The sequence below is a fragment of the Salinibacterium sp. SWN139 genome (assembly GCF_015864625.1).
In the GTDB taxonomy this organism is placed as follows: domain Bacteria; phylum Actinomycetota; class Actinomycetes; order Actinomycetales; family Microbacteriaceae; genus Rhodoglobus.
The window spans coordinates 230,687-346,029 of the sequence record NZ_JADYWV010000003.1; the positions used below are offsets into that span (position 1 = coordinate 230,687).

Genomic DNA, 115,343 nt, shown 5'->3' on the forward strand with positions numbered 1-115,343 from the left:
GCGGGCACATCGCTACCCAAGAAACGACCGATCATTCCGTCATAGCGGCCACCGCCACCGAGCGAATACCCGAGCGACGGATGCGCGACCTCAAAGATTGCGCCCGTGTAGTAGCCCATCCCCCGCACCAACCATGGGTCAAACTCAATGAGCGAGCCGGAGTCGCCACGGCCCGCTTCAACGGCCTCGCCGATCGCCGCGAGTTCAAGAATGACCTCCTCGGTGACTCCTGCGGGCAAGGCGGCGCGGATGGCATCCGCGCTGAACGCAGCAGCAGTTTCGGGGGCCGGACGCGTCAGGAATTCGGCGAGCGCCGCCACGGGACCATCAGGGAAGGCACGTTCGCGCAGCTCAGCGACCACGCCGTCGGCACCGAGTTTGTCGAGCTTGTCGACTGTGACGAGCACCGCTTCGTGTTCCTTCGCGGGGAAGCCGAGGATGCTGAGCGAACTCGTGAGCAGTCGACGATCGTTCACGCGAATGGTGCACCCGTCAATGCCGAGAGCATCGAGTGTGGCAGCCGTGGCGGTGATCAGTTCAATCTCGGCGCTGGGCCCGGCCTCGCCCATGATGTCAATGTCGCACTGCACGAACTGGCGGTAACGCCCCTTCTGCGGGCGCTCGGCACGCCACACGGGTGCCATCTGAATCGCCCGGAACACCTTCGGCAACTCGGCACGGTGCGTCGCATAGAAACGAGCCAGCGGCACCGTGAGGTCGAAACGCATGCCCAGATCGGCGAGTTCAAGGGCATCGGACGCCGCCTGCAGTTTCTCACTCGTGAGCCCTCGTTTCATGACAGCGAACGCGAGCTTCTCGTTGTCGCCGCCCAAACCGGCATGCAAGCGTGAACTGTCTTCCATCACCGGGGTTTCGATCTCGTCGAACCCGTGAGCGCGGTAGCTTCCCCGGATGACACCGAGCACACGCTCGCGCTGAGCTTTTTCTGCGGGGAGGAAATCCCGCATACCGCGGGGAGGATTAACAGTGGACGCCATGATTCCTATTCTCTCGCACCCACGAGGCGTGTGCGGTTACCGGACTACTTCAGTAATGAGTTGTTCGACCCGCGAGCGATGGTGGGCAATGGCGGTCTCGAACACTGCGGTAGACGCCTCAAGGTTCTGGTTGAGCACAAGGTCGAACTGCACTCCGTGGAAGGTGTTGACAAGCAAGCGAGCCTCCACCTCGGCCGCGCCGCGTTCTACTCCTAAGGCCACGAGCGCTGCTGTGCCCATCTCGATCCACCGCACAAAGTAGTCACGCGTGATGGAGAGTTCGTCGCGTTCCACAGCTTCGAGCAGGCCAGCCTCAAGTTCGAGGCGTTGGCGGTGCAAGTTTTCCGGCATTTGCGTCCACCGCCACGACTGCGCGAGGCTCGAAAAGTAGTCTTCAAGAGTGTCAAACGGAAGCATCGCAGCTTCTTCAGGGCTCACTCCCCGCGCGTTGATCCGCACTATTTCACGGACGAGCTCTGCGCGCGTTCCGAAATGGTAAACCAGCGTGAAGGTGCTGACATCGAGTGCTTTCGCAAGCGAACGAAATGTGAGACTAGACAGCGGTTTATCAGCAAGATAGGCGATAGTTTGCTGAAGAAGAGCTGGCTTGCGTGTCGGGTCGGGTCTACGGGCCATCAAATAAACATAACGGTTGTTTGCTTATGGGTTCGACAATGGTTATGATTTCTCCTTGTGCCGGAAACCTGTTAACGGCACCACAACTACTTGAATCCCCCTCACCAGGGGCTTCTCCAACGCTGGATCGGTAGGCCGGGTAATCCCACCGATCCTTCAGCGCGCGATGCCATTCGGTAGACGATCGACGTGCGATCACATGTCTCGTTTGCTGGCGTTGCGCCGGTGCCCTCCTTATTCGGGTTAAGGGGGGCACCACCCATCCGGGTTCTAGCCTGCTGAATCGGCCTTCGCTACCGACACTTCGTGCTCCTTGATCTCTTCGGTCAACTGGCGCAGCGCTGTGCGCAACGCCCGCTCGGAATCCAAACCGTTCGCTTTCGCGGACGCCACAATCGCCAGCAGCAGCGGGCCCAGTTCATCTTCTTCCGTGACATTGATCGCGCCCGGAGTCGTGGCATCCAAGAGTCCGACCTTGTGCGCCCGACCGAGAAGCTTGTCAGCGAGTGCAAGCGCGGGCATCTTCTGCGGGATGCCGTCGGTGACGCTGGTGCGTTCTGGCTTCTCTGTTTTCTTCAGCTCGTCCCAGGCCGCCACAACGTCGTCGGCCGTCTCGGCGGTGGCGTCGGCAAACACGTGAGGGTGCCGGCTCACCATTTTGGCATTCATGTGAGCGGCTACATCTTCGAGAGTGAAGCGCCCAGCCTCAGTCGCAATGTCGGCATGGAAAAGCACTTGGTAGAGCACATCGCCAAGCTCTTCGATCATGTCGGCGGTATCGCCACCTTCGATCGCATCCACCAACTCGTAGGTCTCTTCCACAAGGTGCTTCACAAGCGACTCATGCGTTTGATCGCGATCCCACGCGCACCCTCCCGCCGCACGCAGCCGTTCGAGAGTTGCAATAAGGGTGTCGAGTTCGGGATGAGGCGCAGCAGGCTCAGTCATGCCGCCATTCTCCCACTTCTCGAACTAAGCCAAAGTCACCTTCCGTGTTGCGGTATGTCCTCCGGCGAGAGAGCCGCGCTCTCGACCACTATGTGTCGTGTGGACCCGAAGAACACGTCTCCTAAGCGCGCCATCGGTGTGCCTTCTGCCACTCCCGTTACTCGCCGTTTCATCGCTGGCTTCATCCAGTTATTCAAGCCTCTCCTCAGAGTGAACTTGATCGCCTACCGGGTCGAAACCGCGAACGCACTCTTTCCCGACGATGCCCCCGAGGGAGGAGCGGACGGCCCCGATCCTTCCCGGATGCTGTTTATCGGAGACTCGGCGGCATCCGGCTTCGGCGTACTCAATCACGGGCTCGCCGTGGTCTCGCAAACTGCACGCTTCGTGGCGCGCGAACACGGTTCCGGATGCTCGTGGACGACCATGACCGACACTGAACTCACGATGGCTCGCGCCGCCCGCCAGCTTGCCGACACCTCGGTCGACGTGGATGCGGTGGTCGTCTTGCTCGGTCCGCCCGATGTGCTGCTGGGAACCACCGCCACCAAGTGGAGGGAAAGCCTCGTGGCGCTGATCGAGGCTGCGCGTCACGGCGCACACCCTCATTGCCCCGTAATTGTGTCTGAAGTTCCCGTTATGTACCGCTTTCGCCCCATGCCGCTCGTCGTACAGCGCATCCTCGCCCTGCAGATCAATCGCCTGAACGAGGCGACACTCACTGTCTGCGAGGCGGTGCCCGACGTGACCTACGCGCCCTTCCCTGCGCTCGAAACCAGCACCGCGTTCATCGAGCAAAGCCTGAATTGGAAAACTGTGCACTCTCTCTGGGGCAAAGAGCTCGGCACCGCCACGGCGCGGGCGATCGCCGCCCAGCAGCACCCCGACAGCACCGAAATTGACGACGACAACTAGATAACATTCGTCGCCTTCCGCCGCACCCTTCGTCTCAGCCCCGCCGCAGCATGCAAGAATCTTTCCGTGGCAGCCTCCCCTCAACGTCCCCGCACTCTTGGCACTCTTATCGTTGTCGTGCTCGTCGCGGTGATCGCCATCGCGACCTACTTCGGCACCGGCACGCTAGGCTTCACCCCCGACGATTCTGACGTCGCGGGCACCTCGAACAGCTCGAATCCCGCTCCCGAAAGCGCGCCCGAAACCGCAAACACTGACGCCGACAACGCCGACGCAGCGAGCGCCACCATCGGCATCCCGACTGACGCTTTCGCGGCGACCGTCAACTATGTGCACGACGGCGACACGCTTTACCTCCAGAACGGCAGCACCGAATTGAAGGTGCGCCTCATCGGGCTCGACACCCCCGAGCTTGCCAGCCAGCAGAATCCGGATGCCGAAGAATGCTACGGAATCGAAGCGCGCGAGCTGCTGCGCGACTTCCTCCCCGAAGGCACCACCGTGTGGGCCGCTGAGGATCGCGAACCCGAGGACCGCTACGGCCGCTCGCTGCTCTACGTCTATCTGCAAGACGGCACGTTCGTGAACTTAGCTATGGTCGAACTCGGCGCCGCTGAAGCTCTCAAAGTCGGACTCAACGATCGCTACTGGCCCGAGCTGCGCGACGCCGAAGATGATGCCTACGCGGCGCAGCTCGGCATGTGGGGCGTCTGCTAACTCGCCGCCGAAGCGCACTCGGTCACGCATCGCGTCGGCCGTTCAGCCACCGCATGGCACGATTGGTGCATGCTCGACCCCGCTAACCCCCTCATGCTCGCGTTGCTGTGGCTTACCCTCGGCGGGGTTCTGACCGCTCTCGCTCTGCGCACGTTCCGCCGGGATCAGCGCGAATACCGCCGCTTCAAACGTTTTCGCACCACCAAACGTCGCCAAAAGATGTTGCGCCGCTGGTTGCTGATCTCGTTCACGCTGTTTGGCGGTCTAGCACTCGTGGTTCTCGTGGTGAGCGGAGCATTCGCCGCTCCCCTACTCGCCGATGTTCAATCGTGGCCGTGGGTGTCCTCGTTGCTTGACATACTCACTGCCCGCCCCTCCCTCACCGGCGGAGTGCTCGTTGGGCTCGCGATCGGCGTGATCGCCGTCACAGTACTTGCGATCATCTCGGTTCGCAACGAGGGTGACGAAGTCGTGAGTCTTGGTGATGTTCAAGCGATCCTCCCCCGCAATCGCCAAGAGCTCGTACTGGGTGGATTGCTCTCCATCAATGCCGGGCTCGTTGAAGAACTGCTTTTCCGCCTCGCTCTACCGGCTCTGCTTTTTGCCACCACCGGCAATGCGATCGTCGCGGTTGTGGTGAGCCTTCTCCTGTTCGGGCTCATGCACTCTTACCAGGGACTCACGGGCATCATCGTCACGACGGTGCTCGGCGCAGTCTTCATGGCCATCTACGTGCTCACCGGAAGCATTCTCATCACGATCATCGCGCACGCGCTTCTCGACCTGCGCTCGCTCGTGTTGATCCCGATGGCGATCGGGGGCGTGCACCGAATCGACGGTCGACGAAACCCACTTGCCTTCAAACCGACAGCGAAGCCTGCGACGCCTGCGACACCTGCGACGCCTGCGACGCTTCCCGAGGCCGAGGGTGCGGGTGCGGGTACGGGTACGGCCGAGCCTGCTTCGAGCGACTCAACAGTCGAAGCCGCGGCACCCACGCCGGAACCAGCGCCGGAGACAGCGCCCTAGTTCTTAGCTCGGGCCGGACGTGCCGGACGCACCCGCAGCATCCTTCGTCTCTTTAGCTTCTTTCGCTTTGGCTGCTGCCTTGTCGGCCGCAAGCTTCTCGGCCGCTTCGGCCGCAAGTGCAACCTCCGCGAGCTCTGCCGCAGTATCTTGAGCGCCGAACACTGACACGAGCAACTCCTTGGCCCAGTCGATGAGGTCGCCATCGCTTGCGCCTGTGGGCAGCGGAACGATCGCCGTGGAGGCGGCCGAGTGATACTTCGATCCTGGATACATCCGCTGCAGACGGATCTGCTTCGAGTCGAGCAGATCGGCGGGCGCGATGCGCAGCTTGTCGCCCATGACGACAACCTCGCTGAGCCCCAGTCGCTGCGACATCCGCCGCAAACGAGACACCGCGATGAGGTGCTTCACTTCCTCGGGCGGTTCGCCGTAACGGTCGGTAAGTTCGTCGAGAACACGATCGATGCTGTCGGCGGATGCCGATGGTGCGCTGGCCGTGGAGAGCTTTTGGTAGGCCTCAAGACGCAGGCGCTCGCTTTCGACGTAGTCCTCGGGGATGCTGGCATCCACGGGCAGCTCAAGCCGCAGCTCGGTCTGGCCCTCGGCAACATCACCGCGGAAGGTGGAGACTGCTTCGCCGATCATCCGCAAGTACAGGTCGAAGCCGACACCGGCAATGTGGCCAGATTGTTCGCCACCGAGCAGGTTTCCGGCACCACGAATTTCGAGGTCCTTCATGGCGATCTGCATACCGGCACCCAGCTCGTTGTTCGCAGCGATGGTGTCGAGGCGCTCGTGGGCAGTTTCGCTCAACGGCTTCTCTTCGTCGTACAAGAAGTAGGCATAGGCGCGCTCGCGGCCACGACCCACTCGACCGCGCAACTGGTGCAGCTGGCTGAGGCCATACTTGTCGGCCCGGTCGATGATGAGCGTGTTGGCATTGGGGATATCGAGGCCGGTTTCCACAATCGTGGTGGAGACGAGCACATCAAACTTGCGATCCCAAAAGTCGACCATCACTTGCTCAAGTGCTGCCTCGGGCATCTGGCCGTGGGCAATGGCGATTCGAGCATCCGGAACCAGTTCGGCAATCTTGGCCGCGACCCGGTTGATCGAACTCACGCGGTTGTGCACGTAGAACACTTGGCCCTCGCGCAACAGTTCGCGCCGAATAGCGGCGCCAACCTGACGTTCGGAGTACGGGCCAACGAAGCTGAGGATCGGATGCCGGTCTTCTGGCGGTGTCGCGAGGGTCGACATTTCGCGGATGCCCGTGACTGCCATCTCGAGCGTGCGCGGAATCGGGGTTGCCGTCATCGCCAAGATGTCGACGTTGGTCTTGAGCTTCTTGAGCGCGTCTTTGTGTTCAACACCGAAGCGCTGCTCTTCATCGATGATGACGAGGCCGAGGTCTTTGAAGGCGATGCTCTTCGAGAGCAAACGGTGGGTTCCGATGACAACATCCACGGTGCCGTCAGCGAGGCCGGCGATCGTTTCGCGCGACTCTTTCTCCGTCTGGAAACGGCTGAGAGCCCGCAAGCGCACGGGGAAGCCAGCAAAACGATCGGCAAACGTCTCGACGTGCTGGCGCACGAGCAGCGTCGTCGGCACAATCATCGCGACCTGCTTGCCGTCTTGCACAGCCTTGAACGCGGCGCGCACCGCAACTTCGGTCTTGCCGTAGCCGACGTCACCGCTCAGCAGGCGGTCCATCGGCACCGGACTCTGCATGTCGGCTTTGACCTCATCGATTGTGGTGAGCTGGTCAGGAGTTTCCGCAAAGGCAAAAGCTTCTTCGAGCTCACGTTGCCACGGGGTATCGGGCCCAAAGGCGTATCCCTTGCTGGCCATGCGAGCGCTGTAGAGCTTGACCAACTCGACAGCGATATCGCGAACGGCACGACGTGCTTTGGTCTTAGCGGCCGACCAGTCGCTGCCACCCATTTTGTTGAGGGCCGGCGATTCGCCACCAACATAGCGCGACAGCAGGTCGAGCTGATCGGTGGGCACATACAGCTTGTCGCCAGGGTAACCACGCTTATTCGGCGCATACTCGAGCACCAAGAACTCGCGCTGAGTCTTGACCGCATTTCGCCCGCCCGTGCTGACCTCGCGTGACACCAACTCGATGAACTTGCCAATGCCGTGCGTCTGGTGCACAACGTGGTCGCCGCTCGAGAGCTGCAGCGGGTCAACAACGTTCTTGCGTCTGGCCGCGAGCTTGCGTGCCGGGCGCGAAGCGTAGCCGACCGACCGACCAAAGAACTCGCCTTCGCTCAGCACCGCAAGCTTCGCCTCGGGCATCGCAAAACCATGGTCAACAGAAGCGCGCAGCAGATACGCGACTCCCGGCTCGGTCTCGGCGGGGAAGGCCTCAACGGCACGCCCTGCCAATTCGCGTTCGCCCAGCAGATTAGCAGTGCGCTCTACGAGACCGGCTCCCTCCGCGACGATCGCTACCGTCCAGCCATCGGCGAGCAAGTGGCCGACGTGGTCGAGGGCGCCATCGAGAGTGCCGGCGAACGAGGGGGTTGCCGTGGCTGCGATACGAATATATTCGGATGCCTCTTCCGCACCATCCAGCAGGTCGACGGCATCCGCTGCCCCCGAGTCGAAGGTGCTGAGGGTCCACCAGGGGCGATCCCCCGCGGACGCCCGAAGCGCGTTGAGCGTGACAAAGTCACCGGCATCCAAGTCAATGGGCGCTTCAGCGCCAGCTGTCGCCGCGTTCCAGGCCGCACTCAAGAACTCTTGGTTCGTCTCAGCGAGGCTGATCGCGCGCGACGACACCTTCTCGGGTGAGAGCACCGCGATGGCAGCATCCGCCGGAAGGTAGTGAGTGATCGGCACCAGTTTGTCGACCAGCGCCGGCGCTAGCGACTCCATGCCATCGACCGGAATGCCTTCGGCAATCTTCGCGAGCATTGTGGAGAGACTCGGAAACTCGTGCTGCATCTCGCGGGCACGCTGACGTACCGCATCGTTCAGCAACAGTTCACGACTCGGCACCAACTCGACTGACTCAACATCGCCCTCGATAGAGCGCTGATCGGCGACCGAGAACTCGCGCAACTGCTCAAGCTCATCGCCAAAGAATTCGAGACGAAGCGGATGCTCGTGGTTGGGCGCAAACACGTCAAGGATGCCACCGCGCACCGCAAATTCACCGCGCCGCGTCACCATGTCGACACGGGAATATGCCAGTGCCACGAGTCGCTCCGACAGCGCCGAGAGGTCGTAGTTGCGACCGCCCTTGGTGAGTTCGACCGGTTCGATCGTCGTGAGGTTATCGGCGATGGGCTGCAGCGCTGCCCGAACGGATGCCACCAGCACAAACTGGCCAACCGGGTTCGCTTGCCACTTAGACAGGTCTCGCAGAGCCTGCATCCGCTTGCCGACTGTTTCGGCACTCGGGCTCAGTCGTTCGTGCGGGAGGGTTTCCCACGCCGGAAATTCGACAATCTGAGCATCGGGCAGATAGCTCGTGAGCGCACGGCGCAATGATTCGGACTCGCGACCGGTCGCCGTGACAGCCAACAGAGACCGCGGTGCGTTCGACTTCGTGAGCAACCCGCCGAGCAGGGGCGCACGCATGCCATCAACGAGCGAGAAGTCTGCGCTACGTTCAGAGAAACGAAGGGCGCTCTCTACGGTTTGGGCGCGCGAAAGTGCTGAGATAATTCCGTCGAGAGTCACCGGATTACTCTACTCGCGGCCACTGACGCTCCGGTGCGAGTTCACCCACAGCGCAGCAACGCTAAGGCAGGTAGTGCAGCGCAGGGTCAACGGCGCCAACAGCATCGCTACGACTGCCGCACTCGCAAGAACTAGCGCGGGCTGTGGAAACGCTGCTGGGCAGCTTCGAGACCTTCGCGCGCCACCATAGTGACGGCATCCGCGGCATCGCTCAAAAGATTGGGCAGAGCTTTGCGTTCTTCGCCCGAAAAGTCTTGCAACACAAAGTCGGCGGCGGGTTGGCGACCAGGCGGGCGCCCGATGCCCACGCGCACGCGGGTGAAGTCGGGAGAGCCAACAGCGGCAGCAATATCGCGGATGCCGTTGTGGCCTCCGTGACCGCCACCGGTTTTGAGCTTCACCGTGTCGAAATCGATATCGAGTTCATCATGCACGACGATGAGGCGCTCGACCGGAATCTTGTAGAACCGCATCAGTGCTGCGGTGGGCCCGCCCGAAAGATTCATAAAAGAATTGGGCTTCGCCAGAATCAGCTTGGGGCCATCACCAAAACTGCGGCCTTCAGCGACCGCAGCATTGGCTTTGTGGTTCTTGAAAGTGGCAGACAATTCGTCTGCCAAATGGGCCAACACCATGTGGCCCACGTTGTGGCGATTACCGGCGTAGCCGGGCCCGGGGTTACCGAGCCCGACTACTAACCATTGGTCATCCACGATTTCTCGCTTACGAAAGAATCTGATTATTCAGCAGCCTCGGTGCTAGCAGCATCGGCAGCAACTGCTGCGGCTTCTTCTTCAGCGGCTTCAGCCTCAACCGACGCACGCGGCATGCTGACGGCGACAACGAGAAGCTCGGGGTCGGAGAGCAGGTTCGAGCCCTCGATGAGCTCGACGTCGGCGGCGTAGATGTGAGCGCCTTCTTCGCGCCCCTCGATGTCGACGGTGAAGTACTCAGGAATGTGAGTTGCTTCTGCCTCAACCGAGATGGTCGGAGCGTCGAGGTTGGCGAGGGTGCCAGGAGCCGACTCACCAGTAACGTGGATCGGCACGTCAACGATAACTTTTTCACCCTTGCGGATGACAACGAGGTCGATGTGCTCGATGATCTGGCGAACGGGGTCCTTCTGAACATCCTTGACCAGTGCGAGCTGGCTCTTGCCGTTGATGTCGAGGTCCAGAATCTGGTTCGACTTGCGGAGGATGAGCCCGATCTCGTGACCCGGGAGGGCAACGTGGATGGGGTCGGTGCCGTGACCGTAGATGACGGCGGGAATCTTGCCTGCAGCGCGGAGCTTGCGAGCAGCACCCTTGCCGAAGGATTCACGGGCATCCGTGACTACGTGGTTAACGCCTGGCTTTGCCATTGTTATCTCCTAGTAAGACCGAAGTCTGTTGTGAGCGCAGTGCCTGCAACAAGCGAAGTGCTCGTGGCGGGCGCAGTGCCCAGATCATTGTCTGTAGTTCAACTCGAACGCCGGCAGACCATAGGTCTGCCACGTGAGGAAAAGCCCTGTGACTTGCCCGCCGCGTCGATAACGGAACCAGATGGTTCCCTCGCCGAAGTTCAACTGCTGAGTTTACACGGTTAATCGCCGTTCAGCGCCCCGAGTTTGCGCGGATTGGCGCCGCTCGGTGACGACACCTGAACCACTACTCTTGAAGCATGCCCGGAAGCCTTCACGCACGTGTGCTCAACGATCTCGGGCTCAGCATCGTTTCGGGTGAGATCTCCCCCGAGTCCACGATCCTCGCCGAGCAGCTTGAAGAACGATTCGGGGTGTCGCGGTCGGTCGTTCGCGAAGCCGTGCGCGTACTTCAATCGCTCGGCATGGTGGCATCCGTCAAACGGGTCGGGATGCGCGTTCTGCCGATGTCGGAGTGGAGTCTGTACGACCCGCTCGTGATTCGCTGGCGCCTCGAACAGGTTGAGAACGGACGCCAGTTGCGCTCGCTCACCGAATTACGCAGCGCCATCGAGCCTCAGGCCGCCAAGCTCGCAGCCCTGCACGCCTCCAACGACGCCGCCGGCGAGCTGCTGGCGCTGGCCGCGCGAATGCGAGCCGTGGGGCGCTCCGGCGACCTTGAATTGTTTCTGGAGCTCGACATCCGCTTTCACTCGCTGGTTTTGGCCGCGAGCGGCAACGAGATGTTCGCCCGGCTCGACCGCGTGATCGCCGAAGTGTTGACCGGCCGCACCCACCGCGGGCTGATGCCAGCGACACCACACGAAGAGGCACTGCAGCTGCACGTGGATGTTGCGGATGCCATTCAGGGAAAGCGCCCGGCCGACGCGTTCGCCTCCATGGAGCGCATCATGAGCCGCACGATCGAAGAAGTCGAGCCCATCTGGGCTGGCGAACCGCGCATCTTCCTCGACTAGAAGCGCAGCAGCACCTTGCCGCTGTTCTCCGAATCCTTGGCTACAGCAAAGGCTTCGTGAGCATCGGATGCCGCGAACTCGTGGGTCACGATCGGCCCTACAACGAGGCTGCCGTCGGCGAGCGCCGTAATCACTTCGTCGATCTCGTCGTTGAAGCGGAATGACCCGACGAGTTCGAGCTCGCGCGTGATGGCAAGAGAGATGAGCGCGGGCTGCTGGCCAGAAGGCAAAAGCCCCACCATGACGACGCGGCCGCCACGAGTGGCGCCACGAACGGCAGACTCGAGACCGCGGTAGCTGCCGGATGATTCGAAAACGATGTCGGCGTCGACTGCGGCGATGGCATCCACGTCGGTGGCGTGAAGAGTTTCGGTTGCGCCAACTTGGCGCGCAATGGCGAGCGGGCCGGCGAACATGTCAACAGCCACGATCTCGCTGGCTCCGGCGCGCTTGAGAACGGCGACGATGAGGGCACCGATGGGGCCGGCGCCGATAACGAGAGCCCGTTTTCCGCGAACGTCGCCCGCACGCGAAACGGCATGCCACGCCACGCTCGCGGGCTCGACGAGGGCCGCATCGCGCAGGGTCAATGAGCTAGGGAGTGCTCGCAGCATCCGGCTGGGCAGAGTGACGAACTCGGCGAAGGCACCCTCGGTGTGAGGGAAACGTGCCGCACTGCCGAGGTAAGTGCAGCCGGGAGAAAGATTCGGGCGGTCTTCGGGCCACCGTGGCTCGGTTCCGCCGGGAGTTGCGGGGTGCACGGCTACGGCAGTTCCGACAGCGGGGCCGGTCCCGTCAGCGGCCTGCTGAATGACCGTGCCGACAACTTCGTGGCCGAGAATCATGGGAGCCTTAAGAATCGACTCTCCCGCTGCGCCGTGCGACCAGTAGTGCAGGTCAGACCCGCAGACCCCGCCGAACGCAATCTGAATCACGGCTTCGTCGGCGGCCGGAGGGGCCAACGGAATGCTCTCCACGCGCAAGTCATCTTGAGCGTGAATCGTGACCGCGAGAGTTTCGGCGGGGGCTGCACTTGTCATGACAATCTTTTCTGTAGAACGGTGCCGGCAGCGACGCACGGCGATAGAGCTGGAGGTTAGACGACGACCGTCATGCCGCCATCAATAAAGATGACTTGACCGTTGACGTAGTCGGAACCGCTCGAGGCGAGCCACACTGCTGGTCCCCCCAGGTCGGCGGGAGTGCCCCAGCGACCGGCTGGTGTGCGACCCAAAATCCAGTTGTTGAAGGTGTCGTCGTCGACGAGCGCCTGCGTCATCTCGGTGTGGATGTAGCCGGGGGCAATGGCATTGATCTGCAATCCGCCGCTGGCCCACTCTGCCGTCATGGCACGAGTGAGGTTGCGGATGCCGCCCTTCGACACCGTGTACGGCCCGATGGTCGGGCGCGCGAGGTCGGTCTGCACCGACGCAATGTTGATGATCTTGCCCTCGCCACGCTCGAGCATGTGCCGGGCAACTTCGCGTCCGACGAGGAACGCGCTGGTGAGGTTGGTGGAGATGACTCGGTTCCAGTCCTCCACGTCGAGGTCGAGCATCGGTTCGCGATGCTGGATGCCCGCGTTGTTCACGAGCACCCCAATCGCGCCGATGGAGGCCTCGATCTCGGCGATTGCGGTGGCGACAGCTGCGGCATCCGCTACGTCAAACGCGCGAGCGTAGACGCGGTCGGCCCCAAACTCGGAGCTGAAGTCGGAGTGAGTGGCGGCGAGCCGCTCTTCGTCGCGACCGTTCAGCACGATCGTTGCACCGGCAACGGCCAAGGCCTGAGCAATGACGCGCCCGATTCCTCGACTAGAGCCGGTCACGAGGGCGATACGCCCGGTGAGGTCAAACATGGTGGATGCCACAGCTATCTCCTAGAACATTCCGGCGATGATGAAGATGACGAACGCAATCGCGAAGCCCATGACACCGATCAGTGCTTGACCGACCGTCCAGGTGCGAAGCGTGGTCTGGGTGTCCATGCCGAAGAAACGGCTGACCAACCAGAAGCCCGAGTCATTCACGTGACCTGCAAACACCGAACCGGCGGCAAGCGCGAGCACGATGGCCGCGAGTTCGACGGGGTTGAGGCTTGCGTCAGCAAGTACGACGGGCTGAATGAGCGCCGCCGAAGTGGTGAGCGCGACGGTTGCAGAACCTTGGGCGACGCGGATGATCGCAGCGATCACGAAGCCGGCAACAATGAGCGGCATACCGATCGAGTCGAGCGAGCTCGCGATGCTGGCGCCGATTCCGCTGGCACGCAATACGCCGCCGAACATACCACCGGCACCGGTGATGAGAATGATCGAGCTAACCGGGCCGAGGGCGCTGTCAACGATGGTCTCGATGAGGGTGCGCTTCTTGTTGCGCTTCCAGCCGAGCAGCCACATGGCGAACACGACAGTGATGAGCAGAGCGATAGGAGTTTCCCCGAGGAGACGAAGCGCCTGAACGAGCGGGCTTTCAAGGTCAACAACGCCAGCGGTTGCGAGGGCGTTGAGGCCGGTGTTCATGAAGATGAGCACGAGGGGAAGGAGAAGGAGGAAGAGGATGGTGCCGAGCTTGGGGTTCGACTTGAACTCTGCAGCCTTCTCGTCGTCGTGAACACCGAAGAGGATGTCGGGAATCGCAATATCGAAGCGCTTACCTGTCCAGGTACCGAACTTGTAACCCACGACGTACCAGGTGGGGATGGCAACGATGAGACCAAAGATCAGAACGAGTCCGACGTCAGCGCCAAGAAGACCGGTTGCGGCAACGGGGCCGGGGTGCGGCGGCACGAAGATGTGCATGACCGAGAACGCGACGGCAGCGGGGAACGCGTAGAGCAGGAGCGATCCACCGAGGCGACGAGCAACCGTGAAGATGATCGGCAACATGACGACAAGACCGGCGTCGAAGAAGATGGGGAAACCCATCATGAGCGACGCTACAGCGAGAGCAAGAGGCGCACGCTTTTCACCAAAGCGGTTGATGAGCGAATCGGCGAGCACTTGCGCTCCGCCACTCATCTCGAGCATCCGACCGAGCATTGCTCCCAGACCGACCAGCAGTGCGACGCTGGCGAGGGTGCCGCCGAAGCCCGACGTGAGCGTCGGAATTATCTGGTTCGTGGGGATACCTGCGGCAAGTGCAGTCACGAGGCTGACGATGATCAACGAAAGGAACGCGTGAACTCGCCCCGCGATGATCAGTACAAGCAGGAGCGCAATGGCGCCGGCAGCGAGCAGTAGCAGGCCCCACGTGGGCAACTCCCACAGCAGTTGGAGATCGGTCATCATTGTCCTTTTTCTCTAGTGCAGCTCAGCCGACGTAGTTGTCGGTGAGGTCTTTTTTGATGGACCGGACGATGTCATCCGGAGTCTGGGTGAGGTCGACGAGCACTCCGCGCTCATCGGCCTGGAGCGGTTCGAGAGTGTCGAACTGGGAGTCGAGCAAGCTGTTGGGCATGTACTCGTGGTTGCGGTGCGACTGACGCTCGGCGATGACTTCGCGGGCTCCCTGCAAGTGGACGAAAACCGTCGAGGGAGCGTGCGCGGTGAGGATGCGGCGATAGGAGCGCTTGAGGGAGGAGCACGCGACGATGATGGGGTTTCCGTCAGCAAGGTCGGCACCGATGCGGTCGGCGATGATCTCAAGCCACGGTGCGCGGTCTTCATCGTTCAGAGCGTGGCCAGCAGCCATCTTCTCTTTGTTAGCTCGCGGATGAAGGTCGTCGCCATCGATGAATTGCATGCCCAGAGCTTCGCTGAGGGCAGCGCCAACGGTCGATTTACCGGATCCCGAGACACCCATCACAATGAGGGGTGGAAATTGTGAAGCCACTGTTTTCCTAACACTCGACGCATCGTTACGTCAGATATCAATCTGACCAGTGTGCCTTAAAGCAGACTTAATGCAAAGTTGTTGAGAATATATCTCCGAAGCCCAGTAAATGGATGCCTCCAGCGCTGCCCGCTACCCCTGCGTTTCCCAGCAACACAGGCTGGTAACTCGCGGGCCCGAGTGGGAGAATTGGGCTACGGAAGGATGACTCCATGAGCGAGAATCTGAATAACCCAGTGGAAGAACTAACACTGGAAACGTGCTGGGATTTGCTGCGCACTGCCGATCTGGGCAGGATCGCCGTCAGCTTTCAGGGGGAACCTGAGATCACCCCCGTCAATTTCATCGCAGTGGGCGAGCGACTACTTTTGCGCACATCGCAGGGAACCAAACTGCTCAAACTCACGATCAATGACCGTGTTGCCTTCGAGACAGACTTCGTGGGGCCGCACACCGCGTGGAGTGTCGTCGCCAAAGGCACCGCGCGCGTCATCGAATCTCAGGATGAGATTTACGAAGCAGACCAACTGCCGCTTCGGCCCCTCATCCCGACCCTTAAATACACGTGGGTCGAGATCACACCAACAGAGATCAGCGGGCGCCGTTTTCTCTTGGGCCCAGAGCCCGAGCGCTACTAGAGCGAGGCGCTGCTGCTTAGAGCGCGCCCTTGCCCGTGGTTCCGATAGGGATGGGTGACATTCGCGTCACGGCGACCTCTGCCGTGAGGTACTGGCCGATTTCGCCGACAAGAGCGGCGACAGCCGGGCTTTGACCGTGTGCGTCAAGAAGCGCTTCAGACTCCCACTTCTCGATCATGACAAGCGTGCCGTCTGCCGTCTCATGGATAGCGTAAAGCTCACAACCGGGCTCTTCATGCACGAGAGGAAGTGCCGTGCGAAGCGCCTCGACAACCGCATCGCGGCTATCGGGTCGGATGTGAAAAATGGCGGTAACGATCATTGGCTTGCTCATACCCCCACGCTACTCCTCAGTTCTCGTACGTAGTCTGGACGACTACCGCGTGAGTCTCCCCGTGGCTTCCCCGCGGCCGCGAGCCTGAATGGATGCCGCGAGCCTGCTGCGCGGCGTGCCCTAGGCTTGATGATTGGGCCAACCAGTCGCGCTGCATCGGCCCACCACTTTGTCCCAGAGTCAAGGAGTGAACGATATGACCGCTGCTGAGCAAGCATCCGCAAACATTGGCGTAGTAGGGCTCGCAGTTATGGGCTCGAACCTCGCCCGCAACCTCGCGAGCCGCGAAGGCAACACCGTTGCCATCTACAACCGCTCCTACTCGAAGACCGAGACGCTGCTCACCGAGCACCCCGAAGCTCACTTCGTTCCGGCATCCACCTATCAAGAATTTGCGGCGTCGCTGTCGAAGCCACGAACCGCGATCATCATGGTTCAGGCCGGCAAGGGCACGGATGCCGTGATTGACGCTCTGACCGAAGCTTTCGAGCCCGGCGACATCATCGTCGACGGCGGCAACGCGCTCTTCACCGACACTATCCGTCGCGAGAAGGCAGTGCGCGAGACCGGCATCAACTTCGTCGGCGCCGGTATCTCCGGTGGCGAAGAGGGTGCGCTGCTCGGCCCGTCGATCATGCCTGGCGGTTCCGCTGAAGCATGGGAGACCCTCGGCCCGATCCTCAAGTCGATCGCCGCTGTTGCCGAAGGCGAGCCCTGCGTCACTCACGTCGGCACCGATGGTGCTGGCCACTTCGTCAAGATGATCCACAACGGCATCGAATACGCCGACATGCAGCTCATCGCCGAGGCCTACGACCTCATCCGCCACGGCACCGGAGCCACCCCCGCCGAGATCGCTGACATTTTCGCCGAATGGAACAAGGGCGAGCTCGAGAGCTACCTCATCGAGATCACCGCTGAAGTTCTGCGTCAGGTCGATGCCAAGACCGACAAGCCACTCGTGGATGTCATCCTCGACCAGGCCGGTTCCAAGGGCACCGGCGTGTGGACAGTGCAGACCGCACTCAACCTCGGAGTCCCCGTCTCGGGCATCGCCGAAGCTGTGTTCGCTCGCGCTGTCTCCTCGAAGCCCGCCCAGCGCGCGGCCGCCAGCGCCCTGCCCGGCCCGAGCTCGGTGCCTGCCGTCGAAGACAAGGCCGCGTTCATCGAAGATGTTCGCCAAGCTCTCTACGCCTCGAAGATCATTGCGTACAGCCAGGGCTTCGACGCGATCGTCGCCGGCGCTGAAGAATACAACTGGGACATCAAGAAGGGCGAGATCGCCAAGATCTGGCGCGGTGGTTGCATCATCCGTGCACGCTTCCTGAACCGCATCACCGAGGCGTACGCCGAAAACCCGGGCCTCGTTGCCCTCGTTACCGCGCCGTACTTCACCGACGCGATGGCAGGCACGCAGGATTCCTGGCGTCGTGTTGTGGGTGGCGCTGCCGCTGCCGGCATCCCCACCCCGGCATTCTCCTCGTCGCTCGCCTACTACGACAGCCTGCGTGCACCGCGCCTTCCTGCTGCCCTTGTTCAGGGTCAGCGTGACTTCTTCGGCGCTCACACCTACAAGCGCGTCGACATGGATGGCACCTTCCACACCCTGTGGTCGGGCGATCGCAGCGAGATCGAAGCGACCGACTCGCACTAATCGAGATGGCGGCGAACCTTGGGTTCGCCGCCATTCGTGTCTTAACTCGGCGACAGTAGCGTCGTCACCACCTGCAAGTGACAGAATGGCCAACGATGAGCACCTCTGATGAGCACCCCGAGCTCGACGGTTACGAGCCGCACAACGAACGACCGTTGCGCTCGCGCACGTTCGTGTGGGTGATGCGTGTTGTTGTCGTCTTAGGACTTATCGGGCTCGTGGTTCCGGGCATCGTGTCTGCTGCCGCTACTGCCGACAACACAGCCAATCGCACGTGCGCGACCTACGTGCAATATCTGGCGCCCCAAGCGGTGTCGTACTCAGTGCGCTTCGAGCTCACGGGCGATGGCGATCCCGGCTGGAAATGCTACGCAATCGCGTTCAACGGAGGCGAAACCTTGCTTCGTTCGCTTGGCCTGATCCCCGGGCCTGCCGTTATTCCGACAAACCCGGCCGATAACACCTAACGGTCGGCGAGGAGTTCGTCGCGAACCTGACGACGCAATACCTTGCCAATGAGGGACCGCGGAAGATCGTCGACGCTCACAATGGTTTTGGGAACCTTGTAGGCCGAAAGATGCTCGCGCAGGAAGCTGCGCACGGCCTCTTGGTCAAGGCTTGCGCCCTGAGCGAGAACGACGGCCGCAGCAACATCTTCACCGCTGTGCGTGCTCGGGAGCCCCACTACGGCAGCATCCGCGATCGACGGATGACGGCGCAGCGCTTCTTCGACCTCGCTCGGTGCAACATTGAATCCACCCGTGATGATGAGCTCTTTGATGCGGTCAACGATGGTGACGAAACCATCGGCATCCACCGTGACGATATCGCCGGTGCGGAACCAGTCTTTGCCGTCGTCGATCGCAGGCGTGAAGACTTCAGCGGTCTCGTCAGGCTTGCCCCAGTAACCGGAGAACACCTGTGGGCCGCGAACGATGAGCTCACCCTCCTCCCCCAGCGCGCGATCAACGGTGGGGTTATCTGGATCGACGACACGGATTTCGGTGTTGGGCAAAGGCAATCCGACGGTGCCAGCGCGTCGTGTGGGACCGACGGGGTTGGCGATAAGGATCGGGCTGGTCTCCGAGAGGCCGTAGCCCTCAACCAGCGTGCCGCCGGTGCGTTCTTCCCACGGCTCGACGACGGTGGCTGACAGCGGCATCGCACCAGAAATGGCGACCTCAATACCTTTGAGCGAGACACCGGCAGCGTCTGCTGCGGCAGTGAGTCGCGCGTAAATCGGCGGGACGGCGGGGAAGAACGTCGCGGGACGCTTTTTCACGACCGCAAGCACAAGGTCAGGATCAAATTTAGGGAACAGAACGAGCCGCGCACCGATGCTCGTCGTAAACGTCAAGCAAAGCGTGAGTCCGTAGGCGTGGAACATCGGTAACACCGCATAAACGACGGAGGTTCCCCGCGGCACTGCCGGCACCCAAGCACGGGCCTGCGCAGCATTGGTAAGCAGGTTGAGGTGCGTGAGCATGGCGCCCTTAGGGAAGCCAGTCGTGCCACTCGTGTATTGGATGAGCGCGAGGTCGTCTGACACGGGACGCACGATGTGCGCGTCGATCGGGTCGGACTTGAGCAGATCGTGCCACGTGATCGTTCCACGCACGTTCGTGGTGAGCGCAGCGCGTGATTCTCGCGCTTTCGCGATCGGCAGTCGCAGCAGCGCGCGAGTCGTGAGGCGCATCGCTCGGGGAACATCGACCGAAATGATGGTCTCGAGCGCGAGGTCATCCGGAAAATCTTGCAGAGTTTCTACCGCATTGTTCCAAGCGATAACGACGCGGGCACCGTGATCTTCGAACTGGTGACGAAGTTCACGCGCGGTGTAGAGCGGGTTGTGCTCGACGACGATCGCGCCGAGACGCAATACCGCATAGAACGCAGCAACGTGTTGGGGGCAGTTGGGCAGCACGAGAGCAACCCGGTCGCCCTTCTGCACGCCGAGGAGGCGAAGGCCTTCCGCAGCGCGGTCGATCTGATCGCCAAGTTCTTCGTAGGTCGTTTCTTTACCAAAAAATTCCAGCGCGACGCTGCGTGGGTACTCAGCGATAGTGGCCTCGACCAGATCGTAAAGTGATCCGTCGGGGAGCGGAATTTCTTGGGGTACACCGTCGGCATAGCTCGTAAGCCAGGGGCGGTCGGACAACGCAGTCATACGTTAACTGTATGCCTGTGAGGCGCACTCAAAAAACATGTGCACAGGCCAAATGCTGGGATTGCTTAGGCAGCACCGTCGAACATCGAGGTGACCGATCCGTCATCGAAGACTTCGTGGATGGCGCGGGCCAGCAACGGGGCGATCGGCAGAATCGTGAGCGTGGGGAACCGCTTGTGTTCCGGCACCGGCAACGTGTCGGTGACAACCACGGAGTCGATGAACTCGCTCTGCAGAATGGTGGGAGCGGGGTCGGAGAAGATGGCGTGGGTTGCGGCAACAACAACCTTGAGGGCACCCGCACGCTTGAGCGCTTCGGCTGCCTTCACGATGGTTCCCCCGGTGTCGATCATGTCGTCAACGAGCAGGCACACGCGACCATCAACATCACCGACGATGTCGTGAACGGTGACCTTGTTGGGCACGAGGGGGTCGCGGCGCTTGTGGATGATCGCCAGCGGTGCGCCGAGCTTGTCGCTCCAGATATCGGCAACGCGCACGCGGCCCATGTCGGGGCTCACCACGGTGAGGGTGGAGGGATCGAGCAGCTTCTGGAAGTGCTCAAGCAACACGGGCATAGCGAAAAGGTGGTCGACGGGGCCGTCGAAGAAGCCCTGGATCTGAGCGGCGTGAAGGTCAACGCTCATGATGCGATCGGCGCCGGCAGCCTTGTAGAGGTCCGCAATCAGTCGAGCGCTGATCGGCTCGCGACCGCGGCCCTTCTTGTCTTGACGGGCGTAGGGATAGAAAGGCGAGACGACGGTGATGCGCTTGGCAGAAGCGCGCTTGAGGGCATCCACCATGATCAGCTGTTCCATGAGCCACTCGTTGATGGGCTCGGTGTGCGACTGGATGACGAACGCATCGCAGCCACGAACACTTTCGTCGTAGCGGGCGTAGATTTCGCCGTTCGCAAAGGTGCGGGCATCGGTGGGAACCAGATCGCTGCCGAGCTCTTCAGCAATGTCGAGCGCAAGCTGGGGGTGAGCTCGACCGGAGACGAGTACGAGTCGCTTCTGACCGGAGATTTTTATGCTGGCCACGTGGGGACTCGCTCTCTGCCGCGGTTACGGCGTACTTCGGTCAGGCGTCGTTATCGTCGTGTGCTGCGGCAGCTGCCTGAGCCGCTGCAGTACCCGCCCGATTGGTTTCAACCCAGCCACTGATATTGCGCTGCGGAGCGACGTTGATTGCCAGAGACCCCGCCGGTACATCTTTTCGGATGACCGACCCGGCTCCGGTATACGCTCCATCAGCAATTCTAACCGGAGCAACGAAGACGTTGTGCGACCCAGTTCTCACGTGGGAGCCAACTACCGTGCGGCTCTTGTTCACTCCGTCGTAATTTGCCGTGATTGTTCCGGCACCAACATTGGACTGAACGCCCACTTCGGTGTCACCGATGTAGCTGAGGTGAGGCACCTTGCTTCCCTCACCAATCGTGGAGTTCTTGGTCTCTACGAAGGTTCCGATCTTGCCGCCGACGCCCAGCTTGGTGTTGGGGCGAAGGTAAGCAAACGGGCCAACGGAGGCGTTTGCTCCGATCACGCTGAGGGTGGCATCCGTGCGCTTCACGACAGCATTCTCGCCAACCTCACAGTCAACGAGCGTCGTGTCTGGGCCAATAATGGCGCCGGATTGAACGAGCGTTGCGCCCTTGAGTTGGGTGCCGGGCAGAATTTCGACGTCGGGGTTGAGCGTGACATCCGCATCGATCCAGGTCGTGGCGGGGTCTTCGATCGTCACGCCCGCACGTTGCCATTTCTGCACAATGAGCTCGTTCATGCGGCGAGCGGCCTCGGCCAGTTGCACGCGGTCGTTGACCCCGGCGACCATCCAGCCGGCGGTTACGGGCATTGCGGCAACCGTGGCGCCGACGCCCCGCAGTAGACCGACAACATCGGTGATGTACTTTTCCGCCTGGGCGTTGTCGGTCGTGAGACGCACGAGTTGCTCGCGCAGCGGGCCGACCCGGAACGCATACGTGCCCGAGTTGATCTCAGTGATCGAAAGCTCGTCAGCGTTCGCATCTTTCTGCTCCACAATGCGATCGAGGCCGCCCTGAGCATCACGCACTACGCGGCCATAGCCGGTGGCGTCATCGAGAATCGCGGACAGCACGGTAGCTGCGGCAGACTGTGCGCGGTGCTGCTCGAGCAGCGCCGCGAGGGTGGCCGAATCGAGAAGCGGTACGTCACCGCTGACGACAACGACATCCCCGTCGAAGTCGGCAGGCAAAGAATCGACAGCGACCTCAACGGCACGACCAGTGCCGGCGACATCGTCTTGATCAACGATCAGGATGTCGGGCATGAGCTCGGTGAGGCTCGCCACCACTTCGTCGCGCTGGTGGCGCACGACGGCAATCACGTGCTCAGGGTTCAGCTCACGAGCGACAGCCACAACGTGCCCAATGAGTTCGCGACCGGCAAGGCGGTGCAACACTTTGGGCTTAGCGGACTTCATGCGGGTGCCTTGGCCGGCGGCGAGAACAATGACGGCGAGTTTGTGTTCGGTCATAGACCTATTCTGCCCTGAATGAGCGGCGCTCAAAGCGCGTGCCCAGAACTCAGGAAGAACAAGGTTGAGGCGAGAGATTCTTCTGGCTCGTGCGGTTAGCGGTTCAAGCTGTCCTCATAGGCAGCGGCTGCAGCGGCGAGCTCCTCCGATTCCACGAATGGATCATCCGGAATCAGGTAAGGACGATCAATGCTTGTGCCGTTTGAACAGACATAGTCGTCGTGCCAGTCGTCGTTATAAGTCGGGTCCGAGATACAGAGCCATCCCCCGCTCGCTTCGCTTTCGGCGGCTTGTTGATCTGCGGAGTTTTCGGCTTCGGTGTGAAGCAGCTCTTGAGACGATTGATCGTCGTCTTGGCTGTCGAAATAGGACGAACATCCCGCGAGCGCGAGCACAGCCACGACTAGGACAGCTACAGAGCGGCGATACATTGGCGGCAAAGCCTCTCGGATTTAAGCGGTTAACGAGTCAGGAATCATCCAGAGATTACAGCGGCAATCAGACATCAGCTAGTCCCCAACTTAGGGTTCAGCGCAGGTCGCGCAACACCCCAAACGCAAGCTCTGAAGCAGCCGAATACACGGTCCTCGACCGGACAAGCGCCAAAGGCCGGACCAGTCTGAGAAAGCAAAAAGCCGGAACCTCGACGCTACGTCGGGTTCCGGCTTTTTCTTTGCCCTGAAATCCCTCTAAAAGGGTTTCGACAATAAGAACGCTTGGGTTTTCAGAACCTCTTACAGCTCCGCCTCTAGGATTCGAACCTAGACTGGACAGCTCCAAAGGCTGCCGTGCTGCCATTACACCAAAGCGGACCGCACCCGAAGGCGCTAACCAATTCTGCCATGTCATTGGCCCTCTGTCGTGCACCTAGCCCGATTCGGAGGTTTCGCACACGGTTTTGGGGGCCATCCCGACGGCTTGGCTGCACACATCCGTGTCGTGAAACTGGGATAATGACCGGATGCCCCAACGCGACGAAGTCGACCGAATTGTCGAAGCGTGGTCCCGCGAGCGTCCTGATCTCGACTTTGCGCCGCTGCATGTTCTCAGCCGGGTTGGTCGCCTCGCCAAGCACTTGGAGCGCGCCCGTCGGTCGGCGTTCGCTGTGGCGGGCGTAGAGCCGTGGGAGTTTGATGTGTTGTCGGCGCTGCGCAAAGCCGGCGCCCCGTACCAATTGAGCCCCACCGCTCTCGTGCAGCAGACGATGGTGTCGAGCGGAACCATGACAAATCGCATTGATCGTATGGTCTCGCGCGGTCTCGTTCAACGTCGTACCGACCCCAATGATGGTCGTGGTGTGATTGTGAGAATGACGGCGAGCGGTCGCGAAAGTGTTGATGGCGCCATTACTTCCTTGGTTCACGACGAAACAGCCTTGCTGGCGCGCATGTCTCCCGCGGAACAAGAACGATTGAGCGGACTGCTCAGAAAGTTGAGCCTCGACGGTGAATAGCCCCCCTACGCAAACCGCATTCCGACGCAACATTCCCGGACTGGGGTTGGCACTAGGGGCATTCGGGCTCGCACTACTGATCAGTTTTCTTGTGCCGGCGATCCCCACGCTCACGGCGTGCGTCGTGCTCGGCATCCTGTTCACCGCACTGCCCTGGCGCAACTCCGTACGCGCGGAGATGAAGCCAGGCCTCACCATTGCGGCCCGTCGCCTGCTTCGCATCGGTGTGGTGCTATTGGGGTTCAAGCTGAGCCTTGTGAGCATTGCTGAGCTCGGCTGGTTGGTGCTCGGCATGATTGTGGCGATCGTTGTCATCACCTTCTTCTTCACCTGGGGCTTGGGACGGATGCTGCGCCTCCCCGGTCAGCAGCCGCTGATGATTGCGGCCGGATTCTCCATCTGTGGCGCCTCCGCTGTTGGCGCAATGGCCGGGATGACGCGCGCGAAAGAATCTGACACCGCTACTCCGGTAGCCCTTGTCACCCTGTGCGGAACCCTCGCCATCGCCCTACTGCCCGCGCTGCGCCCCCTCATCGGTCTGGATACCGCCGAGTTCGGGATGTGGGTGGGAGCGAGTGTGCACGATGTGGGCCAGGTTGTGGCCACAGCCCAAATCGCAGGCGCAACAGCCCTCGCCGTTGCTGTCGTGGTGAAGCTCACTCGCGTCGCAATGCTGGCGCCGATGGTTGCGCTTGCCGGGATTGTTGTTGCTCGCGGCGATCGCAAGGCCGCGGCCGCCGCCGATGCGGCGGGCACTCTGGAAGCAGAATCTGTCGATGTGAAGCCAGCGAAGCGCCCCGCGATCCTGCCGCTCTTCGTGGTCGGATTCCTCGCTGCTGTGCTGGTGCGCACCTTCGTTCCGCTCTCAGACAGCTTTCTTGAGGTTGCGTCCTACGGCCAAGAGCTCCTGCTCGGCATGGCTCTCTTCGGACTCGGTGCCGCGATCAGTATTGGCAACCTCATCCGCACCGGTGGCCGTTCGCTCGTTGTCGCCCTCGTCTCGTGGGCGTTCATCGCACTCATCTCCCTCGGTGCTGTCGAGATCGCCCGTGCCGCAGGAGTCGCGGCCCTCGGCTAGCTCTGCTGCCTGCACGCGAAACGGCCCGTAACTCGCACAATGCGAGCAACGGGCCGTGAGCGATATCTCGTGGATCGTCGATGCCGGCTAGAGCCAGCGTCGAACGGGCGCTGCGAACAAGCGAGATTCTGGCTTCTTGCGAAGTACGAGCTTCTCGATAATGGTGGTGACCGAGATTCGCGATGCGCTGACCACGAACGCCGCGACAACGACCGAGAGGGCCAGCATGATCGGGTACTCCTCGATCAGCTGATCGGCTGACCAGTACGACAGAAGCGTCACTGCGCTCATAAGGACGGCGGGGAAGGTCAGCACGCCCAAGATCAGCGCGATTCCCAGCCCGACTTCGAGAGCGGGGATGGCCCAGCCAAAGAAGCCGGGGGCGCCACCGAGGAAAGTAGCGGTAAACGCCTCGAAGCCATCTGCCACCCGATTATTGGATGCTGTGCTTTGAACGACAAGGCCGATGTCGGCTCCGTCGAATCCTGCCTTGATTTTGAAGAGACCTTCGTTCAACCACAGGATGCCGAGGCCCACCCTCGCCGCTCCCGTGATCACGGAAGCGACGAGGGAAAGCGCACGATTCATCATGAGAGCGATGCTGATCCGAAGATTGCCTTGACCTTGTCGCAATAGATGACGACGGTGTCGTAGCCGGAGATATCCATGGCGTCGAAGGTGAAGGTCTGGCTGGCTTCGTCGAACACGACGGAGTCGATCTGCATGCCGGCTGCTACGGCATCCTCGTCGTTGCCGTTCGTGAGATAGATGTTGAGGTCGGGGCCCTCATCAGAGGAATAGCCCGAGAGTACGATCTCAATGTCGCTGACAGTGACGGTTCCTTCGACGGAGTGTTCGCCAGCGCCCTCGAAGGTTCCTGTGACCTCTTCGTGCATCATCTCAGTCTCAGTCTCGGACGACTCCGGGGCTGCGGACTCACTGCTCGATGTGTCGGTGGCTGCACCGCTGCAGGCACTGAGCATGAGGGAGAGAGCGAGAATGGCTGCGGCTGAAATAGCTGTTTTTCTCATGAGGGAGTTCCTAAGTTCGTGTGTTTATGGAGGAAGCCAGCCGGTCTACACCCTGCTGACGGTTACGAACCTAAGTCGCGGTGTCCCTGAAACTGACGAATGTTTCAAGAGCGTAAGAATTGAAACCCGTTATGCCACAACCGCTCAATCTAGGCTGGGGTTATGGACAAACAGCCGAGCGTCACGATCGTCGAGGACGACGCCACCGTGCTCTCGGTCGTCACCGAATTTCTGCGCGCACGTGGATATTCCGTTACCGGCATTAGCGATGGCCTCCAAGCCCGCGATGCCCTGCGCGGGCCATTGCCCGATGTGCTCATCCTCGATCGGATGCTGCCCGGTGTCGGCGGCGACGAACTATGCCGCCAAGCGCGTGCGGCATCCCCGCAACTGCCCATCATCATGCTGACTGCTCTGGATGCCGTTGAAGAACGCATCGATGGTCTCGAACACGGTGCTGACGACTACATCGCAAAACCCTTCTCGCTGCGCGAATTGCAGCTGCGGGTGGACGCGATGGTGCGTCGTACGCGCAGCTCGCACGTGTCATCCGAACCGTTCGCCCTCGGGCAGTTTCGGGTTGATCCAGCGCATCGCAAGATCTTGCTCGACGGCCACGAAATGACGTTGACCACCCGCGAATACGAGCTCTTTCTCTTTCTGTTGCAGAACCCCGAACGCGTGCTGAGCCGCGACGATATTTTGCGCGAGGTCTGGGGCTGGAGCTTTGGCGAGGCATCCACCGTCACGGTGCACGTTCGCCGCCTGCGCGAAAAGATTGAACCCGAACCGCGATTTCCCCGCTACCTCCTCACGGAGTGGGGCAAGGGGTACCGCTTCACTGTGAAGGATGCCGCATGATCCTCAACTCCAGCGAGCTGCTCTTCATTCTCGCCATTGCTGCCGCCTGCACGGCCTTTGTGATGCTGATGGCAACGCTCGTGCTGCGCCTCGGCCGCCGTCGCTCGATTGCATTCCAGTTCACCATTGTGGTGAGCGCAGCGATCGTGTCGATCGCGCTCACGACCGTGGTGGTGACCGCCCAAATGTATCTCTCGGCCCACGATCTGCAGGTTGTGCTCTGGGTCGTCGGAATCTCCACCCTCATGAGTCTTATCGCGGCCCTCGTGAGCGGACGGGCCGTTCGTCGGGAGTTCACAAAACTGCGCCACAGCGTCGCTCAAGTTGGTGCTGGCGCTGTTGTGACCGCCAATACCAACACCTGGAAAGAGGTCGCTGAAGTATCGGTGCAGTTGTCGGCAGCGTCCGAACGCCTCGCTGCCGCCCGTGAGGAAATCGCTCGCCTCGATGCGTCGCGCCGCCAATTCTTCGCCTGGATCTCGCACGACCTCCGCACTCCCCTCACCGGCATCAGCGCTCTCGCCGAAGCCTTGGATGCGGGCGCGGTTGATGACCCGAGCGACTACCTGCGCCAGATTCGCGCCCAAGTTGGCACGATGAACCGGCTCGTGGATGATCTCTTCGAGCTCTCGCTCATCCAGAGCGGCACCCTCAAGCTCCGCCCCGAGAACGTTGAGCTGCTCGATATTGTGTCGGATGCCGTTGCCGACGTCAGCCAGCTGGCTGCGGCCCGCGGCATCCAGATCAGCCATGCCGGTGTGGAGGGGCGGATGCTCTGGGCCGACCCCCACGAGCTCACTCGCGTCGTGGTGAATCTGCTCACCAACAGCATCCGCTATGCGCCCGCCGATTCGCAAATTCTGGTGAGTGCCGACCAGCGCGACGATACGAGCCTCGTGCTTTCGGTGCTCGATCAGGGCAGCGGTGTGGCCAGCGAAGACCTCAGCCACATGTTTGAGATCGGCTGGCGTGCCACCGAAGCCCGCACTCCCGATCAGGAGTCGAGCGGATCAGGCGGTGCAGGACTCGGGCTCGCGATTGTGCGCGGCATCGTGGAAGCACACGGTGGCGGCGTGAACGCCGAGAACGGCCCCGAGGGGTTCCGCCTCAACGTCGCGCTACCGATCGGTGTGGCAGCTCGCTAAGAGAGTAGTTCGTCGAGTTCGAGCCAGCGGGTCTCGACAGTGTCGAGCGCCTCTTGCAGCGCCTGTTGCTCGCCGACGAGGGCACCCAAACCAGCAAAGTCTGACTGGTCATGAGCGGCCATGCGCTGGTGAAGTTCAGCGATCTGCCCCTGCAGCTTGGCGATCTTGCGACCGGCAGCAGCGTGCTCCTTTTGCGAGTTGCGCAGTTCAGCACCGCCCAACTTGGGCTTCGCTTTGGCGGCCGTGGCATCCGGAGCACCAGCGGCAGCGCCGCTAGCGCCCGTGGAGCCCTTGAGCTGCTGCGTGCGCAATTCGAGGTACTGGTCAACACCGCGCGGCAGGTGGCGGAAGCTGCCCTCCATCACGGCATACTGCTGGTCGGTGACGCGCTCGAGCAAGTACCGGTCGTGGCTGACAACCAGCAGCGTTCCCGGGTAGGTGTCGAGGAGGTCTTCGATGGCCGCAAGCATGTCGGTGTCGAGGTCGTTAGTGGGCTCATCCAGAATCAGAACGTTCGGCTCCGAAAGCAAAATGAGCAGCAACTGCAGGCGACGCTTCTGCCCACCCGAGAGGTCTTTCACCGGGGTGGAGAGCTGCGTGCTTGTGAAACCAACGCGCTCCAGCATCTGGGTCGGCGTCATTTCTTTGCCGCCCGTGACATAGGTGCTCTTGTGGCGACCAATGACCGTGCTGACGCGCTCGTTCCAAATGTCTTCGAGCTCGGCAAGCTGCTGGGTGAGCGTGGCGACCTTGATGGTCTTACCGCGCTTGACGCGACCCTTGGTGGGCAACAGGGTTCCCGAGACGAGCGACAACAGGGTCGACTTTCCGGCGCCGTTGACGCCGAGGATGCCGGTGCGCTCACCAGGAGCGATGCGCCACGTGACATCCTTCAGCACGGTCTTCTCGCCCGAGGCTCCGGAGGCAGGATCCGTGACCTGATAGGTGACCGTAACGTCTTCGAGGTCAACAACATCCTTGCCGAGACGCTGCATTGCCATCGACGACAGCGAAACGCTATCGCGGGCGGGCGGCTCGTTTTCAATCAAATCATTCGCCGCATCAATACGGAACTTCGGCTTCGTTGTGCGCGCGGGAGCACCGCGGCGCAACCACGCCAACTCTTTGCGCATGAGGTTCTGACGCTTCGACTCGGAGGCGGCTGCCATGCGGTCACGCTCAACACGCTGCAGAATGTAGGCCGCATAGCCGCCCTCGAAGGGCTCAATCAGACGATCGTGCACCTCCCACGTTGCGGTACAAATCTCATCGAGGAACCACCGGTCGTGAGTGACGACCAGCAACCCACCGGCGTTAGTGCCCCAGCGGCGCTTGAGATGGTTCGCAAGCCACGAGATACCTTCGACGTCGAGGTGGTTAGTGGGCTCATCCAAGAAGATGACATCCCAGTCGCCAATCAGCAGCGCAGCGAGAGCAACACGGCGGCGCTGACCACCGGAGAGGTCGCCAACTTTGGCTTCCCACGGGATGTCAGCAGCAAGTCCGGCAATAACGTCGCGAACCTTGGGGTCGCCCGCCCACACGTGCTCATCGATGTCACCGATGACGGTCTCGTGCACGGTCTTGGTGCCATCGAGTTCATCGGCCTGATCGAGCATGCCGAGAGTGACGCCGTTGCGCCTGGTTACTCGCCCCTCATCGGGGTCGAGCTTGCCCGAGAGCATCCGCATAAGGGTGGTTTTGCCGTCACCGTTGCGACCGACGATGCCGATACGGTCGCCCTCGTCGAGGCCGATCGTGACATTGTCAAAGATTACGCGGGTCGGAAATTCAAGATGAAGGGACTCAGCGCCAAGAAGGTGTGCCATTCGGGCAAGCCTAGCCGGGTTAGTCGGTAATGATTCGCGCGCCGTGAACCGGACCGGTCGCGCGAACGACATTCATTTGCGCTGCGCTCAGCGCAATCTGCAGTTCGAGGGCTGAATCGAGGTCTGCGGTGAGGAACGCGACCGTGGGGCCCGAGCCCGAAACGACGCCAGCGAGGGCACCGTTTTTCTCACCGAGTTCGATCACACCGGCGAGCGACGGCGCCATTTTGAGGGCGGGAGCCTGCAAGTCATTGTGGAGGCATTCGGCAAGCATGTGCGGGTCGCCGGCACGCAGCGCCTGCAGAACATCGGAGTCGACCGAGGGCGCTACTTCGGCCGGAAAAATGTCTTGCGCATACTGCTGACGGTGCTCGTCGAGAGCGGTATAAACGGCGGGCGTTGACAGCCCCTCGTCTGACAGGGCCAGCACCCACTGAAACTGGCCCTTGGCGAGGGCAGCGCTGAGCTGGTCACCACGGCCCGTTCCGATGGCGGTTCCGCCGGTGAGCGCGAAGGGCACGTCGGCGCCCAATTCAGAAGCGAGGCCGAGCATTTCTTCGCGAGAGATGTTCGTGCCCCAGAGCGCGTCACACGCCAAGAGGGTTGCTGCGGCATCCGCCGAGCCTCCGCCCATGCCACCCGTGACGGGCACATGCTTGTCGATCTCAAGCCGAACGCCACCGCGGTAGCCGGTGCGACGGGCAAGAAGCCGCGCTGCCATGATGGCGATGTTGGAGCCGTCGGTGGGCACACGAGAAAGATCGACGGTGCCGGTAACCGACACCGAAAAGTCGTCGGCGTGAAAAGCGCGCACATCTTCACACAGCGAAACAGCCTGATAGGCAATGGCGACGTCGTGATATCCGTCGTCGAGCAGGGAGCCGACCTTGAGGAAGACATTGATCTTGCCGGGGGCACGAGCGTGAACCATTGTGGAGGCTGCCGGGACGGTAGTCATGATTCAAACTTACCTTGTGGAACGTACCGGTCTGTGCGCGGGGTGGGGATAACGGGCCTCCACCAAAAATTGTGAAGCTCTCGTTACCCTGGTGAAATTACTTCGAAATGTGGAGTCCGCGAACCGCCGCATAGCGCGCGGTAACCGACTCTGCCCACTCGGTGCTCACGTGAGCGGCATTGGCTTCGAACCAGCTGCGAAATTCGGCGTGCTGCCATTTGGTCGCGCCCGCCATATCGAGAAAGGCGAACCACTCATCGGGATGCCGCCCCGTTCCTTCCAGAACGTCACGGTCACTGGGGGCGCTGTTCGTTGCTTCCGACATGAGGTAAACCTACCGTCGTTCGGCACCAAACGGAATGGCTGCGCTACGCAGCGCGGGCGATAGCAAGGAAATCGTGCACCGTGAGCTCCTCGCCCCGAGCCGTCGGCGCGACACCCGCCGCAATGAGACGGTCGGAGGCAGCAGTCGAGCTGCCCAACAGACTCGAGAGCGACTGACGCAACATTTTGCGACGCTGCTGGAAGGCGGCATCCACAAGCGCGAAGGTGGCTTTGCGTTCTTCGATCGTGCCGGGCTGTTCGCGGCGTTCGAAGCGCACGAGCACAGAGTCGACGTTGGGCACAGGCCAGAACACTTGACGGCTCACGAGGCCGGCCGTAGAGAACTCGCCGTACCAGGCAGCCTTGATGCTCGGCGAACCATAAACCTTGCTGCCGGGGCCTGCCGCGACACGGTTGCCCACTTCGGCCTGCACCATGACGAGACCACGGTCGAGCGAATCGAAGTGCTCCAAGAAGTGCAGCAACACCGGCACTGACACGTTGTACGGCAGGTTAGCGACGAAAACACGGGGTTCGTCGGGCAGTTCGGTGACGCGCAACGCATCGTCGGTGATGACCGTGAGCTGAGCATTCGGCTGCATCTGGCTGACCGTAATCGGCAACTGGGCGGCCAAGCGCTTATCGATTTCGACGGCGACGACGGATGCCCCGGTCTCGAGCAACCCGAGCGTGAGTGATCCCAGCCCTGGCCCGACCTCGACCACCGTCTCACCCGAGACGACGTGCGCGGCCTTCACAATGCGGCGCACCGTGTTGGGATCAATGACAAAGTTTTGGCCCAACTTCTTGGTGGGCTGGATGCCGAGCAGATCAGCGAGATCGCGGATCTCGGCGGGACCGAGCAAAGTATTCATCGCGTGCCTGCATTCTCGGGAAGTTCGGTGTCCCACGAGCCATAAACGGCCTCCGTGGTGGCGGCCAGCTGAGCCGAAAGCTCGAGCTCGGTGATCTCGAGGTGAGCCGCCATTGCGCGCACCGTGTACGGCATCAGGTAGGGAGCATTCGGCCGCCCGCGCAGCGGATGCGGTGTGAGGTACGGGGCGTCGGTCTCGACCATGATGCGGTCGAGATCGATCACCGAGAGCGCTTCGCGAAGGTTGGCCGCGTTCTTGAATGTGACCGTGCCCGCGAATGACAAAAACCAGCCGTTATCGGCGGCAATGCGCGCCATCGCCGCATCGCCCGAGAAGCAGTGGAAGACGGTTCGTTCGGGAGCACCGACGCGCAGCAGCGTCTCGATGACCTCGTCATGGGCGTCGCGATCGTGAATCTGCAGCGCAAGGCCGTGCCGCTTGGCAATCGCAATGTGCTCTTCAAAAGAACGGAATTGCGCGGGGCGGCCCGCGTCATCCGTACGGAAAAAGTCGAGACCCGTTTCGCCGATGGCACGCACGCGTGGAAGCGCGGCGAGTTCGTCAATGACGGCGAGCGCGGCATCCAACTCCCCTGCTGCGTCGAGTTCGGGAGCATCGTTCGGGTGAATCGCTACCGCGGCGAGAACCTGAGGGTTGGTGGCAGCGAGCTCAGCCGACCATCGACTCGTCGCCACATCGGTGCCAACCTGCACGACGCCACGCACACCGACCGAGGCTGCGCGCGCGAGGTGCTCGGTGAAGTCGAGCGCTCCGTCGGGCCCGCCGTCAGCAATCTCAAGGTGGGTGTGGTTGTCGTAAACAAGGCCTTCGAGAGGCTCGGGCAGCGGCGGATACTGCGTCTTCTCAGAGGCCTTCTCGTCGGCGCTGCGATGACGCTGCCTAATGAACGGTTCGGTCACGCCGTGCCGCTCTCGGCATCCACTTCGATGCGCGGGAACAGCGACGATTCGAGCGCGGTCACGCGACCAGTGTTCGACCAGTTCGTGGCATCGTCGATGCGCTGCTCGCGCAGTTCACCAACACCACCAATGGCCTGCCACAGCTTTTCAGTTGCCTTCGGCAGCACCGGCGACAACAGAATCGCTAGAGTGCCCAGACCGTTAACGGTGGTGGCCAGCACAGTGCCGAGACGCTCGCGGTTGGCGGGGTCTTTCGACAGCGCCCACGGCTCTTGCTCGGTGATGTACCCGTTGAGTTCATCCACGAGCTCCCAGACCGAGGCCAGCGCTTCGTTGATCGCAAATTTGTCGATGAAGGCATTCGACTGCTCGGTCGCACGCTTCTGCGTAGCAATAATCGCTTCGTCGGATGCCGTGAGCTCACCGAGCGTCGGAATTTCACCATCGAAGTACTTATTCACCATCGCAATGACACGCGAGGCGAGGTTGCCGAAGCCGTTGGCCAGCTCTGACTGGTAGCGCGCACTCAGGTCTTCCCAGCTGAAGGAGCCATCTTGGCCGAAGGTGATGGCGCTCATGAAGTAGTAGCGGAACGCATCCGAACCGAACGTGTCGGTGATTTGGCTCGGAGCAATACCGGTGAGCTTCGACTTGGACATCTTCTCGCCACCGACGAGCAACCAGCCGTGGCCGAAGACAGCGCGGGGCACGGGCAGGCCGGCAGCCATGAGCATGGCGGGCCAGATAACGGCGTGGAAGCGAGCGATGTCTTTTCCGACGAGTTGCACGGCAGGCCAGCGTTTCGCGAACTGCTCGTCGTCGACGCCATAGCCGATGGCGCTCACGTAGTTGAGCAGGGCGTCGAACCAGACATACACGACGTGGGTTTCATCCCACGGAACCTTGACACCCCAGTCGAAGCTGGAACGCGAAATGGAGAGGTCGTCGAGCCCCTGCTTCACGAACTGCACGATTTCGTTGCGCACGCTCGCGGGCTGCACGAAGTCGGGCTGGCTTTCGTAAAGATCGAGCAGCTTCTGCCCGAAGTCGCTCATGCGGAAGAAGTAGTTCTTCTCTTTGAGGATTTCAACGGGGCGCGAGTGGATCGCACACACCAGTTGGCCTTTGTATTCTCCGTCGGCGGCCGTGACGAGGTCGTCGAGCTGCTTGTACTCTTCGCAGCCAACGCAGTAGTAGCCCTCGTATTCGCCGGCATAAATGTGGCCGTCGTCATAGAGGCGCTGCAGGAAGGTCGAGACCGCCTTCTCGTGGCGCTCATCGGTCGTGCGAATGAAGTCATCGTTGGCGATGTCGATCGTCTCGAGCAGCGGCTGCCAGGAGTCGGCGACGAGACGGTCGGCCCACTCTTGCGGAGTCGTGTTGTTCGCGACGGCGGTGCGCAGAATCTTTTGACCGTGCTCATCGGTGCCCGTGAGCAACCAGGCGTCTTCACCCCGCTGACGGTGCCAGCGCGCGAGAACATCGGCGGCCACCTCCGTGTAGGCGTGCCCAATGTGGGGAACGTCGTTCACATAGAAAATGGGCGTCGCAATATAGAAGGAGTCGCCGGCAGACATGCCCCTATTCTATTCGCCTGTGTCGGTCCGTTACGCCGAGCGCGCTCTGAGCGCAGCGGTGACGGGCCGAGATCACGTCGGGAGTCGGATGCACCGCTCCCCCGATGTGGGAACGTGTGGTTTTTTCTGCATTTGTGTTGCATTGCCCCGCTAACAGGCGTAGCCTCGCAGAAACGCAGTCGGGTGCGTTGATAGTCAAAGGGGATCACGGAATGTACGCAGAAGAGCGGCAACAGCACATAGAGGGCAAGCTTGCTGAAGCCGGTCGCGTCGCCGTAATCGACCTCGCTCGCACGTTCAAAGTGTCAAGCGAAACGGTCCGTCGAGACCTCGACCAGCTCGAAGCACGAGGCGTATTGCGCCGCGTGCACGGAGGAGCGGTCTCGGCGGCACGGATCAGTCGGGTAGAAGAAAGCGTTGCCGCCCGCACCGATCGCAACGCCGACGCGAAAGAACGCATTGCGGTGGCCGCGATGGCCCTTATTCCGTCCAGCTTTACCGGCGCGATCAGTATCGATGGCGGAACGACCACGAGCCGTCTTGCTCAGCAGCTCGCACGCTGGGTGCCCGAGACATCCGCAGGCTCCCTCACGGTTATCACCCACTCCATTTTCATTGCCGCCATTGTCAGCGAGAACCCGCACATCGACGTTCAGGTCGTCGGAGGTCGGCTGCGAGGCATCACGGGCGTTGCGGTGGGAGCGACAACCCTAAACCAGCTGGCGAGCATCCGCCCCGATATTGCTTTTGTAGGCGCCAATGGCCTGCACGCCGACTTCGGCTTCAGCACCCCTGACCCCGACGAGGCTGCCGTCAAAAGTGCTCTCACGCGGGGTTCGCGCCGCGCTATTGCCCTCGTTGACAGTTCGAAGCTCGGCATTGAAACGCTCATGAGCTTCGCCGCGCTCGCAGAGGTCGACACGATCATCACGGAGCAGTCGCCCGACGATGACCTCACCGGTGCCCTCGAGCGCGCGGATGTCGAAATGGTGATCGCATGATCGTCACTGTTACGGCCAACCCCAGCCTCGATCGCACGATCGAACTCGCGGCTGCTCTGGATCGCGGCGAAGTACAGCGCTCGGTCTCGAGCAGCGAGCAGCCGGGCGGCAAGGGTGTCAACGTCTCGCGGGCACTCATCGCTTCGGGCCTTGACACGGTTGCCGTGCTTCCGGGAGATGACTCCGACCCCATGCTGGTGGCGTTGCGCGCCGAACACACGCCGACCGCTGGACTGCCCATCAGGGGTCGCGTGCGCTCCAACGTGACGATCACTGAGCCGGATGGCACGACCACCAAGATCAACGAGCCCGGCCCGCAGCTCACCGCTGACGATGATGCCGCGCTCATTGACCTTGTGGTCTCGCACGCTCGCCGCGCTGAATGGGTTGTTCTTGCTGGCTCGCTTCCTCCCGGCCTGAGCGACGACTTTTATGTGCGCGTCATTAAAGCCATTCGCACTGCCGCTGCTGACGATACGGCTGCTGCCGCGCGCCCGCGCATCGCCGTCGATTCCTCCGGCGCCCCCATGCTGGCGCTCATCAAATCTGGAATTGGCGTCGACCTTATCAAGCCCAACGCCGAAGAGCTCGCCGAAATGACCGGTCTTCCCGACACTTTCGAAGACGATCCGGATGCCGCGGCCGCCGCCGCTCTCACGCTCGTGCACCGCGGCTGCCGTGCCGTTCTCGCGACCCTCGGTTCACGCGGAGCCCTTCTCGTGACCGCCGTCGAGACCTGGCGCGCGACGATGCCGCCCGTTGCGGCCAAGAGCACCGTCGGCGCCGGAGACGCCTCCCTCGCCGGTTACCTTCTCGCCGACCAGCGCGGTGCTGCCCCCGAACGACGCCTCGCGCAGGCCGTCGCGCACGGAGCAGCCGCCGCCTCCCTGCCCGGCAGCACCATGCCGAGCCCCGAAGACACCACCCCCACCGCCGCTGACGTGCACCTACTCAGCCGCCCCACCGCACCATAAACCTCAGCATCCCCACTGCTGGATACAAGGAGAAAGCAATGTCGCACCTCATCACCACCGACCTCGTGTTGTTGGATGCCGATCTCGGCACCGACCGCGAAGGAGTCATTCGCGCGCTGACGAATCTCGTCGCCGATCAGGGCCGCGCCACGAACGCGGAGTCACTCTTTGACGACGCGTGGGCTCGTGAGCAACTGACCGATACCGGAGTTCCTGGCGGTATCGCGATTCCTCACTGCCGTTCCGAAGCCGTTACCGAAGCAACCCTCGTGATGGCACGCCTCACGCCTGCCGTTGACTTTGGTGCCGCGGATGCTCCCGCCGACCTCATCTTCTTGATCGCCGCCCCCGCCGGCGCCGACCAAGAACACCTCACGGTTCTCTCGGCCCTCGCTCGCTCGCTCGTGAACCCCGAATTCGTTGATAGCTTGCGCGCTGCGAAAACCCGCGAAGACATCGTTGCGCTCGTGGAGCAAGCCACAGCGCCGGAAGAGAAGGCTGCGCCTGCTGCTGCTGGCGGTGGCCGCGCTACTAGCGCTGGCGACGCTACCGCTACCGCTGGCACCGACGGCGCCGCACGCCCCGTGCTCGTCGCTGTCACCGCGTGCCCCACTGGCATCGCCCACACCTACATGGCCGCCGATTCACTCGCCGCCGCCGCAGAACGTGCTGGCGTGGAACTCCACGTCGAGACTCAGGGTTCGTCGGGGGCAACGCCGCTGGATCCTGCGGTTATTGCTGCGGCATCCGCTGTCATCTTTGCTGTCGATGTGGATGTTCGTGACAAAGCCCGCTTCGCCGGCAAGGCTCTCGTGCAGTCGCCCGTGAAGCGCGGCATTGATGCACCAGACGCGATGATCGCGGAAGCCCTTGCCGCTGCCAGCGACCCCAACGCTGCTCACGTCGCCGGTAGCGAAGCAGCCAGCGAAAGCACGAGCAACACCTCCGATGAGCACTTCGGGCAGACGGTGAAGCGCGCTCTGCTCACCGGTGTGAGTTACATGATTCCGTTCGTCGCCGGTGGTGGTCTGCTGATCGCGCTTGGCTTCCTGCTCGGTGGGTACCTCATCACCGACACCGCGGCCGACATCGTCACCCAGAACAGCCTGTGGAACCTGCCCGATGGCGGAGTCGCTGCCTACCTCGGTGCTGCGGCCTTCCAGATCGGTGCCGCCTCAATGGGCTTCCTCGTACCCGCCCTTGCCGGTTACATCGCCTATGCGATTGCTGATCGCCCCGGCATCGCCCCCGGTTTCACCGCCGGAGCCGTCGCTGGCCTCATGGGTGCTGGCTTCCTCGGCGGAATCGTCGGTGGACTCCTCGCCGGTGTTGCCGCTCATTGGCTCGCTCAGCGCAAGACCGCGGCCTGGTTCCGCGGCCTCATGCCCGTCGTCGTGATCCCGCTGCTGGCGTCGATCTTCGCCTCCGGCCTCATGGTGCTGATCCTCGGCGGACCGATTGCGTCGCTCACCGTTGCTCTGAACAACTTCCTCAACGGCCTCACCGGTGCATCCGCTGTCGTCCTTGGTCTCATTCTGGGAGCCATGATGGGCTTCGACCTCGGTGGGCCCGTGAACAAGGTCGCGTACGCCTTTGCTGTCGCTGGTCTCGGTGCCGGTGCAATCGACAACCAAGCACCGTGGATGATCATGGCCGCCGTCATGGCATCGGGAATGGTTGCGCCTCTCGCGATGGCTCTCGCCTCCACCGTGCTCGCTCGCCGTCTGTTCTCGCCCGTCGAGAAAGAAAACGGCAAGGCAGCCTGGTTGCTCGGCGCTTCGTTCATCTCGGAGGGCGCCATCCCGTTTGCTGCTGCTGACCCGCTGCGCGTGATCCCCGCGAGTGCCATCGGTAGCGCTGTCACGGGTGGAATCATCATGGCCGCCGGAGTCACCTCGCAGGCACCGCACGGTGGTGTTTTCGTGTTCTTCGCCATCAACCCGTTCCCGATGTTCCTGCTCGCGATTGCCGCTGGAACCGTCGTTACCGCCCTCATCGTCGTCGCCCTCAAGCGCTTCGTGCGCAAGAGCAGCACTGTCACTGACGCGGATGCGCAGGTGCCCGTCGCGGCATAACGTCGTAGGCTTCATCTACGCAACGCTGCCGCTCGTTCGCCGAGAGCTACACGTCGAGGCGTCGAATGAGGGAGATTCAATGAAGATCACCGAAAGCGTGCATATTGAGGCGCCGACGGAACGCGTCTTCGAGATTTTCACTGATCTCGACAACACACCCTCCCGAGTCAGCGGCATCCTTTCCCTCGAAGTACTCGAGGGCCCTGCGCAGCTCGCTGTCGGCACAAAGTGGCGTGAGACCCGCGTGTTTGCGGGAAAAGAAGCCACCGAAGTGATGTGGGTGACCGCGTGTGAGCAGGATGTGTCGTACACCGTCGATGCGCAGTCGCACGGCATGCACTACCAGAGCGTGTACCTATTCACGCCGAGTCACGGTGGAACTCGGATGGACTACCGCTTCACGATGACACCGCTCACCTTCGGGGCACGTCTCATGAGCGTGGTCGGATTGATCTTCCTCGGAGCAACAAAGAAGGCGCTCACTCAAGACCACCACGAATTGATGGTTGCGTGCGAGTCAGCGGCCTAAACCGCTCACGGTGACAACGATCCTTCGCTTCAGCGGTGGGTTGGTCGTCGGATCGATCCGCGAGGTTACGGCTTGGAGCGCAAGGCCGCTTCGTAGAGTTCGCGCTTGCTGAGCCCGGTTTGCTCGGCCACTTCAGTTGCCGCGTCTTTCAGGCGGGCACCATCGGCGACCAGCGCGAGCACGTAAGTGACTGCGGTGGGGAGATCGGAGGTCGCGGGCGGCGCACCCTCGACAACGAGACAGATTTCGCCCCGAGCTCCGTCTTTGAACTTGGCCGCGAGCTCGGCGGCGGTGCCCCGAGCAACCTCTTCATACATTTTCGTGAGCTCGCGGCAGACTACCGCGCGACGGTCATCGCCGAGGGCGGTGGCGAGGTCGGCGAGCGCCGCGGGCAAACGGTTGGGGCTCTCGAAAAACACCATCGTGCGCTCTTCGCGAGCGAGGGTGCGAAAGTAGGCGACGCGGCCCTTGCGCGGCAGAAATCCTTCGAAGCTGAATCGGTCGGTCGGCAGGCCCGAGACAGCGAGGGCGGTGAGGACTGCACTCGGTCCGGGCAGAGCAGTGACGGTGACTCCGGCAGCGGCAGCGGCTGAAACGAGAGGGAATCCGGGATCACTAATGGCGGGCATCCCCGCATCGCTGAGAACGAGAACATCGGCGTCGCGAGCCAACTCGACGATCTCGGCGGCCTTTTCTGACTCGTTGTGTTCGTGCAGCGGGATGAGCCGCGGCCGGTTGTCGATGCCGAGAGCGCGCATGAGATGGATGGTCGTGCGGGTGTCTTCGCTCGCGATCACCTCAGCGTTCGTGAGGGCCTCGATGAGGCGCTGAGACGCGTCGCCAAGGTTGCCGATGGGAGTCGCCGCAAGAATGATCACTCGGCCATTCTCCCACCCGCACTGCGAGCGCAGAATTCGGCTCTCTTTCGCGCGCAGATCACCCCTACTGAGGTCGTAGGGTTGCACTATGTCGACTCGTCCGCCCTTGAGGGGAACACCGCTGGGTGCTGTCATGCTCGTGGTGTTGGGCCTGATCTTTCAGGATGTCGGCGCTTCGGTAGCGGTGCTGCTGTTCCCCGAAGTCGGCCCCGCCGGAATGGTGTCGCTGCGCCTCGTTTTCTCGGCCGCGATTCTGCTGGCGATTGCCCGCCCCAACCTGCGCGCCATCTCGAAGCGTGCCTGGCTCATGGCCTTGATATTCGGCATTTCGCTTGGCGGCATGAACCTGCTGTTCTACGAAGCACTCTCGCGCGTTGACCTCGGCGCGACCGTCACGATTGAGGTTCTCGGCCCCCTCGTACTTTCCGTCATCGTTGCCCGCCGGGCCAGCGCCTGGCTGTGGGCGGTACTCGCCTTCGCCGGGGTCGCCCTGCTCAGCCTTGGCAGCGTCGGCGCCCTCGACCCCGTCGGCGTTGCCTTCGCGCTCGCCGCCGCCGTGTCATGGGCGGGCTACATTTTGGCGTCCCGCAAAACCGGTCAAGTCTTTGCCGGCTTGGATGGCCTCGCGATCGCCATGGCAATCGGCGCGATCATCAGCCTCCCCTTCGGCATCTCGCAGGCCGGAAGCACTCTGCTGGAACCATCGATTCTGGTGCGCGGCCTCGCGGTCGCCATCTGTTCGTCAGCGATCCCCTACGCCCTCGAACTCATCGCGTTGCGGCGCATCTCTGCTGCCGCATTCTCGGTGCTCATGGCACTGGCTCCCGCTATCGCGACCGGGGCTGGCTTCTTCGTGCTCGGGCAAAGCATCACCCTCGTGCAGGGAGCGGGAATCGCCCTCGTGATCGCGGCCTCCATCGGGGCAGTTCGGGCGGCATCCCGCGTGCCGGGTGCGCCCGGGGCGGGCCCGAACGCACTACTGCCCGAAGAGACCCCGCTGTAGCGGAAGCCTCCCCGGGCAGCGGGAGCGATCGTGAGTTCTTAGCGCTCCGATGATTCGGGCGCTGCGGCAGCAGGCGCTGCACCATCGCTGGTGTCATGCGGATCAGCAGCGTGCATCGGATGGCTACGCTCGAGGGCTGAGCCCTCGACGTCCACACTGGGCAGGATGCGGTCAAGCCAGCGAGGCAACCACCACACCGACTTGCCGAACAGGTGCATCAGGGCCGGAACCAACATCATCCGCACGACAAAGGCGTCAAAGAGCACACCGACGGCGAGACCGAAGCCAAGCGGGCGAACGATCGCGAGGTGCGAGAAGACGAAGCCTCCGAAGACGGCAATCATGATGATCGCTGCGGCGGTGACGACGGCACGACCACTGCGGAGACCGCTCATGACGGCAGCCTTAGCCGGCACACCGTGGATGTAGGCTTCGCGCATTCCCGAGACAAGGAACAGTTGGTAGTCCATGGCGAGGCCGAACAGCACACCCATGATGATGATCGGGGCAAAGTTCAGCAGCGGGCCAGGGTCGGTCACGCCGAAGAGCGCCCCCAGCCAACCCCACTGGTACACGGCGACCATTGCACCGAACGCCGCCAACAACGACAGCACGTAACCCGCGGTCGCGATCACCGGCACGAGCAGCGAACGGAACACCAGAATCAGGATGATCAACGACAGCCCAATAACAACCGCGAGGTAGAGCGGCAGCACATCAGCCAGCTTCTCGGAGATGTCGATGTTTCCGCTGGCCGAGCCAGCCACACCGAGCTCGATGTTTCCCGCGAGTGGCGAGCTGTCGCGCAGTTCGTGAACGAGAGCACCCGTCGATTCACTCGACGGCCCATCGACAGGGATGACTTGGAACGCGAAGTAGTCCGAACTATCCGAGACGCCGATCGGGGCGACAGCCACAACACCGTCAACCGCCAACAACTGGTCAGCGAGATCCGCTTGAGTCTCAAGTTCATCCTCTTCCGCCACGGGGGCGGGAAGAGTGGCGGTCACCAGGAGGGTACCGTTTTGGCCCGCTCCGAATTCTTCGGCGATCGTCGTGTAGGTGCGGTACTGCGTCGAATCGGCGGGCTCTGACGAACCATCCGGGAGCCCTAGGCGCATCGAAAGCGCCGGGATGGCCACGATCAACAGACCGAGCGTCGCCACGATCAGCATGACCACAGCGCGACTCGTGCGCATGGCGCGGGCGGGCGGGAGCGTATGCGACTCATGACCAATATTGGCTCGGGCCTTGCGAGAAAGAACTCGCTTGCCCAGCAATGCCAGCAGGGCTGGTGTGAGGCTCACAGCAATCAGCACAGAGATGAAAACGCAGACCGCGCCCACGGTGCCCATAACGCCCAGGAATGGGATACCGCTCACATTGAGCGCGAGCAGGGCGACAAGAACTGTCGACCCGGCAAACAACACCGCGTTGCCGGAGGTGCCATTGGCGAGACCGATCGACTCATGGAGATCCATGCCCGCCGCGAGTTGGCGGCGGTGGCGCTGCACAATGAAGAGCGTGTAGTCGATACCGACTGCGAGGCCGAGCATCACGCCCAGAATCGGGGTGACGGAGGTCATATCGACGACTCCGGAGAAGGCGAGCGAGCCTGCGACGCCCACTCCAACGCCAATGATCGAGGAGACGATCGGCAGCGTTGCGGGCAAGAACGAACGGAACAACACGAGCAAGACGATGCCGGCCAACAGAACACCGATAAGCTCACCGACGCCCAACAGACCATCGGTCGACGTAGTGATGGATGACGAATAATCGACCGTCACTCCGTCAATGTCGATCGCGTCGAGCTCATCCGCAATCGCTGTCTTCGTGTCTCCGGGAATGTCGAGGAGCTCGCTGTCGAAGGTGATGAGTCCGAGAGCCGTCGCACCGTCGGTAGAGACGAGGCTGATCTCGGATGCGGCATCCATGAGACGCTCGCCGAAGCCGAGTTGCTCCTCTTGTTCGGCCAGCAGCGCAGTGTTCTCGTCAATCGTGGCCTGCTGGGTGTCGATCTCAGCCAACCCGGCATCGATCTGTGCTTGCTGGGCATTGAATTGATCGACGGATGCCTCATAGAAGCCCGCGGCTTGAGCCTGCTCAATCGCAGCATCGAGTTGAGTTTGACCGGCTTCGAGTTCGGTGGCTGCGGCATCCAACTGAGCCTGGCCATCCACTAGCTGCTGCTTGCCGGCGTCGATCTGCTCGCGACCGTCCATGATTTCTTGCGCTTGATCGTCGCGCTGGGCATTGGTCTCGAAGGGGTCGATAACGTCGCTGACATTGTTCTGCGAAGTGAGCTCGGCGAGGGCATCCGTGATGTCGCCCTGTTGTTCGGCGGAGAAGGCGCTGCCATCTTCTGAACCAAAGACGACCGTGGCGGAGATGCCACCAACGTCACCGAGTTGCTCGGTGAGTTCGTCGGCAACACGTTCAGTTTCCGTGCCGGGAATAGTCATGGTCGACGACAGAGTGCCGCCGAAAACCGCGAAGGCAGCGCCAGCGAGACCGAGAACGGCGAGCCAGCTGATGATGAAGAGCCAAGCGCGGCGAGCCGATAGGCGGCCAAGGCGGTACAGGAGTTCAGCCATGCTGAAGAAAACCTCTCGTCGGGAACACAAAAACGAGCACGTCTTCGGGCCAGACACCAGCCTAAGTCTCCTAGCCTGAGTTTTCCAACACTTGTCGGAAAACTCACCCCTTTGCGGGGTATCTCTGCCATGATCGACGGATGGATGCTCGCGTCGAACGAACCCGGCAAAGCCTGCAACACGCCCTCTTTGCCCTCACTCAAGAGCACCCCTTTGACGAAGTTACCGTCAACCAGATCGTGGAACGTGCGGGCGTAAACCGCAGCAGCTTCTACCAGCACTACTCCGATAAAGAGACACTGCTCGCCTTCGCGATCGAAGCTGCCGCCGATGACGCCGGGGTTCAGCTGGCCGACCTCGACCCCCTCAGCCCCACTCCGCCGCCCGCACTGCTCAGCTATCTCTCTCACGTCGACGCCAACGCCGCCGTGTACACAAGCGCCCTCGGTCCCCGCGGTTCAGCCCTCGTTGCCGCCCGCTTGCGCGCCCGCCTCAACCTCTTTGTGCGCCAAGGAATCATCGACCACGACCCCGCAGCCCCTGAAGGACTCGGCCTCGACATCGCGAGCGCCAGCGTCACCGGCGCCACCTTCGGAATCATCGAGGTGTGGCTCGCCATGACTCCGCGCCCCTCCGCCAGCACCGCCGCCGACTGGATCTGGCAGACCTTCACTGCACCCCACGATCGCTCCGCGCTGAGTACGATTGCCGAGTGAGCCAGACGAACCCGCGCGACTTCGACGACATCCTGTCGGACGAGTCGTCGGCGAGGGCGCTGGAAAATACCGATGCTGCCTCAGTTTCGGAGGCCTCTGGCCGCCACTATGCCGCCGACGAGGGCTCGAGGCTCGATCACTGGTGGGCGGCGCGAAGTCCACTGACCCGGCGCTGGCTCGGCTGGGCTGGGCCGGCGATTGTGGTGCTGATCGCGGCATTCACGCGACTGGTGGGCCTCGGGCATCCGTCGTCGTTGGTATTTGACGAGACCTTTTATGTGAAGGATTCGTGGACGCTCGTGAACCTCGGCTACGAGGCACAGTGGCCAGCCGAAGCGGATGCCCTGTTCAACAGCGGCAAGGTCAACATCTTTCTGAACGACCCGTCGTTTGTGGTGCATCCGCCGCTCGGCAAGTGGCTGATCGGGTTGGGCATGCTGCCGGGCGGAGGCGAAGATCCATTCGGGTGGCGTATTGCGACCGCCATCGTCGGCATTCTCGCGGTCATGGTGCTCATGCTGATCGCCAAGAAACTGTTTGGCTCCACCCTGCTGGCGACTCTCGCCGGGCTTCTGATGGCGATCGATGGCAACGCGATTGTCATGAGCCGGGTCGCGTTGCTCGACAACTTTGTGATGATTTTTGCCCTGCTCGGGGTCGGCGCCATGCTGCTCGATCGCGAGCAATCGGCCACGCGGCTGGCAGTGTGGATTAGTCGCCGCGGGCTCCGCGGCAAGAGCACCGAATGGGGGCCTGCGTTGTGGTGGCGCCCGTGGCTCATCCTCGCCGCCGTCGCCTTCGGGCTTGCCGCCGCCGTTAAATGGAACGGCCTTTACTTCTTGGCCGCTTTCGCCGTCTACAGCCTGGTGGTGGATGCCCTCGCTCGCCGCCAGGCCGGCATCATCTTCTGGGGCTCCGGCACCCTCTTCAAGCAAGCCCCCGTCAGCTTCCTCCTGACCGTGCCGATTGCGCTACTGGTGTACCTCAGCACGTGGACGGGCTGGTTCATCAGCGACAACGGCTACGACCGCAACTGGGCCGAAAGTGACGGCAACGCCTGGACCGGCGCTCTCAGCTGGGTGCCTCTCGACCTGCAAAGCCTGTGGCACTTTCAATCGAGCGTGTACAGCTATCACGTGGGCGAGAGCCGACCACATCCGTATCAGGCAAACCCGCTGACCTGGCTACTGCTTATCCGGCCCACGAGCATGTTCTACGAAAACCTATCCCGCGGCGACGACGGCTGTCTCGCGGATGCCTGCGGTGCCTCTATCTCTGGAATCGCCAACCCCATCATCTGGTGGGCTGCGACCGCGGCCATGCTGTACCTCGTGTACCGACTGGTGCGCTACCGCCAGTGGCAGACCGGCTTCATTCTGATGGGCGTCGCCGCCGGCTACCTGCCGTGGTTGCTCTACCTGAACCGCACCGTGTTCCAGTTCTACACAATCGTGTTCGAGCCGTACCTGATACTGGCGCTTGTGGCGGCGCTCGGGGTGATCATCGGCAGCCGCGACGACGACCGCTATCGACGAACGAGCGGGCTCGGCGTCGTGGCCGTCTTTGTCGTCGTCGCCATCGCGGTCAGCGTGTTCTTCTGGCCGCTCTGGACCGGCCAAACCATCGACTACGACCTGCTGCGGCTGCGCTGGTGGCTGCCGACGTGGATCTAGACCGACCACTTTCGTGGCGTTCTGTTACGCCGAAAGACCGCTGGCGGCATCCGTTTCTGTAGCCTGAAGCCATGGCTGATCGCGACTATGGTTTCCGCACGCGTGCAATTCACGCGGGCAACATCCCTGATGCGGCGACGGGCGCTCGCGCTCTGCCGATCTATCAGACCAGTGCCTACGTCTTTGACGACACCGCGGATGCCGCCGCCCGCTTCGCTCTGCAAAAGTACGGCAACATCTATTCCCGGCTGGCCAATCCGACGGTCGCAAGTTTTGAAGAGCGCGTCGCTTCGCTCGAGGGCGGCCTCGGCGCCGTGGCCACCGGCAGTGGACTGAGCGCGCAATTCATCACCTTTGCGGCTCTCGCAGGTGCTGGCGATCACATTGTCTCGAGTGCCAATCTCTATGGCGGTTCGATTACGCAATTGGATGTCACGCTGCGCCGTTTCGGGGTCGAGACCACGTTTGTGCGCTCTTCCGACCCTGCCGACTATGCGGCGGCCATCACCCCAAAGACGAAGCTGATCTTTGCGGAGACCATCGCGAACCCCTCCGGCGAGATCGCCGACATTGAGGGCCTTGCCGAGGTCGCTCATGCCCACAACATTCCTCTCGTGATCGATTCGACGGTCGCGACCCCGTATTTGAGCCGCCCAATCGAGTGGGGCGCCGATATTGTGACTCACTCGGCCACCAAGTTTCTTGGCGGCGCGGGCACCACTCTCGGCGGCGTCGTTGTCGAGAGCGGCCGCTTCGACTGGGCCAACGAGCACTTCCCCCTCTTCGATGAGCCTGTTCCCAGCTATGGCGGCCTCAACTGGAGCGGTAACTTTGGGGAATACGCCTTCCTCACCCGACTGCGCGCTGAGCAATTGCGCGACATTGGGCCCGCCCTTGCTCCGCACTCGGCCTGGTTACTCGCGACCGGCGTTGAGACCCTCCCTTTCCGGATGCAAGCTCACGTCGACAACGCGCGCATCGTTGCCGAGTGGCTCGAGGCCGACCCGCGCATCGAAACCGTGTACTGGGCTGGCCTGCCGGGGCATCCGCATTTCGAGCGAGCGCAGAAATATTTGCCCAAGGGTGCCGGTTCGGTGTTCTCGTTCGAGGTTCGCGGCGCGGGAACGCAGAACAGCCGGGCCGTCGGCCAGAAGTTCATCGAGAGCGTTGAGCTGGCCAGCCACCTTGCCAACATTGGTGATGCAAAAACGCTCGTGATTCATCCCGCATCAACGACGCATGCGCAGCTCACCGAGCAGCAACTCATCGACGGCGGCGTATTGCCCGGCGTTGTGCGCATCAGCGTCGGAATCGAAGACCCCGAAGACATCATCGCCGATCTCGATCAGGCATTGACCACCGCAGTGAAGGGCTAAGGATGTCGTCAGAAGAAGTGCAGACCACCCAGCTCAGCAACGGGCTCACCTGTGATCTGCCCGCCAGTTCCCCGCTCGCCAAGCTGCTCAAGTCGCAGCGCACGTGGGTGGGACCGGATGCCAAAAAACGTGCCGCCATCCTGCGCGGCGCCAAGTCGATTGCGATTGTGGGGGCCTCCCCCAATCCCTCGCGGTCGAGCTATTTCGTGGGCACCTACCTGCTGCAGTCCACCGACTACCGGGTGTATTTCGTGAACCCCAACGCCGACACGATTCTGGGCCAGAAGGCATACCCCGACCTTGCGTCGCTGCCCGAAGTGCCCGACATCGTCGACGTGTTTCGCAAAGCCAGCGACATCCCCGCCGTCATCGAGGACGTACTCGCGATCGGAGCACTGCATGGCCAGAATCCGACCGTGTGGGTGCAGCTCGGAATTTGGAATGAAGAAGCTGCCGTCTACGCCGAATCGCAGGGGCTCACCATCGTCATGGACCGCTGCCTCAAGGTAGAACACGCACGCTTCAACGGCGGCCTCAACCTCATGGGTTTCGACACCGGGGTTATCTCGTCCCGTCGCGCGGGGCGCTAGTCCGACGCTGGAGCAGGTCCGGCCGGGCGCAGCGCGCTAGGCCGATGGAGTCGAATCTTCGCCGAGCTTCTCGCGCACGCTGATCCACGCCGCGCGATCCTCATCGAGGCGTTTCAGAATTTCGTGCAGCTCCGCGATCACAATCGACTGCTGCTGGTTGAGCGCGAACACTTCTTCGATGTCGGCTTTTGCGGCGGCATCCACGTCGTAGTCGTGTTGGGCGAGCGCGGCTGAGATGCTGTCCTGTCGCTTAGCCGCGATAAGCAGAATCGCGCCTTGAAGGCCCGCCAACATGCTCAAGAACAGGTTGAGCAGAATGTAGGGATACGGGTCCCACGTTGCCGCCGTGAGGGAATTGACCGCCGCCCAAATCAGCATGAATGCCATAAAGCTGATGACGAACGCCCAACTGCCCATCGAGTTGCGCAGTCGATCGGCGGCTCGTTGACCAGTGGTGAGCGAATCGTTGTGGGCTCGGTGCCAGTTGCGGGGTGCTTTTCGCGCGCTCAAGATCTTCATGCAGCACAGCCTAGATTGCTGACTGCGAAGGTAGCCGTCGAACTCAGCGCTACGCTTTCGCGTCTCCCAGAAGAGCGAGGCCATTGCGATCGCCGTGCTCGATCATTTCGCCGTAATACTCAATGACGAAGGTGCGGGCGAGTTGCCCAGCCCGAGCGCCGTCCTGGGCTTCGATGGCGTTGAAGATTTCGTAGTCGTGGGCGAGCGAGAGCTTCATTTGCGCACCGGAGTCAGGAGCGCTGTCGATCCGGTCATTGACCAAATCAACGAGTGCGCCGCGCGCCGCATCGCCGCAAATCTGCATGAGTTGGTTGTGGCTTGCTTCCCAGACGGTGGCGTGAAAATCGACATCCGCTTGGCTAAATACTGCTGACCCGCCGGCGATGCTTGATTCCATTGCTTCGACGGCAGCGCGCATTTCTTCGAGCTGCTCGGGCGTTCGATGTTCGGCGGCAAGGGTGCAGGATGCCCCTTCGAGCATGACGCGGAATTCGACCAGTTCAGAGAGCTTGATCGTGCCACTGCGCACCAGCCGGTTCATCGCTTTGTGCAACGTTGCTGGCGACGCTTGAAGAATTTCGGGTCCGCGCGGATCTCCGGGGCGCGAGCGAACAAGCCCGCCACTTTCGAGCACGCGAAGGGCTTCGCGCACGGTCGCACGGCTTACCGCAAAGGTACCCATGAGGTCCCGCTCGCTCGGCAAACGATCCCCGGGGTTGAGCTGACGCGTAGCAATCGCTTGTTCGATCTGCTCCACGATTGCTTCGTACGCGCGCACAGGTTTGACGGCGACGAACCCAGTTTTGTCAGTCATCTGCTTTCCTTTTGCACATCATTGTTGCCGGTTTTCGGTCATTTCGCGCCCCATGTTGACGACCTTCGACGACCGTGCCACACTATCGGACACGCCCCAAGTGTACTGGTCAGACCAGTTGTTTCGGGCCGTTATCCATCACATTTCACCCCCGTTTCGCACCGCTCCATTCCCGCAATAATTCGGAAACAAACCAAGGAGATTGTCTAGACATGAGGTCCTTTACCCGGCGGAAATCCCTCGCCATTACCGCAACCGCAATGGTTGCTTCTCTCGCACTCGTCGGATGTTCAGCAGCCGACGATTCCAGCGATGCCGCCGCCAGCACCGAACTCGTCGTCGGCCTGCTTGCATCCCCGGCAAGCCTTGACTTCTCCACCACCGGTGGTGCCGCGATCCCGCAGGCGCTGCTCTACAACGTCTACGAAGGCCTCGTCAAAATCGACAACGCCGGCGACATCCAGCCACTGCTCGCCGAGTCCTACACGGTCAGTGATGATGGACTCGTCTACACGTTCCTCCTGCACGAGGGCGTGACCTTCTCCAACGGCTCGCCCTTCACCGCCGAGAGCGTCAAATTCAGCCTCGAACGCGTCGCCGACAACTGGACTGCCAACGGCCCCGGCTACCTCGACCCCATCTCCTCCGTCGATGTGGTGTCGGACACCGAAGTAACCATTAAACTCAGCACCCCGAGCAACAGCTGGCTCTTCAACATGGCTGGCCCGGTCGGAACGATGTTCAGCCCCGACGGCATCGATGATCTCGCCACCGATCCAGTCGGAACCGGCCCGTACGACGTGAGCGAGTTCACCTCCGGTACCAGCCTCGAGCTGACCGAACGTGACGACTACTGGGGCGACGCTCCCTTCATGACCGACGTCACGTTCAACTACTACGCCGACGCCACCGCCCAGACGAATGCTCTCCTGGGTGGAGACATCGACCTCATCTCCGCGCTCACCGCGTACCAGCTCATCGGCCAGTTCGAATCGGATGACGACTTCACCGTCTACGAAGGAACCTCCACCGGCGAGACCACGATGACGCTGAACAACCAGAGCGACGCCTTCAGCGATGTTCGCGTTCGTCAAGCTGTCATGTACGCCGTCGACCGCCAGGCCGTTCTCGACACCGTGAACAGCGGCTACGGTTCGCTCATCGGCTCGATGGTTCCACCGACTGACCCCTGGTTCGATGACTCACTCGTTGACCTCTACCCCTACGACCCCGCCAAGGCCGAAGCACTTTTGGCTGAAGCAGGCGTCAGCGACCTCACCGTCTCGATGAAGCTCCCCAACCTGCCCTACGCCGTGGATGCCGGACAGGTCGTCAAGGATCAGCTCGCTCAGGTCGGCATCACCGCCGACGTCACCACACTGGAGTTCCCCGCAGTCTGGCTCGACGAGGTCTTCACCAACCACGATTACGACATCTCGATCATCGCCCACACGGAACCGCGCGACATCAGCGCGTTTGCAGCGCCGACCTACTACGCGGGTTACGACAACCCCGAAGTAATGGCCCTGTTCGCTGAAGCAGATGCAAGCGATGAAGCAACCTTCGTCGAGTTGATGAAGGAAGCTAGCGCGACCATGGCTGAAGAAGCCGCGGCCGACTGGCTCTTCCTCAACCCGAACGTGACGGCGGCAGACGCTGACCTCACCGGAGTTCCGCTGAACGCGCCGACGTTGTCATTCGACCTGACCACAATCGCACGCTAGAACTAGCCTCACCAGCACCACTCCCCTGACAGGTGGGGCCGGTACGTCACCATCCCTGACGCTCCGGCTCCGCCCGCCAGGCCCCAGATCCATCACTGTGAAAAGGCCCTAACATGCTGTTGACCATCGCCCGCCGAATCGGCATCTTTGCTGCGACTCTGGTGGCGGCATCCATCATCACGTTCTTGATGTTGTCGATCCTTCCCGGCAACGCGGCGCGCGTCGCCCTCGGCATCGACGCAACCGAAGCTCAAGTCGCCGCTCAAGAGCAGCTGATGGGCCTCGACCGCCCCCTCTACGTGCAGTTCTTCGACTGGTTCGGACACCTCCTCATCGGCGACTTCGGCACCTCAACAGTGTCGGGCCAAGAGATCGGGCCCCAGATCGGCGACGCTCTCGCCATCACGGGAGTGCTCGTGATCTCCAGCGTGATTCTCGCGCTGCTCTTCGCCATCCCGATGGGCATCCTCTCGGCCGTTCGCCAGAACAAAGCCGACGGCGTGATCATCTCCGGCATCAGCCAAATCGGAATCTCGATCCCCGGCTTTCTCTTCGGAATCCTTCTTGTGGCGCTCTTCGCCGTGAACCTCAAATGGCTTCCCGCTGGGGGCTGGGATGACCCGGGAGAAGACTTCGTCGGGTTCCTTGAGCACCTCATCCTTCCGGCCATCGCCCTCGGCTCGGTGCAGGGCGCAGTGCTCAGCCGCTACGTCCGATCCTCAGTGCTCGAAGTCATGCGCGAAGACTTCCTCCGCACCGCCCGCGCCAAGGGCCTCACCCCCAACCGCGCGCTCCTGCGTCACGGCCTTCGCAACGCTGCCATCCCCGTGATGACCGTGCTCGGCCTTCAGATTGCATCGCTGCTGATTGGCGCCGTTGTCATCGAACGCGTCTTCGCGATCCCCGGGCTCGGTAGCCTCCTGCTCGACAAGGTGGCCCTGCGCGACCTGCCCAGCATCCAAGGAATCGTGATGGTTCTCGTGGCCCTGGTACTGCTGCTCAACCTTCTCATTGACATTGCCTACACCATCGTTGACCCCCGACTCCGGAGCGCATCATGACGACAACCACTCCCGCTCCCGCAGCTCCGCGCCTGCGCAAGAACGCCATTCCTTCGGGCAAACGCCGCAACGGCAACCTCATCGTCGGCATCATCCTGATCGGCCTCGTCGTCTTCGCCGCCGTACTCTCCGCGTTCTGGACTCCCTTCGACCCCGAAGGCGTCTTTCCCGGAGAGCTTCTGCTTCCCCCCGGCGCCGAGCACCTCCTCGGCACCGACAACTTCGGGCGTGACGTACTCAGTTCGATCCTTCGTGGTGCTCAAATTTCGTTGATCGTCGGAATCGTCGCCGTCGGTATCGCCGCCGTACTCGGTGTGCCTTTCGGCATCGTCGCGGGCATGAATCCCGGCCGGCTCGACCAATTCATGATGCGTGGCAACGACATCCTGCTGGCCTTCCCCGCCCTGCTGCTCGCCATCATCTTCGGTGCCGTCTTCGGAGCAAACACCACCACCGCGATGGTCGCGCTCGGCATCGGTTCAGCACCGTCCTTCGCCTCCATCGCCCGCAGTGGCACCCAGCAGGTGATGAGTCGCGAGTACGTGCAGGCATCCAAAGCCTCCGGAAAGAACGGCTGGTTCGTGGGCATAAAGCACGTGCTGCCCAACATCTCCGGAATTCTGATCGTGCAAGCATCCGTCTCCTTCGGCATCGCCGTGCTTGCCGAAGCAGCCCTCTCGTATCTCGGCCTCGGAACCACCCCGCCGACACCGTCCTGGGGCCGCATGTTGCAAGACGCCCAGGGCTACCTCTACGTTCAACCACTCTTGGTGGTCTGGCCCGGAATTGCGATCGCGATTGCGGTGCTCGGCTTCAACCTCCTCGGTGACGGATTACGCGACCGGCTCGACCCCAGAATGCAGGTAAAACGATGACCACCACAGACTCCCCCATCGAGCCGACGCTCAGCGTTCGTAACCTCACCGTCAACTCCGCCTACGCCGAGCTACTCCACGGCATCAGCTTCGACATCGCCCCCGGCGAGCGCGTCGGACTCATCGGAGAATCAGGTTCTGGCAAGTCGCTGACGGCAACCTCCGTCATGGGATTGCTGCCCGAGACTCTCGCCGCCAATGGCGAGATTCACCTTGCCGGCGGTCATGGAGATCTCGTGCACGCCTCCGAATCCACGTTGAGCCAGTTGCGCGGCAACACCATGGCCATGGTCTTCCAAGAGCCCATGACCGCGCTGAACCCGCTCATGAAAGTTGGCGCGCAGGTTGCCGAGATCATGACCCAGCACCGCACGGTTCCTTCCGGCCAGACTGCCGCCGCCCGCGCCGTAGAACTGTTGGCGCAAGTGAAGCTGCCGAACCCCGCTGAAGCCGCGCTCGCGTTCCCTCACCAGCTCTCGGGCGGTCAACGCCAGCGCGTCATGCTCGCCATGGCCATGGCCAACGACCCCCAGCTGCTGCTCTGCGACGAACCGACCACCGCTCTGGATGTCACGGTGCAGGCAGAAGTGCTGCGCCTGATCGAAGGGCTCGTCATCGAACGCGGCACCTCGCTACTCTTCATCACCCACGACATCGGCGTGGTCGCGGAGGTCTGCGAGCGCGTGCTCGTCATGTACAAGGGCGACATCGTAGAAGATGGCACGGTAGAGCAGGTCATCACCAACCCGCAACATCCGTATACCAAGGCACTCATTGCGGCGTCGAACCTTTCTGTCGTGGACGAGCGCGGTCGTCTGCATACGATTGCGACCAGCGCGATCACTCTGCCCACCGCAGCTGAGCTCGCCGCCGCGCTGCAGGAGCCTGCGGCTGACTTGCCCGCTGCTGCTGGCGCCGCTGGTGAGGTTGCTGACGTTACTTCTGCGGATGCCGCAGCGGCTGAGCCCGCCGTGGCGGCTCCCGCGATCGCCAGCACGCCAGATTTCGTGATCCCGCACCAGCGCCGCACCGATCCCGACGAGCGAATCATCTTCAACGAGATTCCGGGCGAACCGCTAATTCGGGTTCGCGAGCTCACGCGCCAGTACAAGCGCCGCGGTGGTGGCAAACTCTTCGGCAAGCCGCCCGTAGTGCACGGTCTGCGCGGGCTCGACTTCGATGTGGCCAAGGGCCAGCGTTTCGGCATTGTCGGCGAATCAGGGTCAGGAAAGTCGACACTGATGCGGCTGATGTGTGCTCTCGATGAGCCCACCGGCGGCAGCATTACGGTCTCCGGTCAAGAGCTGGCGGGTGCGAAGGAGCGCGAATTGCGCGATTTCCGCAGCCAAGTGCAGATCGTGTTCCAAGACCCCATGGGGTCGCTTGATCCGCGCATGAAGGTCGCGCAGATCGTAGCCGAGCCACTGCGCGGGGTCAGCCGCGAGGAGTCCCGCGAGCGAGTGATTGCCCAACTCGAATCGGTCGGCCTTGAAGCGGATGTCATGCACCGGCATCCGCATCAGTTCTCGGGTGGTCAGCGCCAGCGCATCTCGATCGCGCGGGCCCTCATCACTCGCCCTCGCGTGTTGGTGGCGGATGAGGCGGTGAGCGCTCTGGATGTGTCGGTGCGCGCGCAAGTGCTCAATCTGCTCTCGGACTTGGTTGATGAGTATGCGCTCACGCTGTTGTTTGTCTCTCACGACCTTGGCGTCATCCGTCACGCGTGCGACACCGTCGCAGTGTTGTCGGATGGTCGCATCGTCGAATGCGGACCGACCGATGACGTCTACGACAACCCACTTCACCCGTACACCCAGAAGCTTGTGAGTGCGACGCCGTCGATCTCCGAGCTCGCCGGACGGGCCCGCTCGTGAGCGGCGCAGAGACGACCACTCGTCGTGACGTTGGCTCGATCACCGATGTCGACGGCATCCGCGTTGGCCACGTCAACCGCGTAGGCGATGGCTGGCTCAGTGGGGTGACCGTCGTGCTGCCCGACGCCAACACCATCGGCGGCGTGGATGTGCGCGGCGGTGGCCCCGGAACTCACGAAACCGATGCCCTCGATCCACGCACGCTGGTGCCCACGGTCGATGCAGTTGTACTCACGGGCGGGAGTGCTTTTGGGCTCGCTACCGCCCAGGGCGCTCAGCGCTGGTGTGCCGAGGATGAGCGCGGCATTCTGGTCGGCACTCTCCCCCACGAGGTCGTGCCGATCGTTCCGGCAGCAGCAATTTTCGATCTCGGGCGCGGTGGCGAATTCGCCAATCGCCCCACCGAGCAGATGGGCTACGACGCCGCAGCAGCCGCTGCCGCCAGCCCACCCTTTAGCCCGGTCGAGCGTGGCAACGTCGGTGCGGGTACCGGCGGCGCGCTCGGCGGTCTCTACAAGGGCGGCGTGGGCACAGCCTCGGTCACCCTCACGGGAGATAACGCCGGAATTGTCGTTGGCGCCATCGTGGTTGTGAATGCGGTCGGGATGCCGTGGCTGCCTCAGACGGCTGCGTCCACTACCGCAAGCGGTAAGGCTGCAGCCGCGGCGGCCGGCCTCGAGCCGGTGCGGTCGGCATCGCCGCCGCAGGGACTCAACACGACGATCGCGGTCGTCGCGACGAACGCGATTCTCGATCCGGCGGAAGCATCTCGCACGGCGACGACTGCCCACGACGGGTTCGCTCGGGTGTTGAACCCCGTGCACACCCTCACCGATGGCGACACCATTTTTGTGCTCGCTACGTCCAAAAAGGAACTCGCGGGTGATGACCGCAGTGGCCGAGTTGCCTCGCTCTTCGCTCTGCAGACGGCAGCCGCAGAAGCGATGCGCTTAGCAATTCTGGATGCCATTGATTCTGCCCGCACCGTGACGACCCCGGTCGTCACGCTGGAACGTTTCCCTCTCCCCACTGACCTCGACTGGAGCGTCCTCGCATGACCGCCACCCCCACCGGCAGCACCGCATCGCTGGCAACGCTGACCGCTACCGAACTTGTTTCTCTCTTCGCGAGCCGAGCGATCTCCCCCGTCGAGGTCACCCGCGCTGTGCTCGAGCGAGCGGAAGCCAAGCAGGCGGAGCTGAACTGTTTTTATGCCATCGACACCGCGGGGGCGACTGCTTCAGCGGAGGCTAGCGAGAAGCGCTGGGCTGCCGGCGAAGCTCTCGGTCCCCTTGATGGCGTTCCGGCGACGATCAAAGAGAACGTGGCTTTGGCCGGCTTCAGCCAGCCTTCGGGCACGGCGGCCAAGTTCGACGCACCTCCGGTCACCGCTGACGGCCCTCTCGCCGCCCGCCTCAAAGAAGCAGGGAGCGTGATTTTCGGCATCACCGTGATGCCCGACTACGGCATGCTTTCCTCCGGTGTCTCGTCCTTGCATGGCATCACCCGCAGCCCCTGGAACCCCGCGTGGACAGTCGGTGGCTCCAGTGGTGGAGCCGGAGCCGCGGCGGCTGCTGGCGTAGGCCCACTGCATTCGGGTTCCGACATCGGCGGATCGCTGCGCCTTCCGGCGACGTGGCTCGGGCTGTTCACGCTCAAGCCCAGCTCGGGACGCGTCGCCGTCGATCCGCCCTACATGGGACGAGTCGCTGGCCCCCTCACCCGCACGGTCGATGATGCCGCCCTCATGATGAGCGTCATGACGCGACCGGATATTCGTGACTACACGAGCCTCGGCCAGCAAGATCTCGACTGGAACGACATCCACTATCCCGACCTTGATTCTGCACTGCGCGGCAAGAAGGTTGCCTTCCACCTCGACGGTGGCGCTGGCTTGCCCACCGACCCCGAGGTTGCTGCTGCGATTCAGGATGCCGTCACCCACTTTGCTGCCGCCGGTGCCGAGATCACGGAGATCACTGCGCCTATGACACCGGAGTACCTCGACGACCTCGACATGTTCTTGCGGGTGCGTTCGCTCGGAGACTTCGAGGCGCTGAGCCCCGAGCGTCAAGCGATGGTGTTGCCGTTCATCCAAGACTGGGTTCTCGCCGGTCAGGGCGTCACGGGCGTCGAGTCGCTGCGTCACTACCAAACCATCCAGTCGATGCGCGACAGCACGGTGCGTTCCACCGCGCCCTACGACCTGGTGCTGTCAGCGGCATCGCCCGTCGCGGCGTTCCCTGCCGAGTGGCCAATGCCGAGCAACGACGCCGCAACCTCGCTGCACCACATCGCGTACACGGCGCCGTACAACTTCTCGGAACAGCCAGCATCGACGCTCAACTGTGGCTTCACCGCCGACGGTCGCCCGATCGGATTGCAGATCGCCGGACGTCGTTATGACGACCTCGAAGTCATGCGCGCCAGCCACTGGTACGAGCAGACCCGCCCGTCGACCGCTGCCCCGGCTTGGCCACTGTGACTCGACGCTGGGGCGGCCCCCTCGCCCTGGCCGGTATCTTGCTCGTCGCCCTGAACCTTCGCCCCGCAGTGGCCTCGCTGTCGCCGATTATTGTGGCCGTGCAGCGAGACATTTCGCTCGACAGCGTTGCTCTCGGCATCCTCGGTATGCTCGCGCCGGCATGTTTCGCTGTCGCCGGCCTCACGATGCATCTGATCAGTCGTCGCCTGCACGCGGAGTGGATTCTGCTCGGCGCTCTCGTGGCGATTGTGGGCGGTCAGCTTGTGCGCGCGACGAGCTTCTCATTCGCGGGACTGCTCCTCGGTGGCATCTTCGCCTTCCTCGGCATGGGCATCGCGAACGTTCTCTTGCCGCCGCTGGTCAAGAAGTACTTTCCGCGACGCATCGGGCTCGTCACGTCGCTGTATGTGACGCTGATCTCCGTTGGCGCGCTCGTGCCACCGTTGCTGGCAGTGCCTCTCGCGCAGGCGACGGGGTGGCGCGAGTCGCTCGGCTCGTGGGCACTCATTGGCATGCTGGCGATCATCCCGTGGATCGCACTCGTTATCGGGCGCCGCAGTCGAGACACGGCCAATGCGGCCTCCACCATTCCGACGCCCCGCATCGGTGGCCTCTGGAAATCACGGATCGCGTGGGGCGTTTCGCTCATCTTCGCCATCTCCAGCTTCAACGGCTATGCCATGTTCGCGTGGCTGCCACCCCTGCTGGTAGCGACCGCGGGACGCACCGAAACCGAAGCGGGGCAACTTCTCTCGCTATTCGCGACCATCGGAATCCCTGCCGCCATCTTTGTGCCCATCATTGCGAATCGGATGCGCGAACCCCTGCACCTCGTCTACCCGGGTATCGCTGCCTTCGTTGTCGGTTATCTCGGCCTGATCGTCGCACCGGCGACCCTGACGTGGCTCTGGGTATCCATTCTCGGAATCGGCACACTGATTTTTCCGCTCAGCCTGCTGCTGGTCAACCTCCGCACCCTCACCTTCGAAGGCTCGATAGCGCTCAGCGGTTTCGTGCAGGGAGTCGGGTACGTGCTGGGCGCCCTCGGACCACTGTCGCTCGGTGTCGTTCACGCCATCTCGGGCAACTGGACGGCGCCCCTCATCGTGCTGCTCGTCGCCTCTGCCGCGGTTGGTGGCGTGGCACTGCTGCTGATGACTCCGGGAACGCTAGAGAATCCGGGCGGCAACGCACGGCGGTCGCGAGCCTCTACTACTGCTGCGACAACCGCGACTCGCTCATGAGCTCACGCAGAAAGTTCGCGTCGCGGTCATACTCGACGGCTTCATCACGCAAGTGGGGTTTCGCGAGTTCCGCAGCCTTGTCGAGAGACATCTGCGCGAGGTCGTGGAGCCGAATAGCTGCCACGCGAAGGATGTCGCTCCACGTCGCATCCGAACCGTAAGCGGCCAAGAGAAGTTCGACCCGACGGCGCGCATCATCCATACCCGGCGCGTTGTCGGGGGTCATTGACGTCAGAGGGACGGCACGCGTCGCAAAGTAGGCGAGATCCCAGAGCCGAGGGCCTGGCGAGCACATGTCGAAATCAATCGCTCCCACGATCTCTCCGTCAGCGAAGGCCAGATTGTGGGGAGAAAAATCGTTGTGGCAGATAACTTCTGCTGGGACTTTCGCTGGCGACTGCCACACAGCACCGTCTAGGCCGAATCCGATGCTGGCGTCGTGAAGTAGCCGAAGGTGGCGCGCGCCCTGCTCAAGCACGGCATCCGTCCACACCCAGTCAGGCAGCGGATAGAGCGGCACTTCGCCCTCTATAAAAGAGAGGCGTTCCCGATCAATCTCAATACCAAGCGGACGCGGCGCCCAGTCGATCCCCGCCACCGCAAGGTAGTCGAGGTAGCGGTGAACCGTCGGCGTCCACGGCCCGGCGTTGCGTAATACAGCGTAGCCACTGCGCTCAACCGAGTTCATGTTTCCGCCGGGAAGAAGACCATCCATGGTTTCAGCCTAGGCGGTGGTACGCGGTGCACTAACTTAGCCCTATGGCTGTAGCGCAAACTCGACGGGCGCGTGCTGCACGACGCCGCAAACGCCGGGTCGACGCTGCCGACAACGATCTCACCGCTGAGCAGTGGGAATCGCTCAAACGCGAGTGGGGCGGCTGCGCGTACTGCACCGCTGCTGATTCCACCCTGCAGAAAGACTGCGTTCAACCCATCTCCCGTGGCGGCAGCTATACCGTCGGCAACGTCGTTCCCGCCTGCGGCTCCTGCAACGCCAGCAAAAGCAACAGCGAAGTGACCTCGTGGATGCGCCGCAAACGCCTCGACGAACGTGCATTCCTCACGCAGTATGTACACGTGCGGCAGGCGCTGGGGATTCTGTAGCTCGGCGGCGCTACTGCCCCAGCGGGCTCCCGGCGCGGTATTACTAGCCGCCCCCCGCACGAGAGATGTACATTTGAAACATCAAAACGTACAATTAGGCCATGTCGACCACCAGCATCGCGGATGCCCGCAAAAACTTCTCCGAGGTCATCGCTACCTCTGAGCGCGAAGCTGTGTTCATCGAGCGCCGTGGACAGCGCGCGGCCGTTGTCGTGAGCCCCGAGCAGTATGAGCGCATGATGGATGCGCTAGAGGATGCTGAAGACGTTGCCGCGTTCGACGAAGCGATGGCCGACGAGGGGCCGAACGTTCCCTGGGATCAGGTCAAGGCAGATCTGGGCTGGTAGTGGCCTACCGCATTGAGGTCGCGCCCGCCGCGACGCGCGCCCTCACACGAGTTGATCATCAGCATCGCGACAGAATTCGCGGCGCAATAGCGCTTCTCAGCCACGACCCGAGACCTCCCGGCGCCAAGGCGCTTCAGGGGCGCCCCGGCTTTTGCGTGCGCATTGGCGACTACCGCATCGTCTACACAATTCAGGATGAGGTGCTGCTCGTCGTTGTCGTCACCCTCGGGCATCGGCGCGACGTCTACGAGCGCTAGTTCGCGCCGAGCAGTGCCTCCAACGCAGCCGCATCCGTGAGTGGCAGCCGGCACACGAATTCTTCGCAGAGGTACGCCGTCGGCTGGCCGTCCGTCGCGGTGCGGGCAGCAAACAGCTCGAAACCGGATGCCGCAAACGCGTCGGCCTGAGCCTGCGAGGCCGCGACACCAATGCCGCCAGCGCGGTGCAGCGTGCGGGCCAGACTCGTGAGTTCGCCGGTCACCCCATCCCCGGTGACGACGACGAGCTGGCGAAGCGGCGCACCGAGCTCCGACATGAGGGTGAGGGCGGTTCCGAACGAAATGGGCTGCTGGGCTGCGAGTTGGCCGACCAGTTTCATGGACGCCTCGGCGGCATCCCGGTACTGGGCGTCGCCGCTGAGCGCGAAGAGGGTGTGCGCGGCGGCGGCCATAGCGCTGAGGCCGCTGGGGTGGGCTCCGTCGCTGATGTCGGCTTCGGTCGACAGGCCCTGCGCGGCGAGCACGGAGTCGCTGCCGCCGGGGAGGCCGAAGGGTGAGCTTCCCGAGCCTGCGGCTCCGGCGGCGAGCGCGCCGTCGATGAGGTCGCGGGCGGCGATTGCGTAGCGAACCTCGCCGGTCGCGATCGAGAGTTCGAGCAAGCCTTGGGCGAGCATTCCACTGTCTTCGAGGGTTGCGGCCGCGTCGGAGAGGATGCCGTCAATGGAGGTGCGCACGAGCCGCTCCCCTGCGACGCCAGCACGCACGTGCTCAGCGAGCAGGAAGTCAGCGGCACCGCGAGCCAGCGCGATCCACTCGGCGTTGCCGTGACGGGCGCCGGCGAGAGCGAGAGCTTCGATGGCGAGACCGTTCCAGCCGGTGAGGATCTTGTCGTCGCGGGGCGGGGCTTCGACGCGAGCGCGGCTGGCGGCGTCCAGCGAATAGTAGAAGCCTTCGACGCGTTTGCCGTCGACGGTGCTTTCGGAATCGAGGCCCGACGCGAATGCTCCCGAGGGCAGCAGCAGTTTGTCGCGCAAGAACTCGGCGACGCCCGTGGCGATCTCGGCCGAGTCGGCGAGCGCGTAGGCGGCGAGCAGTTGGGCGTTGTCGTAGAGCATGCGTTCGTAGTGAGGGTCGGTCCAGTCGGCTTGGGTGGAGTAGCGGAAGAAGCCGCCGTCAACCGGGTCGCGCAGGGCGGATGCCGCCATCGCCTTCAGCGTGCGGTGAGCGAGGCCGGCTGCCTCGGGCGAGTGTTCGGCGGAGCGGGCACCGCGATCGAGAAGGAATCGCAGCACCGGCGTGACCGGAAATTTGGGGGCGTCACCGAATCCGCCATGCTCGAGATCTTCGGCGGCAGCAAGCGCATCGATCACGTCAGCAAAGTCGGTGACGAGTTCGCTCTCCACACCGCGGCTCTGGGCGAGCGCCTGGGCAATCGCAGCCCCGCTGGTCTCCACTTGCTCACGCCGCGCGGTCCACGCGTCCGTCACCGATTCGAGCACTTGCCGGAATGCCGGATGCTGCCCGACAGCGGTCGGCGGCCAGTAGGTGCCAGCGAAGAAGGCGCGCCCCGCGGGCGTGACGAACACGTTGAGGGGCCAGCCCAGGTTGGGCGTGAAGGCGGATGCCACCGCCAGATACGTGGAGTCCACTTCGGCGTGCTCTTCGCGGTCGACCTTGATCGCCACAAAGTTGTCGTTGAGGTACGCGGCCAGCACGGGGTCGCTGAAGGATTCCCGCGCCATCACGTGACACCAGTGGCAGGTGGAGTAGCCGATGGAGACGAGCACGGGCACATCTCGGCGTTCGGCTTCGGCAAAAGCTTCGGCAGACCACTCCCACCAGTCCACCGGATTGGTGGCGTGTGATCTCAGGTACGGGCTCGCAGCGGTTTCCAGACGATTGGGCATAGTCTCAGAGTATGTCGAAGTTGACCGTGACCTACATTGGTGGCCCCACCGCGTTGCTCGAATATGCGGGATTGCGCATCGTGACTGATCCCACCTTCGATGCCCCGCAGCTTTACCCCGACGAGGGCGGCGTGCCGCTCACGAAGACGGCGGGTCCGGCACTGAGCCGAGCGGATGTTGGCGCTGTCGATCTGGTGTTGCTGTCGCATCACGAGCACCAAGACAATCTCGACTACGAGGGACTCGAACTTCTCGCCACGGGCGTGCTGACGATCAGCACCATGAAGGCGGGCTCTGATCTCTTCGGCGGCGGCGTTGTCGGTCTCGACTCGTGGGAATCCCGCGAAGTCGGCGCTGTGACCGTCACCGCAGTGCCGGCGCTGCACGGCCCTCCCGGTTCTGAGGCCCGGCTCGGCCCCGTGACCGGTTTCGTGCTGCAGGCCGAGGGCGAACCCACTATCTACGTCAGCGGTGACAACGCCTCCCTGCCGCTCGTGCAGCAAATCGCCGACCGCTTCCCCGACATCAGCATCGCGGTGCTCTTCGCCGGTGCTGCCCGCATCTCTGCCGTCAACGGCCCTCTCACTTTGACATCAGCGGATGCCGCAGAAGCCGCCCGTATCTTGGGCGCCACCCACGTGGTCGGCCTTCACACCGAAGGGTGGGAACACTTCACCGAAACCCGCGCCGACCTCGAGGCTGCGTTCGCGGGCACGGGGTTGCTCGTGGAGACGCCGCCGGGAGTTGCCGTCACAATCGAGAATTAAGGACTAGGGATCTCACGAGTTTCGTGAAACTCCACGTCGCCATTCACCGCTGAAACCTCGAGCAGTACCCGCCAGTCGGAGCCGTAACGATCGACCACGGCCGGCCGTCCCTGGCTCATATCGAGCACGTCATCGTCGGTGAGAGTGACACCGTATTCTTCCGCCGCCCATTCCTGCACGGCAGTCGTGTAGTCCGCGAAAGCGGCAATATCGCGTTCCTCGAAACTGGCTGCGGTTGCGATCAAGCCAAGCGCGCTGGCCGTTCCGGCGGCAATCGCCAGCACGGTGAGCGCAAGCGCTCGGAGCCGGAATTTGCGGCCAGGCCCCGCAAGCCAATACAGGACAGCGATTACGGCAATTCCAAAAGTGGCAACGGCACCCAGAAACGGAATGAACGCCCAGCCTTCGGTGGGGCTCTGATAGAGACCGGGGTTTGTCATGACTCTGGTCCTCGCCGCTCAATTTGTGGTGTTGCGCGCACGTCAATCGACCCGAGCAACACTCTGTGAAGCTCAAGCGTACCAGCGGCCCCACGACAGAGGCCGGCATCCGCTCACCGAAAGGAGTGCGGATGCCGGCCTCGATACGAAGCGCGAAGCTTTCCTAGAAAGTAGCCTCGTCGGGGTTCGTGCCCACACGCTGATCGCGATCGATCGCATCAATCGATGCCATCTCATCCGCAGAAAGCTCGAAACCAAAGACATCGAAGTTCTCGGCCATACGCTCGCGCGAGTTCGACTTGGGGAACACGATGATGCCGCTCTGCAGGTGCCAACGGATCGCAACTTGAGCAGGCGAAACCTCGTGGGCTGCGGCAGCGGTCTGCAACGCCGGCTCGCTGAACAGGTCGTACTTGCCCTGCCCAAGCGGGCCCCAGGCCTCAGTGTGGATGCCAAGCTCGGCACCATAGGCGCGCAGCTCGCGCTGAGCAAACGCGGGGTGAAGCTCGATCTGGTTTACTGCGGGCACCGTTTCGCTTCCCGCAAGAATCTTCTCGAGGTGCGGGCGGTGGAAGTTGCTGACACCAATCGAACGCGTCTTGCCCGCAACCTTGAGCTCTTCCATGGTGAGCCAGGTCTCAAGGTAACGGTCGAGGTCGGGGCGAGGCCAGTGGATGAGATACAGATCGACGTAGTCGAGACCCAGCTTTTCAAGGCTGAGGTCCATGGCGTCGCGAGCAGAGTCGGTGCCCTGGTCGCTGTTCCACAGCTTCGTCGTGATGAAGATTTCTTCACGCGGGATGCCCGAGGCTTTGATGGCGTTGCCGACACCCTGCTCGTTGCCGTAAATCATGGCGGTGTCGAGGTGGCGGTAGCCAACCTCAAGCGCGTCAGTGACGATGCGCTCGGTTTCTGCGGGGTCAACTTTGAAGACTCCGAACCCGAGCTGCGGGATGGAATTGCCGTCGTTGAGTTCAATCTGGGGAACAGTCATGTCCCCATCCTGCCACTCACAACTGACGATTCCACCCTCGCAGATCACGCTCCCAGCGAACGGGCAAACCTTCTAGCTGATGTGGCGCTCGTCAACACCCGAGTACGCCGCGAGGGGGCGGATGAGGGCGTTCGAAGCAGCCTGCTCCATGATGTGAGCGGTCCAGCCGGTGATTCGCGCAGCAACGAACAGCGGCGTGAACATGTCTGTGTCGAAGCCGATGAGGTTGTACGCGGGGCCGCTCGGGTAGTCGAGGTTCGGCTTGATGTTCTTGCGGCTCGTCATGGCCGTTTCGAGTGCCTCGTAGAGTTCCATCATGTCGGGGCGGCGATACTCGGCGATCAGAGTTTCGAGCGCCGCCTTCATGGTGGGAACCCGCGAGTCACCGTTCTTGTAGACCCGGTGGCCAAAGCCCATGATCTTGCGCTTCTCGGCGAGCGCCGTCTCGAGCCAGGCTTCAGCATTCGCTGCAGTGCCGATCTCGTCGAAGACGTGCATGACAGCTTCGTTCGCTCCACCGTGCAACTGACCCTTGAGTGCACCAATTGCTGCCGTGACCGCGCTGTAGAGATCGCTCATCGTGCTGGTGACAACGCGAGCGGTGAAGGTCGACGCGTTGAAGGAGTGCTCGGCATACAGAATCATCGAGACGTCGAACGCGTTCACGACAACGAGGTCAGGAACCTCGCCGAAGGTCATGTGCAAGAAGTTGGCCGAATAGCTGAGGTCATCGCGCGGCTCAACAAGTTCCTGATCACGGCGACGGCGCTGGTCGTACGCGATGATCGCGGGCAGCTTCGCAAAGAGAGTCAGCGAGCGCTCAAAGTTGAGATCTGCGTCGATCATGCTGGCGGGGTCGGTGAGGGTGTCATCCATCGCGCCGATCACGCTGACGGCGGTGCGTACGACATCCATCGGATGCGCGCTGAGCGGCAGCTCGTCAATCACACGCTTGGTGTGAGCGTCGAGGTGACGCTGCGCCCGCTCGACGCGCTGGAACTCTTCGAGCTGCTCGCCGGTGGGCAGTTCACCGTGCCACAGCAGATAAGCCACCTCTTCAAAGGTGCACTTCTCGGCCAGTTCCTGCACGGGATAGCCGCGATAGAGCAAGGAGTTAGTCTCAGGGTTAACCTTCGAAATGGCGGTTGTATCGGCAATAACGCCGGCTAGCCCTTTGCGGATCTCGCTTGCGGGGGCTGTGGGTGTTTCAGTCATGGTGCTCCTCGGAGGTGTCTGTCGAGTCGAAATTGTGTGCGTTGATGTGCGCGTTTGTCAGAAGTGGTTGTCGAGGGTGAAGTTGAACACCGATGAATCGAAAGAGTTGTAGCTTTCGTAATCGAGCAGTTCATACAAGCGAGCCCTCGTCTGCATTTCGCCGACAACAGACTGCTGGGTGCCGTCGGCGTTGATTGCATCGAGAGTGCGCTCCGCAGCACCCATGGCACTACGCAACAGGGTTACGGGGTAAATAACAATGTTTACGCCAATATTGCCCAATTGGGTTGTCGTGAAAAGTTCGCTCTTACCAAACTCTGTCATGTTTGCGAGGATCGGAACGTCCACGGCGTTACGCATCGCCTCAAACTCGCTGAGGTCCTTCATGGCCTCAGGGAAGATCGCGTCGGCGCCCGCGTCAACAAGCTGCTTCGCGCGGTCCATCGCAACGTCCAGACCGTCAACGGCGCGGATGTCGGTGCGAGCCATGATCAGCAGGTTCGGGTCGCGACGGGCATCGACTGCGGCGCGGATGCGCTTGAGCGCAGTATCCGTGTCGACTACTGCTTTGCCGTCGAGGTGTCCGCAGCGCTTCGGGTTGACCTGGTCTTCGATGTGGAGCCCGGAGACACCCGCATCTTCGAGAGTCTGCACGGTGCGAGCCACGTTCATGGGTTCGCCAAAACCGGTGTCGGCGTCAACGAGCGACGGCAGGTCGGTCATCCGCGCGATCTGTTGCGAACGGCCGGCCACCTCGGTGAGAGTCGTCAGCCCAATGTCGGGCAGGGCCAAGTCGGCGCTGATGACGGCGCCCGAAATGTAGACGCCGTCGAAGCCCTTGTCTTGGATAAGGCGAGCGCTCAGCGGGTTGAACGCGCCGGGTACCCGCAGCAGCTCGCCGCTTGCGAGGCGCTCGCGAAACTGGGCACGCTTGGTTGCTGGATCGGTTTGGGCGTACAACATTAGAAGATTCCTTTGGCAGTGATAGCGGGGAAGTTGCCGCGGACGGTCAACTCACCAAGTTCGGATGCCGCGAGTTGCGGCAGGCGCTGGGCGACGTCCAAGAAGCGTTCGATTTCGTCGCTCGCGAGCACACCATCCGCGAGGGTGCGGAACTTGTTGATGTACTGCTCACGGGCGAAGGGTCGAGCACCGAGCGGATGCGCGTCGGCGACGGCGATCTCTTCAACGATGCGGCTTCCGTCAGTCATTTCGATCTCGACGCGACCGCCGAATGCCTTCTCGGCGGGGTCGATCGAGTGGTAGCGACGCGTCCATTCGGCGTCCTCTTCGGTGGTCACACGCTTCCACAATGCGACCGTGTCTGCGCGGTTGGCACGCTCGGGAGCGTAGCTGTTGACGTGGTGCCACGCCTGGTCCTGAAGCGCGACCGTGAAGATATACGGGATGGAGTGGTCGAGCGTTTCGCGGCTCGCGTTGGGGTCGTACTTTTGCGGGTCGTTCGCGCCCGAGCCGATCACATAGTGCGTGTGGTGGCTCGTGTGCAGCACGATGCGGTTGATGTTCTCTTCGACGAGTTCAGGATGCTCGCGCCCCAGCTTGCGGGCGAGGTCGATCCACGCCTGTGCCTGGTACTCAGCCGAGTGCTCCTTTGTGTAGGAGTCGAGGATCGCGGTGCGGGCCTCCCCCAGCTCAGGCAGCGGAACCTCGTAGTGTGCGTCTGGACCGTCGAGCATCCACGCAATTACGCCATCTTCGCCTTCATAAATCGGGGTGGGGCTGGTCTGGCCGCGCATGGCACGGTCGACAGCTTCGACGGCCATCTTGCCGGCGAAAGCGGGAGCGTGTGCCTTCCACGTGGAGATCTCGCCCTTGCGCGACTGGCGCGTAGCGGTGGTCGTGTGGAGAGCTTGGCCAACGGCCTGGAAGATTGTTTCGGTGTCGAGCCCGAGGAGGGTTCCGATGCCGGCGGCGGCGCTCGGGCCGAGGTGGGCCACGTGGTCAATCTTGTGCTTGTGCAGGCAAATCGCCTTCACGAGGTCGATCTGAATCTCGTACCCGGTGACGATGCCGCGAAGCAGGTCAGCGCCGGTGCGACCCGTGTGCTGAGCAACCGCCAAGATCGGCGGGATGTTGTCGCCGGGGTGCGAGTACTCGGCGGCCAAGAAGGTGTCATGGTAGTCGAGCTCGCGCACGGCAACGCCGTTAGCCCAGGCTGCCCACTCCGGGCTGACACGAAGGTTGGAACCGAACACAGTGGAACCCGGCTCCGTGGGGTGGCGTTCAGCCTGCGCGCGAGCGGACACTACCGGCGCACGGTTGAGGGAAGCGGTGGCAACGGCAGCGTTGTCAATGACTCGATTGATGACCATGTCGGTCACGGCGTCGGTGGGTTCGAGTTGTTCCGACGCGATTTCGGCAATCTTGTGCGCGAGTTGGTCTTCGCGAGCCAAATTTTCATCGCTGCGGTAGACGCGGAGGGCATGGTTTTTCACGGTAGAGCCTTTCAATTGGCGGCGCGCAGCGGAGAATTTGCGGCCATAGCTAACGCGCTCGTGAGCGCGTGATGGAGGTGAACATGAGTGGCGTGCGCGGCAAGTTCGGCATCGCGCATCACGATCGCGCGCACGATAAGGAGGTGTTCCCGGGCAGCGTCCGCTAGGCGTTGCGGGTTGGACTGCGCTAGGCGACGCACGCGTGCAAGATGAGTGCGGAGAGAGCTGAGTGCGCCAGTGAGATAAATGTTTTCCCCTGCTTCATCGACTGCAGCGTCGAAACGACGCACGAGATCGAAGTAAGCGCTGCGGTCGTTACTGTCGAGCGAAAGAAGTCCTGGCACTGCCTCGAACTCACGTTCAAGGTCGGCGAAAATCGTTCCGCTGTGGCGCTCAGCGGCGAGCCTCACAGCTTTCACTTCGAGGGCTTCACGCACGGCAAAAAGTTCGCGAATATTTTCGACGGAGATATCGGTGACGACTAGTCCCCGCCCGGTCTGGCTTGCCACTAATCCGTCAGCCATCAGCCGCGAAAGAGCTTCTCGCAGCGGTGTACGAGACACCCCAAGTCGAGTCGACTGCTCCACTTCGCCCAAAACCACACCGGGTGAGAGCTTCCAGCCTACGATGTCGTCGCGCAGGGTCTGATATGCGCGCTCGCTAGCTCGTAGCGGTGTTGACATGCGCATCCTCTCCATCGCACTAGACAAAGTTCTGTATACAGAAACTTCAGTATAAGCAGTATTTTCCAGAAATCAAAGTAAATATCCATCTATCTGCATACAGACTTGAGCGCTAGTGCCGTTCTCGCGGCGCAACGATCCCAATCGCTCGGTTGCCGACGTCCCGCCGAGCGACCAAGAGCTTTCCGCCGCGGCGTCACGCGCCCATCAAGATGCGCCGCGATCGTGTTGTGGGGCAAAGCGAAACCGTGGTGTAGAGACGGGGCTATTGGCCAGCGCGCGAGTCTCGAGATAAGCGGCGAAAGCTTCACGGCTGGTTTTGCTTGGCGTAAAGCCAAACGTTTTCTTGAGCGCCGCGTTGTCGAGCACCGGCCGGTAGCGCAAAAACTTCACCTGAGCAGGCCCGTGAGGCGTCAGGCGCAACCCATGAGCCGCCCACAACAGCGCAGCGAAGAGCCACGGCGGCAACACAATCAACTTCTTGCCGAGCGCTGCTGCGATCTCCCCAACGGTCATCTTGCCGTCACCGGCAACGTTGAACATGCCGGCCGGACCGCCACTCGCAGCACGAACCATGGCCTCTACAACGTCATCCACCCAGATGAACACAAAGGGACTGTCGGAGCCCGTGAGCTTCAATACTCGCTTCCCGTCCCAGAGCGCGGTGATCTGGTTCTCCACTGCAGGCCCCAAAATCGTGCCAATGCGGAACACCGTCTGAGTGAGTTGTGGTGCCGATTCGCGCGCTTCGGCCAGCATCTCTTCGACCAGGCGCTTGTGGCGGCTATACGGAAAGTCGTCGTTGCCTCGCATCGGATCACCCTCGGTAATCCACTCCGCGTTTTCGGGGTGGTACCCATAGGCGGCCCCGCTAGACGAGACCACGATGCGCGAGATCCCGGCCTCGATACAGGCGTCAAGCACGGCGCGCGACCCCTCGACGTCAACCGCAAATTCTTGAGTGACCGTGGTGCTCTTGCCCGGGTTAACGATGGAGGCGAGATGAACGACCGTGTCGATCTCATGGCGTCGCAGCAGTGCAGGCAGATCAGGAGCATCCGTCACATCGACGCGTTCGTAGAGCACACCGGGCAACCGCACGCCCGGGCTGGGGGCGCGAATATCAGCGCTCACCACACACTCAATGGCGTCGGATGCAGCCAACCCTGCCACCACGGAGGTCCCCAAGAATCCGGTGCCACCCGTCACAAGAACTCGACTCATGCGTGTGCCTCCGCTTCGTTTGCTGGGCTGCCGGAGATCGGCCCCGAGCCGTCATTAACGCCCCGAGCCTTACGGCGTCCCCACCAGGTCGCGAGTGCGAGTCCGGCGATGATGTCCCAGATGCCCCACCATCCCGCAACAACGGCCATTCCGCCTAGTCCCCCAAAGAAGGCGAAGACTAAACCAAGGCCGAGACCGGCGTTGCGGATTCCGACTTCGAACGTGACTGCTTTGGCTTCGTAGAGCGCGAGCCCACCGAGTCGCGCACTGGCGTAGCCGAGACCGAGCGCGACCGCATCGTGCAGGAACACCGCCAACAGCACGACCCCTACATAGGCGATGAAGAACTGAAAGTTTCCGGCGAGCGCCGCGATGATGAAGCCGAGAAGCGCGAGCAGACTGATCCACTTCACGGTGGGTTGCACCTTTTTGGCGAAGGCGGGCCAGCGGTGTTTGATGGCGAATCCCACGGCGAACGGCAGCCCGATGATGAGCACAATTTCGAGCAGCATCTGCCAGCCATTGATGCTGACGCTTTCCAGAATCGTGGATGCGGTGGGGTGCCAGCCGCCCCACAGCGACAAGTTCACGGGAAGCATGACGATGTAGATCACGTTGGTGACCGCCGTCATCGAGACCGAGAGAGCAACGTTGCCCCGCGCCCGATAGGTGAGCACTTGGGAAATGTTTCCCGGCGGACAACACGCAACCAAAATCATCCCGAGGGCGATCGACGGGCCGACCTGCAACAGCAGGGTGAGGCCGAAGGTGACCGCAGGCAGCAGCACAAGTTGAGCAACGAGCGAGATGGCGAACGCGCGGGGTGCTTTCAGAACTGCCCGAAAGTCTTCGAGGCTCGTATCGAGTGCGATTCCGAACATGATGAGGCCGAGCACAATGCTGAGCGCGATGAGTGAACCCGGGCTGAAGTTGAGTTGCGCATCATCGATCGTCATGAATTGACCTTCCGGGTGAGCGTCTCAAGCAAGCGTCGAATGGTGCGCCGGTAGGCATCTTTATTGACGTAGTACGACATGCGCTCAAGCGCCAAATATTTGTAGCCACCGGTGAGGTCGGGCCACGGTTCTTCGGCGGTCTCTCGAAAGTGGGCGGCGGCGCGCGGAGCGGTGTCTTGAGCTGCCAGATACGCCGCCAAGAGCTCCGCCTGTTCGTATCTTCCCTGCCAGCCGATACCGCTCGCTTCGATCATCCCCATCACGTAGAGACCGTTAAAGCTGGGCGGGAAAATATTCAAATACAGCTCGGGCGCGTCGGAAGACCAATTAAGGTGCTCCCGCCCCACAAAGGGGTACGCGAGCGTGTAACCGGTAGCCAACACGATGAGGTCGTAGTCTGCCTCGGTGCCATCGCTAAAGTGCACGGTGTTGCCGTCGAAACGTTCGGGAGCAGGCACCACACGCAGATCGCCTTGACCGAGGTGACCGAGCACGAGAGTGTTCACGATCGGATGTGATTCGTAGATTCGGTAGTCAGGCTTCGGGAAACCAAAGTTCACCGGGTCGCCCGTGAACGCGCGCAACACTCGCTTGTCGATGAATTGCTTGAGGCGGGCTGGCAGCGGGCGACCCTGATTGAGGGTGTCCGCTGGTTTGCCGAACAGGTAGCGCGGAACAAAGTAGTAACCCCGGCGCACACTCAGGTCGATGCTGTCGGCATGATGCACGGCATCCACGGCGATGTCACACCCGCTATTGCCCGCACCCACTACGAGCACACGTTTGCCTGCGAACATCGTGGCTTTTTTGTACTCGCTCGAATGAATGATCTCACCAGCAAATTCGCCTTCAAACTGCGGGATGCTGGGGTGCGCTAGCGTGCCGTTCGCAAGCACCACACCGTCGAAGCGTTGCGTTCGCGGCTCGTGCCCCGCGGTAGTGCTCGTGACGTCCCAGCCACCATCTTCGGTCGGTTCAAGGCGTTCCACGGTGGTGTTGAACAGGAACTTCTTGCCCAGATCGAAGCGATCGCTGTAGGCCCGAAAGTACTTTTTGAGTTCGCGATGGCTCGGATAATCGGCCGTGGTCTGCATGGGTAGTTCGTGAAACTCGGTCGTCGTGCGCGAGGAAATGAGGTGCGCAGACTCGTACATCGTGCTTCGCGGATTGTCGATATTCCAGAGACCACCGACGTCGTCTGCCGACTCGAAACCGACGTAGTGGATGCCTGCCTTATCGAGAGCCCGGGCAGCGGCGAGTCCCGAAGGACCAGCGCCGATGATGGCGATGGTGCGAGGCATTCGTTCCTCCCGGGATGAACAACGATATTCAAAGCGTTTCCGCAGCTTACTAGACGGCTTTTGGCGAGTAGACCATTTAGTCGAGGCGTACGCTTTTTGTTGCACACACTAAACCCAGTGCTAATACTGGGTGTGCAAGATACCCGACGGTGAATACCCGAAACTCGCCGATCTTGCGCAAAGGGACCTAACCACTATGCCCAAAAATCCCACGGTTGCGCCTTCTCGGCGTCGCCAGTGGGGCGCTGAGTCGCGCCTCGAACCGCTGCCCACTGTCCATCCCGCGCCGAGCGACCGAAAAATCGCGCTCGCTCGCCTCGCTATTGTCGCCACGGTTGTGTTTTGGCTGACCTATGTCATCTACACAATCGCTCGTCAGTTCATCAACAACGGCACCGAAAGCTTCCGTTTCACAATGGAGGCCATCTCCTACGTCATTGTGGTGACCTTCCTGACCTTCTCAGCGCTCATGTACTTGATCGCCCGTCATGGCGCCTTCCAACGCTTTCGCGCACACGCTCGTGTGCCGCGGGCGGAACTCGACCGTCACTTTGCCGACAATCAGGGTTCCATCACCGTGCTCGTGCCGAGCTACAGCGAAGAGCCCGACGTTGTTCGTGCCACCCTCTGGTCGGCATGCCTCCAGGAGTACCCGAGCCTTCGCGTCGTGCTCCTGCTCGATGACCCACCCTTTCCCGATGATCCGGATGCCGCAGCCCAGCTGTCAAAGTCACGCCAGCTCACCGAAGAGATCCAGCGCGAGCTCGCAGCGCCTCGCGCACGTTTCACTGATGCTCTGTCGGTCTTCGAATCACGACTGCGCCAACAACGCCCGATGGGCATCACCGAGCTCGCAGACCTCGCCGGTCAGTACCAGTGGGCCGCCGCGTGGCTGGAGAACAAAGCCGACAACGAACAGCGCATTGACCACGTTGACGAGTTCTTCGTCACACAGGTTCTTCAGGGCTTAGCGGGAGAACTTCAGCTGACGGCCGATGCGTTGGGCGCCGCTCTCGACGAGAACATGGTTCCGCCAGCAACACGCTTGCATGAGCTCTACCGTCGCCTCGCGCGCACCTTCGATGCTGAACTGTCTACCTTCGAGCGCAAGCTCTACGCGTCTGTTTCTCACGAAGCAAACAAGGCAATGAACCTCAACGCCTACATCGGTCTGATGGGTGGCAACTACCGCCCCGAAGAAACTCCCGATGGAACGGTGCTGCGGCCCGTAACCCACGCCGGAGCCGGTGACCTCTCTATTCCTGATTCGGAATACCTCCTCACGCTCGACGCCGACTCGCTGCTGCTGCGCGACTATTGCCTGCGTCTCGTCTACCTTCTCGAGCAAAAAGACAACGCGCGCGTTGCGGTGACGCAGACTCCCTACTCCTCGTTCCGCGGTGCGAGCACGCGCATCGAACGCCTCGCTGGGGCGACGACCGACCTGCAGCACATCCTGCACCAGGGCAAGTCGTACTACGGCGCCACCTTCTGGGTTGGCGCTAACGCCGTCATCCGCAAGGCTGCTCTGGATGACATTGTCGAGACCGAAACCGAGGGCGGCTTTACCGTCAAACGGTATGTTCAAGACCGCACTGTTATCGAAGACACCGAGTCGAGCATCGACCTCGGCACCCATGGTTGGACGCTCGTCAATTACCCCGAGCGCTTGAGCTACAGCGCCACCCCGCCCGACTTCGGATCGCTGGTTGTTCAGCGTCGTCGTTGGGCCAACGGTGGCCTGTTGATCATGCCGAAGCTCATGCGCCAGATGCGTGAGCGTCGGGCCCGCGGCGAAACGGTGCCGTGGACCGAGTTCTTCCTGCGCGTGAACTACATGACGTCGATCACGTGGGCCAGCTTCGGCCTCGTCTTCCTCCTCGCCTACCCCTACGACAGCCGACTGCTGAGCCCGGTGGTTCTGCTTGCGGCGGTTCCGTACTTCTTGGCAATGGGAAGTGACCTGCGCTACAGCGGTTACAAGTTCAGCGATATTTTCCGCATCTACGGCTTCAACCTGATCCTTCTTCCGGTGAACTTGGCCGGCGTGCTGAAGTCGCTCGAGCAGGCCATCACGAGCAAGAAGATTCCGTTCGCCCGTACCCCCAAGGTGCGCAACCGCACGGCAACCCCGCTGCTATATGTGATTGCACCGCTGATCATCATTGGGTTCTCTGCCTTCACCTTCTGGCGAGACCTCAATGCCGGCAACTGGGGCAACGCCGCTTTCGCCGCGTTCAACATGATCCTCGCTGGCCTCGCTCTCGTCTCCTACATCGGCATCTGGAATGCGATCGTCGACATCTGGATTGGGGTCACCAGTCCTCTGTTCGTCGAACGCAAACCCACGAAGCAGAAGGCGGAGACCGAGCCAGAATCGACCACGCTCGACTGGCGCGCGATCCTCTACTACGGGGATGACAGCGGATCGCACCGCAAGGTGCGCGACTCGATTGTCTTCGCCGAAATGCTCCCGCCCGTTGACGAAACCAGAGAGGTTCGATCATGAGTTCAGCTACCCGTCGTCTTTCCTTCTGGCGGCTCGTTATTGCAGTGATTGTGGCTGTTGCCGTTGCTAGCGGCGGCCTGTTCGCTTACCAAGCGTGGGCATCGACCCAAGCGGCACCAGCCCCCGACCCGTGGTTCGCCGCCTATGTGGATGTCACGGCAACGCCAAGTTACGAGTTCGAGTCCGCTGTGAACGACAGCGGAAAAGAGGTCATGCTGTCGTTCATCGTCGCCGCGACAGATGATGCCTGCACTCCCACCTGGGGCACCGCCTACACAATGGATGAGGCAGCAGTATCGCTCGACCTCGACCGCCGCATCGCACGCTTGCAACAGCAGGGTGGGGATGTCGGGGTATCGTTCGGTGGACTGCTGAACGACGAGCTCGCAACATCCTGCACCGATCATGACAGTCTCGTCGAGGCCTACAGCTCGGTGATTGACCGCTACGCCTCCACCACGATCGACCTCGACATCGAGGGCGAGAACCTTAGCGATACCGCTGCCGGTGAACGTCGCGCCGCTGCCATTGCTGACTTGCAGCAGTCGCGCCGCGCTGCTGGCGACGACCTCGCCGTGTGGCTCACGTTGCCCGCGGCCACCTTCGGCCTCACCGAAGATGGCACCACAGCGATCACGCAAATGTTGGATGCCGGCGTAGACGTCTCTGGCGTCAACATCATGACGATGAACTTCGGTCAGAGCTTGACCGACGACGAAACCAGCGGGGACGCCTCCATTCGCGCCCTCGAGGAAACCCACCGCCAGCTCGGCATCCTCTACGACCAAGCGGGAATCGAATTGACGGATGCCACCCTCTGGACGAAGCTCGGTGCGACCCCGATGATCGGCCAGAACGACATCGAAGAAGAAGTCTTCACCATGAGCGATGCTTCCACGCTCAACGAATTCGCGACGGAACAAGGAATCGGCCGAATGTCGATGTGGTCGCTCAACCGCGACACGACCTGTGGCCCGAACTATGCCGATGTCACTCGCGTCTCCGATGCCTGCAGTGGTGTGGCTCAGGGCGATCTCTTCTTCGCTGATGTGTTGGCCGAGAACTTCGAGGGACAGCTCGCGAGTTCTGCCAAGACCATCACCACCGAAGAGCCAACTGATCCCGCCGACTTCATCGACGACCCGGCCACCAGCCCGTACCCGATCTGGCAAGAAGACGCCAGCTACCTCGCGGGCACCAAAGTCGTGCTGCACCGCAACGTGTATCAAGCCAAGTGGTGGACTCGCGGAGATGTTCCCGATAACCCAGTGCTCAACTCGTGGGAGACGCCATGGACGCTCGTCGGCCCGGTTCTTGAGGGAGAAACCCCTGTCGAGGTTCCGACAGTGCCCGACGGCACCTACCCGGACTGGGATGGCACGTCAGTGTACGAGGAAAAGGATCGCGTTCTCTTCGACGGAGTCCCCTACGAAGCCAAGTGGTGGACCCAGGGCGACAGCCCTGCCGCGTTCTCGTCAGATCCAGATGGCTCACCCTGGACTCCTCTTACCTCCGACGAAGTCAAAGCAATCGCCGACAGCAGCATTACTGACGAGTCGACGACACTAGCTCCAGCCAGCACAGAACGTTAGGTTTCCCGTTCTATGCCCGGTTGGTCACGGGAGGCAGGCGGCGGGGATCGGGTTCCCGCCGTCTGCTGAGTATTTGTTTAGCTAGAAGGTAAGACCTTCGCGCTCGGCGCGACGGCGACGCTGTTCTTCAGGATCAGGCAACGGCACGGCAGCAATAAGTCGCTGCGTGTAGGGATCCTTCGGGCTTCGCAACACTTGGTCACGCGTGCCCTGCTCCACAATCTTGCCGCGGTGCATGACCGCGATGCGGTCGGCAAGGATGTCGATCACAGCAAGGTCGTGGGTCACGAACAAGCACGCGAAGCCGAGCTCCTTCTGCAGTTCCTGGAAGAGCTCGAGCACTTTCGCCTGCACCGACACGTCGAGCGCCGACGTTGGCTCATCGGCCACGAGCAGCTTGGGGCTCAGCGCCAGAGCGCGAGCGATGCCGACGCGTTGGCGTTGTCCACCCGACAGTTCGTGCGGGTAGCGGTTACGCATGTGGGACGAGAGTTGCACCCGGTCGAGAAGCAGACTCACGCGAGCTTCTTCGTCTTTGCGGCTGAAACCGCCACCGAGGCGAAGCGGCTCCCCAATGCTCTCGCCGATCGGCATCCGCGGGTTCAGCGACGACCCGGGGTCTTGAAACACAATGCCGATGTCGCGGCGAACCGCGCGCAGGTCGTTCTTGTTAATGCCGACCATGTTCGTGCCAACAATGTCGAGGGTACCCTCGACCGCGGGAAGTAGACCGACAACGGCACGACCAATCGTGGTCTTGCCCGAACCGGATTCGCCCACGAGACCGAGAACTTCGCCCTGACGAATGGTGAGATTGATGTCGTCGGCGGCACGGAAGGCAGGCACTCGCCCACGCTTCGGATACTCAATCGCGACACCTGACATGGTGAGTACAACCTCGCGGTCATCCTTCGAAGCAGACGCCTCCCCCGCTTCGCCGAGGTGAGGAACCGCGGCGAGCAACGCTTGGGTGTACGGATGCGTCGCCTTCTCGAACAGCGCTTCTGCTGTTCCCGTCTCCACGACCTCGCCATCTTTCATCACCATCACGCGGTCGGCGAGGTCTGCGACAACGCCCATGTCGTGAGTGATGAGGATGATCGCGCTATCGAGCTTGGAGCGCAAGTGGTGCAACAGTTCCAGAATTTCGGCCTGCACGGTCACATCGAGCGCCGTGGTTGGCTCGTCGGCTATGAGCACGCGCGGATCGCACGAGATGGACTGGGCGATCATCGCCCGCTGACGTTGGCCGCCAGACAGCTGGTGTGGGTAAGAATCGAATGCTTTTTGCGGGTCGGGCAGTTCGACCATCGCGAGCAGTTCGAGCGCGCGCTTCTTAGCATCCACCCGCAGCATGCCGGCGTTGTGCACTTGAAGCGCCTCAACGATCTGGAACCCAATCGTGTACACCGGGTTGAGCGCTGTCATGGGCTCTTGGAAGATCACCGCGATGCCGGCACCGCGCAACTGGCGCAGGCGGTGCAGCGATGCGCCAACCAGCTCTTCGCCAGCCAACTTCACGCTGCCCGAAATACGCCCGTTCTCGGGGAGCAGCCCGAGCAGCCCCATGGCGCTCGTGCTCTTGCCCGATCCGGATTCGCCCACGATAGCGAGAACTTCGCCACCCTGCAGCGAGTAACTCACGTTCTTTGCAGCGGTAACCCACTCGCCTTCAACCCAGAAGTCGACACCGAGGTTCGTGACCTCAATTGCGGGAGTCTTCGTTGTTGTCTCAGTCATAGCCGTCTCAGTCATCAGGAGTGTCGCCTTTCGCCCTGGATGCGGTGTGCTCGTGGGAACATAGTTCCGTGTCGCCAAACTTCACCCTGCACTCGCGATTCGGGCGCGTACTTTCGATCATCGTCATTGCTGCCTTCGCGGCGGGCCTTGTCATCACGGCTATTCAAGGTCGCTGGCTGGATGCCCTGCAAGTGGCGCCCATCTTTGGGCTCCTCTCGCTGCTCACGTGGGCAATGTTCTGGCGCCCCAACGTTTACGTGACTGCCGCCGGCGTCAGCGTGCGCAACGTCTTGCGCACTATCGAGGTCGCGTGGCCAGAAATCCGTCGCATCGACACCAAATATGCGCTCACTCTCGAGACTCCGCACGGCACCGTTACAGCGTGGGCTGCGCCCGCACCCGGTCGCCATTCGGTCTTCTCGGCCGTGCGTCAAGACGGCGCGAACCTGCCCGAGTCGAGTTACCTGGCTGGCACGGTGCGACCCGGCGACCTGATCACCTCTGATTCCGGTCAAGCGGCCCATGTCATCCGCACCCATTGGGAGCAACTGCGCGACGATGGGCATCTGGATGCCGCCACGAGCGAGTTCACGAAGCTGCGAGTCACGTGGCACTGGCGCACTATCGCGGCTCTCGTTGCGCTGACGGCTTTGGTCTTCGTCTCGACGCTCGGCTAGCTCACTCGTTCTCACTTGTTTACGGTTCCGTCGCCGGGACGTGTGCCGGGGATGTAGGCCTTGAAGAAGTTGCCGATCTCGGAACCGAGCCCGCGCTGACGAGGCACGCGCTTCTGGCGAGGGTCGAACGCATCGCGCAGACCATCGCCGATGAAGTTGATGCACAGCGCAATCACCACGATGAAGAGTCCTGGCCACCAGAACAGCCACGGACGCGTCTTGAACGCTTCGTTGTATTGGCTAATGATCTGGCCGAGGGAAATATCGGGATCGGTGATGCCGAAGCCGAGGAAGCTCAACGAGGTCTCGAGCAGAATGACGGCGCTCATGAGCAGCGTTGCGCTGACGACGATCACACCGACGGTGTTGGGCAGGATGTGACGGAAGATGATGCGGAAGTCGCTGGCACCCGCCACTCGGGCCGCATCCACGAACTCACGCTCGCGCAGGCTTAGGAATTCGGCGCGCACGAGTCGCGCCATGCCGGTCCACGCGATGAGCCCGATCATGACGGCCAACAGGAACGCGTCGCCACCGATCGTCTGGCCGAGAACGGCACCGAGGATGAGCAGCGGCACGATGATGATCACGTCGGTGATGCGCATGATGAGCTGGTCGACCCAGCCACGGTAGTAGCCGGCGAGAGCGCCGAGAACGACGCCAATGACGGTCGAGATAACTCCGACGATGAAGACAACGTTGAGCGATTGCTGCATGCCGCGCATCACGCGAGCGAAGACATCCTTACCGGTGTTGTCTTGCCCGAAGGGGTGCTCGCCGAAGCTGAACGGCCACCACGTAAAGGTCGGCGCACCGCCGGGGAGCACGATGTCGTAGCGTTCCCACCACGTGGCACCCCACCATCCGGGGATGCGGAACCCATCGACGATGAGGCGAGTACCGGTGGGGTCTGGCGTGAGTTTTCCGGTTCCGCCGATGACGGTGCCCACCGAGGTGAACGCGAGGAGCACGAGGAAGAGCAACACGAATACCGAGATTACGGCGCCACGATGGTGCAGGAAGCGACGACGCACAATCGCACCCTGGCTGAGACCTACCGTGGCGCGCTGTTCGATGCTGAGTTCTTGGCCAACCGACTGCTCGTCGGCTACGGGGTTCTTGTCGGTCATGATCAGCTCACCCGAATTCTGGGGTCAAGGGCCGAGTACAAGAGGTCGGCAATAACGTTGAAGATAACCGCGAGAATGCCGGTGACGAGGAAGAATCCCATCACCAGGTTCACATCGATGCGGTGCAGCCCCTCATTGAAGAGGGAGCCCATGGCCTGCCAGGCGAAGACTCTTTCGGTAATCACGGCACCACCGATCACCGCCCCGAAGTCGAGCGCGATGATGGTCGCGATCGGGATCATGGCGTTGCGGAACGCGTGACGCATGACAACGGTGCGTTCGCCGAGACCCTTGGCGCGAGCAGTGCGCACGTAGTCCTGGTTCATGACGTCCAACAGGCTGGCGCGAGCGTAGCGCGTGTAGGCCGCCAGCGAGATGATCATGAGCGCGATCGTGGGCAGCAGCATGTGGGTCAGCGAGTCGAGCATGTTCAGCCACGTGTCATCCACCCGCCGAATCGCGGGGGTTGAGGCACCGATCGTCGCAATCACACCGTTGCTGAGAGGGATGCGGGCCACGTATTCGTCCCAGCGGATAAACATCTGGTCGAGTACGAGCGGGATGACGCCCAAACCGCCGACAATAGCTGCGGTTCTGGCGACGACGGCTTTGCCATCGCCTCCGACGAAGAAGCCCACAAGGAGGCCGAGACCCACCATGATCGCGAGCACGAGCACGACGGTCCACGGGCTATTGACGTAGTAGAAGAGGAACTGGAAGGGCCAGCTCAACGCAATCGTCAGCACGACGACAATTCCTACCGCGATCAGGGCACGACGGTTATGGAATCCGGTCGACGTGAAGAGCACGACCGCACCAGTCGCGACGGACATCAAGGCGATGCCGACGTAGCCGATTGACGGGCTTTCGAACCAGCGAGTGACATCGAGAAGAATGAGCAACGCGGCAACACCGCCGCCGACGCTCACAAATGAAATGACGCGGGTCCGAAGCTCACCGCCGACCACAGATGAGGCAATGAAGCCCATCACGATCCCTATGACAAGAATCGACCACCACGGAATGACCGGGTTGCCCAAGAAGGAGTTGAATTGAATAGCGCCGAACTCTTTGAGGAGCACCGCAACCCAGAAGATGGGGAGTGAGTAGAAGACGAAGGTGAGGAAAGTGACGACGTAGTCGTAACCGCTGTACTGACGCAATGCAGTCGTCATTCCGATCGCGACGCCAATGACGATCGCGAGGATGGTTGCGGCAAGAACCAGTTGGAGAGTGGAACCAAGTGCTCCACCGATGGCTTCGATCACGGGCTGTTCGCCTCGCGCGACCGAAATGCCAAGGTCACACTGGCCGATGAAACAGGCCCCCACTCCTCCTAGCCAGCTGAAGTAGCGAAGTACGGGTGGCTGGTCGAGGTTGAGAAGACCGCTCAAGTACGCGATTTGATCTTGAGCGCTGGGATCTCGGCTGCCCCGAAGTTCTCGAAGCGGATCACCGGAATTGGCGGTAAGTACATAGACGATAAATGAAGCCACTAGGAGAACTAAAAGAGTGGCTACAAGGCGCCTGGCGACAAAGGTCAGCACCGGAGATCCTCATTTCGGGGGCATGCATAACGGAACAAAAACAGTGCCGCTGAGCGGCATAACGACGTTCGCGCAAGTGGGCCGGGCACTAGGCCCGGCCCACTCGCGAGCGCTACCGAGAAATTACTCGGAGTCTGCCGGCGCCCACTCCCAGAAGTTCCAGAAGTAGGTCGGCGACAGCGGACTCGGGTCCACGTTCGTTACTGAGTTGTTCCAGACGGTGATTCCGGGGAACTGGAAGATGGTGACGCCATACGCGTCTTCCCATACCAGCTTCTCGACCTCAACCTGAATCTCGGTCTGGACCGCGGGGTCCAGCTCGGTTTCGAGGTCCTTGAGGAGACCGTCTACCTCGGTGTTGGAGTATCCACCGAAGTTGCTGGGCTGGCCACTACCGAGGTACTGGTCAGACCCGGTGAGCGCGAGGCTCGTTGACTGCCATGCGAAGATGACCGCGTCGTGAGGGTTGATCGGCAGTGCTTCCTTGTCGGTGAACGCCCAAGTGGGCTCCGAGTCGTCAACAACCGTGAAGCCGGCAAGAGCAGCCGACTGCTGGATGAATTCGAACTCGGATGCACGACGAACGTTGCCCTCGGGGTACCAGAACTTGACCTCAACAGGAGTTGTTACTCCGGCGTCAGCAAGCAGCGCCTTGGCGCCTTCGATGTCAACCTCGGCGTAGTCAGCCGAACCGTTGGTCGAAGCGATGTCGTCGTAGCCGGGAGCACCAGGAATCTGGAGGACCGAGTCGCGCAGAGTGGCGTTTTCGTTCAGCGGGAGGATCAGCTTGTCGAGGATTTCCTGACGAGGAATGACCTTCAGGAATGCCTGACGAACAGCCTTCGCGGTGTCTTCGTCTCCGCCGTAGGTGGCGGGGTCGAAAGGACCACCGTTGTTGAACGTGAGGTCAACGTGCTCGTAAGTCGCTTCATCCGCGGTTACGTAGTCAGCGTTGTCGAGTCCCTTGACGAGCTCAAGCACGTCAGGAGTCGGCTGGCCGGCTGCGATCTGAACGTCACCGTTCTCGATGGCCTGAACCTGAGCGGTCGAGTCCTCGATCTGACGAACGATGATGCGTTCGTACTTGGGCGACGGGCCCCACGTGTAGAGCGGGTTGGCCTTGAGCGCAACGTACTCGTTTTCTACGAGTTCGTCGAGAACGTAGGCACCACTCGAAAGGGCAACAAGGTCGCTGTCGGGGGTGCTCGGCGCCTGGTACTCGTCGTTCCATGCCTTAGCTACCGGGGTGAGCCAGTCAACGTCGTCGTTTTGTACTGCTTCAACGAACATCGCCTTTGCTTCTTCGGGATCAGTGATCTCGGGGTAAGCAAGCTCGACGACACCGTGAGCGGCAACACCGAGGTCGAACTGGATCTCCCAGTCAACGTAAGCCTTGTCGTACACAATCGTGATGCTCTTGTCGTCGATCTCGGGCAGCGCCGAAGCGAGGTCACCACGCGGGTTCGCGTGCGTGAAGAGCGGAGCGTCGTCAGCATCCGTTACCCCAGCGAAGATGGTGGTCCACGCGAGCAACAGATCAGCGGAGTCAATGGGGGTTCCATCAGACCAGGTGACGTTGTCATTGATCGTGTACTTGACCGTCAGTGGGTCGTCGCTCGTCTTCTCGAACGTACCGAAATCGGTGTTACGGACGAGTGCCGGTTCGCTGTTGTAGTACAGGAACGACGAGTTCATCATGTACAACACAACGGCGTTAGCGGTGTTGTTGCCCGCTGCGCTGCTTCCGTTGAAGTTGTCAATCAGGTCATTCCACGCCACCGTGATCTCGGTGTCGGCAATTACTTCTGACTCATACGGCGGAGTACACCCTGTTAGGGCGAGGGCTCCGGCCGCGAGCACAGCTATGGCAGCTGAGACGCGCTTCTTCTTCATCTTTCCTCCAGTAGAAAGGTGGTCGAAGGGACGGTGTAGACCAATCCCATGGCCGCCATTACACCGTATTGCTGAACGTCAGGGCAATAGAAACTGACGATTCGCACAATTCGCAACAAGAACGACACAATCCTGCGTGGATATATGTGTCTACCCCACAGCGGGGGTGATGCGCGGATGAGCGGAGGGTGAGAGGGCACAGCATTTGTGGCGTCCACGGGGGTGCCCGCAAAGTTGCAGCAGAACCTCGACGCAAGAAATCGCCGCAGTGGCGATCGAAAGCTGTGACACAAGAAATTTACACATCAGGGCAGTGTCGGCTCGCGGCATCCAACTTAGACTTGAACCCAGCGAAGCCCACACCGGCCGTCACTGTTGCCGCTGGACAACAGATAAGGAGTGCGCTGATGTCGCCCGAAAACGCCCCAATCACGATCTCGATCGAACGCACCGTTGACCCCGCCCGCATCGCGCAAGCCACAGCCTGGATGCAAACCGGCATCAACCTCGCCACGACCTACCCCGGCTTTCTCGGCTCCGGCTGGGTACGCGCCGGCACCGACAGCACCACGTGGCACATGCTCTACCGATTCGCGGATGACGCAGCACTCTTGCACTGGGAACAATCCCCCGAACGTGCGTGGTGGCTCCAGAGCGGCAGCGGGTTTATGAGCCAGCACCGCAGCGAACGCCGCACCGGCATCGAAGGTTGGTTCGATGAACCAACCGAGGTCACTGTCGAGCATGCGGGTCTCGCTGCGGCGGCCCCTGCCGCACCACCGCGCTGGAAGCAGGCCGTGACTATTTGGCTGGGCTTCTTTCCTCTCAACCTCCTTTTCACGGTGCTCGTGACACTGCTGGTTCCTGGCTGGGACGAGCTGCCGATCGTGTTGCGGGTACTCCTCACTACCCTGTGCCTCACCCCGGTCATGACCTACGTGTTGCTGCCCGGCGTGACCCGGATGCTGCGACGCTGGCTGTCACCGACTAGCTAAGCGAGCGCCCTACCCCAGCAGTTTTTTGAGACTCGCGGTGTAGACCTCGAACGCTGAACGCCCCCGCGCCGTCAAGTTGAGATAGGTGACGGGGCTACGACCCTGGTGGGCTTTCGTGACTTCGACATAACCCGCATCTTCGAGTTTTCGCAGGTGCGTTGAGAGATTGCCCGGCGTCATTTCGAGCAGCTGCTGCAGCCGCGGGAATGCGAGGCGATCGCCCGCGGCGAGGGTGGCGAGAGCTGCAGTAATGCGCAAACGCGCGGAAGCATGGATGACGGGATCGAGTTCATCCATTGTCTTAGGCCATTCTGCGAAGGTGGAGCGCGAACACGATGGCGGCGATCAGCATGCTTCCGCCCCCGACGAGTGCCATCACCACATTGTTGGTCGGTGCGCCGAAGAAGGGAGAGATCGCCCCAGCCACCAGCAAGATGCTACCCAACACCAGTTGGCTTTTTTCTTGCCAGAGGGCGGCGCCCAAGAAATAGATCATTCCCGCCATGATTCCGAACACCGCGGGAAAATAGAGGGAAGCAAGCTCTGGGGATAACCCGTTCTGAATGAGCCCAGCGCCAACGGTGCTGAATCCAGTGCTTGCCACCAGCCATGAGAGTCCGTAAACGGTGCCCGCAAACGTGGAGTTGCCCTGCACTCCTGTGCTAATCCGGATGCCGAGAATCGTTGAAATCACGATGGCGCCGCCGATGAGCACAGCGAACGCGACGCGAGCGGGAACCAAGGGCACCGAGATCCATGAGCTGCCGCTCTGCGCCGCTGCCCACAGCAATCCGAAACCGATGAGCCACGCGATTCCCCACACGCCCAGCATCCACGGAATAGGCGAAAGCTGTTGGCGCACCATCACACTTTGTTGGTCGTCGACCAGCTTGAGCATCTGCTCCGGTGAGAGCGCCGACTCATCGTGGTCGACACCAGCCACGTCTACAGAAATCGGAGCGCCGTCATTGTTCGCCATAGTGAACTCCTTTGTGTTGCGACCAAGAAGCCCCGGTTCGGTGTCTCGTTTCGCTATCTACTTTGTAACACAAAGTACTTTGTCAACGCAATAAGTCTGCACCGATTCCTGCTGCCCAAGGCACACCGCGTAAGCTGAAGGGCTATGTCTGCCTCCGAAGTTCACTCCGCCAGCACCGCGACTGTCGCGAGCGCTGACATCGTGGTGACCTTCCCGCCCGAGCTGCCTGTCAGCCAGCGCAAGGACGACATCGCGAAGGCCATTCGCGAGAACCAAGTCGTGATCATCGCGGGAGCGACCGGTAGCGGAAAAACCACCCAGCTGCCCAAGATCTTGCTGGAACTGGGCAAGACATCCATTGGGCACACGCAGCCGCGACGAATTGCCGCGCGCACCGTTGCGGAGCGCATCGCCGAAGAATTGGGCAGCGAACTCGGCGACCTCGTGGGTTACCAAGTGCGGTTCACCGATCGTGTGGGAAAAAACACGCGCGTGAAGCTCATGACCGACGGCATCTTGCTGAATGAGATTCACCGCGACCGCGACCTCAAGAAGTACGACGCGATCATCATCGACGAGGCCCACGAACGCAGCCTCACCGTCGACTTCTTGCTCGGCTATCTCAAGCAGCTGAGGGCCCGCCGCCCCGATCTCAGCATCATCATCACGAGTGCCACGATCGACCCCGAGAGCTTCTCGAAACACTTCGACGGCGCCCCCATCATTGAGGTCTCTGGCCGCACTTTCCCCGTCGAGATTCGGTACCGTCCTCTCGTCGCCGAAGAAAGCACTGGCGACGATCTCGAAGCGGAGGATGCCGAAGAAGCTGCCGCGAACCGCACCGACCGCGACTACCTCGAAGGCATCAATGACGCCCTCGACGAGCTCTCTCGCGAGAGCGACGGCGACGTGCTCGTCTTCCTCTCCGGCGAGACCGAGATTCGGGATGCCGAAGAATCCATCCGCGGACGCATCAGCGCCGGCAAGCTCTCCGAGGGCACCGAAGTGCTCCCCCTCTATGGGCGGCTGAGCTCCGCCGAGCAGCACCGCGTGTTCGAGTCGCGCCGCACGCCCGGCACTCGACGCCGCATTGTGCTCGCCACGAACGTTGCCGAAACCAGCCTGACGGTGCCCGGCATCCGCTACGTCATCGATGCGGGAACCGCGCGCATCAGCCGGTACAGCACGCGCGCCAAAATTCAGCGTCTGCCGATCGAAGCGATCAGCCAGGCCAGCGCCAACCAGCGCTCGGGCCGTTCTGGACGAACGAGTGACGGAATTGCGATCCGCCTCTACTCCGAAGAAGACTTCAACTCCCGCCCCGAGTTCATGGAACCCGAGATTCTGCGCACCAACCTCGCGGCAGTCATCCTGCAGATGATCTCGCTTGGGCTCGGAAATATCGCCGAGTTCCCGTTCTTGCAGCCGCCAGATTCTCGCGGCATCAAAGACGGCCTTGAGCTGCTGACCGAGCTCGGTGCTGTCGAAAATGCGATGGTCGGCCAGACAAAAGCCGGGCACAAGGCCGCCGGTCCGAAAGATGCCGCCCCGCGCATCACCCGCATCGGCAAGCAACTCACCCAGCTGCCCATCGACCCTCGCCTCGCGCGCATGGTGCTCGAATCGAAGCAGCACAGCACCACGCGCGAGGTTATGGCGATCGTTGCCGGTCTCAGCATCCAAGATCCCCGAGAACGCCCACTGGACAAGCGCCCGCAAGCCGACCAGCAGCACGCGCGCTTCATTGACCCCACAAGTGACTTCCTCACCATGCTCAACCTCTGGAACTACCTCGAAGAGAAACAGAAAGAACTCTCGGGCAACCAGTTTCGACGTATGTGCAAAAACGAATATCTCAACTATTTGCGCGTGCGCGAATGGCACGATGTCTACCGCCAGTTGAGCCGCATGGCCAAGCCGCTCGGTCTTGTGATCGGTGATGCACACTCGAACCCCGATGGCATCCATCGCTCGCTGCTGGCTGGCTTGCTTAGCCACATTGGGCTCAAGGATGTCGCGAAACGCGACTACATCGGCGCCCGTCAGACTCGGTTTGTCATCTTCCCCGGCTCGGCTCTGGCCAAGAAGCAGCCGAACGCTATCATGAGCGCTGAGCTCGTAGAAACGAGCAGGCTTTTCGCACGGATGAATGCGTCAATCGATCCGGTGTGGGCTGAGAAGCTTGCCGGCGATCTCGTGAAGCGCAGCTATTCGGAACCGCACTGGGAGAAGAAGCAGGGCGCGGCCGTCGCGTTCGAGCGCGTGACGCTCTATGGCGTCACCCTGGCCGCTCGCCGTCGCATCCAGTTCTCGCGCGTAGATTTGCCCGCCGCCCGCGAACTCTTCATTCGCCATGCCCTTGTTGAGGGCGAAGACGACCTGACGAAACGCGACAAGCGCGTGTGGGGCTTCGACGCCTCGAACCGAGCGCTCCGCCGCGACCTTGAGCAACTCGAAGAGCGCAGCCGTCGCCGCGATATCTTGCACGACGACGAAACCATTTTCGAGTTCTACGACAAACGCGTTCCACCGACCGTCGCCTCGGTGCGCGACTTCGAGGGCTGGTGGAAGAAAGCTCGTCACGACTCCCCCGACCTGCTCACCCTCTCCACCGACGATCTCCTTGAGAACGCGGATGACGCCGAAGTCGACGAGACTGCCTTCCCAACCACATGGGTGCGCGGCGATCAAACGCTGAGCCTGAGCTACCGCTTCGAGCCCGGCACGGACGATGACGGTGTTACCGTCGCTGTGCCGCTGCCCTTACTCGCCGGACTTCGCCCCGAAGGCTTCGACTGGCAAGTGCCCGGCCTGCGCGACGAACTCGTGACCGCGCTCATCAAGGCCCTGCCGAAGCCTATTCGCCGCAACGTCGTCCCCGCCGCTGACTGGGCTCGCCGCTTGCTCGAAAACGCTCCAGACGACCCCGCCGCCGCCGCCCTCGACGAGGGCCCAGGCGTGACCGAATATCTGGCCAAAGAAATCACGCGACTGACCTATGTGAAGGTCGCGGCATCCGACTTCGAACTCGACCGCGTGCCCGCCCATTTGAAGGTCACCTTCGCGGTGATCAACGAGCGTGGCAAAAAAGTCGGTGCCAACAAGTCGCTGCGCAGCCTGCAAGCGAGCCTCAAGCCGGTCGCCCGGGAGAGTGTTGCCCGGGCCGTGGAAGGCGCCGCTCAGCGGTCTCCGGAGCGCCCGGCAGACACCCTCGAACGCTCCGGAATCACAACCTGGGACTTCGGAGAGCTCGATCGATCGCGCGACACCCAGCACGGCGGCAACACCATCCGCGCTTACCCTGCACTCGTAGACGACGGCGACTCGGTCTCCCTCCGCCTCATGTCGACGCCCTACGATCAGGCCATCGCGCACCAGGGCGGTGTGCGTCGCCTGCTGCTGTTGGCGATTCCCTCGCCCCTCGGCTACATCAACGAACATCTCACAGGCGCCGAAAAGCTGGTGCTCGCCCAGAGCCCCTACCGCTCCACGAATGCTCTCTTCGACGATTGTTTGCGCGCGTGCGTTGACTCCGTGATGGGCGATCGCGATGTCTTCTCGCAGAGCGAATTCGAGGCGCTGCGGAACGAAATTTCGGCAGGGCTGGTCGACTCGCTGTTTACGACCGTCTCGCTCGTGGCATCCATTGTGTCGGGGGTTCGACTGGCCGATAAGGCGATCCGTGCCGCGACAAGTATGCATCTGATTGCACCGCTCGGGGATGCGCGCGAACAGCTCGATGCGCTCGTCTTCCCCGGCTTTGTTTCGGCGACAGGGCTCACTCAATTGCGACGCCTCCCGGTCTACCTCAAGGGCATCGAGCATCGGGTGGCGAAACTCACCGAGAACCCCGGCCGCGACCGCGGGTGGATGTCCGAAGTCGAATTAGCGACCCGTCGCTACAAGGACGCGGGCGGCACTCTGCCGTTAGAAAAGCATCCCGAACCGCAGATCGTGCGTGCCCGGTGGATGCTCGAAGAACTGCGGTTGAGCCTCTTTGCGCAACACTTGGGAACCGCCGAATCGGTGAGCCTGCAGCGCATCGCCAAAGTGCTCGCTTCCTAAACCCTTTTATTCAGCGGCCCATCACCCCCACAAGTTACTCTGGAGGCTGCGAGAAGCACGATAACCGGCCTCTCTTCTGAAAGAAAGCAGTTCACGCGTGTCCGAAAGCACCACCGATCACCCGACCACCCACGATGTTTCCGCCGAGATCGCGCGTTCGTGGCTTCTGGTGGCAGCCACTCGCCCCGAAGATTTCGACGCCGCTGAGCGTTCACGCGCCGACCAGATCATCCTCGACGTGGAGGATGCCGTAGACCCTCGCCTCAAGTCCATCGCTCGCGATTCCGTTGTCGAATGGTTGAGCAACGGTGGCAGTGGCTGGGTTCGCATCAACGACCGCACTTCTGATTTCTGGTCAGACGATGTGGATGCCCTCGCCGGACTTCCCGGACTACGCGGGGTCATGCTGGCTAAGGCCGAAGCAGCGGCTCATGTCTCTGAAACCTTCGACCGCCTCAAGGGAATCACGCCCGTGATCGCCCTCGTCGAGTCGGCCCTCGGCATCGAAGAAGCTGTCTCGATCGCCCGCGCCCGCGGCGCCTACCGTCTTGCCTTTGGCAGTGGCGACTACCGTCGCGACACCGGTGCCAGCGCCGACGACCTCGCCATGGCCTACCCTCGCTCGCGCCTAGTTATCGCGAGCCGCGTCGGCAACCTGCCCGGCCCCATCGACGGCCCGACCGTCGGCACGAGCCACCCCGTTCTTCGCGAACAGGGCAGCATGGCCGTCTCCCTCGGTATGACAGGCAAGCTGTGTCTCGACATCGAGCAGCTGCCAATCATCAACGAAGTCATCAGCCCTACTCGTTCGGATGTCGCGTGGGCTCGCGAATTCTTGGAAGACTTCGAAGCTCGCGGCCGCGTCATCCGCGACGGCAGCGACCTGCCCCGCCTTGGCCGCGCACAGAAGATCGACAAGCTCGCTCGCGCGTTCGGTGTCGAACCGGCCTAACCGTAGTACTTAAGCGCACTCGCCGTTAGTCTTGAACCATGACAACGGCAGTCATTGTTGACGCGATTCGTACGCCTTCGGGCCGGGGAAAACCGGGCGGAGCGCTCTCTGGCGAGCATCCGGTGGATCTTCTCGCTGTTGTGTTGCGCAGCCTCGTCGACCGCCATGATCTCGACCCCACCACCATCGATGATGTGATGGCGGGGTGTGTCACCCAATCCGGTATGCAGGCGGTCAACATCGCCCGCAATGCAGTGCTCGCAGCGGGGCTTCCCGAGACGGTACCGGGCACCACAATCGATCGTCAGTGTGGCTCGAGCCAGCAGGCCGCTCACTTTGCTGCGCAGTCGATTATGGCTGGCGTGAATGACGTCGTCATCGCGTGCGGAATCGAACTGATGAGTTCCCACCCCATCGGCCAAGCTACTCTCGGCTACGGCACCACGAGTTCGTTACTCAACGACCGTTACCCCGCAGGCCTCGTGAATCAGGGCATCTCCGCCGAACTCATTGCGGCACGCTGGGGGCTCGACCGCGACGACCTCGATGTTTTCGCCGCGCTCTCCCACGCGCGTGCTTCCGCCGCCGATTTCAGCAACGAAATTCTGCCCATTGGCGAGTTCAACCACGATGAAACGATTCGACCCGGCACTACGGCAGAAGGTCTCTCCGGCCTCGGTCCGGCCTTCTACGATGCCGAGATTGCCGCCCGTTTTCCCGAGATTCAGTGGCGGGTCACCGCGGGCAACTCTTCACCGCTCACCGACGGCGCTTCGGCGGTGCTCATCATGAGCGAAGAGCGCACTGCCGCTTTGGGGCTCCGGCCACTCGCACGATTCCACTCCTTTGCAGTCGTCGGCTCCGACCCGATTGAAATGCTGACCGGGATCATCCCCGCAACCCACCGCGTGTTGGAGCGCAGCGGCATCCGTCTCGATCAGCTCGACAGCATCGAAGTCAACGAAGCGTTCGCCTCGGTCGCTCTCGCCTGGCTGCAAGAGTTCCCCGTCGACCCCACGATTGTGAACCCGCGTGGCGGTGCCATTGCCCTCGGTCACGCGCTCGGTTCCTCGGGTACGCGCCTGCTCACCACCCTCGTCAACCAACTCGACAGCACCGGCGGTCGCTATGGCCTCCAGGTCATGTGCGAAGGCGGCGGCATGGCCAACGCAACCCTCATCGAAAGGCTCTAATTGAAGATTCAGGATGCCGCAGCACTCATCACCGGTGGCGCAAGCGGACTCGGTCTTGCTACCGCCCGCGCTCTCGCCGCGCAGGGTGCGAAGGTCACCATCGCCGACCTGCCCAGCTCCCGTGGAATCGAGATCGCCGCCGAATATGGCTTCCAGTTCGCGCCCACCGACGTTCGCTCAGAGGTGGATGTTCAGGCTGCCGTCGCACTCGCCTCCTCAACCGGACCACTGCGCATCGTCGTGAACTGCGCCGGCGTTGCGACCCCGGGCAAGACGCTCGGTCGCAAGGGAGTGCTGCCGCTCGAAACCTTTGAAACCGTGATCGGCATCAACCTCACGGGAACGTTCAACGTCATCCGGCTCGCTGCGGCCGCGATGGTCGAAACGGAGCCCATCGAGGGCGAACGCGGCGTGATCGTGAACACGGCATCCGTCGCCGCCTTTGATGGGCAGATTGGTCAGCCCGCCTACGCCGCATCCAAGGCGGGCGTTGCCGGGATGACGCTGCCGCTCGCCCGCGAGTTCGCGGCGAGCTTGGTGCGCGTCATGACAATCGCTCCGGGCATCTTCGAGACGCCGATGATGGCAGGCCTGCCGCAGGAGGCGCAGGATTCTCTCGGCGCTCAAGTGCCGCATCCGTCACGCCTCGGACGGCCCGACGAATATGCCGCGCTCGTGCAGCACATCGTGGAGAACCCCATGCTCAATGGCGAGGTCATTCGCCTTGACGGCGCAATCCGGATGCAACCGCGCTAGCAGCAGCATCCGGATCGACCGACGCCCGCAAGAGAGCCAAAGGAACCGAGCGAACCGAGGTTAGAGAACCTTGGAGAGGAACGCTTTCGTACGTTCGTGCTGCGGGTTGCCGAGAACCTCGTCGGGGTCGCCCGACTCCACGACAACGCCGCCATCCATGAACACGAGCTGGTCGGCGACTTCGCGCGCGAACCCCATCTCGTGAGTGACAACAATCATGGTCATGCCCGATTCGGCGAGACCCTTCATGACGTCGAGCACTTCGCCCACAAGCTCCGGGTCGAGTGCCGACGTTGGCTCATCGAACAGCATGAGCTTGGGCTCCATGGCGAGCGCACGGGCGATTGCCACTCGCTGCTGCTGGCCACCGGAGAGGTGTGCCGGGTAGGCATCCTCTTTCTCAGCGAGACCAACCTGCGCGAGCAGTTCCCTTCCGTGCGCAATGGCTGCTTCCTTCTTCACCTTGTTGACGCGGATGGGCGCCTCAATGATGTTTTCGAGGGCCGTCATGTGCGGGAACAGATTGAAGCGCTGAAACACCATGCCGATATCGCGGCGCTGGCGAGCAGCTTCGCGCGGCTTGAGCTCATACAGCTTGTCTCCACGTTCTTCATACCCGACCAGGACGCCGTCGACGCTGAGCCGCCCAGCATCCACTCGTTCAAGGTGGTTGATGCAGCGCAGAAATGTTGACTTGCCTGAGCCACTTGGCCCCACTAGGCACATCACTTCGCCCTGCGGCACCGACAGCGAGATGCTTTTCAGCACTTCGTTAGAGCCAAAGCTCTTCGACACACGGTCGGCGTGCACCATGGGGACGTTGCTTACAGCTGCGTTCGTCATTGGTGCTCCTTTCCTGTCGGATCGGTACTCTCATCGGGTGCGATTTCAGTGTTGGATGCCGCGCCCGGCGTCTGAATGACACCAGTCTTCAGCGTGATCGCTCCGGTCTCGGTGCCCGCCTTTTCGGGGCGCGCTTGACCAACACCGCGCGAGAAGCGCTTCTCGAGGAAGTACTGGCCCACCATCAGAATCGAGGTGAACAGCAGGTACCAAGCAGAAGCAACGAGCAGCAGCGGGATCGGGTCGAAGATCACCACGGAGATGTCGCGCGAGCGTCCGTAGAGTTCCAGACTGAACGGAATGGCAGTGACCAGGGAGGTGGTCTTCAGCATCGAAATGACTTCGTTGCCGGTCGGCGGGATGATGATGCGCATTGCCTGCGGGATGACGACCCGCGTCATGGTTTGCAGCCACGACATTCCGAGGGCAGTTGCTGCTTCGTCTTGTCCCTTATCGACCGAAAGGATTCCGGCACGCACAATCTCGGCCATGTAGGCGGACTCGTTGAGCGCGAGACCAATCACGGCAAGCCAAAACACGCTGATGAGGTCGTTGGTTTCCAGGGAGAGCCACGGCTCCGTGAAGGGGATGCCCACGTCGATCGTTGAGTAGATCGTGGCGAAAAGACCCCAGAACACGAGCTGCACGTAGACAGGAGTTCCACGGAAAACCCAGAGGTACAACCACGCAATGCCCTTGACGACAGGGTTGTCAGAAAGCCGCATCACTGCGAGAGTCACACCAAGGATGATCGCGATGATCATCGAGTAGACCGTCAAAAGAATGGTGTAACCGGCGGCCTGAGAGATGCGCTTATCGAAGATGTATTTGCCGAAGTTCTCCCAGCCATAGGCCTCGCGCTGCGACGCATCGACGACGAAGAGAATGAGCATCGCGACAAGGATGACCGCGACAACATTTCGCCACGGGTGGCGAAGGCGAATCGCTTTGATTGCCTCCGCTTGGTCAGCGCCGTTCGGCGACACGCTTAACGGTGTCGCCGAACGGCCAGAGTCTGACACAGCCAATACCTAGCTGGTGGTCGCCGCGTTGATGGAGATCGACGAGACAGCACCGCTGAAGACGCCCCAGTCTTCGAGGATCGTCTTGTAGGTTCCGTCATCGATCATCGACTGAAGTGCAGCCTGAAGGGCCGCGGAGAGCTCTGAATCCTTCTGCACGGCGATGCCGTACGGCGCGGTGTCGAACGAGTCGCCCGCGAGTTCGATCTTGTCGTCAACCTGGCTCACCGCGTACTGCGTGATGGGCGAGTCAGCGCTCATCGCGTCCGCACGGCCCAGAGCGAGAGCGTTAGTCGCTTCGTCTTGAGTGTCGAACTTGAGGATGTCGATGGGCTCGTTGCCAGCATCCGTGCACTCCTGCGACTTGGCGGGAAGCTCATCAGTCTCTTCGTACGTTGCGGTCTGCACGGCAACGGTCAGGCCACAGGCGTTGGCGGGGTCAACGTCGACGCCGATGAGCTGGGCCCACTGGATTCCAGCCTCGTAGTAGTTGACGAAGTCGACGACCTTCTCGCGCTCTTCGTTGTCGGTGAAGGAGGAAAGCCCGATGTCGTAGCTGCCGCCGGTGACGCTGGGGATGATCTTGTCGAAGCTGGAGGGCTGGTACTGGGTGTCGAGACCGAGCTTGGCAGCCATGGCGTCGCCGAGGTCAACTTCCCATCCGATGGGGTTACCCGCGTCATCCTTGTACTCGTTGGGGGCGTAGGTCGGGTCGATACCGATTACGAGAACGCCGGCCTCTTTGATGTCGTCGGGCAAGAGGGCAACAGCTGCTTCGTCAATGCCGACCTCAACAGTGCTGCCGCCGGTGGTACCGGTGTCGGTGTCGGTGCTGTTATCAACACATCCCGACAGTGCGAGAACGGTGACGACGGCCAATGCTGGCAGCGCGTAGGTGATTTTCATGGTGCAACCTTTTTCTTTATCCCGATGAAAGCTGGTGCCGGCGATAAGGCGTCGCCCCTGACGGGTGCGCCGCTGAATCATCGACGCTGGAAGCCTACCCCCGGGTGCGCGCAATATTTCGCTCACTTGCGCCGTGTAGTTGCGGCGCCAAGAGAGCAGTGACGAATATTCAGCGGATACACGGCTCAGCGGCAACCCCGGAGCACGAATGCGGGGCTTAGTACTCGCCCTGCGCCGCAGCTTCGAGCTCGGCCAAGTTGATGGTGCGCAGCTCACGCAGCCTCGTATCGCGGTTTTTCAGGTACTGCGGATCAGCGGTCGGAATATACGAATCACGCAGCTTGGCGATGATGGCGGTGCCAATCTCGCTCCACGCCAATTCGCGGGCTTCATCGATGATGGCCGAAATGAGTTCGCCATCCATCGATGCTTGGCGCAGACCCTCCGCAAGCCCCGCCTGCACGGCGCGGTTGCGATCAGAGTGGGAGCCACGAAGCAGCGGTTCCGTCTGCTCGGCGAGGTGGTCGAATTCGACGTGCACGAGACCAGCCAGCGCACCGTCGTCGTAGTCGAGGTGATCGCGGGCGGCATCCACAATAATCCGGTTTTTCACGGCCATACGCACGGCATTACGCGCGATGAGAACGCCCTCTTCAACGACTCGTTCGATGGGGGCTTCTTCTACCGGCTCGGGCGCCTGAAACTTGCCCAAGTTAAGGCGCGGGCGCCGCCGAAAAATACTCACAGTGCAATTGTTCCGGGTTAGGTCGATGAGGGGTATCCCCCATCAGGTGCAGCTTAGATGGCGAAGCTGAACAAACTACAAAGACTTCTCATAACAGACGCTGAAAGGGATCGCTGCGTAGTCGCCGAAAACATCGATGCGTTCGTAGCCAAGGCTCTCGTAGAGCGCCATTGCGGGCTTTTGAAGGTTTCCCGTCTGAAGTATCAGCGAGTGGGCATTCGCTTCACGAGCAACTGCTTCTAGCTCGAGCATCAGCCGGCGCGCTGCGCCTTTGCCACGGTGACGAGAGTCGACGAATACCTTTTTCACTTCAAACGATTGCTCGAAGGGTCGAAGGGCCGCATGACCAATCACCGTGTCTCCGTCGAGCACCAACAGCGTGTGGCTGATGTCGTTGGGCGAGACCGTCAATGCAGCTCTCACCGCAGCGCGCCCGGCATCGTCAAGATCAGCCTGGCGACCGGCATAAATCACGCCCGTCTCTTCATCCATCGCCGCTCGCTGCTCGACCGCTCGCGGGTCTAACCAACCGACCCGCGCAACGGTCAGGCTCACTCGACTTTAGCTTTGGTGGTTGCCGACGCGTTGGCCTCGTACGAGGTGTTGGTCGACTCAAAGAAGTTCACGAGCTCAAGAGTGTCGTTGGCTGTCGCCATCCACTTGGCCGGGTTCGAGACCTTGTAGTGCGGCTCGAAGCCGAGCTCTTCAAGGCGACGATCAGCCAAGTACTTGACGTACTGGTTGATGTAGTTGGCGTTGAGCCCGAGGATGCCGCCGGGGAGAAGGTCGTGGTTGTAGGCCTCTTCCATTTCCACAGCATCCAGAATCATCTGGCGAATTTCGTCGGCAAACTCTTCGGTTTGAATCTCGGGGTTCTCTTCGAGCACCGTGAGAATCAGGTTGATACCGAACTTGAGGTGCAGGCTTTCGTCGCGAACAACCCAGTCCATGAGCGAACCGAAGTTGCGCAGCAGGTTGCGCTGGCGGAACGACAGGGCAACCATGAAGCCCGAGTAGAACCAGATGCCTTCGAGCACCACGTTGTACGCAACGAGGTTGCGGATGAAGTCTTGCTTGCCCTCGATGGTGTTGATGTCGAGAGTTTGCTCCGTCATGCGACGGATGTACTTCATTTCGAACTCTTCCTTGCGCGCCATGGACGGCACATCAACGTGAGAGTTGTAGGCCGCTTCACGATCGATGGGGAAGGTCTCGAGAACGTACTCGAAGCTCATGCAGTGGTTGGCTTCTTCCCACATTTGCTTCGCGAGGTACAGCGAGCATTCTGCGGCGGAAACGTAGGGGTACACGCCGAAGGCGAGTGCCTTATTAACGAGCAGCTCATTCGGGTTGAAGTAGCTCATGAGGAAGGTCACCGCGTGACGCTCTTCATCAGTCATCTTCTTGAAGTCGGCGATGTCTTCGCCCAGCTGAATCTCGTTAGGGAACCACGTGTTCGCTACAGCCTGGTCATACAGGTCCATAGCCCACTGGTACTTGATTGGCTTGAGCAGGAGGCCGTCTTGCAGGCCTGTACCTAGAATTCCCATTCCGGTGACTTCTTCTTTCTCGATTGGTACTCGATGTGTGTGGTGGGGAACACGACGGTGTGGTGTCGTGTTCCCCGGGGGAGGTTAGAGAGTAGCTGCGCTTACTGGCAGCTGTCGCACTGGAGGTCGTCCATGGGGTCGACCGGTACGAAGTAGTCCTCAACGGTGTTTTCGCGGTTCATAATTACTCTGCCTTCTTTGCGAATCCGCCGAAACCTCGGCGTGCGGGAGCTGCGCCCGCGGTTGATGTGGATGCCGTGGCTGTTGCAGCCTTGCTCGACGAAATTTCTTCTGACTTGTTGACCTTCACCGTGGACTGTTCTGCCTGGTGGCGGGGCTTCATGTGGAGGTAATAGGTGGTCTTGACGCCGCGCGACCAGGCGTCGAAGTAGATGTCCATCATGTCTCCGAGGTCACGCGTCTCGAGGTACATGTTGCGGCTGATCGCCTGGTCAATCCACTTCTGGGCACGAGCGGCAACCTCAAGGAACGCATACGGCGAGAGCTGGAAGCTCGTCTTGAATACGGCCTTGATGTCGTCGGGGATGCCGGCAACGTTCTGGATGTCACCCTGGCTGCGCAGGATGGCTTCGCGGTTCTTTTCCCACAGTCCGTGCTCCTGAAGAGTCGCAACAAGGTTGCGGTTCACTTCGAGGAACTTGCCGTTCGAGGTTGAGCGGCTGAAGATCTGCGAGAACTGCGGGTCGAGGCCGGGCGTGGTGCCCGCAACGAGACCAATGGATGCGGTGGGTGCGATCGCCATGAGCGTTGCGTTACGCATTCCGCCCTTGACCTTCTCGCGCATGGCATCCCAGTCGAGGCGTGTCTTGCGGTTGACCTTGATCTCCATGCCACGGTCTTCTTCCGTGAGCGCGATGGAGTCGAGCGGCACGAGGCCCTCCGACCAGCGGCTGCCTTCGAAGTTCGTGTACGAGCCACGCTCCTTAGCGAGCTCGGTGCTGGCGTCGATCGCAGCGTAAGAAACGTGCTCCATGATTTCGTCGATGAGGTCGTAGGCCTCTTCGCTCTCGTAGCTGTAGCCGAGCTTCTCGATGATGTCGGTGAAGCCCATCACGCCGAGACCAACCGCACGGTTCTGCTCGTTGGAGAAGTCTGCTTCTTTCACGCTGGAGCGAGTGATGTCGATGAGGTTGTCGAGCTGGCGCACAGCCAATCGAGCGCTCTCGGCGATCTTCACGAAGTCCACTCCGCCTTCCGGCAGGAGGTGACGCGACAGGTTGATCGATGCGAGGTTGCAGACGGAGACGTTGTCTTCGTCTTGCGGAAGCGTGATCTCGGTGCACAGGTTGGAGAGGTGGATCGTGCCCGTGTTGTTGTTGAGCGCACGGTTGTTGATCGTGTCTTTGAAGGTCAGCCACGGGTGGCTGGAGGTTTGCAAAGAAATAAGGATCGACTTGAACTGCTCGCGAGCACCGATCTTCTTGAACATGTGCATTTCGCCGGCATCCGCCATCGCAACATATTCGTTGTAGCGCGTGGAGAATGCCTGGCCGTACAGCTCGTTGAGGTCAGTGACTTCGAGCGGGTCGAAGAGGTACCAGGAGTCGTCGTTCTGAACGCGCTTCATGAACTCGTCGCTGATCCACACGGCCGTGTTGGCGGTGCGGGTGCGACGGTAGGGGTCACCAGAGTTGCTGCGGAGTTCGAGGAACTCTGGGAAGTCCATGTGCCAGTTCTCCATGTAGAAGCAGAGGGCGCCGAACTTCTTGCCACCGCGGCTGACCGCACGCAGGATCGAGTCGATCGTGTGCATGAACGGGATGGGACCGGTTGAGGTGGTGTTGTTGGAGCGGATGGGCGAACCCTGAGCGCGAAGCTTGGTGACCGAGAGGCCAATTCCGCCGGTGCCCTTGGTGAGCCACATGACATCGCGCGTCGTCTTGGCGATGTGCTCCATGTCGTCTTGCATTTCCATGACGAAGCAGTTGGCGAGCTGCGGGTAGATCGTTCCCGCGTTCACGAGAGTGGAGCCGGCAGCCAAGTATTCGAGGCTCGACATCTTTTCGTAGAACTTGAGGGCAGCCTCGTTCGGGTTCGCTTCGTTGAGCGAGAGGCCCATCGCGATGCGCATCCAGAAGTACTGCGGAACCTCAAGAGCGTCGCCGTTGCGACCCTTGATGCCGTAGCGGTTGTTGAGGGTAACAACACCGATGTACTTGAGCAGCTCGTCGTGAGCGGGCTCAAGGTGCTCGGCAAGAGCATCCAAGTCGAACATGCTCGTGAGGCGCGGGTCGAGCAGACCTTCTTCTACGCCACGGATGACGTTGGGGCCGAAGTGCTCTTTGTGCAGGCGCTTGAGGTCAGCAGCGTCGGAGTAGTCACCGAGAACGCGCTTGTAGATGGTCTTGAGAAGAAGACGGGCAGCGACAGTGTCGAAGGCCGGGTCATCTTTTACGTTTTGGAGGGCGACCTGAATGACCGCTTCGTCGAGCTGCTGCGTTGTGATGCCGTCAAACAGCGTCAACTCAAGCTCGGACGCGATCTGAGTGACCCACGTGATGTTGTCGTCGAGGCCAGTGGCGGCATCTTCGATTGCGAGGTTGATCTTGTTGGCGTCATACGGCTCTCGCGTACCGTTGCGCTTGACGACTGTGATTGCCACAAAAACTCCCTAAAATCCCCATAAAACCTCGAAAACCGCGACCCCCGGCCAAGCGGTCTCACCACTATATATCGTGGGTGCCACCTCTCGCCAACCCTAGATGTAGTGGGCGTGTCCTCCACAGGTGTGGATAACTTCGCGGGGTTTTCCACAGCCTAGGGATAACCACTGACACCACAAAATTCCTTATAAAACCAGCAATCGGCGGCTCGAATGAGGCCCAATTCGACGGCTAAGCTGGAGTTCTTGTGAACGCATACATCGACCTGTTGAAAACTCCGGGCATCGCCAGAATCATCGCAGCGCAGCTCACCGCGCGACTGCCTGGCGGAATGCTCTCGTTGGCGATCCTTCTTCACGTCGAACAGATCCACAATTCCTACGGCGCTGCTGGCCTCGTGCTTGCCGCAACGAGTATCGGGCAGGGTATTGCCGGCCCGCTCACGAGCCGCTGGATGGGCATTTGGGGAATGCGCAAGGTGCTCATCCTCACCCTCATTGTCTCGGCCGCCGCCATCTTTACCATCGCGCTGGTTCCTCTCAGCGTCGGCATGTTCATGGTCGTGGGGCTCATTGCCGGCCTCAGCAACCCGCCAGTGCAACCCGCCGTGCGCACGATCTACCCCAAAATGGTGAACTCCAAGCAGCTCACTCCCCTCTTCTCGCTTGACGCCTCGGCGCAAGAGATCATTTGGGTTGCCGGGCCGGTAGTGGCAACCTTCCTCGCTATTCAGATTTCGACGACCACAGCGATCGTTGTCGCTGGCGCGTTCCTGCTCGGCGGAGGCGCCTGGTTCATCGCAAGCCCCGAAGTCGGCCAGGTGCGCATCCCGCGCAGCAAGCGCTCCTTCGGAACCGTGCTGCGTCGTCCCCCCGTGATGTTGGCGACCATCACCGGCTTCCTGCTCGTCGGAGCCGCAGCAGCAGTCGAGGCATCCGTCGTCTCGGTGTTTGGCCACGACGGGCCTCAAGCAGGTTTCGTGCTGGGCATCTGGGCAATCGGCTCACTCTTCGGCGGGCTCTTCCTCGGGCACTTGCCCATCGGCCCCTGGGCACTCGCCCGCCGCATGTTCATTGTGTTCGTCGGCATGGCGCTTGCCATGTTCAGCCTCAACTTCTGGTGGCTCTCCATCACCCTGCTCATCGCGGGCATCGGCATCGCCCCCGCCTTCGCCGTCATCTTTGCGATCGTGTCTGCCAGCGTGAAATTCAGCGATACCGCTGAAGCGTACGGCTGGGTCGGCACCGGCCAATTGATCGGGGCAGCCCTCGGTTCCGCCGTCGCCGGCTTCCTCATCGACGCCTATGGCCCCATCGGCGGATTCTGGGCTGCCACCGTCATTGCCGCTCTCGGAGTGCTCGTTCCCACCGTCTTGCGCGGCTGGCACCCCGACCTGCGCGGCAAAGACGCGAGCCCCATCCCCGACACTGAGCCCATCAGCACCCTGCGCCAGTAAAACCTGCGCTAGCAAAACCTGCGCCAGCAAAACTTACGCCCGCCCAAAGGCGCGGCTATCAGCGGCCACTACGCCACACTGTTACCGATGTGACGCGGCCGCTCTCACCGCATTCGCTTACCAGCGCGGATGCACGGCAGCGCGGAAGTGGCGGTCGTAAATGTCGCGCACTCCGGCCAGGAAACCTTCGCTCAGCGCAGGTACTTCGCCAGCACCGGCGTTGGACTGAGCCTGAGCGACGTTGCGTGCTCCCGGAATCACCGAGCTGACACCGGGCTGCTGTGCGACCCACGCGAGCGCCACCTGCGGCGTCGAGAAATCAGCGACGGCGGGTTCGCCAGCAAGCAAAGCCGCGAACTCCTGGGCCGCGGCAACGCCGGTCTCAAAGTCGACGCCCGAGAAGGTCTCTCCCACGTCGAAGGCTTCGCCGTTGCGGTTGTAGGTTCGGTGGTCGTTCTCCGCGAAGGTGGTGTCGACGCGGTACTTGCCCGTGAGCAGACCGGAGGCCAGCGGAACGCGGGCGATGATTCCGACACCGGCGTCGATGGCGGCGGGAAGCACGGCATCCAGCGGCTTGAGGCGGAAGGCGTTGAGGATGATTTGCACGCTGGCGACGTTCGGCCGCGCGATTGCGGTGAGCGCCTCCTCCGCGGTCTCGACGCTCACTCCGTAGGCGGCGATGGCGCCGTCAGCGACGAGCACGTCAAGGTCATCGAAGACGACGTCCATACCGAAGACAGCGGTGGGTGGGCAGTGCAACTGCACGAGGTCGAGAGTGTCTACGCCAAGATTCTGACGTGAACGATCCGTCCATTCGCGGAACTTCGCGAGGGTGAAGTTGCTGGGGTCTTGCGCTTCGCGGCGCCCCATCTTGGTCGCGACCGTGATGTCGAGCTCGGGGCGATCGGCGAGGTAGCTACCGATGAACTTTTCGCTGCGACCGTCGCCGTAGACGTCGGCGGTGTCGAAGAAGGTGACTCCGCCGTCTACCGCGGTATCGAGCACGCTGCGGGCATCCGCCTCACTCACGTCACCCCAGTCGGCACCCAACTGCCACGTGCCAAGACCGATTGCGGATACAGAACGGCCGGTGCGGCCCAGAGTGCGAATGTCCATCCCTTAAGGCTACGCCTGTTACGCCGCGACGGTGCGCAGCGCCGGGGTGAAGTGCTCACGAAGCACCCGTGACCACCGATTGTGCGGCAGCTCCGGCCGAAGGGCGGCGAGACCGGTTGCAAATTTGGAGATGCGATCCGGGCGGTGCCCCATCGTCCAGAGAAGACGGTCGACCTCGCTGGCTTGGCCCGACGACTTGGTCTCGACAATGACGGTGTCGTCGAAGCGAAGCGCATCGTCGTCACACTCCCACGCAAGGGCGCTGTCGATCGTGCAACGACTGCCACTTCCCGGCAAGAACAGCGTCGTGCGGGTGTAGCGAGTCGTGAGCACGGGTTCCATGCTGTCGGCGTCGATACCGACCACCGAGGCATCGTGCAGCAGTTCGTCGATGTACTCGCGCCCTTCTGCCGTAAGTCGGTCGCGCTCGTCGAAGCTGTACGGTAGACGCTGCTTAGCGGTCGTACCGCGCGAACCCTTCGTCTTCACTTCGAGGTAGCAGTCGCCGGTGTCCATGTAGCTGCGAGTGCGGGCCTTGAAGCGGCGACGACGCGGGTGGGCTGCCAGCAGGTAGCTGGCAGCATCCGGAGTGTCAAAGTACACGGATTCGTAGTCGAAGTGCTGATGACCGTCGATCTCCAGCACGCGAGCCTGGTCCTCAAGCTCAGCGAGCAGGGCGGCCAGATCGGATGCCGGAACCAGATACTTGCGGTCAACACGCGTTAGAAGAGAGGCTCGTTCCGCCAGCTCGTCGAGCGAGATCGTGGCGAAGCGCTCGGTGTCGGGGGTAGTCATCGGTGTGCTCCTTCCAGGAGCTCTGACGCGGTGGTCGGGGCGGTGGCACTCGAGGTGTGGGCGCCGCCGGTGATCCGGTAGCGAACATCCACCACAGTGGTGTCGTTGACAAGGTCAAGCTTGTTGATCGTGACCGAGTGCACTCGAGCACCGAGGAGGTTCTCGAGACGGAGTCGCAGGGTGGACTCGTCGGCAATCGCAGAGTCCAAGGTCACCGTCTGCTGGCGGTACGCACGAAAGAGTCCTGGGTGATCACCGAAGGTCATAACCAGCAGAAGCATGGCCATGAGTGCGGGTGCGACGAAACTCGCGAGCGTTGTTGCAGAGGCCGTGTCGGCCGAGAGATCGGCGGCGCCCAGCCCTGCGATCAGGCCGAGAGCGAGGGCCGCGAAGTAGTAAGCAACTTCGTGCTGCGCGATCTCCGAGGAGCGGAGGCGGATGATGGAGAGGACTCCGAAGAGACCGAGCCCAAGGCCAACACCGACGGCGCTATCGGCGAGCATGACCGTGACGGCCATAACGCCAACGTTCACGATGAGGTAGGCCACGAGTAAGTCGCGGCGGCGGTGACGCGGGAAGTACAGAGCAAAGGTGAGAAGGCCGATAGCGACTAGGTCGAGGGCGATCATGGTGAGTTGGCTCATTGTGGGACTCCAGGTTGGTGCGAGATGTCGTCGCGCTTTCACGCTGGTACCCATTGAGCCCGAGAACCCTATGGGGTTTCTATGAACAGACTTCGCGCGGCGTGGGAGTCTGAAGATGGCTCGCAATGCCCAGTGCAGGTGAGAGAATTCGACAATGGATGCCCTCCTCGACTCTCTCGCCCGCACAACGCCGGTCGACATTTCGCCGACCCTGCTGATTGTGATCGTGGCCGCCGCAGCCGTGCTGAGCATCCCGCAGCCCATCTGGAAATGGTTCGGACTCTTTACGACACTGGTTCACGAACTCGGGCACGCCGTCGGCGCGATCCTGACCGGCCGCTTCGTTCACGGCATGAAGATTCGCATGAACCATTCGGGCGAAGCCGTCAGCAGTGGTCGCGGCAAACTCGGCTCCGTGATCAGCGGATCGCTTGGTTATCCGGCTCCCGCAATCGTCGGCGCCGTGCAACTCTGGTGCGTCACCCAGGGCTACACCGCGATGGCCCTATTCGTTGGCGGCATCATTCTGGTGCTCACCCTAGTGGTTATCCGCAACCTCTTCGGCTTCCTTGTCGTGGCGGTATCCGCTGCCGCGAGCGCCGCTCTCTGGGTATGGGCAACGCCCGAACAGCAGAGCTATGTGCTTCTCGTCATCGCGATCGCCCTGCTCGTGGGTAGCGTGCGCGGCCTCGCCACCGTGATCGGCGTGCACACGCGCCGCCGCGACCAGCTGAACACCTCCGACGCCTACCTGCTGTTCAAGCGCACCGGAGTTCCCTCGGTGTTCTGGCTGCTCGTCTTCGCCGCCCTCATCGGCGCCAGCGTGGTCTGGGCCGTCACGATGGTGCTCGAAACGTACTAAGCGCGCGGTCCGCGTTTCGCGGCAGCCGCGCTACCCGCACTGCCCACTGCCCACTGGGGTGTGCTGCGCTCGCCCTACGCGCGCGGTTTCAGGATGCCGGCCGCGATACGTTCCGGCCGGAACCCGTAGCCGACAATCCGCGCCAGAATCGGGCGCACGCGCGGCAACACGACCGCGATTACGAAGCGCTCCCGCGGGCGCGGTGGGTTGTGTAGAACGATTCCACTCGTGGCGCGATTGATGAGCCGGTGCGCCACTCGTTGCATGCGCTGCATGAGTGCCGTCGGCAGGGTGCGGCGACGCTGCACCGCAGCACATGCCGCATCGATCGCTGCGGCATCCGTCCCGCGCTTTCGCAACACCGGAACGAGCGTGTTCGCAAGGGCTACGGCGTCTTGAATGGCGTAGTTGATGCCCACGCCGAACGCGGGCGACATCGCGTGGGCGGCATCACCGATGCAGATCGCTCCCGGCACCGACCAGTCATGCAGGCGATTGATCTGCACCGACAGCAGCTTCACATCGTCGAAGCTCGCGATCTCGCGGGTCACTTCGCTCAGGCGCGGCGCCGTTCTCGCGATTGTGTCGCGGAACGCCTCAATACCGGCACTCTGAAACTCAGGAAAACTGCCTTTGCGAATCAGGAGCCCGCACTGAAAGTAGCCGGGGCGCGGGATGGTGACGAGAGCCGAACCGCCGCGGATGTTGGCGAGGGTATCGCGCATCGGTTTCGTGGGGCGCGGCACCCGAAACCACAGCACATCAATGGGAACGCCGTAGTCGGCCGGCACTAAGCCAAGGGCATCACGCACTGCCGAAGCACGCCCATCGGCGGCCACCGAGAGCGCGGCGTTCACGCGCAGCGGGCCATCCGGCGTCGACGCCTCGATTCCGACAACGCGCCCGTTTTCCTGAATTTCCGAATGGGCCGTTGCCTCCAGCACCAGCCGGAACGACGGTTGGCGCTGAGCCTCTTCCACCAGCATGGTCAGCAGATCCCACTGCGGCATCAACGTCACATAGCGGTGCGGCCCTGGCAGCGTCGTGAAATCCACGGCATGCAGTCGGATGCCGTCAATCACCGCATCAAGGACGGAAAGCTCGCTGTGCTCGATCGCCGCTGCAGTCTCGCTCAGCCCTAACTGGTCAAGCAGATTCAACGTGGACGGATGAACGGTGTCACCCCGAAAATCGCGCAAGAAGTCAGCATGCTTCTCGAGTACAACGACATCGATGCCGGCGCGGGCCAGAACGAGGCCGGCCACGATTCCGGCCGGGCCACCCCCAGCGATGCAGACGGTGGTGTCGAGTTCCTGGGCCATAAGAAGTTCCCTCCGTTGGTCCCACGCTACTCCTGCCGCCCGCGAACGCTACCGCTCGAGTGCCCGCAACGCGAGCCAGGCAGCAGTGCGATCATCCGGGTTGTCCATGGACAGCCCCGTGCGTTCTTCTATCTGGTGGAGGCGCGAACTGAGAGTCTGGCGGTGGATCTCAAGCTGCGTGGCAGTGACTCCGAGCGATCCATTCTCTGCGAGGTATACACGAAGAGTGCGGGTGAGCTCGCCGTGCTGACCATCGCGCTCACGCAGCCCGTTGAGTGTTCCCGCAAGACTGGACTGCGCGTCACTGTCAAGCTGATCGAGCACGAAGCGCACTGTCGGCAACGCCTCGTAGCGAACGCGAACTTGAGCGTCGGCGACCGCAACCTCGTGGGCTTGCCGCGCCTCGGAGGCGCTCTGTTCGAGGTGCTCGATCGGAGCGCTCGTACCGATGCCGCAGCGCAGGGGAACGTTGACCTCCCGCGCGTAATCCTCGACCCGCGTGGCCAGGGCATCCACTCGGTCATCACGGATGAAGCCGAGCACCGCTCCGTTGTCGAGAGTCATCACGTGAACCCAGCCAAGCTCGTCGAACCAACGAGTGACGAGGCGCTCAAGGTCAACGGCTTTCGAACGCGAGCTGAGCACGAAGGCCGTCAGCCGGTCTTCGTGCACTCCCCAGCGGCGAAGCAGGGTGCGAGCATCCGCCGATTGCCCTGTCAGCAGGCTCGTAATCATCACTTCGCGTCCGAGGCGGTCAGTCGTGGTGTTGTCGTGGGTGCGCAAGAGCAGGTCGAGCAGCGCAGCGCCGTGCGACGAAAGATCGCGAATGCGACTCATGGCCCCGGCGCGCGAGGCGACTACGAGGTACGCGGTGAGGTCTTCGCTCGACCCCACCGAGTGCAGTTGAAGCCCCGGATGCCGAACTCGCACGGGTTGGTTAAGCGCCACTGCTGCGGCATCCCGCACGTGCAGCGCTCCCGCTCCCGAACTGGCAATGGCGTGCCCTTGGCTGTCGAGCAGCACAGCCCACCCGTCGATTCGATGAGCCAGTTCTGCCATCACTGCCTTCACCCCGCCGCGGCGGGCGATCTGGGTGAGCACTTTGGTTCCGCTTGTGACGAGTCGATCTTCGGCCGCTTGATCTACAGCGAGCGCCGCCGCGATCTCACTCAGCACGGCGCTCTTAGCTCGTGGCGGGCACAGGATGGCCATCACGCCGCTGACGTCGATCAGGCCTTCTAGATCGGCCCCCGATTCACCGTGTCCAGCCACCAATGCAACGGTTTCAACGATCAGAACGCCGGCACGAACGGCCTCTGCACGAGGACTGTCTGGCGCGAGTAATGATTCGATCTCGTCAGCGCTCACCACAATCGCGGTAACAAATTGCGGATGAGCATGAACCGTGAGGTCATCAGCCATGATCACCGAATCGATGGGCGCATTCGCTCGTTGATCAGCATTTTTGAGCGCGCCACCGAGCAATCTCGCCAGGGTACGTACGTCGAAAGCCATTGCTTGAGTGTACATAGTGATGGAATCCCAGCAAGATTTCACATTATTTCATAGTGCCGTGAGATTTTTGCGGCCCTAGCATCGGCGTAATCATCCACGCACTCAGGAGGCACCCATGAAGGCCATCGTCTTCCGCTCCCCCGACCAGCCGCTCGAATACACTGACGTCGAACTCGCTGCCCCCAAGGCCGGCGAAGTACGCGTCAAGATTGCCGCCGCCGGGGTCTGTCACTCCGACCTCCACATCAAGCGTGGCGAATGGGATGCTCCCGCACCGCTCGTCATGGGCCACGAGGGCTCTGGTGTTGTTGTCGAACTCGGCGAAGGCGTTACCTCGCTCTCCGTTGGAGACCATGTTGTGCTCTCGTGGGTTCCGCCGTGCGGCGAGTGCCGCTACTGCCGCTCGGGCCACGAAGCTCGCTGCCAGAAGGTTGCCACGGTCGTTGCCCCCAAGGGAGTGCTCTTCGATGGAACCTCGCGCTTGAGCCGCGAAGGGGACGAGAACATGCACCACTACTTGGGTGTCTCGTCATTTGCTGAAGAAGTTGTAGTTCCAGCATCCGGAGCCGTCAAAATTCGTGACGATGCCCCGCTCGATGTCGTTGCGCTCGTCGGCTGCGCCGTCGCCACGGGCGTGGGGGCCGTGCTCAACACTGCCGCAGTAGAGCCCGGTTCGACCGTGGTCGTTATCGGTTGCGGAGGCGTTGGCCTCAACGTCGTTCAGGGCGCAAAGCTCGCCGGAGCCGAACGCATCATTGCGATCGACGTACGCGCCGAGAAAACCGCCCTTGCCACTCAGTTCGGCGCGACCGACGCCATCGATGCCTCTCAAGTGGATGCTGTGGCCGCCCTCTTCGAGCTGATTCCCGATGGCGTCGACTACGCCTTCGACGCCATCGGCCGCACTTCCACCACGGAACAGGCCATCACGATGCTGGGCCTGGGCGGAGCCGCGGTCATCGTTGGCCTCCCCCCGACGGGTGCTCGTGCATCCTTCGAGCCTCTTGTTCTTGCCGAAGCCGACCAGCGCATCATCGGCTCGAACTACGGCAGCGTTCGCCCTTCTATCGATATCCCTGCGCTCGTCGACCGCTACATGGACGGCCAGCTCAAACTCGACCCGCTCGTATCTGGGCGACGTCCCCTCGCAGAGGCAGCGGAAGCGTTCGATGATCTCGAATTCCGCGGTGCCCTTCGCACCCTGCTCATTCCCTGACACTTCGCGTCACTACGCCCACTCTGAGGAGAGTTTGTTCATGTCAGCACCAACCAGCACGCCACCAACCGCGAGCGCGACCCCCACCGATGTGGGATTGCGCCGCGGAGTAATGAGCGGCCCAGAACTCGCCGCTCAAGCCATTGCCAACATCGCCCCGAGCGCGGTCATCGCGTTCACCGCCGCCGCCATCTTCTTGGGCGCCGGCAACAGCACTGTTTATTCCTTCATCCTGGCCACGGTCGTTATCCTGAGCGTTGGTTACTGCGTAGCCGTCTTCGCGAAGCGTCATGCCTCGGCCGGCTCGCTCTACACCTATGTTTCCAAGGGTCTCGGCCCATTCGGAGCCTACGTGGCCGGCGTCACCCTGCTGATCGGATGCTGGGGAATCGCCGCCGGATCATTGGGAGGTTCCGTCTCGTACATGAGCCAGTTCCTCGTCGCGATCGGGGTTCCCGCTGGCGGTGTTCTCGCGCAGATCGGTCTCGCCATTTTGCTCGGTGGACTCGCGACGCTCTTCACGATTCGTGGCATCCGCCTCTCCGCTCGCATCTCGCTCGTGCTGGAGCTCGTCTCGGTAGCGATCATTCTGATCCTGCTCGTGATGGCTCTCGTCTGGGCTGGAGCAAACGCGTGGGATCCCTCGCAGTTCTCGCTCACCGGTGTTCCCATCTCGGGCGTTGCCACCGGAATGGTGCTCGGTATTCTCGGCTTCGTCGGCTTCTCGTCGGCTGACGCTCTGGGCCGTGAAGCTCGCAACCCGTACACCGCCATCCCCCGCGCCATCATGTGGAGTGCGGTCACGGTCGGCATCCTTTACGTTTTTGCGGCCTACACGCAGGTTGTCATCTTGGGCGATGGTCTCGGCGCGAGCGCCAACCCACTCGAAGAAATCTCGACGACCATCGGCATGCCAGCCTGGTTCGGTCCGGTTCTGACACTCGGCGTCGGCGCCTCATTCTTCGCTGTTGTCGTTGCTCCGCTGAACGTCGTGGGCCGCATCCTGTACGTCATGGGCAAGGAAGGCGTTGTTCCTGAGCGCTTCGGCCGCACCCACGAGCGTCACATGACGCCGCACCGCGTGCTCTTGGTCGCGGGTCCGCTCGCGATCGCTCTCGACGTTGTCATGCTCGCCTTCGGCGTTCACGCCATGGATATCGTGGTCTGGGTCGACACGTTCGGCACCTACGGCTACATGGTCGCGTACTCCCTCGTCGCTATCGCCTGTGTCATCTACACGCAGCGCGAGAAGATCCCCAACGTGCTCGTTTGGATCGCCGCTACCGTCGCCGTCGCGAGCATGATTTGGGTGTTCATCGCGAACGTCTACCCCGTACCGCCGTACCCGCTCAACCTCATCACTTACATCTTCCTTGCGGCCATGGTCGTGGCTGTCGGGTGGTACCTCAACCTTGCCAAGAAGCGCCCAGAAGTGATCGCTGCAATCGGCAGGACTGAAACGGATCAGATGAACGGGGTCGGCTAGCTTCCACTAGTTCGACCACCACAGCAGGCGGCCCCGTTCGAGACTTCGAGCGGGGCCGCCTGCTTACGTTAACCCTCACAACCGGAACTGGGAACGCTTGCTGCTATTTCTCGGCAATCTGATGGCCCGCATCGATGACCTCGACGAGCCGTTTCGCAAGACGTTTACGCACCATGTGGTCGTTGGCCTCTACCCGGTGCATTGTGACGTGCCTCATTTGTTCGACTATGCCCAGAGTTCCGGGAGCAATGAATTGGTCGAGAGTGCCGTACACAATGTCGATCGGCACCCGCACTGCGGCGATATCGCTCACGGTGGTTTGCGTCTCAATACAGTTCTTGAGGCTCAGCACGAAGGCTCGCCAGTTGCGTTCCGAGATATCAAGAGTGTCTTCCGTGCGGAAGAGACGGCGCACCGTATCCACCGAGGCGATCGTGAACTCTTTGTTCGTGCGCAAGAACTCGTAAGCCCGCATGTAGGCTCCTACCCTCGCCCGCACGAGAGGGTCGCCAATTTGATTGGGCGAAACATAAATTGGCGGACTCACCAGCACGAGCCTGCTCACCTTGCTCGGGTGGGCTGCGGTATAGCGGGCTGCCAGAAGACTGCCGAGAGAATGCCCCACCAGGATGAAGGGGGCATCCAGCTTGAGGGAATGGATCGTGGCGCGGATCGAGTCAACGTGATCTTCGATGGTGAAGTTTGAGTCTGCCGGACTTGGTGATTCTCCGAACCCCAAAAGATCGAACGAGATGCAGCGATAGTGGTCTGACAGCTGCGGGATGACGTGGGCGAACGTCACGGCTGATGAAGCGATTCCGTGAAGAAAGATGATCACGGGGCCATCGCCCTCATCGGCGGCGATATTCAAGAGAGGTGCCTTCGAAGGCAGTAGTCTGCGTCGGAGTGCTCCCCAGAAGGTCATGGCCCTAGTATCCCAGCCCTAGGCTGCGGACGGTAACGATCGAGGCGTGACGCGCGAATCGTGACAAACGTTGGGTAGTTTTTTCGAGTCGCGCGGACCTACATTGAAACTATGAGGCGCACACTAACGATCACCACAGCACTGGCTCTCTCCGCTCTCGCACTCTCGGGGTGCTCAGCCGGGATGGGCGAAAGTTCCACGAACGAATCCATCGAGTATCTTGAGGGCGACTTCGAGGACTCGCGGGCGGCGACCAGCGACGATGCGCAAGCGCAGAGTGCCCCGGCCGCGGATGGTGCCCTCGTGAACGAGTCGGACATCAGCCGCGAAGTCATCACGACGGGCTACATGTCCGTCATCGTGGAGACTCCCGAAGATGCCACCGCGGAGGCTATCCGCATCACCGAGTCGGTCGGCGGGCGCGTCGATGGCCGCAACGAATACGCGGCGTCGGAAGGAAGCGGCGGCAGTTCCACCCTGACGCTTCGCATCCCGGCCTCAGAGCTCACCGCCACGCTCGACAAGTTCAAGGATCTCGGCGAAGCGCAGGAGGTGTCTCTCAACGCGGTCGATGTCACGATGCAATCGCGCGATCTTGAGGCACGGATCGCCGCGCTCGAAGCATCAGTCGACCGACTGCTGGCACTGCTCACCACCGCCGAAGACACCGACACGCTCATCCAGTTGGAGACCGCAATCTCCAGCCGCCAGGGCGAACTTGAGAGTTTGAAGTCCCAAAAACGCTACTTCGACGACCAGGTCGCGATGTCCACTCTCACGCTCAGTTTGGTCTCCGAAGCCGAGGCTCCCAGCGTCGAGCCCAGCAACTTCTTTGATGGCCTCGGCGCAGGCTGGGCAGCCCTCGTTGCCTTCTTCTCCGGACTGCTCGTACTCGTCGGCGTTCTTCTCCCGTGGATCGTCTTCCTCGCGATCGTCGCCGCGATCATCGTGATGATCATCCGCTTCGCTCTCCGCTCACGCCGCGTCACCTCAGCAGCGCCCGCCGCCCCTCCGGCCGAGACCGGCGCAGCCACGACGCCCGAGGAATCGAAAGCCGACTAAGCCTTCTCGGCGAGCAGTTCCCGCACCCGAGGGATGACCTCGGTGGCGTACAACTCAATACTGCGCATCATGCGTTCGTGAGGCAGGGTTCCGGCGCTGTACTTCATGTCGAATCGCTGGATGCCGAGGGCAGAGATAGTGTTCGCTATCTTCTGCGCTACGGTCTCCGGCGATCCGGCGTACATGGAGCCGTGCTTCACTTCGCCGATAAATTCGTCAACGCTCGACTCGGGCCAGCCGCGGTCGCGACCGATGCGGTCACGCATGGTCTTGTAGTGGGGCCACATCTCCTCGACGACCTTGTCGTCGGAGTCGGTGATGTAACCGGGCGAGTGAACAGCGATGGGCAGGTCGGGTTGCCCCAACTCGGCGAGCGCGTTGTGGAAGAGCTGCGCATAGGGCGCAAAACGCTCGGGCTGGCCGCCGATGATCGCCAGCACGAGCGGCATCCCGTAGCGGGCCGCGCGCACGACAGACTCGGGGCTTCCGCCGACGCCAATCCAGGTCTTGAGAGAGCCGGATTCGGTGCGCGGGAAGACCTCTTGGTTCTTCAGGCCGGCGCGCAGCGTGCCCGACCAAGTGACGGGCTCTTCCTTGATGAGCTCGGAGAAGAGGTCGAGCTTCTCGGAGAAGAGCGTTTCGTAGTCGGCGAGGTTGTAGCCGAAGAGCGGGAAGGACTCCGTGAAGGAGCCGCGACCGAGAATGATCTCCGCGCGGCCGTTCGACAGGGCATCCACCGTGGCGAAGCGTTCGTACACGCGCACGGGGTCATCGGAGCTCAAGACCGTGACGGCCGAGCCCAGTTGGATGTTCGTCGTCGCGGCAGCGAGAGCGCCGAGCACGGTTTCGGGAGCGGTGATCGCGAAGTCATCGCGGTGGTGCTCGCCCACGCCGAAGTAGTCAACGCCGAGCTTGTCGGCCAGCACTCCCTCGGCTACGACGTTGCGGATGACCTGCGCCTGACTGAGCGGCGCACCATTCTCGTCTACCGTGACGTCGCCAAATGTGCCGAGTCCAAACTGAACCTGCTGATTCACGAGCTCCCTTTCGCTGAGACGCCGATCGCGTCTGTAGGCAAAACCGTAGCCGGGCATCCGCTATTCCACGATTGCGGGGCAAGCACCCGCCACTTGGCGGTGGACGGATGTCGGGCGCGCTGCCGTGGTGAGTTAGACGGAATCGCGCCGCACAAGAGACGTCGGCAGAGTGTCACGAATCGGCGCCTCCCCCGGAGCGGCAATCAACTCGGCGAGCGCCGTAACCATTCGCGCACCGAGTTCTTCGAGCGGCTGCCGCACGGTCGTGAGCCGGGGTTCGAGAGTTGTCGCGATGACAGTGTCGTCGAACGAGACGAGCGAAATGTCTTCGGGCACGCGACGACCCCGCGCTTTGAGCGTTCCCACTGCGCCCGCCGCCATGAGGTCAGACATGACGAATACGCCATCGAGATCGGGATACAGATCGAGTAGTCGCCCCATCGCTTCTGCGCCACCCGCTGTAAGGAAGTCTGACTCCGCGACGAGGGTGCTATCGAGACCGTGAGCGTCGAGCGCCATTTGAAAACCTCGAAGGCGGTCTTGAGACACCCCCATGCCAATCGGACCGGCAATAATGCCGATGCGATGGCGGCCCGCGGCAATGAGAGTCTCGGCAGCGAGCCGGCCTCCCCCCACGTTGTCGGAGTCGATGTACGACAACTCGGAGTCCACCGACTCAACGGGGCGACCCAGAAAGACTACGGGCAGAGCAGATTGCGCGAGCAAGCGCGGCAGCTCGGTGTTGTGCGCTTCAAGGATCACCATCGCACCGTCAACGTGACTGGCTTCGAGAAAGCGCAGAAACTTCTCGTCGCTCTCGTCGTTGGCACGCAGCAGCATCACGAGTTGTTGATCCGTCTTGGCGATCTCCCGAATGGCTCCGTGGAGCGCCATCGCGAAGAACGAGTTGGTCATGCCTTCGATGTTCGTTTCCGAGACGATGAGCGCGACCGAATCGTGGCGACCGCGGGCTAACGAGCGTGCGGCAGGGTTGGGGCGAAAGCCTAGTTTTTCGGCTGCACGCTGCACCGCAGCACTGCGCTCGGGGTGAACCGTGAGCTTGCCGTTGATTGCGCGAGAAGCCGTTGTGCGCGATACGCCGGCCTCACGCGCGACGTCGTCGAGGGTAACCATCTGCACATCATCCCCTGCCTCGTCGTAATTCGTGGAACGCGCACCGCTCGTCGTTGCGAATTTTAGGGAAGCGCAATCTTTTTGTTGTCTTTCCCGACATAAGCCTATACGGTGGCATTACTTCATCAAGGAAGCGCTTCCTCGGATAGCCCTCGAACGCACTTCCCCCGATGGATGCCCCCTCAAATCCCCAATCACACCTCAACGTGGAGGACGTAATGTCAGCGAAAAGAATCGCCAGAACAGTGATCGCGGGAGGCGCAGCTCTTGCGCTTCTTGCCGGATGCTCGGGCGGAGGTGACACCGACGGAAAGATCACTCTCGACGTCTGGACCTTCGGCGGTATGGGCCTCGACGAAGCATTTGCAACGTACCAAGAAGAAAACCCCAACATCATCCTCAAGGTCACCAACGCCGGCGGATCCGACGAACAAGCTCAGGCACTGACCACCGCCCTCGCAGGTGGCAAGGGGCCCGACGTCGCGGCAATTGAAGTCGGCTACATGTCGCAGTTCAAGGCTCAGCCGCAAAACTTTGTCGACCTGCGCACTCTTGGTTCAGACGACATTGAAAGCAGCTTTCTCGACTGGCGCTGGTCTCAAGGCGTCGCCGCTGACGGCTCGGTAGTCGGCATCCCCACCGACGTGGGCGGGCTCGCAATGGCCTACCGCACCGACCTCTTCGAAGCCGCCGGACTCCCCAGCGACCGCGACGAGGTAAGCGCCCTCTGGCCGACGTGGGACGACTTCATCGAGGTCGGCGCAGAGTATCGCGCAGCCACCGGTAAGGGAATGATCGACAACGTTAACAGCGCGATCTTCAACCCTGCGGTACGCCAGGGCAGCGAAATGTACTACGGCGACGGCGACGACGACCTCATCTACGACAGCAACCCCGACGTGCAGGAGGCGTTTGGCTAC

Annotated in this window: 104 protein-coding genes, 1 tRNA gene and 1 pseudogene (2 of these 106 running past the window's edge); 45 read left to right on the plus strand and 61 right to left on the minus strand. The window is 61.9% G+C overall.

Annotation, left to right across the window (positions count from 1 at the left end):
* The 4 genes and pseudogenes from hisS to I6E74_RS11085 form a co-directional block, all read right to left on the minus strand.
* Positions 1–998 carry the 5' portion of a histidine--tRNA ligase gene (gene hisS / locus I6E74_RS11075; protein ID WP_197125667.1) on the minus strand. 292 nt of this gene lie to the left of the window's left edge, so 998 of the gene's 1,290 nt are visible here — the first part of the coding sequence; its start codon is at positions 996–998; its stop codon lies beyond the left edge, outside the window.
* A 36-nt stretch (positions 999–1,034) separates the two neighbouring features.
* On the minus strand, positions 1,035–1,415 hold the full coding sequence (locus I6E74_RS14455) for a hypothetical protein (RefSeq protein ID WP_231605070.1): 381 nt from the start codon (positions 1,413–1,415) through the stop codon (positions 1,035–1,037).
* Positions 1,416–1,469: 54 nt separating this feature from the next.
* Positions 1,470–1,634, minus strand: a pseudogene (locus I6E74_RS14460) (TetR family transcriptional regulator); the annotation flags it as partial.
* Positions 1,635–1,904: 270 nt separating this feature from the next.
* The gene (locus tag I6E74_RS11085; protein WP_197125669.1) at positions 1,905–2,582 is read right to left on the minus strand and encodes a MazG family protein; all 678 of its coding nucleotides are present in this window, start codon (positions 2,580–2,582) and stop codon (positions 1,905–1,907) included.
* Between the two features lie 99 nt (positions 2,583–2,681).
* Here I6E74_RS11085 and I6E74_RS11090 point away from each other — a divergent pair, with 99 nt between their 5' ends.
* From I6E74_RS11090 to I6E74_RS11100, 3 genes are all read left to right on the plus strand, one after another.
* Positions 2,682–3,497: an SGNH/GDSL hydrolase family protein gene (locus tag I6E74_RS11090; protein WP_307784464.1), complete on the plus strand. Its 816-nt coding sequence runs from the start codon at positions 2,682–2,684 to the stop codon at positions 3,495–3,497.
* 66 nt (positions 3,498–3,563) lie between these two features.
* Positions 3,564–4,214, plus strand: a complete 651-nt coding sequence (locus tag I6E74_RS14760) for a thermonuclease family protein (protein ID WP_197125670.1) — start codon at positions 3,564–3,566, stop codon at positions 4,212–4,214.
* A gap of 69 nt (positions 4,215–4,283) precedes the next feature.
* The gene (locus tag I6E74_RS11100) at positions 4,284–5,243 is read left to right on the plus strand and encodes a CPBP family intramembrane glutamic endopeptidase (RefSeq protein ID WP_197125671.1); all 960 of its coding nucleotides are present in this window, start codon (positions 4,284–4,286) and stop codon (positions 5,241–5,243) included.
* A gap of 3 nt (positions 5,244–5,246) precedes the next feature.
* Here the strand turns inward: I6E74_RS11100 and mfd are convergent, their stop codons facing one another.
* The 3 genes from mfd to I6E74_RS11115 form a co-directional block, all read right to left on the minus strand.
* Positions 5,247–8,939 carry a transcription-repair coupling factor gene (mfd, locus tag I6E74_RS11105; RefSeq protein ID WP_197125672.1) on the minus strand — a complete coding sequence of 1,231 codons (3,693 nt, stop codon included), beginning with the start codon at positions 8,937–8,939 and terminating at the stop codon, positions 5,247–5,249.
* Between the two features lie 131 nt (positions 8,940–9,070).
* Positions 9,071–9,652, minus strand: coding sequence for an aminoacyl-tRNA hydrolase (pth, locus tag I6E74_RS11110; RefSeq protein ID WP_197125675.1), 582 nt, complete (start codon positions 9,650–9,652; stop codon positions 9,071–9,073).
* Between the two features lie 26 nt (positions 9,653–9,678).
* Positions 9,679–10,302: a 50S ribosomal protein L25/general stress protein Ctc gene (locus I6E74_RS11115; protein ID WP_197125677.1), complete on the minus strand. Its 624-nt coding sequence runs from the start codon at positions 10,300–10,302 to the stop codon at positions 9,679–9,681.
* A gap of 299 nt (positions 10,303–10,601) precedes the next feature.
* Here I6E74_RS11115 and I6E74_RS11120 point away from each other — a divergent pair, with 299 nt between their 5' ends.
* Positions 10,602–11,318, plus strand: a complete 717-nt coding sequence (locus I6E74_RS11120) for a FadR/GntR family transcriptional regulator (protein WP_197125679.1) — start codon at positions 10,602–10,604, stop codon at positions 11,316–11,318.
* On the opposite strand, the gene I6E74_RS11125 is transcribed toward I6E74_RS11120, so the two are convergent.
* Genes I6E74_RS11125 through I6E74_RS11140 form a run of 4 tightly spaced genes read right to left on the minus strand, consistent with a single transcriptional unit; the run spans position 11,315 to position 15,151 of the window.
* On the minus strand, positions 11,315–12,358 hold the full coding sequence (locus I6E74_RS11125; RefSeq protein WP_197125681.1) for an L-idonate 5-dehydrogenase: 1,044 nt from the start codon (positions 12,356–12,358) through the stop codon (positions 11,315–11,317). The genes I6E74_RS11120 and I6E74_RS11125 overlap by 4 nt on opposite strands.
* Positions 12,359–12,414: 56 nt before the next feature.
* Positions 12,415–13,188: an SDR family oxidoreductase gene (locus tag I6E74_RS11130; protein WP_307784465.1), complete on the minus strand. Its 774-nt coding sequence runs from the start codon at positions 13,186–13,188 to the stop codon at positions 12,415–12,417.
* A 9-nt stretch (positions 13,189–13,197) separates the two neighbouring features.
* The gene (locus tag I6E74_RS11135) at positions 13,198–14,607 is read right to left on the minus strand and encodes a GntP family permease (protein WP_197125683.1); all 1,410 of its coding nucleotides are present in this window, start codon (positions 14,605–14,607) and stop codon (positions 13,198–13,200) included.
* Between the two features lie 22 nt (positions 14,608–14,629).
* The gene (locus I6E74_RS11140; RefSeq protein WP_197125685.1) at positions 14,630–15,151 is read right to left on the minus strand and encodes a gluconokinase; all 522 of its coding nucleotides are present in this window, start codon (positions 15,149–15,151) and stop codon (positions 14,630–14,632) included.
* Positions 15,152–15,363: 212 nt separating this feature from the next.
* Between I6E74_RS11140 and I6E74_RS11145 the strand changes: the two genes are divergently transcribed.
* Positions 15,364–15,789, plus strand: a complete 426-nt coding sequence (locus tag I6E74_RS11145) for a pyridoxamine 5'-phosphate oxidase family protein (protein WP_197125687.1) — start codon at positions 15,364–15,366, stop codon at positions 15,787–15,789.
* 16 nt (positions 15,790–15,805) lie between these two features.
* On the opposite strand, the gene I6E74_RS11150 is transcribed toward I6E74_RS11145, so the two are convergent.
* Entirely contained in the window at positions 15,806–16,123 is a 318-nt protein-coding gene (locus I6E74_RS11150; RefSeq protein WP_197125689.1) for a putative quinol monooxygenase, read from the minus strand.
* A gap of 196 nt (positions 16,124–16,319) precedes the next feature.
* Here I6E74_RS11150 and gndA point away from each other — a divergent pair, with 196 nt between their 5' ends.
* Together gndA and I6E74_RS11160 are read left to right on the plus strand one after the other, a co-directional pair.
* Entirely contained in the window at positions 16,320–17,777 is a 1,458-nt protein-coding gene (gene gndA / locus I6E74_RS11155; RefSeq protein WP_197126381.1) for an NADP-dependent phosphogluconate dehydrogenase, read from the plus strand.
* A 95-nt stretch (positions 17,778–17,872) separates the two neighbouring features.
* Positions 17,873–18,244 carry a hypothetical protein gene (locus tag I6E74_RS11160; RefSeq protein WP_197125691.1) on the plus strand — a complete coding sequence of 124 codons (372 nt, stop codon included), beginning with the start codon at positions 17,873–17,875 and terminating at the stop codon, positions 18,242–18,244.
* Here I6E74_RS11160 and I6E74_RS11165 read toward each other — a convergent pair.
* The 5 genes from I6E74_RS11165 to I6E74_RS11185 form a co-directional block, all read right to left on the minus strand.
* Positions 18,241–19,944 carry a long-chain-fatty-acid--CoA ligase gene (locus I6E74_RS11165; protein ID WP_197125693.1) on the minus strand — a complete coding sequence of 568 codons (1,704 nt, stop codon included), beginning with the start codon at positions 19,942–19,944 and terminating at the stop codon, positions 18,241–18,243. The genes I6E74_RS11160 and I6E74_RS11165 overlap by 4 nt on opposite strands.
* 65 nt (positions 19,945–20,009) lie before the next feature.
* A complete protein-coding gene (locus tag I6E74_RS11170; RefSeq protein ID WP_197125695.1) occupies positions 20,010–20,987 on the minus strand; it encodes a ribose-phosphate diphosphokinase in 978 nt (325 codons plus the stop codon).
* Between the two features lie 40 nt (positions 20,988–21,027).
* Positions 21,028–22,464: a bifunctional UDP-N-acetylglucosamine diphosphorylase/glucosamine-1-phosphate N-acetyltransferase GlmU gene (gene glmU / locus I6E74_RS11175; RefSeq protein ID WP_197125697.1), complete on the minus strand. Its 1,437-nt coding sequence runs from the start codon at positions 22,462–22,464 to the stop codon at positions 21,028–21,030.
* A 95-nt stretch (positions 22,465–22,559) separates the two neighbouring features.
* The gene (locus I6E74_RS11180; protein WP_197125699.1) at positions 22,560–22,895 is read right to left on the minus strand and encodes a hypothetical protein; all 336 of its coding nucleotides are present in this window, start codon (positions 22,893–22,895) and stop codon (positions 22,560–22,562) included.
* 309 nt (positions 22,896–23,204) lie between these two features.
* A tRNA-Gln gene (locus I6E74_RS11185) sits at positions 23,205–23,276 on the minus strand.
* A 149-nt stretch (positions 23,277–23,425) separates the two neighbouring features.
* Here I6E74_RS11185 and I6E74_RS11190 point away from each other — a divergent pair.
* Complete coding sequence (locus tag I6E74_RS11190; protein ID WP_197107535.1) at positions 23,426–23,917, plus strand: MarR family winged helix-turn-helix transcriptional regulator; 492 nt, start codon at positions 23,426–23,428, stop codon at positions 23,915–23,917.
* A complete protein-coding gene (locus I6E74_RS11195) occupies positions 23,910–24,995 on the plus strand; it encodes a YeiH family protein (protein ID WP_197125701.1) in 1,086 nt (361 codons plus the stop codon). Before I6E74_RS11190 ends, I6E74_RS11195 begins: the two co-directional genes overlap by 8 nt.
* 87 nt (positions 24,996–25,082) lie before the next feature.
* On the opposite strand, the gene I6E74_RS11200 is transcribed toward I6E74_RS11195, so the two are convergent.
* Positions 25,083–25,586: a DoxX family membrane protein gene (locus I6E74_RS11200; protein WP_197125703.1), complete on the minus strand. Its 504-nt coding sequence runs from the start codon at positions 25,584–25,586 to the stop codon at positions 25,083–25,085.
* Positions 25,583–26,026, minus strand: coding sequence for a DM13 domain-containing protein (locus I6E74_RS11205; protein ID WP_197125705.1), 444 nt, complete (start codon positions 26,024–26,026; stop codon positions 25,583–25,585). Before I6E74_RS11205 ends, I6E74_RS11200 begins: the two co-directional genes overlap by 4 nt.
* A 162-nt stretch (positions 26,027–26,188) precedes the next feature.
* Here I6E74_RS11205 and I6E74_RS11210 point away from each other — a divergent pair, with 162 nt between their 5' ends.
* Both I6E74_RS11210 and I6E74_RS11215 read left to right on the plus strand, forming a co-directional pair.
* Positions 26,189–26,887, plus strand: coding sequence for a response regulator transcription factor (locus I6E74_RS11210; RefSeq protein ID WP_197125707.1), 699 nt, complete (start codon positions 26,189–26,191; stop codon positions 26,885–26,887).
* Entirely contained in the window at positions 26,884–28,032 is a 1,149-nt protein-coding gene (locus I6E74_RS11215) for a cell wall metabolism sensor histidine kinase WalK (protein ID WP_197125709.1), read from the plus strand. The genes I6E74_RS11210 and I6E74_RS11215 overlap by 4 nt, the downstream gene beginning before the upstream one ends.
* Here the strand turns inward: I6E74_RS11215 and I6E74_RS11220 are convergent.
* The 6 genes from I6E74_RS11220 to metG form a co-directional block, all read right to left on the minus strand.
* On the minus strand, positions 28,029–29,861 hold the full coding sequence (locus tag I6E74_RS11220; protein WP_197125711.1) for an ABC-F family ATP-binding cassette domain-containing protein: 1,833 nt from the start codon (positions 29,859–29,861) through the stop codon (positions 28,029–28,031). The two genes, I6E74_RS11215 and I6E74_RS11220, sit on opposite strands and share 4 nt — an antisense overlap.
* A gap of 19 nt (positions 29,862–29,880) precedes the next feature.
* Entirely contained in the window at positions 29,881–30,819 is a 939-nt protein-coding gene (locus tag I6E74_RS11225; RefSeq protein WP_197125713.1) for a 4-(cytidine 5'-diphospho)-2-C-methyl-D-erythritol kinase, read from the minus strand.
* 97 nt (positions 30,820–30,916) lie between these two features.
* Complete coding sequence (locus I6E74_RS11230; RefSeq protein ID WP_197125715.1) at positions 30,917–31,144, minus strand: 4-diphosphocytidyl-2C-methyl-D-erythritol kinase; 228 nt, start codon at positions 31,142–31,144, stop codon at positions 30,917–30,919.
* A 43-nt stretch (positions 31,145–31,187) separates the two neighbouring features.
* A complete protein-coding gene (rsmA, locus tag I6E74_RS11235) occupies positions 31,188–32,018 on the minus strand; it encodes a 16S rRNA (adenine(1518)-N(6)/adenine(1519)-N(6))-dimethyltransferase RsmA (protein ID WP_197125717.1) in 831 nt (276 codons plus the stop codon).
* Positions 32,015–32,938, minus strand: coding sequence for a TatD family hydrolase (locus I6E74_RS11240; RefSeq protein WP_197125718.1), 924 nt, complete (start codon positions 32,936–32,938; stop codon positions 32,015–32,017). Before I6E74_RS11240 ends, rsmA begins: the two co-directional genes overlap by 4 nt.
* Positions 32,935–34,515: a methionine--tRNA ligase gene (metG, locus tag I6E74_RS11245; protein ID WP_197125720.1), complete on the minus strand. Its 1,581-nt coding sequence runs from the start codon at positions 34,513–34,515 to the stop codon at positions 32,935–32,937. The genes I6E74_RS11240 and metG overlap by 4 nt, the downstream gene beginning before the upstream one ends.
* Positions 34,516–34,727: 212 nt before the next feature.
* Here metG and I6E74_RS11250 point away from each other — a divergent pair, with 212 nt between their 5' ends.
* The 4 genes from I6E74_RS11250 (at position 34,728) to I6E74_RS11265 (ending at position 39,094) form a co-directional block, all read left to right on the plus strand.
* Positions 34,728–35,516, plus strand: a complete 789-nt coding sequence (locus I6E74_RS11250; protein WP_197125722.1) for a DeoR/GlpR family DNA-binding transcription regulator — start codon at positions 34,728–34,730, stop codon at positions 35,514–35,516.
* Positions 35,513–36,490: a 1-phosphofructokinase family hexose kinase gene (locus I6E74_RS11255; RefSeq protein WP_197125724.1), complete on the plus strand. Its 978-nt coding sequence runs from the start codon at positions 35,513–35,515 to the stop codon at positions 36,488–36,490. The genes I6E74_RS11250 and I6E74_RS11255 overlap by 4 nt, the downstream gene beginning before the upstream one ends.
* Before the next feature lie 38 nt (positions 36,491–36,528).
* Positions 36,529–38,565, plus strand: coding sequence for a fructose-specific PTS transporter subunit EIIC (locus tag I6E74_RS11260; protein WP_197125726.1), 2,037 nt, complete (start codon positions 36,529–36,531; stop codon positions 38,563–38,565).
* Between the two features lie 79 nt (positions 38,566–38,644).
* On the plus strand, positions 38,645–39,094 hold the full coding sequence (locus I6E74_RS11265) for an SRPBCC family protein (RefSeq protein WP_197125728.1): 450 nt from the start codon (positions 38,645–38,647) through the stop codon (positions 39,092–39,094).
* Between the two features lie 65 nt (positions 39,095–39,159).
* On the opposite strand, the gene rsmI is transcribed toward I6E74_RS11265, so the two are convergent.
* Positions 39,160–39,972, minus strand: coding sequence for a 16S rRNA (cytidine(1402)-2'-O)-methyltransferase (gene rsmI / locus I6E74_RS11270; RefSeq protein WP_197125730.1), 813 nt, complete (start codon positions 39,970–39,972; stop codon positions 39,160–39,162).
* Between the two features lie 133 nt (positions 39,973–40,105).
* Between rsmI and I6E74_RS11275 the strand changes: the two genes are divergently transcribed.
* Positions 40,106–40,975 carry a DMT family transporter gene (locus I6E74_RS11275; RefSeq protein ID WP_197126382.1) on the plus strand — a complete coding sequence of 290 codons (870 nt, stop codon included), beginning with the start codon at positions 40,106–40,108 and terminating at the stop codon, positions 40,973–40,975.
* 38 nt (positions 40,976–41,013) lie between these two features.
* Here the strand turns inward: I6E74_RS11275 and I6E74_RS11280 are convergent, their stop codons facing one another.
* Positions 41,014–43,572 carry an MMPL family transporter gene (locus I6E74_RS11280; protein WP_197125732.1) on the minus strand — a complete coding sequence of 853 codons (2,559 nt, stop codon included), beginning with the start codon at positions 43,570–43,572 and terminating at the stop codon, positions 41,014–41,016.
* 140 nt (positions 43,573–43,712) lie between these two features.
* Between I6E74_RS11280 and I6E74_RS11285 the strand changes: the two genes are divergently transcribed.
* From I6E74_RS11285 to I6E74_RS11300, 4 genes are all read left to right on the plus strand, one after another.
* Positions 43,713–44,288, plus strand: coding sequence for a TetR/AcrR family transcriptional regulator (locus I6E74_RS11285; protein ID WP_197125742.1), 576 nt, complete (start codon positions 43,713–43,715; stop codon positions 44,286–44,288).
* Entirely contained in the window at positions 44,285–45,961 is a 1,677-nt protein-coding gene (locus I6E74_RS11290; RefSeq protein ID WP_197125745.1) for a dolichyl-phosphate-mannose--protein mannosyltransferase, read from the plus strand. The genes I6E74_RS11285 and I6E74_RS11290 overlap by 4 nt, the downstream gene beginning before the upstream one ends.
* Positions 45,962–46,032: 71 nt before the next feature.
* A complete protein-coding gene (locus I6E74_RS11295) occupies positions 46,033–47,337 on the plus strand; it encodes an O-acetylhomoserine aminocarboxypropyltransferase/cysteine synthase family protein (protein ID WP_197125747.1) in 1,305 nt (434 codons plus the stop codon).
* Between the two features lie 2 nt (positions 47,338–47,339).
* Positions 47,340–47,927, plus strand: a complete 588-nt coding sequence (locus I6E74_RS11300) for a CoA-binding protein (protein ID WP_197125749.1) — start codon at positions 47,340–47,342, stop codon at positions 47,925–47,927.
* A 36-nt stretch (positions 47,928–47,963) separates the two neighbouring features.
* Here the strand turns inward: I6E74_RS11300 and I6E74_RS11305 are convergent, their stop codons facing one another.
* Positions 47,964–48,446, minus strand: coding sequence for a DUF1003 domain-containing protein (locus I6E74_RS11305; protein WP_197125751.1), 483 nt, complete (start codon positions 48,444–48,446; stop codon positions 47,964–47,966).
* 49 nt (positions 48,447–48,495) lie between these two features.
* On the minus strand, positions 48,496–49,260 hold the full coding sequence (locus I6E74_RS11310; protein WP_197125753.1) for a FadR/GntR family transcriptional regulator: 765 nt from the start codon (positions 49,258–49,260) through the stop codon (positions 48,496–48,498).
* A gap of 212 nt (positions 49,261–49,472) precedes the next feature.
* Here I6E74_RS11310 and I6E74_RS11315 point away from each other — a divergent pair, with 212 nt between their 5' ends.
* From I6E74_RS11315 to I6E74_RS11345, 7 genes are all read left to right on the plus strand, one after another.
* The gene (locus tag I6E74_RS11315) at positions 49,473–50,984 is read left to right on the plus strand and encodes an ABC transporter substrate-binding protein (RefSeq protein WP_197125755.1); all 1,512 of its coding nucleotides are present in this window, start codon (positions 49,473–49,475) and stop codon (positions 50,982–50,984) included.
* Positions 50,985–51,097: 113 nt separating this feature from the next.
* Positions 51,098–52,045, plus strand: coding sequence for an ABC transporter permease (locus tag I6E74_RS11320; RefSeq protein ID WP_197125757.1), 948 nt, complete (start codon positions 51,098–51,100; stop codon positions 52,043–52,045).
* Entirely contained in the window at positions 52,042–52,920 is an 879-nt protein-coding gene (locus I6E74_RS11325; RefSeq protein ID WP_197125759.1) for an ABC transporter permease, read from the plus strand. The genes I6E74_RS11320 and I6E74_RS11325 overlap by 4 nt, the downstream gene beginning before the upstream one ends.
* On the plus strand, positions 52,917–54,794 hold the full coding sequence (locus I6E74_RS11330; protein WP_197125761.1) for an ABC transporter ATP-binding protein: 1,878 nt from the start codon (positions 52,917–52,919) through the stop codon (positions 54,792–54,794). The genes I6E74_RS11325 and I6E74_RS11330 overlap by 4 nt, the downstream gene beginning before the upstream one ends.
* Positions 54,791–55,852, plus strand: a complete 1,062-nt coding sequence (locus I6E74_RS11335) for a P1 family peptidase (protein ID WP_197125763.1) — start codon at positions 54,791–54,793, stop codon at positions 55,850–55,852. The genes I6E74_RS11330 and I6E74_RS11335 overlap by 4 nt, the downstream gene beginning before the upstream one ends.
* Complete coding sequence (locus I6E74_RS11340; protein ID WP_197125765.1) at positions 55,849–57,279, plus strand: amidase; 1,431 nt, start codon at positions 55,849–55,851, stop codon at positions 57,277–57,279. The genes I6E74_RS11335 and I6E74_RS11340 overlap by 4 nt, the downstream gene beginning before the upstream one ends.
* Positions 57,276–58,523 carry a CynX/NimT family MFS transporter gene (locus tag I6E74_RS11345; RefSeq protein WP_197125767.1) on the plus strand — a complete coding sequence of 416 codons (1,248 nt, stop codon included), beginning with the start codon at positions 57,276–57,278 and terminating at the stop codon, positions 58,521–58,523. Before I6E74_RS11340 ends, I6E74_RS11345 begins: the two co-directional genes overlap by 4 nt.
* Here I6E74_RS11345 and I6E74_RS11350 read toward each other — a convergent pair.
* Positions 58,492–59,238 (minus strand): phosphotransferase, encoded by a 747-nt coding sequence (locus I6E74_RS11350; protein ID WP_197125768.1) that lies wholly within the window; start codon positions 59,236–59,238, stop codon positions 58,492–58,494. The genes I6E74_RS11345 and I6E74_RS11350 overlap by 32 nt on opposite strands.
* Before the next feature lie 44 nt (positions 59,239–59,282).
* On the opposite strand from I6E74_RS11350, the gene I6E74_RS11355 reads away from it, so the two are divergent.
* The 3 genes from I6E74_RS11355 (at position 59,283) to I6E74_RS11365 (ending at position 60,231) form a co-directional block, all read left to right on the plus strand.
* Positions 59,283–59,627, plus strand: a complete 345-nt coding sequence (locus tag I6E74_RS11355) for an HNH endonuclease (protein ID WP_197125778.1) — start codon at positions 59,283–59,285, stop codon at positions 59,625–59,627.
* A gap of 101 nt (positions 59,628–59,728) precedes the next feature.
* Positions 59,729–59,974: a type II toxin-antitoxin system Phd/YefM family antitoxin gene (locus I6E74_RS11360; RefSeq protein ID WP_197125785.1), complete on the plus strand. Its 246-nt coding sequence runs from the start codon at positions 59,729–59,731 to the stop codon at positions 59,972–59,974.
* Positions 59,974–60,231, plus strand: coding sequence for a type II toxin-antitoxin system RelE/ParE family toxin (locus I6E74_RS11365; protein WP_197125787.1), 258 nt, complete (start codon positions 59,974–59,976; stop codon positions 60,229–60,231). Before I6E74_RS11360 ends, I6E74_RS11365 begins: the two co-directional genes overlap by 1 nt.
* On the opposite strand, the gene I6E74_RS11370 is transcribed toward I6E74_RS11365, so the two are convergent.
* Entirely contained in the window at positions 60,228–62,099 is a 1,872-nt protein-coding gene (locus I6E74_RS11370; protein ID WP_197125789.1) for a thioredoxin domain-containing protein, read from the minus strand. The two genes, I6E74_RS11365 and I6E74_RS11370, sit on opposite strands and share 4 nt — an antisense overlap.
* 11 nt (positions 62,100–62,110) lie before the next feature.
* Here I6E74_RS11370 and I6E74_RS11375 point away from each other — a divergent pair, with 11 nt between their 5' ends.
* A complete protein-coding gene (locus I6E74_RS11375) occupies positions 62,111–62,866 on the plus strand; it encodes an MBL fold metallo-hydrolase (RefSeq protein ID WP_197125791.1) in 756 nt (251 codons plus the stop codon).
* Here the strand turns inward: I6E74_RS11375 and I6E74_RS11380 are convergent.
* The 9 genes from I6E74_RS11380 to I6E74_RS11420 form a co-directional block, all read right to left on the minus strand.
* Positions 62,863–63,306, minus strand: coding sequence for a hypothetical protein (locus tag I6E74_RS11380; protein WP_197125793.1), 444 nt, complete (start codon positions 63,304–63,306; stop codon positions 62,863–62,865). The genes I6E74_RS11375 and I6E74_RS11380 overlap by 4 nt on opposite strands.
* Positions 63,307–63,469: 163 nt before the next feature.
* Positions 63,470–64,300, minus strand: a complete 831-nt coding sequence (locus I6E74_RS11385; RefSeq protein ID WP_197125799.1) for an aldo/keto reductase — start codon at positions 64,298–64,300, stop codon at positions 63,470–63,472.
* Positions 64,301–64,372: 72 nt separating this feature from the next.
* Positions 64,373–65,515: a bifunctional 2-methylcitrate synthase/citrate synthase gene (locus I6E74_RS11390; RefSeq protein ID WP_197125721.1), complete on the minus strand. Its 1,143-nt coding sequence runs from the start codon at positions 65,513–65,515 to the stop codon at positions 64,373–64,375.
* A gap of 57 nt (positions 65,516–65,572) precedes the next feature.
* Positions 65,573–66,478: a methylisocitrate lyase gene (prpB, locus tag I6E74_RS11395; RefSeq protein ID WP_197125800.1), complete on the minus strand. Its 906-nt coding sequence runs from the start codon at positions 66,476–66,478 to the stop codon at positions 65,573–65,575.
* On the minus strand, positions 66,478–67,971 hold the full coding sequence (locus tag I6E74_RS11400; RefSeq protein ID WP_197125725.1) for an MmgE/PrpD family protein: 1,494 nt from the start codon (positions 67,969–67,971) through the stop codon (positions 66,478–66,480). Before I6E74_RS11400 ends, prpB begins: the two co-directional genes overlap by 1 nt.
* An 11-nt stretch (positions 67,972–67,982) precedes the next feature.
* A complete protein-coding gene (locus I6E74_RS11405) occupies positions 67,983–68,654 on the minus strand; it encodes a GntR family transcriptional regulator (protein WP_197125727.1) in 672 nt (223 codons plus the stop codon).
* 207 nt (positions 68,655–68,861) lie between these two features.
* Positions 68,862–69,878 (minus strand): SDR family oxidoreductase, encoded by a 1,017-nt coding sequence (locus I6E74_RS11410; RefSeq protein ID WP_197125802.1) that lies wholly within the window; start codon positions 69,876–69,878, stop codon positions 68,862–68,864.
* Positions 69,875–70,834: a bile acid:sodium symporter family protein gene (locus tag I6E74_RS11415; protein ID WP_197125803.1), complete on the minus strand. Its 960-nt coding sequence runs from the start codon at positions 70,832–70,834 to the stop codon at positions 69,875–69,877. The genes I6E74_RS11410 and I6E74_RS11415 overlap by 4 nt, the downstream gene beginning before the upstream one ends.
* Positions 70,831–72,135 carry an NAD(P)/FAD-dependent oxidoreductase gene (locus I6E74_RS11420; RefSeq protein ID WP_197125804.1) on the minus strand — a complete coding sequence of 435 codons (1,305 nt, stop codon included), beginning with the start codon at positions 72,133–72,135 and terminating at the stop codon, positions 70,831–70,833. The genes I6E74_RS11415 and I6E74_RS11420 overlap by 4 nt, the downstream gene beginning before the upstream one ends.
* Before the next feature lie 196 nt (positions 72,136–72,331).
* On the opposite strand from I6E74_RS11420, the gene I6E74_RS11425 reads away from it, so the two are divergent.
* Positions 72,332–74,644, plus strand: coding sequence for a glycosyltransferase family 2 protein (locus tag I6E74_RS11425; RefSeq protein ID WP_197125805.1), 2,313 nt, complete (start codon positions 72,332–72,334; stop codon positions 74,642–74,644).
* Positions 74,641–76,236, plus strand: a complete 1,596-nt coding sequence (locus I6E74_RS11430; RefSeq protein ID WP_197125806.1) for a chitinase — start codon at positions 74,641–74,643, stop codon at positions 76,234–76,236. The genes I6E74_RS11425 and I6E74_RS11430 overlap by 4 nt, the downstream gene beginning before the upstream one ends.
* Before the next feature lie 81 nt (positions 76,237–76,317).
* On the opposite strand, the gene I6E74_RS11435 is transcribed toward I6E74_RS11430, so the two are convergent.
* Positions 76,318–77,991, minus strand: a complete 1,674-nt coding sequence (locus I6E74_RS11435) for an ABC transporter ATP-binding protein (RefSeq protein ID WP_197125807.1) — start codon at positions 77,989–77,991, stop codon at positions 76,318–76,320.
* 53 nt (positions 77,992–78,044) lie between these two features.
* On the opposite strand from I6E74_RS11435, the gene I6E74_RS11440 reads away from it, so the two are divergent.
* A complete protein-coding gene (locus I6E74_RS11440) occupies positions 78,045–78,653 on the plus strand; it encodes a PH domain-containing protein (protein WP_197125808.1) in 609 nt (202 codons plus the stop codon).
* 11 nt (positions 78,654–78,664) lie between these two features.
* Here I6E74_RS11440 and I6E74_RS11445 read toward each other — a convergent pair whose 3' ends face one another.
* The 3 genes from I6E74_RS11445 to I6E74_RS11455 form a co-directional block, all read right to left on the minus strand.
* Positions 78,665–79,783 (minus strand): ABC transporter permease, encoded by a 1,119-nt coding sequence (locus tag I6E74_RS11445; RefSeq protein ID WP_197125810.1) that lies wholly within the window; start codon positions 79,781–79,783, stop codon positions 78,665–78,667.
* A gap of 2 nt (positions 79,784–79,785) precedes the next feature.
* Entirely contained in the window at positions 79,786–81,279 is a 1,494-nt protein-coding gene (locus tag I6E74_RS11450) for an ABC transporter permease (protein ID WP_374221062.1), read from the minus strand.
* 174 nt (positions 81,280–81,453) lie between these two features.
* A complete protein-coding gene (locus I6E74_RS11455; protein ID WP_197125815.1) occupies positions 81,454–83,223 on the minus strand; it encodes an ABC transporter family substrate-binding protein in 1,770 nt (589 codons plus the stop codon).
* A 407-nt stretch (positions 83,224–83,630) separates the two neighbouring features.
* On the opposite strand from I6E74_RS11455, the gene I6E74_RS11460 reads away from it, so the two are divergent.
* Entirely contained in the window at positions 83,631–84,218 is a 588-nt protein-coding gene (locus I6E74_RS11460) for an antibiotic biosynthesis monooxygenase (RefSeq protein ID WP_197125740.1), read from the plus strand.
* 9 nt (positions 84,219–84,227) lie between these two features.
* Here I6E74_RS11460 and I6E74_RS11465 read toward each other — a convergent pair whose 3' ends face one another.
* Positions 84,228–84,515 carry a transcriptional regulator gene (locus tag I6E74_RS11465; RefSeq protein WP_197125741.1) on the minus strand — a complete coding sequence of 96 codons (288 nt, stop codon included), beginning with the start codon at positions 84,513–84,515 and terminating at the stop codon, positions 84,228–84,230.
* Between the two features lie 4 nt (positions 84,516–84,519).
* Positions 84,520–85,197, minus strand: a complete 678-nt coding sequence (locus tag I6E74_RS11470) for a hypothetical protein (protein WP_197125743.1) — start codon at positions 85,195–85,197, stop codon at positions 84,520–84,522.
* Positions 85,198–85,341: 144 nt separating this feature from the next.
* Between I6E74_RS11470 and hrpA the strand changes: the two genes are divergently transcribed.
* From hrpA to I6E74_RS11490, 4 genes are all read left to right on the plus strand, one after another.
* Positions 85,342–89,262, plus strand: a complete 3,921-nt coding sequence (hrpA, locus tag I6E74_RS11475; protein WP_197125826.1) for an ATP-dependent RNA helicase HrpA — start codon at positions 85,342–85,344, stop codon at positions 89,260–89,262.
* 97 nt (positions 89,263–89,359) lie between these two features.
* Positions 89,360–90,214, plus strand: a complete 855-nt coding sequence (locus tag I6E74_RS11480) for a CoA ester lyase (RefSeq protein ID WP_197125746.1) — start codon at positions 89,360–89,362, stop codon at positions 90,212–90,214.
* A gap of 38 nt (positions 90,215–90,252) precedes the next feature.
* On the plus strand, positions 90,253–91,407 hold the full coding sequence (locus I6E74_RS11485; RefSeq protein WP_197125828.1) for a thiolase family protein: 1,155 nt from the start codon (positions 90,253–90,255) through the stop codon (positions 91,405–91,407).
* Positions 91,408–92,163 (plus strand): 3-hydroxyacyl-CoA dehydrogenase, encoded by a 756-nt coding sequence (locus tag I6E74_RS11490; protein WP_197125830.1) that lies wholly within the window; start codon positions 91,408–91,410, stop codon positions 92,161–92,163.
* Positions 92,164–92,223: 60 nt separating this feature from the next.
* On the opposite strand, the gene I6E74_RS11495 is transcribed toward I6E74_RS11490, so the two are convergent.
* The 7 genes from I6E74_RS11495 to I6E74_RS11525 form a co-directional block, all read right to left on the minus strand.
* Positions 92,224–92,976, minus strand: coding sequence for an amino acid ABC transporter ATP-binding protein (locus I6E74_RS11495; RefSeq protein ID WP_197126384.1), 753 nt, complete (start codon positions 92,974–92,976; stop codon positions 92,224–92,226).
* Positions 92,977–93,002: 26 nt separating this feature from the next.
* Positions 93,003–94,028, minus strand: a complete 1,026-nt coding sequence (locus I6E74_RS11500) for an amino acid ABC transporter permease (protein ID WP_197125832.1) — start codon at positions 94,026–94,028, stop codon at positions 93,003–93,005.
* 9 nt (positions 94,029–94,037) lie between these two features.
* Positions 94,038–94,934: an ABC transporter substrate-binding protein gene (locus I6E74_RS11505; RefSeq protein WP_197125754.1), complete on the minus strand. Its 897-nt coding sequence runs from the start codon at positions 94,932–94,934 to the stop codon at positions 94,038–94,040.
* 217 nt (positions 94,935–95,151) lie between these two features.
* Positions 95,152–95,679 (minus strand): hypothetical protein, encoded by a 528-nt coding sequence (locus I6E74_RS11510; RefSeq protein WP_307784466.1) that lies wholly within the window; start codon positions 95,677–95,679, stop codon positions 95,152–95,154.
* A 75-nt stretch (positions 95,680–95,754) separates the two neighbouring features.
* Positions 95,755–96,234, minus strand: a complete 480-nt coding sequence (locus I6E74_RS11515; protein ID WP_197125834.1) for a GNAT family N-acetyltransferase — start codon at positions 96,232–96,234, stop codon at positions 95,755–95,757.
* Positions 96,231–97,229, minus strand: a complete 999-nt coding sequence (locus I6E74_RS11520) for a ribonucleotide-diphosphate reductase subunit beta (protein WP_197125835.1) — start codon at positions 97,227–97,229, stop codon at positions 96,231–96,233. Before I6E74_RS11520 ends, I6E74_RS11515 begins: the two co-directional genes overlap by 4 nt.
* 184 nt (positions 97,230–97,413) lie before the next feature.
* Complete coding sequence (locus I6E74_RS11525) at positions 97,414–99,852, minus strand: ribonucleoside-diphosphate reductase subunit alpha (protein WP_197125836.1); 2,439 nt, start codon at positions 99,850–99,852, stop codon at positions 97,414–97,416.
* A gap of 248 nt (positions 99,853–100,100) precedes the next feature.
* Here I6E74_RS11525 and I6E74_RS11530 point away from each other — a divergent pair, with 248 nt between their 5' ends.
* The gene (locus tag I6E74_RS11530) at positions 100,101–101,309 is read left to right on the plus strand and encodes an MFS transporter (protein WP_197125837.1); all 1,209 of its coding nucleotides are present in this window, start codon (positions 100,101–100,103) and stop codon (positions 101,307–101,309) included.
* Between the two features lie 117 nt (positions 101,310–101,426).
* On the opposite strand, the gene I6E74_RS11535 is transcribed toward I6E74_RS11530, so the two are convergent.
* From I6E74_RS11535 to I6E74_RS11545, 3 genes are read right to left on the minus strand one after another with little or no spacing between them, the layout of a single operon-like run.
* Positions 101,427–102,425 carry an aldo/keto reductase gene (locus tag I6E74_RS11535; protein ID WP_197125838.1) on the minus strand — a complete coding sequence of 333 codons (999 nt, stop codon included), beginning with the start codon at positions 102,423–102,425 and terminating at the stop codon, positions 101,427–101,429.
* Between the two features lie 18 nt (positions 102,426–102,443).
* Positions 102,444–103,220, minus strand: coding sequence for a VTC domain-containing protein (locus tag I6E74_RS11540; protein WP_197125839.1), 777 nt, complete (start codon positions 103,218–103,220; stop codon positions 102,444–102,446).
* Positions 103,217–103,864 carry a DUF4956 domain-containing protein gene (locus I6E74_RS11545; RefSeq protein WP_197125841.1) on the minus strand — a complete coding sequence of 216 codons (648 nt, stop codon included), beginning with the start codon at positions 103,862–103,864 and terminating at the stop codon, positions 103,217–103,219. Before I6E74_RS11545 ends, I6E74_RS11540 begins: the two co-directional genes overlap by 4 nt.
* 154 nt (positions 103,865–104,018) lie before the next feature.
* Here I6E74_RS11545 and I6E74_RS11550 point away from each other — a divergent pair, with 154 nt between their 5' ends.
* A complete protein-coding gene (locus I6E74_RS11550; RefSeq protein ID WP_197125843.1) occupies positions 104,019–104,726 on the plus strand; it encodes a M50 family metallopeptidase in 708 nt (235 codons plus the stop codon).
* Between the two features lie 74 nt (positions 104,727–104,800).
* Here I6E74_RS11550 and I6E74_RS11555 read toward each other — a convergent pair whose 3' ends face one another.
* Positions 104,801–106,048, minus strand: coding sequence for an FAD-dependent oxidoreductase (locus I6E74_RS11555; RefSeq protein WP_197125845.1), 1,248 nt, complete (start codon positions 106,046–106,048; stop codon positions 104,801–104,803).
* Positions 106,049–106,096: 48 nt separating this feature from the next.
* Positions 106,097–107,563 (minus strand): CdaR family transcriptional regulator, encoded by a 1,467-nt coding sequence (locus tag I6E74_RS11560; RefSeq protein WP_197125846.1) that lies wholly within the window; start codon positions 107,561–107,563, stop codon positions 106,097–106,099.
* Positions 107,564–107,678: 115 nt separating this feature from the next.
* On the opposite strand from I6E74_RS11560, the gene I6E74_RS11565 reads away from it, so the two are divergent.
* Positions 107,679–108,779, plus strand: coding sequence for an alcohol dehydrogenase catalytic domain-containing protein (locus tag I6E74_RS11565; protein ID WP_197125847.1), 1,101 nt, complete (start codon positions 107,679–107,681; stop codon positions 108,777–108,779).
* Positions 108,780–108,819: 40 nt separating this feature from the next.
* Positions 108,820–110,265: an APC family permease gene (locus tag I6E74_RS11570; RefSeq protein WP_231601518.1), complete on the plus strand. Its 1,446-nt coding sequence runs from the start codon at positions 108,820–108,822 to the stop codon at positions 110,263–110,265.
* A 103-nt stretch (positions 110,266–110,368) separates the two neighbouring features.
* On the opposite strand, the gene I6E74_RS11575 is transcribed toward I6E74_RS11570, so the two are convergent.
* Positions 110,369–111,190, minus strand: a complete 822-nt coding sequence (locus I6E74_RS11575) for an alpha/beta fold hydrolase (RefSeq protein WP_197125848.1) — start codon at positions 111,188–111,190, stop codon at positions 110,369–110,371.
* A gap of 111 nt (positions 111,191–111,301) precedes the next feature.
* Between I6E74_RS11575 and I6E74_RS11580 the strand changes: the two genes are divergently transcribed.
* The gene (locus tag I6E74_RS11580; protein WP_231604989.1) at positions 111,302–112,252 is read left to right on the plus strand and encodes a DUF4349 domain-containing protein; all 951 of its coding nucleotides are present in this window, start codon (positions 111,302–111,304) and stop codon (positions 112,250–112,252) included.
* Here the strand turns inward: I6E74_RS11580 and I6E74_RS11585 are convergent.
* Together I6E74_RS11585 and I6E74_RS11590 are read right to left on the minus strand one after the other, a co-directional pair.
* Positions 112,249–113,289 carry an LLM class flavin-dependent oxidoreductase gene (locus I6E74_RS11585; RefSeq protein ID WP_197125849.1) on the minus strand — a complete coding sequence of 347 codons (1,041 nt, stop codon included), beginning with the start codon at positions 113,287–113,289 and terminating at the stop codon, positions 112,249–112,251. The two genes, I6E74_RS11580 and I6E74_RS11585, sit on opposite strands and share 4 nt — an antisense overlap.
* 132 nt (positions 113,290–113,421) lie before the next feature.
* Positions 113,422–114,423 (minus strand): LacI family DNA-binding transcriptional regulator, encoded by a 1,002-nt coding sequence (locus I6E74_RS11590; RefSeq protein WP_197125850.1) that lies wholly within the window; start codon positions 114,421–114,423, stop codon positions 113,422–113,424.
* A gap of 218 nt (positions 114,424–114,641) precedes the next feature.
* Here I6E74_RS11590 and I6E74_RS11595 point away from each other — a divergent pair, with 218 nt between their 5' ends.
* Positions 114,642–115,343: the 5' portion of an ABC transporter substrate-binding protein gene (locus I6E74_RS11595; RefSeq protein WP_197125851.1), read on the plus strand. The gene runs 567 nt beyond the window's last position; 702 of the gene's 1,269 nt are visible here — the first part of the coding sequence; its start codon is at positions 114,642–114,644; its stop codon lies off the right edge, out of view.

Excerpts from the sequence above, each read along its gene's own strand:
- I6E74_RS11190 (WP_197107535.1), top strand. The coding sequence starts at position 23,426 with ATGCCCCAACGCGACGAAGTCGACCGAATTGTCGAAGCGTGGTCCCGC.
- gndA (WP_197126381.1), top strand. The coding sequence starts at position 16,320 with ATGACCGCTGCTGAGCAAGCATCCGCAAACATTGGCGTAGTAGGGCTC.
- metG (WP_197125720.1), bottom strand. The coding sequence starts at position 34,515 with ATGTCTGCCGGCGACTCCTTCTATATTGCGACGCCCATTTTCTATGTG.
- I6E74_RS11520 (WP_197125835.1), bottom strand. The coding sequence starts at position 97,229 with ATGGGAATTCTAGGTACAGGCCTGCAAGACGGCCTCCTGCTCAAGCCA.
- I6E74_RS11535 (WP_197125838.1), bottom strand. The coding sequence starts at position 102,425 with ATGGACATTCGCACTCTGGGCCGCACCGGCCGTTCTGTATCCGCAATC.
- I6E74_RS11210 (WP_197125707.1), top strand. The coding sequence starts at position 26,189 with ATGGACAAACAGCCGAGCGTCACGATCGTCGAGGACGACGCCACCGTG.
- I6E74_RS11375 (WP_197125791.1), top strand. The coding sequence starts at position 62,111 with ATGTCGAAGTTGACCGTGACCTACATTGGTGGCCCCACCGCGTTGCTC.
- I6E74_RS11160 (WP_197125691.1), top strand. The coding sequence starts at position 17,873 with ATGAGCACCTCTGATGAGCACCCCGAGCTCGACGGTTACGAGCCGCAC.
- I6E74_RS11145 (WP_197125687.1), top strand. The coding sequence starts at position 15,364 with ATGAGCGAGAATCTGAATAACCCAGTGGAAGAACTAACACTGGAAACG.
- rsmA (WP_197125717.1), bottom strand. The coding sequence starts at position 32,018 with ATGAATACTTTGCTCGGTCCCGCCGAGATCCGCGATCTCGCTGATCTG.
- I6E74_RS11275 (WP_197126382.1), top strand. The coding sequence starts at position 40,106 with ATGCTCGTGGTGTTGGGCCTGATCTTTCAGGATGTCGGCGCTTCGGTA.
- I6E74_RS11495 (WP_197126384.1), bottom strand. The coding sequence starts at position 92,976 with ATGGTGCACGCCGACCGTGTGTCGAAGAGCTTTGGCTCTAACGAAGTG.
- I6E74_RS11305 (WP_197125751.1), bottom strand. The coding sequence starts at position 48,446 with ATGAAGATCTTGAGCGCGCGAAAAGCACCCCGCAACTGGCACCGAGCC.
- I6E74_RS11230 (WP_197125715.1), bottom strand. The coding sequence starts at position 31,144 with ATGTCGGAAGCAACGAACAGCGCCCCCAGTGACCGTGACGTTCTGGAA.
- I6E74_RS11560 (WP_197125846.1), bottom strand. The coding sequence starts at position 107,563 with ATGGCTTTCGACGTACGTACCCTGGCGAGATTGCTCGGTGGCGCGCTC.
- I6E74_RS11340 (WP_197125765.1), top strand. The coding sequence starts at position 55,849 with ATGACCGCCACCCCCACCGGCAGCACCGCATCGCTGGCAACGCTGACC.
- I6E74_RS11100 (WP_197125671.1), top strand. The coding sequence starts at position 4,284 with ATGCTCGACCCCGCTAACCCCCTCATGCTCGCGTTGCTGTGGCTTACC.
- I6E74_RS11315 (WP_197125755.1), top strand. The coding sequence starts at position 49,473 with ATGAGGTCCTTTACCCGGCGGAAATCCCTCGCCATTACCGCAACCGCA.
- I6E74_RS11125 (WP_197125681.1), bottom strand. The coding sequence starts at position 12,358 with ATGACAAGTGCAGCCCCCGCCGAAACTCTCGCGGTCACGATTCACGCT.
- I6E74_RS11350 (WP_197125768.1), bottom strand. The coding sequence starts at position 59,238 with ATGGATGGTCTTCTTCCCGGCGGAAACATGAACTCGGTTGAGCGCAGT.
- I6E74_RS11455 (WP_197125815.1), bottom strand. The coding sequence starts at position 83,223 with ATGAAGAAGAAGCGCGTCTCAGCTGCCATAGCTGTGCTCGCGGCCGGA.
- I6E74_RS11435 (WP_197125807.1), bottom strand. The coding sequence starts at position 77,991 with ATGACTGAGACGGCTATGACTGAGACAACAACGAAGACTCCCGCAATT.
- I6E74_RS11280 (WP_197125732.1), bottom strand. The coding sequence starts at position 43,572 with ATGGCTGAACTCCTGTACCGCCTTGGCCGCCTATCGGCTCGCCGCGCT.
- I6E74_RS11205 (WP_197125705.1), bottom strand. The coding sequence starts at position 26,026 with ATGAGAAAAACAGCTATTTCAGCCGCAGCCATTCTCGCTCTCTCCCTC.
- I6E74_RS11540 (WP_197125839.1), bottom strand. The coding sequence starts at position 103,220 with ATGACTACCCCCGACACCGAGCGCTTCGCCACGATCTCGCTCGACGAG.
- I6E74_RS11285 (WP_197125742.1), top strand. The coding sequence starts at position 43,713 with ATGGATGCTCGCGTCGAACGAACCCGGCAAAGCCTGCAACACGCCCTC.
- I6E74_RS11575 (WP_197125848.1), bottom strand. The coding sequence starts at position 111,190 with ATGACCTTCTGGGGAGCACTCCGACGCAGACTACTGCCTTCGAAGGCA.
- glmU (WP_197125697.1), bottom strand. The coding sequence starts at position 22,464 with ATGACCGAACACAAACTCGCCGTCATTGTTCTCGCCGCCGGCCAAGGC.
- I6E74_RS11355 (WP_197125778.1), top strand. The coding sequence starts at position 59,283 with ATGGCTGTAGCGCAAACTCGACGGGCGCGTGCTGCACGACGCCGCAAA.
- I6E74_RS11545 (WP_197125841.1), bottom strand. The coding sequence starts at position 103,864 with ATGAGCCAACTCACCATGATCGCCCTCGACCTAGTCGCTATCGGCCTT.
- I6E74_RS11120 (WP_197125679.1), top strand. The coding sequence starts at position 10,602 with ATGCCCGGAAGCCTTCACGCACGTGTGCTCAACGATCTCGGGCTCAGC.
- I6E74_RS11405 (WP_197125727.1), bottom strand. The coding sequence starts at position 68,654 with ATGTCAACACCGCTACGAGCTAGCGAGCGCGCATATCAGACCCTGCGC.
- I6E74_RS11265 (WP_197125728.1), top strand. The coding sequence starts at position 38,645 with ATGAAGATCACCGAAAGCGTGCATATTGAGGCGCCGACGGAACGCGTC.
- I6E74_RS11115 (WP_197125677.1), bottom strand. The coding sequence starts at position 10,302 with ATGGCAAAGCCAGGCGTTAACCACGTAGTCACGGATGCCCGTGAATCC.
- I6E74_RS11445 (WP_197125810.1), bottom strand. The coding sequence starts at position 79,783 with ATGACCGACAAGAACCCCGTAGCCGACGAGCAGTCGGTTGGCCAAGAA.
- I6E74_RS11555 (WP_197125845.1), bottom strand. The coding sequence starts at position 106,048 with ATGGCCCAGGAACTCGACACCACCGTCTGCATCGCTGGGGGTGGCCCG.
- I6E74_RS11320 (WP_197125757.1), top strand. The coding sequence starts at position 51,098 with ATGCTGTTGACCATCGCCCGCCGAATCGGCATCTTTGCTGCGACTCTG.
- I6E74_RS11580 (WP_231604989.1), top strand. The coding sequence starts at position 111,302 with ATGAGGCGCACACTAACGATCACCACAGCACTGGCTCTCTCCGCTCTC.
- I6E74_RS11260 (WP_197125726.1), top strand. The coding sequence starts at position 36,529 with ATGTCGCACCTCATCACCACCGACCTCGTGTTGTTGGATGCCGATCTC.
- I6E74_RS11220 (WP_197125711.1), bottom strand. The coding sequence starts at position 29,861 with ATGGCACACCTTCTTGGCGCTGAGTCCCTTCATCTTGAATTTCCGACC.
- hrpA (WP_197125826.1), top strand. The coding sequence starts at position 85,342 with ATGTCTGCCTCCGAAGTTCACTCCGCCAGCACCGCGACTGTCGCGAGC.
- I6E74_RS11225 (WP_197125713.1), bottom strand. The coding sequence starts at position 30,819 with ATGACTACCGTCCCGGCAGCCTCCACAATGGTTCACGCTCGTGCCCCC.
- I6E74_RS11410 (WP_197125802.1), bottom strand. The coding sequence starts at position 69,878 with ATGAGTCGAGTTCTTGTGACGGGTGGCACCGGATTCTTGGGGACCTCC.
- I6E74_RS11370 (WP_197125789.1), bottom strand. The coding sequence starts at position 62,099 with ATGCCCAATCGTCTGGAAACCGCTGCGAGCCCGTACCTGAGATCACAC.
- I6E74_RS11570 (WP_231601518.1), top strand. The coding sequence starts at position 108,820 with ATGTCAGCACCAACCAGCACGCCACCAACCGCGAGCGCGACCCCCACC.
- I6E74_RS11180 (WP_197125699.1), bottom strand. The coding sequence starts at position 22,895 with ATGTATCGCCGCTCTGTAGCTGTCCTAGTCGTGGCTGTGCTCGCGCTC.
- I6E74_RS11165 (WP_197125693.1), bottom strand. The coding sequence starts at position 19,944 with ATGACTGCGTTGTCCGACCGCCCCTGGCTTACGAGCTATGCCGACGGT.
- I6E74_RS11215 (WP_197125709.1), top strand. The coding sequence starts at position 26,884 with ATGATCCTCAACTCCAGCGAGCTGCTCTTCATTCTCGCCATTGCTGCC.
- I6E74_RS11300 (WP_197125749.1), top strand. The coding sequence starts at position 47,340 with ATGTCGTCAGAAGAAGTGCAGACCACCCAGCTCAGCAACGGGCTCACC.
- I6E74_RS11135 (WP_197125683.1), bottom strand. The coding sequence starts at position 14,607 with ATGATGACCGATCTCCAACTGCTGTGGGAGTTGCCCACGTGGGGCCTG.
- I6E74_RS11330 (WP_197125761.1), top strand. The coding sequence starts at position 52,917 with ATGACCACCACAGACTCCCCCATCGAGCCGACGCTCAGCGTTCGTAAC.
- I6E74_RS11325 (WP_197125759.1), top strand. The coding sequence starts at position 52,042 with ATGACGACAACCACTCCCGCTCCCGCAGCTCCGCGCCTGCGCAAGAAC.
- I6E74_RS11385 (WP_197125799.1), bottom strand. The coding sequence starts at position 64,300 with ATGACTGTTCCCCAGATTGAACTCAACGACGGCAATTCCATCCCGCAG.
- I6E74_RS11590 (WP_197125850.1), bottom strand. The coding sequence starts at position 114,423 with ATGGTTACCCTCGACGACGTCGCGCGTGAGGCCGGCGTATCGCGCACA.
- I6E74_RS11430 (WP_197125806.1), top strand. The coding sequence starts at position 74,641 with ATGAGTTCAGCTACCCGTCGTCTTTCCTTCTGGCGGCTCGTTATTGCA.
- I6E74_RS11425 (WP_197125805.1), top strand. The coding sequence starts at position 72,332 with ATGCCCAAAAATCCCACGGTTGCGCCTTCTCGGCGTCGCCAGTGGGGC.
- I6E74_RS11360 (WP_197125785.1), top strand. The coding sequence starts at position 59,729 with ATGTCGACCACCAGCATCGCGGATGCCCGCAAAAACTTCTCCGAGGTC.
- I6E74_RS11310 (WP_197125753.1), bottom strand. The coding sequence starts at position 49,260 with ATGACTGACAAAACTGGGTTCGTCGCCGTCAAACCTGTGCGCGCGTAC.
- I6E74_RS11415 (WP_197125803.1), bottom strand. The coding sequence starts at position 70,834 with ATGACGATCGATGATGCGCAACTCAACTTCAGCCCGGGTTCACTCATC.
- I6E74_RS11255 (WP_197125724.1), top strand. The coding sequence starts at position 35,513 with ATGATCGTCACTGTTACGGCCAACCCCAGCCTCGATCGCACGATCGAA.
- I6E74_RS11470 (WP_197125743.1), bottom strand. The coding sequence starts at position 85,197 with ATGGCGAACAATGACGGCGCTCCGATTTCTGTAGACGTGGCTGGTGTC.
- I6E74_RS11460 (WP_197125740.1), top strand. The coding sequence starts at position 83,631 with ATGTCGCCCGAAAACGCCCCAATCACGATCTCGATCGAACGCACCGTT.
- prpB (WP_197125800.1), bottom strand. The coding sequence starts at position 66,478 with ATGTTGTACGCCCAAACCGATCCAGCAACCAAGCGTGCCCAGTTTCGC.
- I6E74_RS11565 (WP_197125847.1), top strand. The coding sequence starts at position 107,679 with ATGAAGGCCATCGTCTTCCGCTCCCCCGACCAGCCGCTCGAATACACT.
- I6E74_RS11150 (WP_197125689.1), bottom strand. The coding sequence starts at position 16,123 with ATGAGCAAGCCAATGATCGTTACCGCCATTTTTCACATCCGACCCGAT.
- I6E74_RS11485 (WP_197125828.1), top strand. The coding sequence starts at position 90,253 with ATGACAACGGCAGTCATTGTTGACGCGATTCGTACGCCTTCGGGCCGG.
- I6E74_RS11550 (WP_197125843.1), top strand. The coding sequence starts at position 104,019 with ATGGATGCCCTCCTCGACTCTCTCGCCCGCACAACGCCGGTCGACATT.
- I6E74_RS11505 (WP_197125754.1), bottom strand. The coding sequence starts at position 94,934 with ATGAAAATCACCTACGCGCTGCCAGCATTGGCCGTCGTCACCGTTCTC.
- I6E74_RS11085 (WP_197125669.1), bottom strand. The coding sequence starts at position 2,582 with ATGACTGAGCCTGCTGCGCCTCATCCCGAACTCGACACCCTTATTGCA.
- I6E74_RS14455 (WP_231605070.1), bottom strand. The coding sequence starts at position 1,415 with ATGCTTCCGTTTGACACTCTTGAAGACTACTTTTCGAGCCTCGCGCAG.
- I6E74_RS11250 (WP_197125722.1), top strand. The coding sequence starts at position 34,728 with ATGTACGCAGAAGAGCGGCAACAGCACATAGAGGGCAAGCTTGCTGAA.
- I6E74_RS11295 (WP_197125747.1), top strand. The coding sequence starts at position 46,033 with ATGGCTGATCGCGACTATGGTTTCCGCACGCGTGCAATTCACGCGGGC.
- I6E74_RS11420 (WP_197125804.1), bottom strand. The coding sequence starts at position 72,135 with ATGCCTCGCACCATCGCCATCATCGGCGCTGGTCCTTCGGGACTCGCC.
- I6E74_RS11390 (WP_197125721.1), bottom strand. The coding sequence starts at position 65,515 with ATGACTGAAACACCCACAGCCCCCGCAAGCGAGATCCGCAAAGGGCTA.
- I6E74_RS11380 (WP_197125793.1), bottom strand. The coding sequence starts at position 63,306 with ATGACAAACCCCGGTCTCTATCAGAGCCCCACCGAAGGCTGGGCGTTC.
- I6E74_RS11200 (WP_197125703.1), bottom strand. The coding sequence starts at position 25,586 with ATGATGAATCGTGCGCTTTCCCTCGTCGCTTCCGTGATCACGGGAGCG.
- I6E74_RS11465 (WP_197125741.1), bottom strand. The coding sequence starts at position 84,515 with ATGGATGAACTCGATCCCGTCATCCATGCTTCCGCGCGTTTGCGCATT.